Origin of the sequence: Vibrio sp. V38_P2S17PM301, assembly GCF_009904845.1 — a bacterium.
In the GTDB taxonomy this organism is placed as follows: Bacteria; Pseudomonadota; Gammaproteobacteria; order Enterobacterales; family Vibrionaceae; genus Vibrio; species Vibrio proteolyticus.
In genome coordinates this window covers 1-113,131 of the sequence record NZ_WXWO01000098.1, presented here as the reverse complement: position 1 = coordinate 113,131, position 113,131 = coordinate 1, and the positions used below count along the sequence as shown (strand labels likewise).

Annotated in this window: 116 protein-coding genes and 1 pseudogene (1 of these 117 cut by a window edge); 80 read left to right on the top strand and 37 right to left on the bottom strand. The window is 48.9% G+C overall.

Going from position 1 to position 113,131, the window contains the following annotated elements; translation table 11 throughout:
• On the top strand, window positions 1-457 hold the 3' portion of the coding sequence (locus tag CAG64_RS20645) for a hybrid-cluster NAD(P)-dependent oxidoreductase (protein ID WP_161457410.1). 1,364 nt of this gene lie to the left of the window's left edge; only the last 457 of its 1,821 coding nucleotides appear in the window; the start codon falls outside the window, past its left edge; its stop codon occupies window positions 455-457.
• A gap of 218 nt (window positions 458-675) precedes the next feature.
• Here the strand turns inward: CAG64_RS20645 and CAG64_RS20640 are convergent, their stop codons facing one another.
• Window positions 676-1,398 carry a LuxR family transcriptional regulator gene (locus CAG64_RS20640; protein ID WP_161457409.1) on the bottom strand — a complete coding sequence of 241 codons (723 nt, stop codon included), beginning with the start codon at window positions 1,396-1,398 and terminating at the stop codon, window positions 676-678.
• Between the two features lie 141 nt (window positions 1,399-1,539).
• On the opposite strand from CAG64_RS20640, the gene CAG64_RS20635 reads away from it, so the two are divergent.
• Window positions 1,540-2,016 carry a GNAT family N-acetyltransferase gene (locus CAG64_RS20635; RefSeq protein WP_161457408.1) on the top strand — a complete coding sequence of 159 codons (477 nt, stop codon included), beginning with the start codon at window positions 1,540-1,542 and terminating at the stop codon, window positions 2,014-2,016.
• 5 nt (window positions 2,017-2,021) lie between these two features.
• On the opposite strand, the gene CAG64_RS20630 is transcribed toward CAG64_RS20635, so the two are convergent.
• Complete coding sequence (locus tag CAG64_RS20630; RefSeq protein ID WP_161454212.1) at window positions 2,022-2,921, bottom strand: DMT family transporter; 900 nt, start codon at window positions 2,919-2,921, stop codon at window positions 2,022-2,024.
• Window positions 2,922-3,020: 99 nt separating this feature from the next.
• Here CAG64_RS20630 and CAG64_RS20625 point away from each other — a divergent pair, with 99 nt between their 5' ends.
• Window positions 3,021-3,809 carry an AraC family transcriptional regulator gene (locus CAG64_RS20625; RefSeq protein ID WP_161457407.1) on the top strand — a complete coding sequence of 263 codons (789 nt, stop codon included), beginning with the start codon at window positions 3,021-3,023 and terminating at the stop codon, window positions 3,807-3,809.
• Between the two features lie 2 nt (window positions 3,810-3,811).
• On the opposite strand, the gene CAG64_RS20620 is transcribed toward CAG64_RS20625, so the two are convergent.
• A complete protein-coding gene (locus CAG64_RS20620) occupies window positions 3,812-4,732 on the bottom strand; it encodes a M14 family metallopeptidase (RefSeq protein ID WP_161457406.1) in 921 nt (306 codons plus the stop codon).
• 198 nt (window positions 4,733-4,930) lie between these two features.
• Between CAG64_RS20620 and CAG64_RS20615 the strand changes: the two genes are divergently transcribed.
• A complete protein-coding gene (locus CAG64_RS20615) occupies window positions 4,931-5,836 on the top strand; it encodes a DUF808 domain-containing protein (RefSeq protein WP_021704838.1) in 906 nt (301 codons plus the stop codon).
• 46 nt (window positions 5,837-5,882) lie between these two features.
• Here the strand turns inward: CAG64_RS20615 and CAG64_RS20610 are convergent, their stop codons facing one another.
• The gene (locus CAG64_RS20610) at window positions 5,883-6,530 is read right to left on the bottom strand and encodes a DsbA family oxidoreductase (protein ID WP_161457405.1); all 648 of its coding nucleotides are present in this window, start codon (window positions 6,528-6,530) and stop codon (window positions 5,883-5,885) included.
• A gap of 207 nt (window positions 6,531-6,737) precedes the next feature.
• Here CAG64_RS20610 and CAG64_RS20605 point away from each other — a divergent pair, with 207 nt between their 5' ends.
• Window positions 6,738-8,096, top strand: a complete 1,359-nt coding sequence (locus CAG64_RS20605; protein WP_161457404.1) for an alpha-amylase family protein — start codon at window positions 6,738-6,740, stop codon at window positions 8,094-8,096.
• Between the two features lie 26 nt (window positions 8,097-8,122).
• On the opposite strand, the gene CAG64_RS20600 is transcribed toward CAG64_RS20605, so the two are convergent.
• On the bottom strand, window positions 8,123-8,734 hold the full coding sequence (locus CAG64_RS20600) for an AraC family transcriptional regulator (RefSeq protein ID WP_161454207.1): 612 nt from the start codon (window positions 8,732-8,734) through the stop codon (window positions 8,123-8,125).
• A gap of 177 nt (window positions 8,735-8,911) precedes the next feature.
• Here CAG64_RS20600 and CAG64_RS20595 point away from each other — a divergent pair, with 177 nt between their 5' ends.
• Window positions 8,912-10,015: a 1-acyl-sn-glycerol-3-phosphate acyltransferase gene (locus CAG64_RS20595; protein ID WP_161454206.1), complete on the top strand. Its 1,104-nt coding sequence runs from the start codon at window positions 8,912-8,914 to the stop codon at window positions 10,013-10,015.
• A 38-nt stretch (window positions 10,016-10,053) separates the two neighbouring features.
• Here CAG64_RS20595 and CAG64_RS20590 read toward each other — a convergent pair whose 3' ends face one another.
• Together CAG64_RS20590 and CAG64_RS20585 are read right to left on the bottom strand one after the other, a co-directional pair.
• On the bottom strand, window positions 10,054-10,650 hold the full coding sequence (locus tag CAG64_RS20590) for a hypothetical protein (RefSeq protein ID WP_161457403.1): 597 nt from the start codon (window positions 10,648-10,650) through the stop codon (window positions 10,054-10,056).
• Between the two features lie 151 nt (window positions 10,651-10,801).
• Window positions 10,802-11,104 (bottom strand): YfcZ/YiiS family protein, encoded by a 303-nt coding sequence (locus CAG64_RS20585; RefSeq protein WP_161457402.1) that lies wholly within the window; start codon window positions 11,102-11,104, stop codon window positions 10,802-10,804.
• A 521-nt stretch (window positions 11,105-11,625) separates the two neighbouring features.
• Here CAG64_RS20585 and CAG64_RS20580 point away from each other — a divergent pair.
• The 4 genes from CAG64_RS20580 to CAG64_RS20565 all read left to right on the top strand — a co-directional run bounded on the left by CAG64_RS20580 (window position 11,626) and on the right by CAG64_RS20565 (window position 15,350).
• The gene (locus CAG64_RS20580; protein ID WP_021704831.1) at window positions 11,626-12,087 is read left to right on the top strand and encodes a TetR/AcrR family transcriptional regulator; all 462 of its coding nucleotides are present in this window, start codon (window positions 11,626-11,628) and stop codon (window positions 12,085-12,087) included.
• A 193-nt stretch (window positions 12,088-12,280) separates the two neighbouring features.
• A complete protein-coding gene (locus CAG64_RS20575; RefSeq protein WP_021704830.1) occupies window positions 12,281-13,285 on the top strand; it encodes a response regulator in 1,005 nt (334 codons plus the stop codon).
• On the top strand, window positions 13,285-13,728 hold the full coding sequence (locus tag CAG64_RS20570) for a PAS domain-containing protein (protein ID WP_021704829.1): 444 nt from the start codon (window positions 13,285-13,287) through the stop codon (window positions 13,726-13,728). The genes CAG64_RS20575 and CAG64_RS20570 overlap by 1 nt, the downstream gene beginning before the upstream one ends.
• Before the next feature lie 143 nt (window positions 13,729-13,871).
• Window positions 13,872-15,350, top strand: a complete 1,479-nt coding sequence (locus CAG64_RS20565) for an NAD(P)H-hydrate dehydratase (RefSeq protein WP_161457568.1) — start codon at window positions 13,872-13,874, stop codon at window positions 15,348-15,350.
• Here the strand turns inward: CAG64_RS20565 and CAG64_RS20560 are convergent.
• Entirely contained in the window at window positions 15,334-16,335 is a 1,002-nt protein-coding gene (locus tag CAG64_RS20560) for a 2-hydroxyacid dehydrogenase (protein WP_161457567.1), read from the bottom strand. The two genes, CAG64_RS20565 and CAG64_RS20560, sit on opposite strands and share 17 nt — an antisense overlap.
• A 594-nt stretch (window positions 16,336-16,929) precedes the next feature.
• Between CAG64_RS20560 and CAG64_RS20555 the strand changes: the two genes are divergently transcribed.
• The 3 genes from CAG64_RS20555 (at window position 16,930) to CAG64_RS20545 (ending at window position 19,999) form a co-directional block, all read left to right on the top strand.
• Window positions 16,930-17,976, top strand: a complete 1,047-nt coding sequence (locus tag CAG64_RS20555; RefSeq protein WP_021704826.1) for a GMP reductase — start codon at window positions 16,930-16,932, stop codon at window positions 17,974-17,976.
• Window positions 17,977-18,336: 360 nt separating this feature from the next.
• Window positions 18,337-19,539 (top strand): polymorphic toxin type 44 domain-containing protein, encoded by a 1,203-nt coding sequence (locus CAG64_RS20550; RefSeq protein WP_161457566.1) that lies wholly within the window; start codon window positions 18,337-18,339, stop codon window positions 19,537-19,539.
• Window positions 19,526-19,999: a hypothetical protein gene (locus CAG64_RS20545; protein WP_161489232.1), complete on the top strand. Its 474-nt coding sequence runs from the start codon at window positions 19,526-19,528 to the stop codon at window positions 19,997-19,999. The genes CAG64_RS20550 and CAG64_RS20545 overlap by 14 nt, the downstream gene beginning before the upstream one ends.
• Before the next feature lie 19 nt (window positions 20,000-20,018).
• Here the strand turns inward: CAG64_RS20545 and CAG64_RS20540 are convergent.
• Window positions 20,019-20,489, bottom strand: a pseudogene (locus tag CAG64_RS20540) (integrase core domain-containing protein); the annotation flags it as partial.
• A gap of 49 nt (window positions 20,490-20,538) precedes the next feature.
• Window positions 20,539-21,450: an AraC family transcriptional regulator gene (locus CAG64_RS20535; RefSeq protein WP_161457564.1), complete on the bottom strand. Its 912-nt coding sequence runs from the start codon at window positions 21,448-21,450 to the stop codon at window positions 20,539-20,541.
• Between the two features lie 539 nt (window positions 21,451-21,989).
• On the opposite strand from CAG64_RS20535, the gene CAG64_RS20530 reads away from it, so the two are divergent.
• The 3 genes from CAG64_RS20530 (at window position 21,990) to CAG64_RS20520 (ending at window position 23,923) form a co-directional block, all read left to right on the top strand.
• Window positions 21,990-22,436 carry a cupin domain-containing protein gene (locus tag CAG64_RS20530; protein ID WP_161457570.1) on the top strand — a complete coding sequence of 149 codons (447 nt, stop codon included), beginning with the start codon at window positions 21,990-21,992 and terminating at the stop codon, window positions 22,434-22,436.
• Between the two features lie 300 nt (window positions 22,437-22,736).
• Window positions 22,737-23,429, top strand: a complete 693-nt coding sequence (locus CAG64_RS20525; protein ID WP_161457569.1) for a carboxymuconolactone decarboxylase family protein — start codon at window positions 22,737-22,739, stop codon at window positions 23,427-23,429.
• Window positions 23,430-23,470: 41 nt separating this feature from the next.
• Window positions 23,471-23,923, top strand: coding sequence for a (R)-mandelonitrile lyase (locus tag CAG64_RS20520; protein WP_237668155.1), 453 nt, complete (start codon window positions 23,471-23,473; stop codon window positions 23,921-23,923).
• Between the two features lie 42 nt (window positions 23,924-23,965).
• On the opposite strand, the gene CAG64_RS20515 is transcribed toward CAG64_RS20520, so the two are convergent.
• The 3 genes from CAG64_RS20515 to CAG64_RS20505 are packed head-to-tail and all read right to left on the bottom strand — an operon-like array spanning window position 23,966 to window position 26,248.
• On the bottom strand, window positions 23,966-25,138 hold the full coding sequence (locus CAG64_RS20515; RefSeq protein WP_161457562.1) for an MFS transporter: 1,173 nt from the start codon (window positions 25,136-25,138) through the stop codon (window positions 23,966-23,968).
• A complete protein-coding gene (locus CAG64_RS24110; protein WP_161457561.1) occupies window positions 25,128-25,532 on the bottom strand; it encodes a VOC family protein in 405 nt (134 codons plus the stop codon). Before CAG64_RS24110 ends, CAG64_RS20515 begins: the two co-directional genes overlap by 11 nt.
• Complete coding sequence (locus tag CAG64_RS20505) at window positions 25,487-26,248, bottom strand: hypothetical protein (RefSeq protein ID WP_052035735.1); 762 nt, start codon at window positions 26,246-26,248, stop codon at window positions 25,487-25,489. Before CAG64_RS20505 ends, CAG64_RS24110 begins: the two co-directional genes overlap by 46 nt.
• A gap of 686 nt (window positions 26,249-26,934) precedes the next feature.
• On the opposite strand from CAG64_RS20505, the gene CAG64_RS20500 reads away from it, so the two are divergent.
• Together CAG64_RS20500 and CAG64_RS20495 are read left to right on the top strand one after the other, a co-directional pair.
• Window positions 26,935-27,411, top strand: a complete 477-nt coding sequence (locus CAG64_RS20500; protein ID WP_161448623.1) for a GNAT family N-acetyltransferase — start codon at window positions 26,935-26,937, stop codon at window positions 27,409-27,411.
• Window positions 27,412-27,488: 77 nt separating this feature from the next.
• Complete coding sequence (locus CAG64_RS20495) at window positions 27,489-28,007, top strand: NUDIX hydrolase (RefSeq protein ID WP_161448621.1); 519 nt, start codon at window positions 27,489-27,491, stop codon at window positions 28,005-28,007.
• Between the two features lie 41 nt (window positions 28,008-28,048).
• Here CAG64_RS20495 and CAG64_RS20490 read toward each other — a convergent pair whose 3' ends face one another.
• On the bottom strand, window positions 28,049-28,369 hold the full coding sequence (locus tag CAG64_RS20490; protein ID WP_161448619.1) for a heavy metal-binding domain-containing protein: 321 nt from the start codon (window positions 28,367-28,369) through the stop codon (window positions 28,049-28,051).
• Window positions 28,370-28,545: 176 nt separating this feature from the next.
• On the opposite strand from CAG64_RS20490, the gene CAG64_RS20485 reads away from it, so the two are divergent.
• From CAG64_RS20485 to yejF, 4 genes are read left to right on the top strand one after another with little or no spacing between them, the layout of a single operon-like run.
• On the top strand, window positions 28,546-30,363 hold the full coding sequence (locus tag CAG64_RS20485) for an extracellular solute-binding protein (protein WP_161448617.1): 1,818 nt from the start codon (window positions 28,546-28,548) through the stop codon (window positions 30,361-30,363).
• 12 nt (window positions 30,364-30,375) lie between these two features.
• On the top strand, window positions 30,376-31,467 hold the full coding sequence (locus CAG64_RS20480) for a microcin C ABC transporter permease YejB (RefSeq protein WP_161448616.1): 1,092 nt from the start codon (window positions 30,376-30,378) through the stop codon (window positions 31,465-31,467).
• Window positions 31,467-32,513, top strand: a complete 1,047-nt coding sequence (locus CAG64_RS20475) for an ABC transporter permease (RefSeq protein ID WP_161448614.1) — start codon at window positions 31,467-31,469, stop codon at window positions 32,511-32,513. Before CAG64_RS20480 ends, CAG64_RS20475 begins: the two co-directional genes overlap by 1 nt.
• Window positions 32,513-34,108 carry a microcin C ABC transporter ATP-binding protein YejF gene (yejF, locus tag CAG64_RS20470; RefSeq protein WP_161448612.1) on the top strand — a complete coding sequence of 532 codons (1,596 nt, stop codon included), beginning with the start codon at window positions 32,513-32,515 and terminating at the stop codon, window positions 34,106-34,108. Before CAG64_RS20475 ends, yejF begins: the two co-directional genes overlap by 1 nt.
• A gap of 145 nt (window positions 34,109-34,253) precedes the next feature.
• Here yejF and CAG64_RS20465 read toward each other — a convergent pair whose 3' ends face one another.
• The 3 genes from CAG64_RS20465 to CAG64_RS20455 form a co-directional block, all read right to left on the bottom strand.
• Window positions 34,254-35,939 carry a GGDEF domain-containing phosphodiesterase gene (locus CAG64_RS20465; RefSeq protein WP_161448610.1) on the bottom strand — a complete coding sequence of 562 codons (1,686 nt, stop codon included), beginning with the start codon at window positions 35,937-35,939 and terminating at the stop codon, window positions 34,254-34,256.
• A 223-nt stretch (window positions 35,940-36,162) separates the two neighbouring features.
• Window positions 36,163-36,579, bottom strand: coding sequence for a PPC domain-containing DNA-binding protein (locus CAG64_RS20460; RefSeq protein WP_161448608.1), 417 nt, complete (start codon window positions 36,577-36,579; stop codon window positions 36,163-36,165).
• Window positions 36,566-37,159: a TetR/AcrR family transcriptional regulator gene (locus CAG64_RS20455; protein ID WP_021704806.1), complete on the bottom strand. Its 594-nt coding sequence runs from the start codon at window positions 37,157-37,159 to the stop codon at window positions 36,566-36,568. Before CAG64_RS20455 ends, CAG64_RS20460 begins: the two co-directional genes overlap by 14 nt.
• Before the next feature lie 104 nt (window positions 37,160-37,263).
• Here CAG64_RS20455 and CAG64_RS20450 point away from each other — a divergent pair, with 104 nt between their 5' ends.
• Window positions 37,264-37,878 (top strand): glutathione S-transferase, encoded by a 615-nt coding sequence (locus tag CAG64_RS20450; protein ID WP_161447632.1) that lies wholly within the window; start codon window positions 37,264-37,266, stop codon window positions 37,876-37,878.
• A 212-nt stretch (window positions 37,879-38,090) separates the two neighbouring features.
• A complete protein-coding gene (locus tag CAG64_RS20445) occupies window positions 38,091-38,543 on the top strand; it encodes an RNA-binding S4 domain-containing protein (protein ID WP_161447630.1) in 453 nt (150 codons plus the stop codon).
• Window positions 38,544-38,575: 32 nt separating this feature from the next.
• On the opposite strand, the gene CAG64_RS20440 is transcribed toward CAG64_RS20445, so the two are convergent.
• Entirely contained in the window at window positions 38,576-38,779 is a 204-nt protein-coding gene (locus tag CAG64_RS20440; RefSeq protein WP_040902429.1) for a hypothetical protein, read from the bottom strand.
• Between the two features lie 158 nt (window positions 38,780-38,937).
• On the opposite strand from CAG64_RS20440, the gene CAG64_RS20435 reads away from it, so the two are divergent.
• The 4 genes from CAG64_RS20435 to vctC are packed head-to-tail and all read left to right on the top strand — an operon-like array spanning window position 38,938 to window position 42,510.
• On the top strand, window positions 38,938-39,849 hold the full coding sequence (locus tag CAG64_RS20435; RefSeq protein ID WP_161447628.1) for a siderophore ABC transporter substrate-binding protein: 912 nt from the start codon (window positions 38,938-38,940) through the stop codon (window positions 39,847-39,849).
• A gap of 24 nt (window positions 39,850-39,873) precedes the next feature.
• Window positions 39,874-40,812 (top strand): iron chelate uptake ABC transporter permease subunit VctD, encoded by a 939-nt coding sequence (gene vctD, locus CAG64_RS20430; RefSeq protein ID WP_021704801.1) that lies wholly within the window; start codon window positions 39,874-39,876, stop codon window positions 40,810-40,812.
• The gene (gene vctG / locus CAG64_RS20425; protein WP_161447626.1) at window positions 40,802-41,752 is read left to right on the top strand and encodes an iron chelate uptake ABC transporter permease subunit VctG; all 951 of its coding nucleotides are present in this window, start codon (window positions 40,802-40,804) and stop codon (window positions 41,750-41,752) included. The genes vctD and vctG overlap by 11 nt, the downstream gene beginning before the upstream one ends.
• Before the next feature lie 2 nt (window positions 41,753-41,754).
• A complete protein-coding gene (vctC, locus tag CAG64_RS20420; protein ID WP_021704799.1) occupies window positions 41,755-42,510 on the top strand; it encodes an iron chelate ABC transporter ATP-binding protein VctC in 756 nt (251 codons plus the stop codon).
• Window positions 42,511-42,545: 35 nt separating this feature from the next.
• Here the strand turns inward: vctC and cueR are convergent, their stop codons facing one another.
• Together cueR and CAG64_RS20410 are read right to left on the bottom strand one after the other, a co-directional pair.
• On the bottom strand, window positions 42,546-42,932 hold the full coding sequence (cueR, locus tag CAG64_RS20415) for a Cu(I)-responsive transcriptional regulator (protein WP_021704798.1): 387 nt from the start codon (window positions 42,930-42,932) through the stop codon (window positions 42,546-42,548).
• Window positions 42,933-42,987: 55 nt separating this feature from the next.
• The gene (locus CAG64_RS20410) at window positions 42,988-43,959 is read right to left on the bottom strand and encodes a helix-turn-helix transcriptional regulator (protein ID WP_161447624.1); all 972 of its coding nucleotides are present in this window, start codon (window positions 43,957-43,959) and stop codon (window positions 42,988-42,990) included.
• Between the two features lie 119 nt (window positions 43,960-44,078).
• Here CAG64_RS20410 and CAG64_RS20405 point away from each other — a divergent pair, with 119 nt between their 5' ends.
• The 7 genes from CAG64_RS20405 (at window position 44,079) to CAG64_RS20380 (ending at window position 50,692) form a co-directional block, all read left to right on the top strand.
• Complete coding sequence (locus tag CAG64_RS20405; RefSeq protein WP_161447622.1) at window positions 44,079-46,070, top strand: TonB-dependent siderophore receptor; 1,992 nt, start codon at window positions 44,079-44,081, stop codon at window positions 46,068-46,070.
• Window positions 46,071-46,146: 76 nt separating this feature from the next.
• Window positions 46,147-46,431, top strand: a complete 285-nt coding sequence (locus tag CAG64_RS20400; protein WP_161447620.1) for a DUF2218 domain-containing protein — start codon at window positions 46,147-46,149, stop codon at window positions 46,429-46,431.
• A gap of 235 nt (window positions 46,432-46,666) precedes the next feature.
• A complete protein-coding gene (locus CAG64_RS20395; protein WP_161447619.1) occupies window positions 46,667-47,860 on the top strand; it encodes an acetate/propionate family kinase in 1,194 nt (397 codons plus the stop codon).
• Window positions 47,861-48,304: 444 nt separating this feature from the next.
• Entirely contained in the window at window positions 48,305-49,489 is a 1,185-nt protein-coding gene (locus CAG64_RS20390; RefSeq protein WP_161447618.1) for a leucine-rich repeat domain-containing protein, read from the top strand.
• A 453-nt stretch (window positions 49,490-49,942) separates the two neighbouring features.
• A complete protein-coding gene (locus CAG64_RS23945) occupies window positions 49,943-50,224 on the top strand; it encodes a hypothetical protein (RefSeq protein WP_237668200.1) in 282 nt (93 codons plus the stop codon).
• Window positions 50,187-50,432: a hypothetical protein gene (locus CAG64_RS23940; RefSeq protein WP_237668201.1), complete on the top strand. Its 246-nt coding sequence runs from the start codon at window positions 50,187-50,189 to the stop codon at window positions 50,430-50,432. The genes CAG64_RS23945 and CAG64_RS23940 overlap by 38 nt, the downstream gene beginning before the upstream one ends.
• A gap of 23 nt (window positions 50,433-50,455) precedes the next feature.
• The gene (locus CAG64_RS20380) at window positions 50,456-50,692 is read left to right on the top strand and encodes a hypothetical protein (protein ID WP_021704790.1); all 237 of its coding nucleotides are present in this window, start codon (window positions 50,456-50,458) and stop codon (window positions 50,690-50,692) included.
• A gap of 52 nt (window positions 50,693-50,744) precedes the next feature.
• Here CAG64_RS20380 and CAG64_RS20375 read toward each other — a convergent pair whose 3' ends face one another.
• Window positions 50,745-51,578, bottom strand: a complete 834-nt coding sequence (locus tag CAG64_RS20375; RefSeq protein ID WP_161447617.1) for a hypothetical protein — start codon at window positions 51,576-51,578, stop codon at window positions 50,745-50,747.
• Window positions 51,579-51,929: 351 nt separating this feature from the next.
• Between CAG64_RS20375 and CAG64_RS20370 the strand changes: the two genes are divergently transcribed.
• The gene (locus tag CAG64_RS20370; RefSeq protein WP_021704788.1) at window positions 51,930-52,301 is read left to right on the top strand and encodes a zf-TFIIB domain-containing protein; all 372 of its coding nucleotides are present in this window, start codon (window positions 51,930-51,932) and stop codon (window positions 52,299-52,301) included.
• Window positions 52,302-52,428: 127 nt separating this feature from the next.
• Here CAG64_RS20370 and alr read toward each other — a convergent pair whose 3' ends face one another.
• On the bottom strand, window positions 52,429-53,655 hold the full coding sequence (gene alr, locus CAG64_RS20365; protein ID WP_161489002.1) for an alanine racemase: 1,227 nt from the start codon (window positions 53,653-53,655) through the stop codon (window positions 52,429-52,431).
• Window positions 53,656-53,757: 102 nt separating this feature from the next.
• Window positions 53,758-55,389 (bottom strand): methyl-accepting chemotaxis protein, encoded by a 1,632-nt coding sequence (locus CAG64_RS20360; RefSeq protein ID WP_161489003.1) that lies wholly within the window; start codon window positions 55,387-55,389, stop codon window positions 53,758-53,760.
• A 551-nt stretch (window positions 55,390-55,940) separates the two neighbouring features.
• Here CAG64_RS20360 and CAG64_RS20355 point away from each other — a divergent pair.
• The 5 genes from CAG64_RS20355 to CAG64_RS20335 all read left to right on the top strand — a co-directional run bounded on the left by CAG64_RS20355 (window position 55,941) and on the right by CAG64_RS20335 (window position 61,080).
• A complete protein-coding gene (locus CAG64_RS20355) occupies window positions 55,941-56,405 on the top strand; it encodes a (2Fe-2S)-binding protein (protein WP_161448876.1) in 465 nt (154 codons plus the stop codon).
• 17 nt (window positions 56,406-56,422) lie between these two features.
• On the top strand, window positions 56,423-58,612 hold the full coding sequence (locus tag CAG64_RS20350; protein WP_161448874.1) for a xanthine dehydrogenase family protein molybdopterin-binding subunit: 2,190 nt from the start codon (window positions 56,423-56,425) through the stop codon (window positions 58,610-58,612).
• A gap of 59 nt (window positions 58,613-58,671) precedes the next feature.
• Window positions 58,672-59,700: an XdhC family protein gene (locus CAG64_RS20345; protein WP_161448872.1), complete on the top strand. Its 1,029-nt coding sequence runs from the start codon at window positions 58,672-58,674 to the stop codon at window positions 59,698-59,700.
• Complete coding sequence (locus CAG64_RS20340) at window positions 59,701-60,324, top strand: nucleotidyltransferase family protein (protein WP_161448870.1); 624 nt, start codon at window positions 59,701-59,703, stop codon at window positions 60,322-60,324.
• Window positions 60,325-60,663: 339 nt separating this feature from the next.
• Window positions 60,664-61,080, top strand: coding sequence for a PaaI family thioesterase (locus CAG64_RS20335; protein WP_161448868.1), 417 nt, complete (start codon window positions 60,664-60,666; stop codon window positions 61,078-61,080).
• 29 nt (window positions 61,081-61,109) lie between these two features.
• On the opposite strand, the gene CAG64_RS20330 is transcribed toward CAG64_RS20335, so the two are convergent.
• Window positions 61,110-61,595 carry a peptide-methionine (S)-S-oxide reductase gene (locus tag CAG64_RS20330; protein ID WP_161448866.1) on the bottom strand — a complete coding sequence of 162 codons (486 nt, stop codon included), beginning with the start codon at window positions 61,593-61,595 and terminating at the stop codon, window positions 61,110-61,112.
• 193 nt (window positions 61,596-61,788) lie between these two features.
• Between CAG64_RS20330 and CAG64_RS20325 the strand changes: the two genes are divergently transcribed.
• Window positions 61,789-62,400, top strand: coding sequence for a DJ-1/PfpI family protein (locus CAG64_RS20325; RefSeq protein WP_161448864.1), 612 nt, complete (start codon window positions 61,789-61,791; stop codon window positions 62,398-62,400).
• 76 nt (window positions 62,401-62,476) lie between these two features.
• Here CAG64_RS20325 and CAG64_RS20320 read toward each other — a convergent pair whose 3' ends face one another.
• Complete coding sequence (locus CAG64_RS20320; RefSeq protein ID WP_161448862.1) at window positions 62,477-63,127, bottom strand: Qnr family pentapeptide repeat protein; 651 nt, start codon at window positions 63,125-63,127, stop codon at window positions 62,477-62,479.
• 384 nt (window positions 63,128-63,511) lie between these two features.
• On the opposite strand from CAG64_RS20320, the gene thpR reads away from it, so the two are divergent.
• Window positions 63,512-64,036 (top strand): RNA 2',3'-cyclic phosphodiesterase, encoded by a 525-nt coding sequence (gene thpR / locus CAG64_RS20315; protein ID WP_161448860.1) that lies wholly within the window; start codon window positions 63,512-63,514, stop codon window positions 64,034-64,036.
• A 14-nt stretch (window positions 64,037-64,050) separates the two neighbouring features.
• Here thpR and CAG64_RS20310 read toward each other — a convergent pair whose 3' ends face one another.
• From CAG64_RS20310 to CAG64_RS20285, 6 genes are all read right to left on the bottom strand, one after another.
• Window positions 64,051-65,208, bottom strand: a complete 1,158-nt coding sequence (locus CAG64_RS20310; RefSeq protein ID WP_161448858.1) for an amidohydrolase — start codon at window positions 65,206-65,208, stop codon at window positions 64,051-64,053.
• A 72-nt stretch (window positions 65,209-65,280) separates the two neighbouring features.
• Entirely contained in the window at window positions 65,281-66,204 is a 924-nt protein-coding gene (locus tag CAG64_RS20305) for a hydroxymethylglutaryl-CoA lyase (RefSeq protein WP_161448856.1), read from the bottom strand.
• Between the two features lies 1 nt (window position 66,205).
• Window positions 66,206-67,027 carry an enoyl-CoA hydratase-related protein gene (locus CAG64_RS20300; RefSeq protein ID WP_161448854.1) on the bottom strand — a complete coding sequence of 274 codons (822 nt, stop codon included), beginning with the start codon at window positions 67,025-67,027 and terminating at the stop codon, window positions 66,206-66,208.
• Window positions 67,028-67,037: 10 nt separating this feature from the next.
• Window positions 67,038-68,642 (bottom strand): carboxyl transferase domain-containing protein, encoded by a 1,605-nt coding sequence (locus CAG64_RS20295; protein ID WP_161448852.1) that lies wholly within the window; start codon window positions 68,640-68,642, stop codon window positions 67,038-67,040.
• A gap of 40 nt (window positions 68,643-68,682) precedes the next feature.
• Window positions 68,683-69,852: an isovaleryl-CoA dehydrogenase gene (locus CAG64_RS20290; protein WP_161448850.1), complete on the bottom strand. Its 1,170-nt coding sequence runs from the start codon at window positions 69,850-69,852 to the stop codon at window positions 68,683-68,685.
• Window positions 69,853-69,965: 113 nt separating this feature from the next.
• The gene (locus CAG64_RS20285) at window positions 69,966-70,343 is read right to left on the bottom strand and encodes a MerR family transcriptional regulator (RefSeq protein ID WP_021704770.1); all 378 of its coding nucleotides are present in this window, start codon (window positions 70,341-70,343) and stop codon (window positions 69,966-69,968) included.
• 288 nt (window positions 70,344-70,631) lie between these two features.
• Between CAG64_RS20285 and CAG64_RS20280 the strand changes: the two genes are divergently transcribed.
• The 14 genes from CAG64_RS20280 (at window position 70,632) to yghU (ending at window position 84,643) form a co-directional block, all read left to right on the top strand.
• A complete protein-coding gene (locus tag CAG64_RS20280) occupies window positions 70,632-71,855 on the top strand; it encodes an acetyl-CoA C-acyltransferase (RefSeq protein WP_161448848.1) in 1,224 nt (407 codons plus the stop codon).
• Window positions 71,856-71,916: 61 nt separating this feature from the next.
• Complete coding sequence (locus tag CAG64_RS20275; RefSeq protein ID WP_161448846.1) at window positions 71,917-73,410, top strand: CoA-acylating methylmalonate-semialdehyde dehydrogenase; 1,494 nt, start codon at window positions 71,917-71,919, stop codon at window positions 73,408-73,410.
• 37 nt (window positions 73,411-73,447) lie between these two features.
• A complete protein-coding gene (locus CAG64_RS20270) occupies window positions 73,448-74,602 on the top strand; it encodes an acyl-CoA dehydrogenase family protein (protein WP_161448844.1) in 1,155 nt (384 codons plus the stop codon).
• A gap of 19 nt (window positions 74,603-74,621) precedes the next feature.
• A complete protein-coding gene (locus CAG64_RS20265) occupies window positions 74,622-75,410 on the top strand; it encodes an enoyl-CoA hydratase (RefSeq protein ID WP_161448842.1) in 789 nt (262 codons plus the stop codon).
• A 54-nt stretch (window positions 75,411-75,464) separates the two neighbouring features.
• Complete coding sequence (locus CAG64_RS20260; RefSeq protein WP_161448840.1) at window positions 75,465-76,598, top strand: enoyl-CoA hydratase/isomerase family protein; 1,134 nt, start codon at window positions 75,465-75,467, stop codon at window positions 76,596-76,598.
• 22 nt (window positions 76,599-76,620) lie between these two features.
• Window positions 76,621-77,535, top strand: coding sequence for a 3-hydroxyisobutyrate dehydrogenase (gene mmsB / locus CAG64_RS20255; protein ID WP_161448838.1), 915 nt, complete (start codon window positions 76,621-76,623; stop codon window positions 77,533-77,535).
• The gene (locus tag CAG64_RS20250) at window positions 77,532-78,290 is read left to right on the top strand and encodes an SDR family oxidoreductase (protein ID WP_161448836.1); all 759 of its coding nucleotides are present in this window, start codon (window positions 77,532-77,534) and stop codon (window positions 78,288-78,290) included. The genes mmsB and CAG64_RS20250 overlap by 4 nt, the downstream gene beginning before the upstream one ends.
• A 178-nt stretch (window positions 78,291-78,468) precedes the next feature.
• Window positions 78,469-79,092 carry a type 1 glutamine amidotransferase family protein gene (locus tag CAG64_RS20245; RefSeq protein ID WP_161448834.1) on the top strand — a complete coding sequence of 208 codons (624 nt, stop codon included), beginning with the start codon at window positions 78,469-78,471 and terminating at the stop codon, window positions 79,090-79,092.
• A 47-nt stretch (window positions 79,093-79,139) separates the two neighbouring features.
• On the top strand, window positions 79,140-79,922 hold the full coding sequence (locus CAG64_RS20240; RefSeq protein ID WP_021704761.1) for a GNAT family N-acetyltransferase: 783 nt from the start codon (window positions 79,140-79,142) through the stop codon (window positions 79,920-79,922).
• Complete coding sequence (locus CAG64_RS20235) at window positions 79,922-80,323, top strand: DUF1801 domain-containing protein (RefSeq protein ID WP_021704760.1); 402 nt, start codon at window positions 79,922-79,924, stop codon at window positions 80,321-80,323. Before CAG64_RS20240 ends, CAG64_RS20235 begins: the two co-directional genes overlap by 1 nt.
• A 160-nt stretch (window positions 80,324-80,483) precedes the next feature.
• Window positions 80,484-80,843 (top strand): DUF6404 family protein, encoded by a 360-nt coding sequence (locus CAG64_RS20230; RefSeq protein WP_021704759.1) that lies wholly within the window; start codon window positions 80,484-80,486, stop codon window positions 80,841-80,843.
• Between the two features lie 34 nt (window positions 80,844-80,877).
• Window positions 80,878-81,627, top strand: a complete 750-nt coding sequence (locus tag CAG64_RS20225) for an alpha/beta hydrolase (protein ID WP_021704758.1) — start codon at window positions 80,878-80,880, stop codon at window positions 81,625-81,627.
• Window positions 81,628-81,853: 226 nt separating this feature from the next.
• The gene (locus CAG64_RS20220; protein ID WP_161457217.1) at window positions 81,854-83,608 is read left to right on the top strand and encodes an EAL domain-containing protein; all 1,755 of its coding nucleotides are present in this window, start codon (window positions 81,854-81,856) and stop codon (window positions 83,606-83,608) included.
• 174 nt (window positions 83,609-83,782) lie between these two features.
• Window positions 83,783-84,643, top strand: a complete 861-nt coding sequence (gene yghU / locus CAG64_RS20215; protein ID WP_021704756.1) for a glutathione-dependent disulfide-bond oxidoreductase — start codon at window positions 83,783-83,785, stop codon at window positions 84,641-84,643.
• Between the two features lie 57 nt (window positions 84,644-84,700).
• Here the strand turns inward: yghU and CAG64_RS20210 are convergent, their stop codons facing one another.
• Complete coding sequence (locus tag CAG64_RS20210) at window positions 84,701-86,356, bottom strand: electron transfer flavoprotein-ubiquinone oxidoreductase (protein WP_161457216.1); 1,656 nt, start codon at window positions 86,354-86,356, stop codon at window positions 84,701-84,703.
• A 226-nt stretch (window positions 86,357-86,582) separates the two neighbouring features.
• Here CAG64_RS20210 and CAG64_RS20205 point away from each other — a divergent pair, with 226 nt between their 5' ends.
• Both CAG64_RS20205 and CAG64_RS20200 read left to right on the top strand, forming a co-directional pair.
• Window positions 86,583-87,332 (top strand): electron transfer flavoprotein subunit beta/FixA family protein, encoded by a 750-nt coding sequence (locus CAG64_RS20205; protein ID WP_161457215.1) that lies wholly within the window; start codon window positions 86,583-86,585, stop codon window positions 87,330-87,332.
• A 21-nt stretch (window positions 87,333-87,353) separates the two neighbouring features.
• Window positions 87,354-88,307 carry an electron transfer flavoprotein subunit alpha/FixB family protein gene (locus CAG64_RS20200; protein WP_161454816.1) on the top strand — a complete coding sequence of 318 codons (954 nt, stop codon included), beginning with the start codon at window positions 87,354-87,356 and terminating at the stop codon, window positions 88,305-88,307.
• A 112-nt stretch (window positions 88,308-88,419) separates the two neighbouring features.
• Here CAG64_RS20200 and CAG64_RS20195 read toward each other — a convergent pair whose 3' ends face one another.
• From CAG64_RS20195 to CAG64_RS20175, 5 genes are all read right to left on the bottom strand, one after another.
• Entirely contained in the window at window positions 88,420-89,565 is a 1,146-nt protein-coding gene (locus CAG64_RS20195) for a dihydrolipoamide acetyltransferase family protein (protein WP_161457214.1), read from the bottom strand.
• Window positions 89,562-90,545, bottom strand: coding sequence for an alpha-ketoacid dehydrogenase subunit beta (locus CAG64_RS20190; RefSeq protein ID WP_161457213.1), 984 nt, complete (start codon window positions 90,543-90,545; stop codon window positions 89,562-89,564). The genes CAG64_RS20195 and CAG64_RS20190 overlap by 4 nt, the downstream gene beginning before the upstream one ends.
• Window positions 90,538-91,659, bottom strand: coding sequence for a pyruvate dehydrogenase (acetyl-transferring) E1 component subunit alpha (gene pdhA, locus CAG64_RS20185; protein WP_161457212.1), 1,122 nt, complete (start codon window positions 91,657-91,659; stop codon window positions 90,538-90,540). Before pdhA ends, CAG64_RS20190 begins: the two co-directional genes overlap by 8 nt.
• Before the next feature lie 667 nt (window positions 91,660-92,326).
• A complete protein-coding gene (locus CAG64_RS20180; RefSeq protein ID WP_161457211.1) occupies window positions 92,327-93,604 on the bottom strand; it encodes an NAD(P)/FAD-dependent oxidoreductase in 1,278 nt (425 codons plus the stop codon).
• A gap of 35 nt (window positions 93,605-93,639) precedes the next feature.
• Window positions 93,640-94,998, bottom strand: coding sequence for a glutamine synthetase family protein (locus CAG64_RS20175; protein ID WP_443084078.1), 1,359 nt, complete (start codon window positions 94,996-94,998; stop codon window positions 93,640-93,642).
• Window positions 94,999-95,427: 429 nt separating this feature from the next.
• Between CAG64_RS20175 and CAG64_RS20170 the strand changes: the two genes are divergently transcribed.
• The 21 genes from CAG64_RS20170 (at window position 95,428) to CAG64_RS20070 (ending at window position 112,934) form a co-directional block, all read left to right on the top strand.
• Window positions 95,428-96,759 (top strand): glutamine synthetase family protein, encoded by a 1,332-nt coding sequence (locus CAG64_RS20170; RefSeq protein WP_161488847.1) that lies wholly within the window; start codon window positions 95,428-95,430, stop codon window positions 96,757-96,759.
• Window positions 96,760-96,796: 37 nt separating this feature from the next.
• Window positions 96,797-98,146 carry an aspartate aminotransferase family protein gene (locus CAG64_RS20165; RefSeq protein ID WP_161488848.1) on the top strand — a complete coding sequence of 450 codons (1,350 nt, stop codon included), beginning with the start codon at window positions 96,797-96,799 and terminating at the stop codon, window positions 98,144-98,146.
• A 46-nt stretch (window positions 98,147-98,192) separates the two neighbouring features.
• Entirely contained in the window at window positions 98,193-99,302 is a 1,110-nt protein-coding gene (locus tag CAG64_RS20160) for an extracellular solute-binding protein (RefSeq protein ID WP_161488849.1), read from the top strand.
• A 54-nt stretch (window positions 99,303-99,356) separates the two neighbouring features.
• The gene (gene potG, locus CAG64_RS20155) at window positions 99,357-100,499 is read left to right on the top strand and encodes a putrescine ABC transporter ATP-binding subunit PotG (protein WP_021704744.1); all 1,143 of its coding nucleotides are present in this window, start codon (window positions 99,357-99,359) and stop codon (window positions 100,497-100,499) included.
• Complete coding sequence (potH, locus tag CAG64_RS20150) at window positions 100,496-101,413, top strand: putrescine ABC transporter permease PotH (RefSeq protein ID WP_161454540.1); 918 nt, start codon at window positions 100,496-100,498, stop codon at window positions 101,411-101,413. Before potG ends, potH begins: the two co-directional genes overlap by 4 nt.
• On the top strand, window positions 101,410-102,252 hold the full coding sequence (locus tag CAG64_RS20145) for an ABC transporter permease subunit (protein WP_021704742.1): 843 nt from the start codon (window positions 101,410-101,412) through the stop codon (window positions 102,250-102,252). The genes potH and CAG64_RS20145 overlap by 4 nt, the downstream gene beginning before the upstream one ends.
• A 93-nt stretch (window positions 102,253-102,345) precedes the next feature.
• Window positions 102,346-102,903, top strand: coding sequence for a cupin domain-containing protein (locus CAG64_RS20140; protein ID WP_237668265.1), 558 nt, complete (start codon window positions 102,346-102,348; stop codon window positions 102,901-102,903).
• 408 nt (window positions 102,904-103,311) lie between these two features.
• The gene (locus CAG64_RS20135) at window positions 103,312-104,514 is read left to right on the top strand and encodes an AAA family ATPase (protein ID WP_161488677.1); all 1,203 of its coding nucleotides are present in this window, start codon (window positions 103,312-103,314) and stop codon (window positions 104,512-104,514) included.
• A gap of 164 nt (window positions 104,515-104,678) precedes the next feature.
• Complete coding sequence (locus CAG64_RS20130; RefSeq protein ID WP_202602290.1) at window positions 104,679-106,010, top strand: AraC family transcriptional regulator; 1,332 nt, start codon at window positions 104,679-104,681, stop codon at window positions 106,008-106,010.
• Between the two features lie 182 nt (window positions 106,011-106,192).
• The gene (locus CAG64_RS20125) at window positions 106,193-106,489 is read left to right on the top strand and encodes a RebB family R body protein (protein WP_161454420.1); all 297 of its coding nucleotides are present in this window, start codon (window positions 106,193-106,195) and stop codon (window positions 106,487-106,489) included.
• A 51-nt stretch (window positions 106,490-106,540) separates the two neighbouring features.
• Complete coding sequence (locus CAG64_RS20120) at window positions 106,541-106,816, top strand: RebB family R body protein (protein ID WP_161454419.1); 276 nt, start codon at window positions 106,541-106,543, stop codon at window positions 106,814-106,816.
• Window positions 106,817-106,838: 22 nt separating this feature from the next.
• A complete protein-coding gene (locus CAG64_RS20115) occupies window positions 106,839-107,105 on the top strand; it encodes a RebB family R body protein (RefSeq protein ID WP_161454418.1) in 267 nt (88 codons plus the stop codon).
• A gap of 97 nt (window positions 107,106-107,202) precedes the next feature.
• Window positions 107,203-107,469: a RebB family R body protein gene (locus CAG64_RS20110; RefSeq protein WP_161454417.1), complete on the top strand. Its 267-nt coding sequence runs from the start codon at window positions 107,203-107,205 to the stop codon at window positions 107,467-107,469.
• Between the two features lie 125 nt (window positions 107,470-107,594).
• Window positions 107,595-107,798: a RebB family R body protein gene (locus CAG64_RS20105; RefSeq protein WP_161454416.1), complete on the top strand. Its 204-nt coding sequence runs from the start codon at window positions 107,595-107,597 to the stop codon at window positions 107,796-107,798.
• 13 nt (window positions 107,799-107,811) lie between these two features.
• On the top strand, window positions 107,812-108,294 hold the full coding sequence (locus CAG64_RS20100; RefSeq protein WP_161488675.1) for a RebB family R body protein: 483 nt from the start codon (window positions 107,812-107,814) through the stop codon (window positions 108,292-108,294).
• A gap of 69 nt (window positions 108,295-108,363) precedes the next feature.
• Window positions 108,364-108,717, top strand: coding sequence for a hypothetical protein (locus CAG64_RS20095; RefSeq protein ID WP_161454414.1), 354 nt, complete (start codon window positions 108,364-108,366; stop codon window positions 108,715-108,717).
• A 26-nt stretch (window positions 108,718-108,743) separates the two neighbouring features.
• The gene (locus tag CAG64_RS20090) at window positions 108,744-109,793 is read left to right on the top strand and encodes a hypothetical protein (RefSeq protein ID WP_161488674.1); all 1,050 of its coding nucleotides are present in this window, start codon (window positions 108,744-108,746) and stop codon (window positions 109,791-109,793) included.
• 8 nt (window positions 109,794-109,801) lie between these two features.
• Window positions 109,802-110,464, top strand: a complete 663-nt coding sequence (locus tag CAG64_RS20085; protein WP_161488673.1) for a hypothetical protein — start codon at window positions 109,802-109,804, stop codon at window positions 110,462-110,464.
• Window positions 110,465-110,491: 27 nt separating this feature from the next.
• Window positions 110,492-111,955, top strand: a complete 1,464-nt coding sequence (locus tag CAG64_RS20080) for an HNH endonuclease (protein ID WP_161488672.1) — start codon at window positions 110,492-110,494, stop codon at window positions 111,953-111,955.
• Window positions 111,956-112,044: 89 nt separating this feature from the next.
• Window positions 112,045-112,233 (top strand): hypothetical protein, encoded by a 189-nt coding sequence (locus tag CAG64_RS20075; protein WP_161454911.1) that lies wholly within the window; start codon window positions 112,045-112,047, stop codon window positions 112,231-112,233.
• A 323-nt stretch (window positions 112,234-112,556) separates the two neighbouring features.
• The gene (locus CAG64_RS20070; protein WP_337247473.1) at window positions 112,557-112,934 is read left to right on the top strand and encodes an eCIS core domain-containing protein; all 378 of its coding nucleotides are present in this window, start codon (window positions 112,557-112,559) and stop codon (window positions 112,932-112,934) included.
• The last annotated feature ends 197 nt before the right edge of the window (window positions 112,935-113,131 follow it).

Sequence of the window (113,131 nt, the reverse complement as noted above, 5' to 3'; positions counted from 1 at the left end):
GGATTGGTTCGGCCTGAAAGGGCGTTTGACCCTGTCACATCTGAAGCAGATTAAAGACGTCGAGCAGCGCCAGGTGTTTGTGTGTGGCCCAGACGGATTTATGCAAAAGGCGAAGAATCTGTTGTTGAAACAAGGCCTGCCAGAGTCTATGTATCATCAGGAAGCTTTTGGCGTTGCTATCAGCGCACCTAAAGCGCTCAAAACGCTGCAAATCAGTGTCAATGGAACGCTTTTCGAAGGCAACAATCAAGCCACACTGCTGGAACAGGCTGAAGCGGCCGGTGTACCGATTTCCAACAGTTGCCGAGCAGGGCTTTGCGGCGCGTGCCGGGTGACGGTGGAGTCTGGCAAAGTGGACCAGCCAGATGTGCCCGCCTTGCAGGACAATGACCGTCACATGGGCATCGCACTGGCGTGTTGCTGCGTGCCGGAAACGGATATCGAAGTCGTGAACTGAAAATGTTCACCAGACAAAAAAGAAAATCCCTGGTCACAAGACGTGACCAGGGTTTGTTGATTCACAACAACTCATGGATAGTTTTGGGTTTGTCGTTCAACGTTCGGGACATAGCCCGGCGGTGTCCGAAAACAATAAAACCTTAAAACAAATCCCGTTGTGCCGATACTGTCCAATTGGACAGGTTTTGGAGTCTGGTGATGGTTTTCAGAGCAAGGTCAAACCTGAGGTTGAATGTAGCCGCGCAGTATGGCTTTGGTGATTGCCTGATAGCGATTGACGGCCCCGAGTTTTTTGGCCGCGTTGTTGAGGTGAAATTTAGCGGTACGCTCTGAACAGCCGATGATCACGGCGATTTCCCAGGTACTTTTCCCTTCGGCTGCCCAGGTCAGGCACTGCAGCTCTCTTGCTGTTAAAAGTCTGGCCGGCGCCGTGCTGTGTAATTGGGGGTGAAAGTGGGCGATGTTTTCTGTGATTAATGGCGTCACTAATTGAGCCAGTAGGATCTGCTCATCCATTTTGTCATAATGACGGCCGTCAGACGTTGCGAAACTTATGCAGCCAAACTCACCGTTTAGTCCATGGAAAGGGACGGTGAAACCTTTACGCAGATCATTCAGTCGGGCTTCCTCAAAGATCTCCCGCCCGATACGCTCACTTTTATCGACGTGATCCCAGTTTATTGGCAGCACATGATTCATGCAGTATCTCGCCACCGGATCATGATGTGCGTAGCCACTTTCGGCGTATTGCTCACTCCAGGCCCGGGGATTGATAAGATTGAGCACATCCGCTTCTTCTTCCATACTTTCTTCGAGGTAGAGACCGAATAAAAACGATTCGTGGTTCAGCTCGTTCCCGATAGAAGTCAACAGAGTTTGCAGTTCGTCAACGCTGTTAACGCGTTGGTTTTCTTGGATTAAGCGTAGTAACTTATTCATTGCAGTGAAGTGATTGTCAGCTCTGGCGACAGTATATATCAACCTGTCGGGATAAAACCCCGAGTCACAGGTGCTCTCTCGAATTACATAACAAAGTGAGAGAGTGCCCATAATTTTCAAATAAATCAGGAGTTTGTTGATATGCAACTTCGCAATTATAAGACAAGTGATGCCAAAGCATGCTGGGCGTTGTTTTTTCACACAGTACATACGGTCACCGCTGCTGATTACACAGACGCGCAGCGCAATGCCTGGGCACCGGCCGATTTTTCGATGCAGACATGGCAACAGCGCCTAGACACCATCCGTCCCATCATTGCAGAAGAGGACGGACATCTGGCAGGGTACGCAGATTTACAAGCGGATGGACTGATTGACCACTTCTTTGTTAGCGTGCACTACCAGAAATGCGGTGTTGGTCGGTTTCTTATGGAAGAGATTGTTCGTCGGGCAAAAGAGAAAAATATGGCACGCCTCTACGCTCATGTGAGTAAAACCGCAAAGCCGTTTTTTGAAAAAAACGGCTTTGCGGTGGAGCGTGAGCAGGAAGTCGCGATTGGCGGTATTGCCCTGACGAATTATGTGATGAGCCGCCAGATATCGCCGGATCAACCATGAATACGTTATAGCTGACCGGTATTTTCGATAGGTGCCAGTGCTTTACGACGCAGTTTTACTTGAGCCAGAATCACACCTGAGATCACCATTAATCCGCCCATCAGATGATAAGTGTGGATCTGTTCACCGAGTAACGTGGCAGCCAGAGACACCGCCACCACTGGCAACAGGTTCATGAACATGGCGCTTGAATCCGCACCGATGGCATCAATGGCTTTGACCCAGAGCCAGGGGGCGAGCAGGGAGGCCATCACAGAAGCATACGCGATCAGCGGCAGCGACTCGTGGGTGGGTAGCAGTTGTTCACTGCTCAGCCATAACGGCGCTAACATCGCAACCGCAAAGAGTCCTTGCATGTATATCAGCGTCCAGTTGCTCAAGGGCATTTTCCAGCGTTTCAGCAGTACGCAATATGCTGCGTAGACCACTGCGGCCAGAACCATCAGAGCGTCCCCTTCAGTGACGTCTTGGTGGAGGAAGAAAGTGATGTCGCCTTGGCCAAGCATGAAGGCCAATCCGGCCAGAGACAGGACGCCACCTACCACACTCAAAGCAGACACGGGTTTGCCCAGCAAAGGCAGGCTCAAAAATACGCTCAGCAAAGGCACCAAAGAGGTGATCAATGACATATTGGAGGCGCTGGTGGTCAGGCCTGCGTAGTACCCCAATGATTGGTTCAGTACCATGCCCAGCATCGCCAGAAAAGCCAGTTTGGTCAGATATGGCTTAATTGTTGGCCATTGGCGTATAACCGTTGGCAGGCAAAAAGGTGTCAGCAACAGCATGGCAACAAACCAGCGGTAAAAGCTCATGGCACTGGGCTCAATGGCACTTGCGGCCATTTTGTTGACAATCGAGTTGCCGCCCCAGATGAGCACAGTGATTAACGGAAAGAGATAGATCATGTGACCCCCATCTCGAAATAATGGATGGAGCCTAGTCTGTCACGTCGCTATAATTGTATGTATCTGTAAAAAGACATTGAACGTGATAGGAAGACAAGTTTGAAAAAGAACGCCAGACACCTGCATCCTTCGTTATCTATTGACCAGGCACCATCAGACGTGTTTATGAATTTCGAAGCGTTTCTGTCGAATACCGAAACCCGTGTTCACAGTCATGCCTGGGGACAAGTGCAACTGATCAGCGGTGGTATTTTGGAAATGGAAGCGGAAGACACTCGCTTTTTGGCGCCTCCCCATCTGGCGATCTGGGTTCCCGCAGGCATCAAACATTGCAGTTATAACCGTAAGCCCATCGAGTATTGTTCGTTGAATATCGCTCGAGGGTTAACTCAACATTTTCCGGAACAAACCAGTTTAATTAAGGTCACGCCGATTGTTTCTGCAATCATTGATGATTTTCGTCGTCGGCACATCAATGTCGCTCAAAGTGAAGAAGACGTGCGTTTGGTTCAGGTGCTGCTCGACCAACTGGCCACACAAGATGTACAACATCAGTTCCTGCCGTCCACCGATAACAAATACCTGTCAACGATTCTCACCGCGGTCGAGGAAAACCCGACTGACAATACCAGCCTCAGTGAGTGGGCGGTGCGGGTGCATACCACCGAAAGAACCCTCGCCAGGCACTGTCAGGCTGAGTTGGGGATGAGTTTTACTGAATGGCGTTTAAGGGTGCGTTACCTGTTTTCCATGGAATTGCTGCGCAAAGGGCATTCGGTCAAAGAGGTGGCGTTGACCTTGGGCTACAACCAGGCCAGTCCGTTTATATCGATGTTTAAAAAATACTCCGGGCAGACCCCGGAGCAGTATAAGAATCGCTTGCTGTAATTCTATTTGAGCTGCGTTAACACATAGTCCAACCCACCAATCACAGCGGCGACTTGTGCGTCGTTGCACTCTTCATCGGTGACCTTTGGGCTGTCTGGGTAGACTTCGGTTGTCGTACCAAAGCGGCAATTCGTCACGCCACCACACAGACCCAGCTTTTTCATGGGGTACTCAATGACGCCCTCTTGAACCACCGTAGAACCGATGATTTCTCCGTTGTCGTCTGCTGGCGCAATGTGAGTCACTAAGCGAACCGCATCAATAACGGCTTTCTGAAACTCGGGGACGGGGTTGTCGGTATCTCCGACGGTGTAAAAGCCGTCTGGAATCATACCTGCCACGTATGCTTGGCCATCGCGAGCCGCCAGGGCGGGTCGAAACTCTGTTTCGTCAGTATCCGTGGTTTCGTGCAGGTCGATGTGGACCAGCACCTCACCCAGTTCGGACACCAGTTGAATCAGATTGGCTGACTCTTCTGCCGGGCTGTCGGCATAGAATGAACGGTTTGGGTCCAGCGCATTCGGATTCCAACGGTTGATGGTTTCGTAACCCCAAGGGCTGACACAAGGCGTGATCACCAGATTAAAGTGGGGGAGGTATTTGTCTGCCTGTGTCGCAGCAAACTTGAGCGCACCATGAACGCCACTGGTTTCGTAACCATGCACACCGCCAGTAATCAACACTGTGGGTTTGCTTTCGTCCCAATCGCGACTTTTGATGCAATACAGAGGATAACGTTCTGGGTCATAAGAGAGGGCTCCGTACTGTTCAACCAGAAAGGCGTCTTTTAGTGCCAGAATTTTAGGCACTACTTGCTGTTGGTACTCACGTTTGATAGTGGTGTGTTCACGCCAGGCTAGGCGTTCAGCGTCGCCCCACTTTTCTCCAAGTGTGCCGATAGGGTAGGTATATCCGTTACGCATCTTCGCGACCTTCTCTATGATGTTCTATTTCAAGCCACATAGCTTAAGAGTGTTTAGAAGATTGAGCAAATGGTATCCATCTGAGCAATACTGAACAGCGTAACTATCGGAAATTTAGTTCAATTCTTGGCATTGAGGCCTTGAGAATCTGTCGGCTGATGTTACATTTGCTAACACCTGATACTTTGAGAATCGATTATGGCGGGATTAAGCCTTTTAACTCTTCTGGATGACATCACCACAGTGTTGGATGATGTTGCATTAATGTCTAAAGTGGCGGCGAAGAAAACAGCTGGTGTACTGGGTGACGACTTAGCTCTCAATGCGCAGCAGGTGTCTGGCGTTGCCGCGGAACGTGAGATCCCGGTGGTGTGGTCGGTGGCGAAAGGTTCGTTTCGCAACAAGTGCATTCTCGTTCCCGCAGCCTTATTGATGAGCTCCGTTGCGCCGTGGTTGATCATGCCGTTACTGCTGCTCGGAGGTTTGTTTCTGTGTTTTGAAGGCGCTGAAAAGGTGTTGGAAAAACTGTTTCATCACGGAGAAGCGCACTCTGAAAGCGAAGCAGAAGCCAATTTAGCCAATGCTTCGATTGATGAATATGAGAAGAAAAAGATCGCCGGCGCGATCCGTACTGATTTCATTTTATCGGCGGAAATCATCGTGATTGCACTGGGGACGGTGCAAGGTCAGGCGATGGCGACTCAGATCCTGGTGGTGAGCTTGATTGCAGTGATCATGACTATCGGGGTGTATGGGTTGGTTGCCGGTATCGTCAAACTGGACGACTTGGGCTTCTATATGGAGAGAAAAGCCCAAGGCAAAGGCGTAGGTTCTGCCATTGGCCGAAGCCTTATCACATTTGCGCCCAAACTGATGAAGATCCTCACCGTAGTGGGGACGGCGGCGATGTTCTTGGTCGGCGGAGGGATCGTGGTGCACAACGTACCAATGATTCACCACTTGATTGAACCGATATTGCTTGAGTTGCCGAATGTATCACTGGCTCACGCGTTCATTCCCGTTATTCTCAACGGTCTGATTGGTCTATTAGCCGGACTGATTGTGGTCGCTGGCTGGAGTGTGATTGGTCGTCTGCGTCATTAAGTCCACTGCATCAGCAAAAGCCGACCTCTGAGTCGGCTTTTTTGTGTCAGTGCATCTGCAGTGCAATGTCTTCAATGGCGCGCTTGAGAGCCTCGACAGACTGGGCACCGGCAATCAGGTGTTTGCGGTTGATGATAATTGCAGGAACGGCGCTGATGCCAGCTTCAAGCCACTGTTGCTCGGTGGAGGCAACGCTCTCTGCCCAGCCGGGATCGCTCAGAACCTGCTTGGCGACTTGAGTATCAATCCCAACCTCTTCTGCGATGGCCAATAGAGTGTCGGGCAGGCTGATGTCACGATTGTCGGTGAAATAGGCTTCAAATAGAGCCATTTCCAGATCAAACTGTTTGTCCTGCGAACGGGCCCACATCAACAGTTGATGGGCTTGGCGGGTATTGTATATACGCATGTCGTCGACAAAATGGAACGAAAACCCCACTTCTTGTCCCAGTTGGGTAATGGTTTTCCGGTTCTCATCGCTCATCGCTTTGGAGGCGCCATACTTTTCAGCTAAGTGTTGCTGTAAATTCTGTCCGCTCGGCCCCATGGCGGGGTTGAGTTCAAAAGGATGCCACTGAATTGAGGCGTCAAAGGTCTCGCCAAGTTGTCTGAGTGCCAGTTCAAGCCTTTTGTATCCTATGATGCACCAAGGGCATACAACGTCTGACACAATATCAATTTGCACTTTGGGCATACCCGCTCCTTGGTTGTCGATGCGCGTAATGCGCGGGAGTCCTTTGGTTATTTTTTGTACGAACTATAAACTTAACGCGTATTGACGTGAATTTCTACGCCCCTGATCTAATACACAGATAAAACGCAAAAGGGGGAACGACTTTAATCAGGCGTTTCTATAATAAGCCTGTCCAGATGAATGGACTTGGATAAATGGAAGAAATGCATGGAAAACGTTATGGCTACTGACGTCATTCTACATGCCTTTGACTGGCCTTATCAGCGCGTCGCTGAGCAAGCCAGTGCGATCAGCGCTGGCGGCTACAAATCGGTGCTGGTATCACCGCCTATGAAGTCGCTTACATCTGCGCAGGGCACGCAATGGTGGCAACGTTATCAACCCCAAGATTATCGTGTTATCGACAACCAGCTTGGTAACACTCAAGATTTCAAACACATGATCGCGGCGCTGGAAAAGCACGGCATCAGTGTGTACGCCGATGTCGTGTTCAACCATATGGCGAATGAGTCGTCTCTGCGCCTTGACTTGCAATACCCAAGCGCGGCGGATATGGCCGACTATCAGGCGCGAGCGGATTATTATCAGTCTCAGCGGTTGTATGGCGATCTCAGCCAGCCACTATTTACTGAACAGGACTTCGTCGAAGCGTTCGGCATCAAAGACTGGCAGGATAAGTGGCAAGTTCAGAACGGACGCATAACCGGTGGAGCAACGGACCCAGGACTGCCGACGTTACGTGCTCATCACCATGTCATCGTCCAGCAGCAGGAATACCTTAAGGCACTCAAAGCGCTGGGCGTGCGTGGTTTCAGAATTGATGCTGCCAAGCACATGAGTATTGAACATCTGAAAAACGTCTGGACCGAAACCATCACTCGGGACATGCACATTTTTGGTGAAATCATCACTGATGGTGGAGCCACGCGAGCGGAGTACGACATTTTCCTTGAGCCATACCTGGCTGAGACTCGTCTTGGTGCGTACGATTTTCCGTTGTTTCAGACCATGTTTGATGCTCTGGATGAGGGAGGCAGCCTGACATCGTTGGTGGATCCGTACTGTTTTGGGCAGGCATTGGCGAAGTACCGGGCGGTGACGTTTGCCATCACTCATGACATTCCAAACAACGATGTGTTTGAAAACTTGGTGATGGATGAAGCACTGGAACAGTTGGCCTACACGTACATTTTGGGGCGTGATGGTGGCGTGCCGCTGATATACACCGATCTCAATACCAGTGGTATCAATAACCACGTTGGTCAACCTCGTTGGGTCGATGCCTGGAAAGATCCCGCGATGCTTGCACGTATCCGATTCCACAATCAGATGCACGGTAAAATCATGACCGTACTGGAGGCCAATGATGACTTGTTGGTGCTTGCCAGAGAAGAAGCAGGGTTAGTGATCATCAATAAGTCCACACGTGGACAGAGGGTGGACATTGCTCAAAGCGGTACTCTTAAAGACCTGCTGTCTGATACGTTGTACACCGCCGTACAGGGTAAGTTGAGCCTGGATGTGGCGCCGGTGAGCAGCATGATGTTGGTGGTGCAGGAGTCATAAAAAAGCGCAGCAATTGCTGCGCTTTTTTACTGATAATTTTCGCCAGTCACTAATTGGTAGAGCTGTTCAAATTCTTCCTGGTTATTGTTGAACAAATCTTCAACGATCTGTTCCGGTTTGGCGCCTGACTGCATGCGTTTTTTTGCTTCGCGCATCGTCAGTACTAACTGGTGGCTGCGAGACAAAAATGAGTCGGAGTCCGGCTCCCAGCTTGAAATGGCTTCACTCAGTTCACTGGTGTAGAGCAGCGGAGAAAACGCGGCGACTTCACGTTTCAAGAGCTGAAGAATTTCGGCTTCGACGTCGGGTTTTACTTTGGCATGCACCAACTTGTTCATTAACGCGTTGCTGAGTTCGGTCTGCTTTACATACCCAGCCTGACTCGGCAATGGATCGGTGTTTCGCACGGAAAAGTCGACCCGCTCAATTTTAGTGGCCGGAAAAAAGGACAAAGCGCACAGACAATCAAACGGAATCCAGACAGAATCACCAGTTTCGACAGCGTATTCATTTTTCCCCAATCGCAGCAACATCAGCCCTTCCGTTACGCGAATAAGACTATGTTTGAGGGCTTTTTTACGAGGCGTGGTGACAAGGTACGCATATCGTGTCACCTGATGTTCAATAGCGTAGTTCATTAGAGCTCTCTCTCATATTGGGCCGCTAAGGGTAACGATTATCATATAAATTGCAAACTTAGCACGGAAATCGTTGCAGATCTCTGGTCTGACCTTCAGAATTCTGTTAGTACTTTAGCTGTTATGTCCGCTAAGTATGCGTAAAATAGGCCAGCTTTTTTTTTGATGTAGTAAACAATGACTTCTAATAACGATCCATATATTGATATTCGTCCCTACAATGACGATGAAATTCCTGCTGCTATTGAGCGCTTGATTAACGATGAAGAGTTTATCAACGCCATCCTCCAGCATCGCTTTTCAAACCATGCTACATGGTTTAAAGCGCTGATGTCTCCGATAGTCAAGATTTACCTGAAGTTTAAATGGGCGAAGCTGACGTCTGTTGAGGCGATACAGCTAGAAGTGAAAAAATATCTGGATCAAACCATCGAGTCGACCACCAAAGGGGTGACGTACTCAGGCCTTGAGAAGCTGGACAAAGAGACGGCTTACTTGTTTGTGTCTAACCACCGTGATATCGCGATGGATCCAGCGTTAGTGAATTACGGGCTGTACCAGAGTAGTCACAAGACGGTGCGTATTGCGATCGGAGATAATTTGCTGAAGAAGCCGTGTGCCACTGAACTGATGCGGCTCAACAAGAGCTTTATCGTAAAACGTTCAGCGAAAGCGCCACGTGAGATGATGAAAGCACTCGGCACGTTATCGTCTTATATTAAGCATTCTCTAGATACGGGCAATTCAATTTGGATCGCCCAGAAAGAGGGACGAGCAAAAGATGGCAACGATTTTACCGATCCGGCGATCCTGAAGATGTTCCATGTTGAAGGCCGTAAGCAAAAAATGCCTTTCCCTGACTACATTAAATCGTTGCGTATTGTTCCGGTGTCTATTTCGTATGAGAACGATCCGTGTGATACGGCTAAGGCCATTGAACTGTTCGAAAAAGCCACCAAAGGAAAATACGAAAAGGGTGAGTTTGAAGACATCGAAAGCATCATTCAGGGTATCGTTGGCTACAAAGGGCGTATTCATGTGGCATTTGGTGATGTGATCGATCAAGATTTTGAAACCCCGGACGAACTGGCCAAAGAGATTGATCGCCAAATTCACGATCATTACAAACTGTTCCCGATTAACCACCTAGCGGCGGGCAGCAATGAAGGCGTGACCGATGAGGTTCGTGCGCTGCTGCAAACCAAACTTGATAAGCTGCCGCAAGGGGCACATCAGTACCTGTTGGACAGCTACGCCAATCCGGTCAGAAATATTGTCTGATAAAAAAGAGATGCGATGGCATCTCTTTTTTGTTTCTGTTAACGGGCAACCGCGCCATTGAGAGTTAAGTTTGTCGGCCACTTGCTGATTTGGTTGCCGCCGAGATAGATGTTGCCTTTTACCGTCATGGTGTCTGGAAACTGAGAGATTTTTGAGCCACCGATAAACAGGCTTCCGTCTACCGTTAACCCTTCCGGCAATGACTCCAATGGCGTTCTGATCACGCTCAGATCGCCTTTCACTCGAAGCCTTGGTGGCAGTCGGATTAGTGGCGTGTCGGTAAAATTCAAATATCCGCCCACTCGCACGCCGCGTGGCCATTGTTTTACTTGAGAACCAAGCAAGTTTGCATAGCCTTTGATCTTGGTCCCGCTTTGTATCCGGCTTAGTTGGCTGTTGGAAGCGTCCAGACTGCCCTGAATGTCCATATCGGCTGGTAGTGTCTTGATCGCGGTTTTGGCAATGTTCAAATTGCCTTTCACCACCAGGCCATCCGGTAAAATGGTATACGGTTTATTACGCAGATCCAGGTTGCCGTAATTGTCCAGATGATTCAGTAACCGGTAACTGTCGAGTGGTTCCGCTATCAGGGATGCAGGTAAACAGAGCAGAAATAATACAAACAAGTGACGCATGAGGTATCAAGGAGTGGCGGTAACATTACACCTAGTATCGGCAGGAGGACCGAGAGCTTCAATCAATATTGGAGAAATCGCCATGGTGGCGGTGTCGGGATCACAAAAGCGGGTATTGGAATCCCGCTGTTGTGAGCTGACTGTACTGGTTTTAGCGTGACAGAGAACGAGTTTTGAGTTCGAAGATCAGTTTCTCGGCGCTAACTTCAAATTTAAAGCGTGCATGGAGCTCGTTGCTGGCATCGTTCATCGGCGAAACTTCAAACTCTACGTTTTGGCAGACTTCTTTCGCCAGTGCGGCGTATTTTTCAAACTCTGCTTCCAGTTGAGAACGACTGGCGCCAAACAGGGTGACTTCTGCCACTTCGTCGCCTTCTTTGATGATAAAACCCATTTCACCTGCGCAACCACAGGCTTCGCACATATCCTGAGTCTCAAATTGATCAGTGCTCATCTCAATTACCTCTTACCTGAAAAGGTTTCCAGTGTAGCGAGAAGATAACCGGGTATCCACAAATTTAGTAAGGGAAGTGCAGAGTCAGGAAGAAAACTCACTATGATATCCTAAATTAGACACTTCTTAACCTATTAATAACAATTATTGGTGCTTTTTACGTGTGACAGACCTCAAAAAAATGGTGTTTTTTACGTCATATCTTTGTCAGGACAGCTTAGAGCCAATTGCCTAAATGAATAATTTATAAGATTATCTGGCAATTAATTCATATATCGAAAATATGTTAGTTCGTAGTTGCATAGCAAATTCAACCTAAAAATATGATCAAATATGCAACATCAGTTTGACTCCATCGCACAATGTAGCGTTTTCGCTACATTGTCGGATTCACAGACACATTCGAAGTTACCGAAAAGGTAATCAGGCGTACTTGGATCGTTATCACGGGGCTAAACGCGAAACAGATTTCTGACTCAAGGTTTGAGTCGGGTGGATTCACAGAGAGAAGAGTCTTAACCATGCCAAAGCGTAGTAAAGAAGATACTGAAATCACCATTCAGAAAATCATGGATGCGGTTGTTGATCAACTGCTCAGATTGGGTTATGACAAAATGTCATACACAACGCTGAGCCAACAAACCGGCGTCTCTCGTACGGGTATTAGCCACCACTTTCCAAAGAAAACGGACTTTACCGCCGCTCTTGATGGTCGCATCTTCAAAATGTTTGTCGAGCACCTCAATATGGATGCCGGTCTGGACGCCTTTGCACAAAGCTGGCTTAACGCGTTGGATAACAAAGAGTTTATCGCTATTTTGCGTTTGCTGTTTCACCATATCGTGACCACAGAGAAAGCCGAGGAATTTGCGGCAAACGGCATCGACAGACTGTACAAACTGGCGGAAGCTCAGTTTGGTTCTCAAAGTAGCAAAGAGTTGGAATGGCTGATGGGTAAATCCTTGATTAAAATGGCCAACTGATTTGAATAAATGCCTTCTTCGGAAGGCGTTTTTGTTGTTGGTGATTGTTATTCAATCCTTTGCTTATTACCGCTTATCTCTTCATTGAGGTGTGAGGTTAAGCGCTGATTTATTCTCTCGCTTCATTTCTGCGTACTGCATGATCTGTTACACTTCGGACTATAGCTAACGATAAGTAGAAGTAGGTGATTGCATGTCTTTCCCGGTTCTGATTTGTGACGACTCTGCTCTGGCAAGAAAGCAGATGGCTCGTTCACTGCCCGCCTCTCTGAATGCCGACATCACCTTTGCTGTTCATGGTATTGATGCGCTAGAGCAACTCGGCCAGCGTGATTTCCGTTTGATGTTTCTCGATCTCACTATGCCTGAGCTGGACGGTTTCGGTACCCTGGAAGAAATGCGCCAGCGCGGAATGGATGTTCCGGTGGTGGTGGTGTCGGGGGATATCCAGCCTAAAGCACGAGAGCGAGTGCTGTCGCTCGGTGCCAAAGCCTTTATTCAAAAACCGATCGATAAAGATGCTCTGAACGCTGTTTTACGTGAATTGGTGCAGCCTCAGAGTCGCCCGCAGGTGATAACACCGATAGCGCTTGAGTTGCCGGTACTTCGGCGCCGTGATATCTACATGGAAGTCGCCAACGTATCGATTGGCCGCGCCGCTGATGCGCTGGCGCGTCATTTTGATGTGTTCGTCAATCTGCCGCTGCCAAATGTGAATATCTTTGAAGTCAGTGAACTGCATATGGCGCTGCGCGATCTGGCCGACAACGATCAGGTCTCCGGTGTATGTCAGGGCTTTAGTGGCGAAGGCGTTGCTGGTGAAGCCCTGGTGCTACTCAGCGATTCCAGCGTGTCGGATCTCAAACGTTTGATGAAAATCCCGGCGGAAAGCGAAGAGCTTCAAGAGCTGGAGTTGCTAATGGACGTATCAAATATTTTGGTCGGATCGTTCCTGAATGGTTTGGGAGAGCAGGCTGAGGTGCGTTTCTTCCAAAGCCCGCCAGTTTTACTCGGACAACATATCTCAATCGATTCGGTGATCGAATCGACCTCAGGCAGTTTCAAGAAAACCATGACCTTTGAAGTCAGTTACACCATCGCGGACACGTCGATTCGTTGTGACATGCTGTTTATGTTTGTCGATGAATCCTTGCCGCTTCTGGACAAAAAGCTGGCGTATCTGATGGAGGACTTCTGATGTTAAATCTTCCTGCTGAGTTTGAGCAGTTCCACTGGATGGTGGACATGGTTCAGAATGTGGACCTCGGTTTAGTGGTGATCGACAGGGATTATACCGTTCAGGTGTGGAATGGTTTTATGACTCATCATAGCGGGATACACTCCGCAGATGCGATCGGTAAATCGTTGTTCGAACTCTTCCCTGAAATCCCCAGAGAGTGGTTCATTCTGAAAACGAAACCCGTTTACGATCTTGGTTGCCGCAGCTTCATCAGTTGGCAACAACGGCCGTACCTGTTTTGTTGCCGTAACGTTCGCCCGGTGACGCAGCAAGCCGATTTCATGTACCAGAACATCACCCTGAACCCAATGAGAACACCAACGGGACAGATTAAGTCACTGTTTTTGTCTATTCAGGATGCAACCGCAGAGGCTTTGATGTCTGTGAATCGTCAATTGTGATCGTCGTTTTATGATTGTGGCTGAGTGTGAATACGTTGCATGTCAGAGTGTGTGAGTTAACGAAAATGCACTAAAGGCCGAGGAAAACCTCGGCTTTTTAGTTTACGCTGAGGATACCGGTTAAGCAGTTCACGGGAGCACGTATGTCCCTTCCAGCTCACTACTATTCGGCGCAACAGGTTAAAGCCGGAGAAGTTCTCGCTGCCCGCAGTGCGGGCGTTCCAATGTACACCCTGATGAAGCGGGCTGGTCTCGCCGCATTCCAACTGCTCAGGCAATCCCATCCCAGAGCGCAACATCTGTTGATATACACGGGCGGAGGCAACAACGGTGGGGACGGCTATATTGTCGCAACGCTTGCATTGCAGGCAGGGTTGTCCGTCACACTTTGTCATCATGGCGACCCAGAGCGCGTGAGCGGTGATGCAGCGTTAGCCCGAGATGAATTTTGCCAGGCGGGAGGGAAAATCCGCCCGGACGATACACAGTTTTACAGCCCGGACGTTGTAGTCGATGCAGTGTTGGGCACTGGTTTGAGTGGTCAGGTCAGAAGTTCGACTCGCCAGCTTATCCAAATGATCAATCGCTATGAATGCCCAGTGATTGCGATCGATGTTCCCTCAGGATTGTGTGCCAATACAGGGACAGTGTTGGGCGCGGCGGTGCGTGCCACTCAGACGATAAGCTTTATTGGTCTGAAACAAGGTTTGGTGACGGGGCAGGCGCGTGACTATGTAGGTCAGATGCACTTTGCTGGTCTGGAAATGGCAGAAGTGTTTGATTGCCAGAACTCACCGTCGGTGTACGCCATTACGCCGGCGTATTGTGATGATCTGTTACAACCCCGCCGTCAGAGCGCGCATAAAGGCCGTTTTGGTCGTTCGGTTCTTATCGGTGGCGATCTGGGGATGGGCGGCGCAATTTTGCTTGCGTCGGAGGCGTGTCTTCGTGCTGGGAGTGGCTTAACAGCGACACTGACACAACAACAGCATCTGACCCCATTGTTGGTCAGAATGCCTGAAGTCATGGCATCTGACTGGTTGGAGGGGTGCACTATGCGTGACCGGATTCACTGGGCCAGCGCCATAGGTTTTGGACCGGGTCTTGGGCAAACGAACTTCAGTAAAACGTTGTTTGATCATATTAGCCATCAGAATAAACCAAAAGTATTCGACGCGGATGCGTTAAACCTGCTGGCGATGTACCCGAATCAGGATGACAATCGAATCATTACTCCGCATCCCGGGGAAGCGGCAAGATTACTCGATTGCACGGTCGCTGATATTGAGGCCGATCGTTATCAGGCTACAAAGTCTTTGCAGGAAAAATACGGTGGTGTATGTGTATTGAAAGGTGCAGGAACGATTGTGTCCAGCGATTACACCACACGGGTGTGTTTGGCGGGCAATCCCGGCATGGCTACGGGTGGTATGGGTGATGTCTTGACCGGCGTGATCACTGGTTTTCTGGCACAAGGGTATGAGCTGATGGACGCTGCGTCACTAGGTGTCTATGTTCACAGTCGTGCCGCCGATCTGGCGGCGGGAAGTGCAGGGGAACGCGGGCTGGTGGCCAGTGATCTGTTCCCCTGCATCAGGGAGGTGGTTAATCGAGTTCGATAAGCTCGTTACCGGATTTCTCACCTTTCAGTACATGCGCGATGTTGCTGAGTGTGGTATCGGCAATATTGTGCAGTGCGTCTTCGGTCAAAAATGCCTGGTGTCCGGTGAACAGCACATTATGACAAGCCGACAGACGTCGGAATACGTCATCGACGATCACGTCATTCGATTTGTCCTGGAAGAACAGGTCTTTTTCATTGTCATACACATCCAAACCCAGAGCGCCAATGCGGCCACGTTTTAATGCTTCGATAGCCGCAACCGAATCCAGCAATTCACCACGGCTGGTGTTGACGATCATGACACCGTCTTTCATCTGATTGAACGCCTCTTCATTGAGCAGGTGATAATTCTCTTCAGACATCGGGCAGTGCAACGTAATCACATCACTTTGCTTAAACAGCGCTTCTTTTGAGCAATAGGTCGCGCCCAGTTCGATGGCCAGCGGATTTTCATAAGGGTCGTAACATAGAATGTGCATGCCCAGGCCTTTCAGAATACGCATGGTGGCCAGGCCAATTTTACCGCTGCCAATCACACCGACGGTTTTTCCATGGAAGTTAAAACCGACCAACCCGTCTAATGCGAAGTTGGCGTCTCGGGTACGTTGATACGCTTTGTGAAAACGACGGTTCAGACACAACATCAACCCTATGGTGTGCTCTGCCACGGCTTCTGGTGAGTAGGCGGGTACGCGCACCACCTGAATGCCCAGACGTTTAGCGGCACTTTGGTCGACTTTATCAAAGCCAGCGCAGCGCATCGCGACCACTCTGACACCATGCGCATGAAGACTTTCCAAAACCGGAGCGGAGAGATCGTCGTTAACAAATGCGCAGACAACCTGGCAACCTTGTGCCATTTTGGCCGTTTTGGTCGTCAGCCGAAAATCGTGAAAATGGAGGTTAAACTTGTAGTGAGCATTAACCTTTGAAAATGAAGCTTCGTCGTAAGATTTCGAGCTGAAGAATGCTACATCAATCATAATGTTCCTCTCTATGAAGATGAGCAGAAAGGAGAAATTTCTGCGCCTTCGCTATTTCTATACTTAACTCATTAAAAAATAAACCATGAATTCGTTGTGATTACATCGTTGGCTGAATAAATAGCCAGTTATTTACCTTTGCGTTTCGTTACTTTTTCAAGTTTAGAGTAATTTTTGTACGCTTAAGTGAAAGTGAGACATCATGATATCAGCGTGAACGGAGTGATGTGAGTCACAATGTTAGGTTTATCCGACAAAGTGAAACGGTTTCGGAAAACGTTTTTATCGACTCATTTGAGTTGCATTAGGAAAGGTGATTGGGTTCAAGTTGATGATCTTTAAAAGAAATATTATCCCTATAAGAAACCAGAAAAGACGAGGGAGATTTGCGGTATGGATTCTTTCCTAAGGTAGCACAAAAAAAATGCATTTGTGAGTCTTGCGCGAAAGAAATCACAGCCTATAATGCTGAAAACCGGAGCGTCTGCCAACGCTCCGGTTTTTTTGTGTCCGAAGAACAGTAAACACGTCTGCCAACGTTTTTACTACGCAATCTGCGATGACACATCAGTTAATGAATCAAGGAAATGCACAATGCGTATCGAACAAGAACTTAAGTTAGGTTTTAAAGACGTCCTGTTTCGCCCGAAACGTTCAACCCTGAAAAGCCGTTCTCAAGTAAATTTAACCCGCGATTTTACATTCAAGCATAGTGGCCGTCAATGGTCTGGTGTGCCAGTTATTGCGGCGAACATGGATTCGGTTGGTAGCTTTGACATGGCCAAAGCACTGGCCGAGCATGGTGTGATGACTGCAGTGCATAAACACTACACCGTTGCTGACTGGGCTGAGTTTGTGCAAAGCACAGACGCGCCCGTACTCAATAATGTGATGGTATCAACCGGTACGTCAGATGCTGACTTTCAGAAAACCCAAGACATCATGGCGATGTCCGATGACTTGATCTTTATTTGTATCGACATCGCGAACGGGTACTCTGAACATTTGGTTGAGTACGTGGAACGTGTACGTGCCGCCTTCCCAGACAAAGTGATCTCAGCTGGTAACGTCGTGACCGGCGATATGTGTGAAGAACTGATTCTGGCAGGTGCAGATATTGTGAAAGTTGGCATTGGCCCGGGTTCAGTGTGTACCACGCGAGTGAAAACCGGTGTCGGTTATCCGCAGTTGTCCGCCATCATTGAGTGTGGTGATGCAGCGCACGGCCTGGGTGGCATGATCATCGGTGACGGCGGCTGTTCTTGTGCGGGGGATGTGTCAAAAGCCTTCGGTGGCGGGGCCGATTTTGTGATGCTGGGCGGCATGCTGGCTGGCCATGAAGAGTCTGGCGGTGAACTTGTCGAGCAAGATGGTGAAACCTTCATGAAATTCTACGGCATGTCTTCTCAATCGGCGATGGATAAGCACTCCGGTGGTGTAGCCAAGTATCGCGCAGCTGAAGGAAAAACCGTACTATTGCCATTCCGCGGTAGCGTTCACGGTACAATCTCAGACATCCTTGGTGGTGTGCGTTCAACCTGTACCTACGTAGGCGCAGCAAAGCTTAAAGAGCTAACCAAGCGTACAACCTTCATCCGCGTACAAGAGCAAGAGAACAACGTATTCGGTAAAGAGAAGTAATCTAATACTTCGGGAAATACGAAATATTAAGGGCCGCTTTTTGCGGCTCTTTTTTTGCCCAAAATTTGGTAAGTGGCGACAAAGTTTATTTGATCGTTGACACTGAACTGGTGAAAGTACTGAACCGAATAGACCACTTCGTCTTCAACCTGCGCTGAGAATGCTTAGCAGTTACTGTTATTTCAGATATGGATAAAGTCACAAATATCTGAACGTGAAATTGTGAATGAACATCTCGAATCTCGATAATTAGATAAAACGACAAGGCGAGAAGTTATTTAGATTGCATGTTTAGGCATTATCAACCATCTGCGTTTGATATAATATTGCGAATAAAAAACAGCCGATGAAACGTTTTCTATGGATGATATTAAGCCAGATCTAAAATCTGAACGAGAGCATCACTACGACTTCAACTACCCTTTCCCTCCTAGACATCATGATTGGTATTGGTGCGATGCTTCTATGAGTTATGAAGAAGCAATAGAAGCATTTCATGCTCAAAGTGAAGAAGAGCAGCACATTAGACGTAATCCCGTGAACCGAGATTCTCCAAAGAGAGTTGTTGAACCTAGTTCTCACGATGGTAAGGGATACCCATTTCCACCAAGGAATTCGATGGTTTGGGAGAATGGTGAATATGGAATAAACTATGATGAAGCAGTATCCTTGTTTGAGCATGAGAGGTCTAAAGCGGTTAATCCGAAAATGGTTCGCAATCCACTTGTGAATGTTTCACCAAAAACACCACAAGGCTCACGCATAGCAATTCAAGCAATGAACGAGGAGATTGCTAGTGCTGAAGCTGCGATGGCGGCTACTTCTAGTCAATCGTCAACTTTAGATTCAGAAACGACTGATGATGTTGAATGTAGTCACAAAGATCAGGCGCTGGATGTTGCTTTGTATATGGTAGAAGAGATAAAGAGGAATGCAGCTCTTGATGTGACTAAAAGTATGCAACTAGAAAATGCATATAATGCCGTTGACGAAATTGATAAATGGAATCGAGATTCATTGGAGGGCGGCTTTTTTAAGCGTGCTTTACATTCCGCCACTATGCCTGATTTTGTCTCAATGGCCTTGTCTAAGAAGGCTTCAGCAATTGCTCAGTGGACGGCTCTGGTTGGACAAGACCAAGACTGGGATCATAAGCCTATAATAGCCCAGAGATTCCCAACCAGTGGAAACTCAACTCGCTTTCATCATAAATATAAAGAATATGAATATTATTATGATATATGGTCAAACATACATTATGGTTATATGGGAATATTGTGTGGCTTTTCTGAGTCTATTTTGTTAGATGGAGCAGGATTAGAGCAAATTGGTACAGATATATTAAGTAGCTCAAAAGAAGTGACAGACAGGTCAGAAACTAATGGGGAAGGTTTAAGAGCTTTTGATGATACAACTGATAACTTATCTATTAGGATTGGAATTGAATTGTATCGCAAGTACCCAAATGCTGAAAAAATAAGTGCAGATATTTTGATGCAATATATTGAAAGTGCGGATTATCCTATTATGAATGGATCAAAGATATTACATGAATGTAAATGACTCTCCTTTAAATAGCCTAAAAAAAGTATTGTTAGTGATGGTTGTTATACTTTTACTCTATATTTTTTTTAAAGGTAAGGATATTAACAACCAAGAGATTTCACAGGATTTCATTGATGCGAACAATGAGTTAATAGAATCAAGCAAAATGAATGATGATGTATTTTTGGACATAAGAAGCTCTTCTAATGCCAATGTAAATACAATAATGAAAAGATATAACATTAAGCGTGTCATTTTTCATAAAAGTGCTAAAAGGGTATCAGTACGATATTCATTTGGAGATTGGTTATATTGGCTAAATCCTTCTCGCTATTATTTGTTTAGCTCTGATGGATATACTGAGGAGTATCAAGTTAAGTCTATTAAACAATCAGTAGAAAATGGAACTGAAAGCTTTTATCATTTTTGTCAAAAATTAGATCGTGAAAACTGGTTCTATTGTGAGTCCCAATCATAGTGTATATAAACTGTGTGATTCATAGAGATGGTTTCAATTTTCTTAGCTGAAGATCGAGCTTGTAACTCTGCTCTTGAAACCGCTCTTTCCTGATCTGGTAGTTCTGAGATACCTCTTCAGACAAAGGGGTTTGATCAGACATCTCAGTAATCCTGTCTATCGGGGTAGCCCATTTAACGAGCTGTGGGGCCGTTCCCAATTGTAGTAGTGTTGCCATTCAGCTAGTAGCAGATCCAGTTCTTCCAGCCCCACAGAGGCATCTATGGTCGGATAGAACTCACTTTTATCTATTTTCTGCGAGCGTTCCACTTTGCCATTCAAGTGAGGTGAGCCAGGCTTATTTGGGCGAAACTTGATCCCATAAATCATTAGTTGTTTCTGGACTTTCTCAGCAAAGAATTCACGCCCTCTGTCCGTCTGAATACGCTTGGATAGGAAATAGCATCTCTTCCACGACACAATCGATAAAGTCGACTGTATTTGCTGAACTGAACAGCGAGCGCCCAACGTCCGACCGCTTGGTTATTAATGGCGCCGTGTCAAAATGATGCCGACTCTCTCAAGGCTTTGATATCTTTTGACGGCGGCGCACCAAACATACGGCTGTATTCCCGGCTAAACTGTGAAGGGCTTTCATAACCGACTTTAAACGTTGTCGCCATGGCATCCAGGTTTTCGGTCAACATTAAACGACGAGCCTCATTGAGGCGCAGCTTTTTCTGAAACTGAAGTGGAGTCATTGAGGTCATCGAACGAAAGTGCGTATAAAAGGCAGATTTACTCATGCCGCTGTATGACGCTAATTCACTGACACTTAATGGTTTAACGAAATTATTCTTTAACCAGTCGATGGCTTTGGACACTTGATGGCTATGGCTACCTGACGTGACAATCTGATTCAGTCGAGTGCCTTGTTCGGTTGTCAGTAAACGATAGAAGATCTCGCGCTTAATCACGGGAGCCAGAATTTTGATGTTTTCCTCTTCATCGAGCAACCCCATCAAACGTACGAATGCATCCACTAAAGGTTCAGAGAGCGTACCCACCGCGATGCCTTTTTGAGCTTCCTTATCGTGATTGAAAGCAAGCTCGCTGTCGACGATCAGCTGGGATATCTCTTGTAAATCGAGCTCCAAAATCAGGCCTAAATATGGGCGCTCTTCACTCGCCTCCATAATGTTGGCGATGATGGGCAGCTCTACTGCTGAAATTAAAAAATGATTGGCGTCGTAGACAAAGCTTTCGTCCCCAAGGAGGACGCGTTTTTTCCCTTGAGCAATCAGACAGATACTAGGGTGGTGCGAATAACTGGTGGGTAAGGTGGGTGATGTCCAGCGACTGAGTCTTAGTCCCGGGATCGCAGTATCGTACTGATTGCCTTGACCGGTCCATTCCTTTATTTGGCGAATCAGCTTTTCACCGCTGACGGTTGTGTTTTTTTGGCCAGACATGGTCACTCCTTGGGGGGCATCATTCGCTCAAAAGGCATAAAAACTGGCAGTTATTTTCAGCAATAATTTTCCATATGTAAAGACAATCAGGCAAGTGGGGCCCTTCAGCCTGGCGACGAGAAAGGTTGAGCGTGCTGGTATCTTAGGTGCGCATTAATATTATTGTCTATCTATACAATGTCTTATGAGTATTTTTGAGAGCTACACATTAAAGATGCAGTGATGGGGGGCTTATTTCTTTGGAGAATCAGGCAAGTTTTAGCAATGAATAGGCTAACGAGTAAGACACAGACAAGCGTAAAGTAAAAGCAAGGTACGAAATAATGGCCTCCACGCCGACAAATCAAACCATTCTTCAGCTCATTATTTATTAAATGTCGGAGGTAAACGGTGCAAACAACAGTCAGTGCCAGAGTGCAGATCGTGAATGCCACTGCCGCAGTGAACAGCGCGAAGCCAAGTTGAGGCACAGTATCACGCCAACGACACGGTCAGTCATGAAACATAAGAGTGTTGATTTTGAAAACTCGGGAGCAATGATGAAAAACGACGAAAACACACTGATTCCAAGCGAGCTTCAGGCGGGAGTCTTTAATGGTAAAGGTATTTTTGATTTCGGTGAACGAAATGACGCGTATGCCGATTACTTTACCGGGACGAGCTTCCTGTCTCTGCTGAACCTCCAAGGCGTTACTGTCGCCAATGTGACCTTTGAGCCTGGTTGTCGCAATTTCTGGCATATTCACCATAAAGGTGGACAGATTTTACTCGTAACCGGAGGGAAAGGTTGGTATCAGGAATTCGGCCATCCTGCACAGGAGTTGTTACCCGGCAAGGTGGTTTATATCGCCCCTGGAACTAAGCACTGGCATGGTGCCGCAAAGGACAGTTGGTTTGCGCATGTTGCGGTAGAGATTCCGGCGGAAGGGGCCAGGAATGAATGGTTAGAGCAGGTCTCTGATGAAGAATATAACGCGTTAACCTAGTTCATCTTTCGGGGGGTATTCGTTTTTCCACTGCCTTTGAATGTTCCTTTTTTATTTCAGATGTGACTTATCACAGGTAATGACGGGGAGCATGAAGCCTGCGAGTAATCGGTGGCGTTTAGTCGCAGGCGAAAGCACCACTGCTCGCCAGGGTAATCCGGAAAATGCGCCCGTTCTAGAGAATAGAGTGACGAGCGGTCGAGGTAATGGGATCGCTGATAGTACAGGTTTTAGCAGGGATCGCACTGATTAGGGGGGGGAGCGAACGTGACCAGATCTTATGTCATTAAAAAATACCTGATGCGGTTGGTATGGAGTTTAGGGGCGATCGGCTTTTCTGGCAACGTGGTGGCTTCAGAGCCGCTGTCGGCGAAAGACAAAGCTTTGATTCCCATTGCGGCGTTTGCCGCTAGTGGAGAGATTTCACAGTTGAAAAGCAGCCTTCATCAGGGACTGGATGCCGGCTTAACGATAAATGAAAGCAAAGCCATTTTGGTTCAGTTGTACGCATATGCCGGTTTTCCGCGGAGCCTAAATGCGCTTGCCGCATTGATGACGGTGCTGGACGAGCGGAAAAGTCAGGGGATAGAAGACGAACTCGGCCGTACATTGTCTCCATTCCCTCAAAATCAAAGTAGCCTTGAGGTTGGCGCCCGTAATCAAACCAAATTAGTTGGATCAGAGGTGACTGGAGCGTTGTTCGACTTTTCGCCCGAAATCGACACTTATTTAAAGGCGCACCTGTTTGGCGATATTTTTCAACAAGATGTTTTGACCTGGAAGCAGAGAGAAATCGCAACCATTTCTGCGTTGGCGAATATGCAAGGTGTTAACGGTCAATTAGGAGCGCACTACCGAATTAGCATCAACAATGACGTCTCATTGGCTGAATTGGACCAATTTATTCGTGTATTGAAAGTGCAGTGTGGCGATGACGTTGCAAACAACGCGCAGCAAGTGCTTGATGCAACGATGACAGATAAAGGAGAGTAGCGATGAACAAGAAAGCATGTGCAGTTACCTTGGCGGCATTGATGTTCAATGGGGGATGGGTATCGTCATCTTATGCGGGCGAGAGCCCCGCCCAACAGGTGTACCGAGGAGAGGAGCTTAAGTCCTTTATTGGACCAGATTCCCTTTTTACAGGCCATGTGCAAGTGGACATGCTGTTTCCGGAAAATGACGTGGCCAACTATAGTGCGGCGTATGTGACGTTTCAGCCCGGCGCGCGCAGTGCCTGGCATTCTCATCCCGCCGGACAGCACATCATCGTGACATCCGGCGTCGCCCTGAAAGGCACACGTGATGGTAACGTGATTCGCTTTTCTGAAGGTGAGAGCGTGTGGTGTCCTCCCGGTGTTGAGCATTGGCATGGTGCAACGCCTGAAGCCGCCATGACACATCTGGTGGTGACCGCCTCAAAAGATGGCCAGAACGCGATCTGGAAAGAGAAAGTCACGGACGAACAGTATCTGGGATCGCAATAAAAAGAGCCGCACTTTGCGGCTCTTTCTGATTTTGGAGTGGAATTACGCCTGAAGCAATTTAGCTCGATGGAATACCAACGCTGGTAGTGCTGCCAGAGCGGCATAAAAGCCGACGTACGTGACGCTTTGTGAAGAGAGCGCTTGTACGATCAACGGACTCAACCCACCGAAGATCGACAGGGCAACGTTATAACCCAGGCCGAGCGGTAGCGTTTGAGAATTGGCTTCTTTGAACAGCATCGTGGCCAGATTGCCGAGAATCAACGCCGAAATCAGCGAAATCACAAACAGCGCTCCAAGTTGTACGACCAATTGCCCATTGTTGAGCAAATAGTAAGACGGTACAAACAGTAACACCGCGCCGAGCAGCCCTACCTGAAACATTTGTCGGGAGTGGCTGAATTTGTCGGTCAGCCAACCCGTCCCAATCAGGAGAACGAACAGACACAAAGCGTTGTACAAACTGAAGTGTTCAATGTGCAGCTGATCATTGATGATATTGCTCGACAGGTTTTGGATGTAGAACACGACGCCACCGACCATGGCAATCACGAATATATTGGTAAACAATGACCAACTGAACTCGCGTTTCACAGTCGCGACTTTAAGTTGTGGTAAGCGCATCCGGAACCAGAAGCTCATTGCGATGTTCACCGCGCCAATAAACAGTGGAATACGCCAGCCGTACTGTTGCATTTCCTCGCCGGTCAGTGTCAGGTTAAGGATTTCGACCACAACCACAGAAATGATCACCCCCACGATGGAGCTGGCCACAATCATGCTGCTGATGCGCGACTGCTCTTTATCTGCGGTGTTTTCCAACAGATAGTTGATGATGGTTGGATACTCACCACCAAAACTGAAAGCTTGTGCCATCTGCAGAATCAAAAAGGCAAAAATGATGTACTGACCAAAAAACTCCACCGGCAGACACGCCATCAACAGGGTTGCAATACCAGTTAGGGTACTGGTAAAAATCAGCGCCTGTTTACGGCCGTGTTCATCCGCGATTTTACCGACTACGATGCCACCGAGTGGGCGCAGCAGGAAGCGTAGGGCGAAAATGATCCACACCAGGATGCCACCTTCGCTGATGCCTTGTTGCTCAAAAATTTTAGTGATGTATGGAGAAATAGCAGCGTAAACTGCGATGTCATAAAATTCGAATACGTTACCAGAGACAACTCCAAATCTCTGTTTCCAGTTAAGTTTCATTGTTTTCCTCGATTATCTCCAACTGATTTCCATCCGGATCCAGTGTGAAGAAGTACCTAAAGCCACCTAGCCTGGCGAGGGATATCTCAGAGCATTTCCCTGTGCCAGATAATTGTTGTTTTGTTGTTTCGATATCACTGACGCAAATCGCAAAATGTGTGATTCCACGGCGCTGTATATGGGGTAAGCAAGTCTCCTCTTTGTATTCGGTGAGTGGTGAATGATGAAACTGAAACAGTTCTATTCGAGCTGAAGTCTGATTACTGAGTAACACAATGTGGACCTTGTCATCCTGGTACTGCTTTTCTATCTCGAATCCGAATTGTTGATAAAAGGCCAGACTTGTTGTCAACGACTGGCAGGTGATGGATACGTGGTGCAGTGATGCAGACATGCTTCAGTCACTCCATAAAGTTTGAGCTGTTGGAACAGGTGGGAGAGTGGTCGGTTTTCGCAGCGGAATTTCGCTTTAATTTTTTCAATGCGATTCCGCTCAGCCTGTTGGCTGCAATGATGAAAAAACGCAATCTCTTTGATACTTTTCAGTTCAAGTAACTGGCGTATGGTTTCCATTTCCTTACTGCTCAGACACACATCACCAAATAAAAACGCATCTTTGTCGGAGCTGAGTTGAATTAGGGAGTGAGGTGTGTTGGGGGCAGATTGAATCGACTGTGTTAAGGAGATGGGCTTTGTCTGGCAATGTTTCCAAATGGTGTCGGCTTTAAATGCTAATGCCGGTCGCAAACTGGCCAGATGATGCTGCTCTGCCGGCAGCAGAGGGGCGCTGGTCGCGACAGAGAGGATATCGACACACTGATTGTCTGGAGACAATTGCGTATAATCGGTTTTGTATTTGATCCCACGCTGAGCCATCAAACTGTTGTGATTGTCATCGCGATAAGCCGTCCACTCTGTGATACCACTGCGCATACGCGAACCAATATTGCGATACAAACCGGAATCCCAATACATTAAATGCCATTCGTAATCCGTCGAAATGGTATTAACGAGATTGTTATCAATATTGATTCTTGAAAAAGCGAGATGGATAACGCGGTTGTCACTGATTGAAATAACCTCATTAAACTGTTTAGAGGCCATTTCCATATTTAAATCACGTACATCCATGTTAACGGTTTAATCGTAGGAAATTGATGAAAGAAGGTCATTTTGAAACTCGTCCGGCTTTATTGTCAAGGCAGCTACATCAGTTACAAAGGTCAATCGATAAAAATCCAATCGACCGACGATTTACGCCTCGTTTAACTGATAATTTCGCGAATATAAAGTGATCCTGGTAACGGTTTTATCAGTGACAAAACCCGCATCGCTTATGTTTTTACTATTTGTCAAGTTGTATTTTACAACCTGTTATCGCCCGGTAGCTCAGCCATAATACAAACGCTCCTGAAGCTATTTATGTCTGACGTTGCGACTTCAGGAGTGGGAAAAGTGTCAGTGATTTTTTCAATGGGCTTTTCCTGGATGTTTAATTTGATTTGGAGACGTGAGTTTTTCGCTCTGGTTCTGATATCAACATTAGACCCTCGCCAATTTATACGCATATAATTATGTAACGCCACAAACGGAATGTTTGTGGCATTTTTTTGTCCAATTGCAAGTAACAAGACGATGCGGTTGCGTGACGACACCTCATTTTTAAACAATTCCTTTGAAATTCAATGACCTCGTTTCTATGGTGGAGTACGGTTTATCGGCAATACCAGTTAAGTGGTATTGGGCGGTTCTCTGCTTGCAAAGGAATGCAGTTCTGACTTCTTAAGGACAATATAATGATTAAAATTGAACAAATGACGCCCTCCCATTATGAAGAGGTCTGCGACCTGAGCGTTTCTCAGGAGCAGATGCAGTATGTTGGCGACATTAACGAGATTTTGTGTTTGATTTCCACGGCAGTTCACCCCAATGTGATTCTTGCCGATGGCGCTGTGATCGGTTTTTTCTTGACGGATATGACCTATCAGCATGCGCATGATTTTTGCGAAGCGGGAACACTTGGGTTTCGTGCATTCTTTATCGACCAGCGTTTCCAGGGGCAAGGTTTAGGTACCCGAGCGATGTCGGTTATTAAGTCATTTATCCAGAGCACTTATCCGGCGTTTAACTGGCTGTATCTGACGGTGAATTGTAAAAATCCGGTTGCCCGTCATTGCTACGAGAAAGTCGGGTTCGAAGACACCCAGACGTTTTACTATGGTGGTAATGCGGGTCCGCAACATATTATGCGTTTAGGTTTACACGCCTGTTAAACGCCATCGCAGCCTCCGGTTGAGATCTGGTTAACCGGAGGTATAATCGACGCTCTGACAATCTCTGGCTCCGATTTATGCGACATATCAAAACCACACTCCATCCTGACATTGACCACCTCGACAATAAGATTGTGTTCAAGCGCAATGCAGCTCGTGCGATTGTGGTGGATGGAGAAGACATTCTTTTACTCTATACCGAGCGTTATCATGATTACTCCATTCCTGGTGGAGGGATTGATGAAGGTGAAGACGTCATTGAGGGCATGATCCGCGAGCTGGAAGAGGAAACCGGGGCGAACAACATTCACAGCATCAAGCCGTATGGTATCTATGAGGAGTTCCGTCCCTGGTACAAAGACAATGCAGACATTGTTCATATGATCTCATACTGCTATACGTGCAAAATTGATCGTGAGCTGGGCGAAACTCGCTATGAAGATTATGAGATAAAAAATGGCATGAAAGCGGTCTGGATGAACATCCACGAGGCTATTGCCCATAACGAAAAGACTATAGCAGACAGCCCGAAAAAAGGCATGAGCATCGAGAGAGAAACGTATTTGCTCCAGTTGATTGCCAAAGAGATGATTTAACGATAAAGCCGCTGATTGTTCAGCGGCTTTATGTTCCATGTTCAGTCTACGACAACAGCCGTTCCGCTGGCAGAAACCATCAGCATTCCATTGCCCTGACCAAGCACTTCATAATCTATATCGACACCGACCACGGCATTAGCGCCGAGGTCTTGCGCTTTTTGCTCCAGTTCCTGAAACGCAATTTCGCGGGCACGTTGCAGCTCCCGCTCGTAGGTGCCAGAACGGCCGCCGACCAGATCGCGGATACCCGCGAACATATCTTTAAACAAGTTCGCACCAAGAATGGCTTCGCCAGCGATCACGCCTTTGTAAGCCACAATCCGTTTACCTTCTACATTTGGGGTTGTTGTTACGATCATAGTCACTCCTTCTCATTTTTAGTTGAGATAACCGCAGCAAAAGAAAGTTCGATTTGTTTTTCAAAAACGGTCTCAAGGTTGGTATTCTTCTCTATACTTATTCAAGTGATTGATTTATTAATATTAAACGCGTCTAAGCCGTTTAAGAGATAAGAGAAGTTCAGGGAGATTACCAGATGGGGAAAATGAATCGCATCGTACTTGGCGTATCCATATCGTTACTCAGCGCCGCCAGTGGTGCCGCCGTGGTCGAAACAACCAGGCTGGTCGGCTTTGGAGAAGCGAAGTATCCGGAAAACTTTTCCCATTTTGACTACGTGAATCCTGATGCCCCGAAATACGGTAGCATCACCTTTGGTGCGATTGGTACGTACGACAACTTCAACCGCTATGCATCAAGAGGCGTCGCCGCGGCACGCACCGCGGAATTGTACGATTCACTGATGTTTTCACCCAGCGATGAGATTGACGCTTATTACCCCTTGATTGCCAAGAAGGTGCGTTATTCTGATGATTTCACGTGGGGGGAGATAGACATCAATCCTGATGCGCGTTTTCAGGACGGTGAGCCCATTACGGCAGAAGATGTGGCATTTACGTTCAATAAATTTATGACGGAAGGAGTTCCGCAGTATCGGGTCTATTTTCAAGACATCAAGTCCGTGACGGTGAAAGACAAGCTCACGGTGCGCATTGATATGGCGACGCCAAACCGGGAAAAACTGTTCAGCTTTATGCAGTCGACACGGGTATTGCCAGAACACTTCTGGAAAGATAAGAACTTTGCCGAACCGCTGAATACGCCTCCGGTGGGCAGCGGTCCATATAAAATTGTGGATTATAAGTCAGGTCAGAGTGTTACGTATGGCCTGGATGAGACTTATTGGGCGAAAAGCCTGCCAGTCAATGTGGGGCGTAATAACTTTACCCGCATTCAATACGATTACTACCGCGATGACACAGTGATGCTGGAAGCGTTTAAAGCCGGAGAATTTGACTTTCGTCAGGAAGCCTCAGCGAAGTTCTGGGCAACGTCTTACACCGGCGTGAACTTCGATAAAGGTTTCATCAAAAAGCAAGAGATCCCGCATCAACAGCCAGCCGCTGCAATGGGGTTTGTGTTCAATACCGAACGTCCTGTTTTCAAAGACCCAAGAGTTCGTGAAGCGCTCAGTTATGGTATGGACTTCGAGTGGATGAACAAGAATATGTTCTACGACCAGTACACTCGCACGCGCAGCTACTTTCAAAACACGGACTACGAAGCGAAAGGGACACCCGGAGCGGGTGAACGTGCCGTATTAGAGCTATTTAAAGACCAACTGCCGCCGCGACTGTTTACGGAAGAATATCAGCCGCCGGTGACCGATGGCAGTGGCCGGATTCGGAGCCAGATGCGCAAAGCGTTTGCCTTGCTCAAGCAAGCGGGCTGGGAACTGAAAGACAAAGTGATGACCAACGTGAAAACAGGTGAACCACTGGAATTTGAAATGCTGATCTACAGCCCAACTACCGAGCGGATTGCGATACCGGTGCAGAAAAACCTTCAGCGAATGGGGATCAGCATGAAGATCCGTTCTATCGATACGACGCAGTACACCAAGCGTCTGCGAGAACGTGATTTCGATATGGTCTCGTCGTCCTACTCACCCAACCCGTATCCTAGCCCGAATTTATTGATTATCTGGAACTCTCATTATATTGATTCCACGTACAATACTGCCGGTGTGCGTAGCCCTGTGGTTGACAAGTTGACCGAAGAAATTGCGAAAAATCAGCAGGACCCGGAGAAGCTACTGACCTTGGGCCGTGCGCTGGATCGGGTATTGCAATGGGGTTTTTATATCATTCCTCAATGGCACACCAGCATGTACCGGGTTGCAATGTGGGACAAATTTGGTCGCCCTAATGAGATACCGAAGTACGACCTCGGTGTGGACACATGGTGGGTAGACAAGCAGAAAGCGCAAAAGCTACCAGAGAAGCGTCGCTGAAAAGAGGGATAAATGGCAGCTTACATATTCAGGCGTCTATTATTGGTGATCCCCACGTTGTGGGCGATCATCACGATTAACTTTTTTATTATCCAGATTGCGCCGGGTGGGCCGGTAGAGCAGGCCATTGCCCAATTAGAAGGGCATAACTCGGGTATCATGGAGCGCTTTGCCGGTGGCGGTAGTGAAGTCGACTTACCGTCGGCCAGCGACAATGGCTCTCCGACAGGGTACAAGGGTTCTCGCGGGTTAGATCCTGAAGTGGTCGCTGAAATACGCAAACAGTTCGGCTTTGATAAGCCCATTCTTGAACGTTACTGGGACATGCTCAGTAATTACATCACCTTTAACTTTGGCGAAAGTCTGTTTAAAGGTGGGAACGTCATCGACCTGATTGTGGAGCGTTTACCGGTCTCGATCTCTCTTGGCTTGTGGAGTACGCTGATTATCTATTTGATCTCTATCCCCTTGGGGATCCTCAAGGCTATCCACCACGGCTCGCGATTTGATATCTGGTCTAGTGCGGTGGTCATCGTCGGTTATGCTATTCCGGGCTTTTTGTTTGCCATCATCCTGATCATTGTGTTCGCCAGTGGGAACTATTTCAGTTGGTTCCCTCTACGCGGGCTCGTGTCTGGCAACTTTGAACAACTGACCTGGTATCAGCAGATTGCCGACTACTTTTGGCATTTAACGCTGCCTATCCTGGCGATGGTGATTGGCGGATTTGCAACCCTGAGTATGTTGACGAAAAACTCTTTCCTCGATGAAATCAATAAACAGTACGTTGTCACAGCCAGAGCGAAAGGGTTGGATGAGCGCAGCATTTTATACAAACATGTCTTCCGCAATGCCATGTTGATCATTATTGCGGGTTTTCCCAGCGCCTTTATCAGTATTTTCTTCACCGGTTCTATGTTGATCGAAGTAATGTTTTCGCTCGAAGGCATTGGCCTACTGGGTTTTGAATCGACGATTCAGCGCGACTATCCGGTTGTGTTCAGCTCACTGTATATCATGACTTTGCTGGGATTAATCCTGAGTATTATTTCCGATCTGACTTACACATGGGTCGATCCTCGCATCGACTTTGAGGCGCGTTAATGAAGTTAGTGTCATCCAGAAGAAGAAACCCGTTAAATGAAGCGCGCTGGCAACGTTTCCGTGCCAATAAACGTGGCTGGTGGTCGTTATGGTTTTTTTCTGTATTGTTTATCATCAGTTTATTTGCCGAACTGGTTGCAAACGATCGGCCGCTGTTTGTCGACTATGACAATCAATGGTTTTTCCCGGTGTTTCATGAGTACGCAGAAACCGATTTTGGCGGCGAATTCGACATTGCCGCGGATTACACGGATCCGTATATTCTGGAACTGATTGAAGAGAAGGGATTTGTTGTTTGGCCGTTGATCCGTTTCGGCTATGACACGATCAATTACAATATCCAGGGGTCAGTACCGTCGGCACCGGATGCCGTTAACTGGCTGGGAACCGATGACAAAGGTCGGGATGTCTTGGCCAGAATTATCTATGGCTTTCGTATTTCGGTGCTCTTTGGTTTCGTGCTCACCATTGTATCGAGTGTGGTTGGTGTTGCGGTGGGTGCGACACAAGGTTACTACGGAGGCTGGCTGGATCTGTTTGGGCAACGTTTTATTGAGATCTGGTCGGGAATGCCCACCTTGTTTCTGCTGATCATCTTGTCGAGTTTTGTTGAGCCGAACTTCTGGTGGTTGCTGGGCATTATGGTGCTGTTCAGTTGGATGAGTCTGGTCGGTATCGTTCGCGCGGAATTTCTGCGTTGCCGCAATTTTGACTACGTGAGAGCCGCGCAGGCAATGGGCGTGGATGACAAACGCATCATGCTCAGACATATGTTGCCAAATGCCATGGTCGCTTCACTGACCATGATGCCGTTCATTCTTTCCGGCTCTGTCACGACACTGACTTCACTGGATTTCCTGGGTTTTGGATTGCCGGCCGGTTCGCCATCGCTGGGTGAACTGCTGGCGCAAGGTAAAGCGAACCTTCAGGCTCCCTGGCTGGGCATTTCAGCGTTTATGGTTCTTTCTTTGATGCTAACGTTACTGGTGTTTATTGGCGAAGCGGTCCGGGATGCGTTTGACCCGCACCAACAAGGGAGATCCTGATGACGAAAACAGTATTAACAATCCGGGAGCTGTCGGTTGGTTTTGGCCGCAGCAGCAACATCGAACAAGTAACAGACAAGGTCTCTTTTTCCATCAATAAGGGTGAAACGCTGGCATTAGTTGGGGAGAGCGGCTCGGGTAAGTCGGTGACGGCCAACTCGGTACTTAAATTGTTGCCCCGAGGATCAGCGCATTATCTGAATGGGCAGATCCAGTTTGATGGCGTTGACATGCTCACGTGCTCAGAACGTCAGCTTCGCGGTATTCGTGGCGGGCGGATTGGTATGATCTTTCAAGAGCCAATGGTATCGTTGAATCCACTGCACAAAATTGGCAAGCAGTTGGTGGAAACTCTGGCGGTTCACCGCGGCATGCGCACCAACAAAGCGGAGTCGTTAGCGATTACCTGGCTCGACAAAGTGGGCATCCGCCATCCTAAAGTCAAAATCAATGCATACCCGCACGAGCTCTCAGGTGGAGAGCGGCAACGGGTGATGATTGCCATGGCACTCATCAATGAACCTGAGCTGCTGATTGCCGATGAACCCACCACGGCGTTGGATGTGTCGGTTCAGGCTCAGATTCTCGATTTGTTGAAATCGTTGCAACAAGAGTTGGGGATGGCGATGTTGTTCATTACCCATGATTTGTCGATTGTGCGCCGCATCGCGGATCGTGTGGCGGTGATGCAGGACGGAAAATTGGTTGAACAAGGAGAATGTAAGGCTCTGTTTTCTGAACCACAGCATCCCTATACGCGTCAGTTGATCAACTCCGATCCACGAGGATTGCCGGTGGATGTCCCATTCGGTAATGAAACGCTGCTGAGCGTGGAACAACTGAAAGTCTGGTTCCCGATCACTGGTGGATTATTTAAGCGGGTTATGTCACACGTAAAAGCGGTGACAAACATGGCGTTTGAGTTAAAGCGGGGCCACTCCATTGGCCTGGTTGGAGAAAGTGGCTCAGGAAAATCCACGACCGGTATGGCAATTCTGAAGTTGGTCGCTTCTGAAGGCAGTATCGTTTATTCCGGAACGGATTTGCAGGCATTGGATCGAAAAGGCATGCTGCCGTATCGGAGTATAATGCAGGTGGTATTTCAAGACCCGTTTTCGGCGCTCAATCCGAGAATGTCAGTTGCTCAGGTGATTGGTGAAGGTTTGCGGGTTCATCACCAGCAATTAGATGAAGATGTGCTCGATCGTATGATATGCGAGGTGATGGAAGAGGTGGATTTGGATCCGCAGACCCGGCACCGTTATCCGAATGAATTCTCCGGTGGTCAGCGACAGCGTATTGCGATTGCGCGGGCATTGATTCTCAAGCCCGAGTTCATCTTACTGGACGAACCGACCTCGTCACTTGACCGCACCGTGCAGGCTCAGGTATTGGATCTCCTTAAGTCACTGCAAGAAAAATACGGGTTGACCTATCTGTTTATCAGTCACGATTTGAATGTGGTTAAATCGCTCTGTCACTACACGATTGTAATGCGTAATGGCGAAGTGATTGAGCAGGGTGAAACTCAAGCCATGTTCAGTCATCCGCAACAGGAATACACCCAACAGCTCGTGAGCTTATCCAGTTTTTAGCAGCACTGCCGGTTTGGTGATTAGGTGAAAAGCATTCAGAAAAAACCGCAGACTTCGCAGTGACAAGTTCTAAGGTGATGGCGGTGAAAACCTAAAAACTTGGCAGCAGCCCTATCGGTAGCCGTCGGCGCCATGATGCTCCCTCTCATAGGGTGAATTGACTGGCGCTGGCGATACTCAGTGGCTTGGAGAACCAGTATCCTTGCAGGTAGGTCGCGCCCATCTCGGCAAACGTTTTTTGCATTTGAGCATCTTCAATACCCTCGATTACTACATCTACGCCATTTGTACGGCACAGTTGAGTGATGAATTCGAGATAGTCGAACGATACCCGATGTTTAAGCGAGTGCCAGGCCAGCGCTTTATCGATTTTGATTTGGCTCAGGGGCAGCTCGAAAAAGCTGTTGAGTGAGCTGTAGCCGGCGCCAAAGTCATCCAGCGACAGGTTAAATCCGTATTGTTTCAGCTCTTTTAGCTGACGTCGCGCGTACTCGTTATTATCAAGAATAACGGTTTCCGTCAGCTCCAGCACGATGTTACACGTAGGAACATTGGCCCGCGTGGCGATATTGTTGACCTGCTCCGGGAACTGCGGCGTCAGTAACTGCACCACGGAGACATTGACGTTCACTTTGACATCACAGTTGTGCATCAGGTGATAACGGTGAATGAACTTGCAGGCTTTTTCAAACACCACATAGCCGAGGTCGACAATCAAACCTTTTTTCTCCGCCACCGGAATGAACTCATCCGGGTAAATTTCTCCGAAGGTTTTAGAACGCCAACGTACTAATGCTTCAAAACTGGCCACTTGCTGCGACTGTGCATCCACGATCGGCTGGAATTTCACGTTCAACTCACCATTGACAATGGCACTTTTCAGGCCTTGCTCGATGAAGAAAAAGCGCTCCACTTTACGTCTGGTATCACTGCTGTATATCTCCAGGCGATGGCTGTTGCGCTCGCGGCCAAACTGACAGGTGCGTGCGGCGATTTTTATGACCTCTTCCGGGGAAAGTTTGCGGTCAACGCGAGGGTAGATCCCGACACTGATGTCTTTGCCGTACGCCAGGTTATTGGCCGACAGGCTTTCCTGATAATTTGACATGATGTGTCGACCCAGAGACAACAGCTCGTCGTCACACAGATCCCCTTTGACCAAAAGAGCAAAATCTTCGGTGCGCAAACGGTACAGTTCGGATACTTCGTAAGGGAGATCGTTAAGCGTGCGCAACAGGAAGTTGAGCATGCGTTTGAGCAGTTTGGTGTCGTAGTGGTTGAGGTAAAAGCGCATCTCATCATTTTGAATGTAGATAAGGGCGTAATCGCTTTCTTCTTGTCTGGCAAGGCGTTCCAGTTCTATGGTCAGTTTTGATTGATTCGCAAGTCCGGATGGGACATCGGTTAGCGCCGCCTGACGCAGATACTCTTCCATCATCTTCTGAGCGGAAATGTTCCGGTGACTCCCCAGAATAAAGCGCTTGCCGTTTTGCTGCTTGAGTATGGCGGTGCCTTCTATCCAGATATAATGTCCGCTTAAATGGCGTACCCGATATTGATTGGTGATTCGGCTGACCTGATTTTCCAGCAACTTATGTATTTCCCCGGCAAGGACATCACGTTCATCTGGGTGCACCAATGCCAGCCAGTCCTGTATGTGGGCAAATTCAGTGCCCAGCCCGAACTGGCGATAGAAATTGGGGTTCATGAAGGACATTTCATTCTGCACGCTGACACAGAAAATGCCTTCATTGAATACATCCAGAATGTTGATGAAGCTGTCCTTCATCATTTGATCGTAATAGTCTCTCACGACGGGAGAAGTTTCCATTAAGTCGAGTTTCGCCAACATAACCAGGTGGAAGAGTGAATGCCATCCAACCAGGCTTGTGACTGTTTGCGCTTCGTATCAGTTTGCGGAATCAGCGTTACTGTTTGGATAGACTAAATAAGTTTGAGGTCTGAGTAACATAACGGCTGTCGATGAAACATTTATGAAGCATGGTACTTTAGTTAGGCGACAATTTATAAAAAATAACTTAATTTTTAGAGATTTACTGGGGTGAGCTGACGTTTTTGATAGATAGCTCACTGTATCCTGTTGTCTTATCGTCTTCTCTGTCAAAAACGTAATCTGGATAATAATGAATGATCAGCTCTGCGGTCGTATCAATGAGGCATCCGTCGAGGACATGCCCTCCCCATACCTGACCGTTAACGTCAGAAACACTGATGTGAAGATGCTGATGTTGAGGGGTCAGTGTGCCCATCAGTGATACGATTTCATAAGATTCACACCGTCGCATGTTCTGTTCGGCGCCCGCCAGTCTCACATGCAATTGCGATAAACTGCCCACGCAAGATGCGATACTGCCCGCCTGGATGTGACGCTGAACTACAAGATGTTGGATTGCCTGTTTCAGATCATCCCCTCGGGTGAGTCGGATGGCGTAGGCTTTAATGTCGCTCATAGTTCGGGTTCTCGACTAACAACAGCAGGCATTCTAACGCATTATCGAGATCCTGGTAACGCTTTGCCTTACCGAGCACCCGCATTCCCTGCATCTGGTTAAGTATCAGGCAGGCCAACTGATGTGAGGAGAGATCGTCCCGCACTTTCGCGTTCTTTTGCCCGTTGTGCAGCGCACATTCGATGCGTTGCAACAGAAAGTCGAACAGATGATGCCCTTTACTGAGAACCTGGTCGTCCTGGCCAGCATGCTCCACCAGTGCATTTTGCATGAAACAACCACAAGGTCGGCGGCGCTGTAGTTTGGCAAAACTGATCAGGAACGTTCTCAGCTCAGTCCAGTCAGCGTCGGAAGTGTCCAAAGTTTGTGCGGACGGGAACGAGACACTGTTAAGGTACGCATCGAGCGCTTCGTAGTACAACGACTGCTTGTCACCAAATGTGTTGTACAGACTGAAGCGGTTGATTTTTAGGGTATCGACCAAATCGGAGATGGCTGTATTGGCGTAGCCTCGTTGCCAAAACAATTCCATTGCTTCCAGCAGTTTTTCTTGCCGGTCAAAGTTACTTTTTCGTGCCATGCAGAGATGAATTCCTGACTAAAATAATTCTTGACTGAACGTTTAGAAATTATCTAGATTGTAATCTAAACGATCGTTCTGAAAAAGTCATATAAGGAAGTGACATGAAAATTTATGAAACTGAAATGACCCCGAGTTGCCGACGCGTCTCCCTGTTTCTTAAAGAGCTGGGAGTTGATGTGCCACGAGTTCAGGTTAATGTGCGTGAAGGAGAAAATCTTACGGACGAATTTCTACGCAAGTGTGTGAATGGTAAGGTGCCTTTGCTGGAACTGGATGACGGTACGACCGTATGTGAAAGTGTCGCTATCTGCCGTTATTTCGATGAAGTGACTCCGAATGACCACGCGTTGTTTGGTCGCAACGCACTGGAAAAAGCGCAGGTGGAGATGTGGCATCGAGTGGTTGAGTTTCAAGGGTTGGTGGCTGGTTTTCAGGCGTTTCGCAACCTGACAGGTATGTATAAAGACCGGGAACATTGTGTGGAAGCGTGGGGCGTAGAATCGAAGGCCAGGGTTGAGGCGTTCTTGCCACAACTGGATCAACGCTTGGCGGAAAGCTCATATGTGGCTGGTGAACACTTCACCATCGTGGATATCACAAGCTATATCTTTATCGGGTTTGCGATGAAGGGGTTGAATATTGAAGTGTTGAACCGCTTTACGCACATAGCACAGTGGTTTGAATGTGTGTCAGCCCGACCGGCGTTTCAATCCTGATTTCGATGGTGTCCGCCGTTGTCTGATGGGTTGAGCGCTTCGCAGAGAAGCGCTCTTAAGCGTATCAAACGGACACCTTGCTAGAAAGGTGGTGGTTGTTTGGCGGCAGAAATCGCACAACGCGTTTTTTCACGCCGGCGTATGTTGAGAAAACTGTATCCCGCCTGATAATAGCGGTACACTGCGGCAACGAAAACAAAGTCAGGTTTGTTATGACAACAGAATTGAACGAGCAACATGAGCAGGAAATTGAAATCGAGGCCGAGGGCATTGAGGTTTCTGCTCAGCCGATAGAGCTGTACAAAGTAATGAAGATCGCCAACCTGGTGAGTGGCGGTGGTGAAGCCAAACATGCCATCGCAGAAGGTTATGTTGCGGTCAACGGCGAGCTGGAAACACGCAAGCGCCGCAAGCTTTACGATGGTGATTTCTTTGAATTCAATCAGGAATACTACGTTGTATTGTGCGATGCGCCGGTAAGTGAGCCAGAACCTAAGGCCAAACAGCCAGCGTCAAAGCCAGCTAAGCCTGTTGCAGAGAAAAAGCACAAACGGGCAGGTGACAAGTCTGGCAAAAAAGCCAACAGTAAAACCGCGCCAAAAGAGCAGAAGTCCAAGCCGAGTCGAGACGAGAACAGCGGCCGAAATTCCATCGATTTCTTCTGAACGTAAAAAAGCCAGTCTTGCGACTGGCTTTTTTATTTCATCTGTTCACTCTGTCTCTTTTTTGATGGGCTGTCTGATTGCTCCATCAACATATCAAGCTCTTCCTGGGTAATCAGATCACTGAAGTAATCGATTTGGTGTCCCTGGTATCTTAGTTTCTCTACCAGTTCCATTTTTTGAGAGATGGTCAGGTCATCCACTTCGGTGAGCAGTTTCTCAAACTCTACTTTATCCATGGTACCACCCCGGTACAACTACAACCCTTATGAAGTATGGCTTAAGAATGATTATATGCCAATGCGAGAAAAATAAATTGCTTGTTGATCAGCAGTATAATAGCCGCTATATTGCGCTAATCAAAATAATAATGATTCTCATTAATAAGGCGTATATCATGAAAACTTCGTTCGGAATCTTCACGTTAGGGGTGCTGGCTTCATTCACAGTGTCGGCGGCACCGGTGACCGTTACCCATGAAATGGGCAGTACTACGCTGGAGCAGAACCCTCAGCGCGTTGTCGTGATTGGCATCGGTGCTCTTGATGCTGTAGACAGTCTGGGCGTCGAGCCAGTTGCGGTAGCAAAAGCCACGACACTGCCCGCGTATTTGGCGAAGTACGATGACAGCAAATATGCGTCGGCTGGCAGTTTGTTTGAACCGGATTTTGAAACCATCTACATGCAAAAGCCGGATTTGATCGTCATCGGGTCACGTGCGGTTACCAGCTTTGATGAGCTGAAAAAAATCGCCCCGACCATCGTCTTCGCAGCCGATGATAAAAAAGGCTACTGGGAATCGACTCAGGAGCAGTGGCGAAACCTGGGTAAGGTGTTTGGCAAGAGCGAGCAAGTGGAGCAAAAAATCGATGCGCTGGACAAAGAGTTTCAGTCGATTCGTAGCTACAACCAGAACAACAACATTGATGCCCTGACGGTCATGAGCTCGGGTGGTAACATCACGACGTTTGGCGAGCAGTCTCGCTTCTCTGCTATTTACAAAGATTTTGGTTTTAAACCAACCGTGGAAGGCATTAAAGCCAGCCGTCACGGCGATCTTGTTTCTTACGAATACATTCGCAAAGCTGATCCAACAACTTTGCTGATCATTGACCGCGATAAGCTGGTCAACAAAGGTAAGAGCCACACCCGAGAAGAGTTTGAAAATGACCTGATCAAAGCGACCAAAGCTTACCAGAACAAGCACATGACGTTTTTGGATCTGAATGCCTGGTATCTGGCGATTTCTGGTGTGACGGCCACTGAACAGATGATCTCCGATGTGAAACAGTCTGTTGGCATGATGTAAGCCAAATTCAAGCAGAGGTTAGCTTTGAAAAAGTTATTGCTTGTTTTGCTGTTGCTCAGCGCTGCGTCCCTGTTTGTCGGTGTCGGAGAGTTGAGCGTAACACAACTGATTCAGGGAGAAGCTGCCGCGTGGCAGCTTCTTGTTTACAGCCGCGTTCCACGTTTGTTGGCCATATTGCTCGCGGGGGCAGGGTTGAGCATTGCTGGTCTTATTATGCAGCAGATCAGTCAGAACCGCTTTGCGGCCCCTTCAACCTCCGGCACCATTGAGTGCGCCATGCTAGGTTATGTGCTCAGTCTGGTGATCTTCGGGGACGGAAACCAATTATGGCTGATCTTTTTGGTCGCAATGGCCGGAACGCTGGTGTTCGTTCAGTTTATCCAGCGCGTTCAGTTCAAAAACGCCGTATTTGTGCCGCTGATCGGGATCATTTTCGGCAATGTGGTGGACTCGTTAGCCAGCTTTATCGCTTATAAATACGATGCGATCCAAAACCTGTCCGGGTGGGCGGTGGCCAATTTTGCCAACCTGCTTCAGGGCGATTATGAGTTGCTCTACATCGCTTTGCCAGTTGCGGTGTTCAGTTACCTTTATGCGGCTCGTATTTCTGCGGTGGGGATGGGAAAAGACTTTGCCATCAATCTGGGGCTGAACTATCAGCAGGTGCTCGTAATCGGTGTGATGCTGGTGTCGGTGATGGCCGCGACAGTAGTGATGATTGTCGGACAATTGCCTTTCCTTGGGTTGATAGTACCCAATTTAGTGAGCCTTTATTTTGGCGACAATCTACGTCGTAACATTCCGTTGACCGCGATTCTGGGCGCTCTGATTGTGCTGGTGTGTGATTTGGTTGGCCGAACGCTGATTTTTCCATACGAAGTGCCAATTTCCATGATCATCAGTATCCTCGGCGGCGGAGTGTTTATCGTGTTTATCCTGCGAGGTCAGCAACATGCAAGATAAATACAAACTTATCGGCCTGCTGGCGATCGCACTGGTGTTCGCGACGCTGTTTATTGCCATTGGCTTAAATGCGGATAACTATCAATATTTTCTGTCCCGTCGGGTGCCTAAAGTCTTGGCAATGGTGTTAGCCGGAACCGCGATTGCGCTATCGTCAATGGCGTTTCAGACCATCACGAACAACCGCATTCTCACTCCAAGCATTATGGGTTTTGACGCGCTGTACCTGTTTACACAGGTGTTGGTGGTGGCCACTTTTGGCGGCATGAGTGCTTATGCGCTCAATGCATACCTTAACTTCGGTTTGTCTGTGGCAATGATGCTGGGATTCTCGTTAGTGCTGTTCTGGTTTTATTTCCAGAAACAGCAGCGTAACCTGATTGCATTGTTGCTTCTGGGCGTGATCCTGGGTCAGTTGTTCTCCAACATTTCGTCATTTTTCATCATGCTGATGGATCCGAATGATTTTGCGTCGGTGCAAGCCAACATGTTTGCCAGCTTTAACAACGTCAAAGTGGATCTGGTGTATCTGTGTATGCCGATTCTGGTGGTGGTTAGCGGGTTGCTTTACCGAATGCACCGGACGCTGGATGTTTTCTGGCTCGATAAAGACAATGCGGTGAGTCTGGGTGTTGACGTGGAAGGCACAACTAAACGGGTGCTGATGTTATCGGCCATTCTGATTGCCGTTTCGACCGCTTTGGTGGGGCCGATTATGTTCTTTGGTTTGTTGGTGACCAACCTGACTCGTGAGTTTTTTAACGCTTTTCAGCATCGCGTTCTGCTGGTCGGGTGTTCAATGTTATCGGTCGCTGCGTTGCTGAGTGGGCAATGGATTGTCGAAAACCTGTTTGCATTTTCAACCACGCTCAGCGTCGTGATTAACTTTATCGGTGGCGTCTATTTCTTATCGATGCTGATCCGCAATAAAATTCTATAGTTATGATTAAACTGGAAAAACTGACCAAAATGTTTGGTCAACAAGCGGTGGTGAGTGAGGCCAGCGCTAACTTTGAAAAAGGCAAAGTTACCTCTATTATCGGCCCGAATGGAGCCGGAAAAAGTACCTTATTGTCCATGGCGAGCCGACTGCTTCCCCGAGATGCGGGGTCGGTGGTGATCGACGGCAAAGAGCTGGCGGAGTGGAACACCCAGGCGTTGGCAAAACGGCTGTCGGTGCTACGCCAGGCCAATACCATTACCATGCGTTTTACTGTGCGGGAAATGGTCTCGTTTGGGCGTTTTCCATATTCGAAAGGCAAACTGACCGCAGAGGATGAATCTATCATCGAGCAGGCAATCGCGTATCTAGATCTGCAAGCCATTCAACACAAGTACCTGGATGAGCTGAGTGGCGGCCAGCGACAAATGGCGTTCATTGCGATGGTGATTGCTCAGGACACTGACTACGTTTTCCTCGATGAGCCGCTGAACAATCTCGATATCAAACACTCGCTCCAGATCATGCGCACCATTCAGCGTTTGGCGCACGAAATGAACAAAGCCGTAGTGGTTGTGATTCACGATATCAACTTTGCTTCTTGTTACTCAGACATCATTCTGGCACTGAAACACGGCAAAGTGGTGGCGGGTGGACGTGTAGACGAGGTGATTGACGAGAAGGTGCTCAGTGACATCTACGAAACGCCGTTCAATGTTTTAGAGCTGGACGGTAAACGTATGTGTACTTACCATTAACGAAAAACAGCCGCTCATTGAGCGGCTGTTTTGCTTCATTTGGTCAGGTCTTCAATAATCGGGCACTGGCTGCCTGAATCGCCCGGGCAAGCGGATACCCAGTTTTTGAGTTGTTTTTTAATTTCCGTTAATTCGCGGATTTTCACTTCGATTTCTTTGAGCTTTTCTTCGGTCCGGCTTTTCACATCACGACTTTGTCGATGTGGGTCTTCGGCCAGGTGCACGAAGTCTTTACACTCTGCCAATGAAAAGCCCGCGTTTTTCGCGCGTGAAATCAGGTTGAGCTGCTGAATTTGCAGTTTGGAGTATTCACGATAACCAGACTCACTGCGAAGTGGTGGCGCGATTAACCCTTTTTCTTCGTAAAGACGAATCGATTTACTGGATAAACCGGTCAGTTTGGCGACTTCCCCAATGTTCATACTGCTCTCCGCAATGCGATATCTGCCCCGATTCTACTCCTGCCGTGCTAAGAGTTCAAAGTTTTACAAAAGCCGTGGGTGGCTGGCCAAATGCTTTTTTGAAGGCGATGGTAAAGTTGGACGGGTGCTGGTAGCCCGCATCGTAGGCCGCTTCGGTGATCGTGACCAAACCACTTTCCAGATGCTGCTTGGCGATCTCCAGCCGCCGCTGACGAATATACAGATTCACTGTCATACCGAGTTGTTGCTTAAAGCGACGTTGCAGATTCGATACGCTCATCGAAAACTGCTGCGCCAGTTGTTCCAGATTGAGGGGATCACTCAGGTGTGTTTCGATGTAACTGATCATGTCTTCAAGCTCGCCATACTGATTTGCCGTTTTTGCGCAGTGACACTGATGGATTGTTCCGGCTTCGGATTGCTGGCAAATATGCGCCATGAGCTGATAAGTGAGGCTCTCCATCTTCATACGCTCAATAAAACTTTTCGGTGAGGGCAGAGCAATCAGCTCTCCTGCAAGCCGGATGATTTCTGGTGTCATGCGAATATTCAGATGATTTTTGTGATGCTCAAGGAAACAGTCCATGCCGCATGGAAGGCCAAGTTTGGTCTGAATCCAGTGAGGATGAAACATCATATTCACTTTGACGACATGGACGTTGGCCTGCAGTGCCCGGCGAAAATTCGCGGCTTTGGCCAGGTTGACCATAACGCCTTGCGGTCGCTGATCCGCTTCTAGTTTGAATGCCAGATCGTCGTAACCGAAATCGAGCTTACCCTCCAACAACAGGGTGACAATCACAGCAGGTGGTGCCGTGGAAACCACCTGAGAGTTCATCAGTTCATAGCTGTTGCCACCATGTAACGCGAAGGCCTGGTCGCATTGATAAGAGAAGAAATGCCCTTCAGCAATGGGATTGCTGCCATTGGCCGACTGACTGACGATCAGCTGTTTTTCGTCATGGTGGACTTTTTTGGTCAAGGCGATCTTATGCAGTCTAGTACCGCGAACTTCACTACTGGTCATATTGCGCTTTCTTCATAACAGCTATGCGATCTTGCATAACCTATTCATCTTCCCGTTAATAGTAATGAAACTTATCATAATTGCGAATTGTTATCATTTGTATTTGTGGGATAAATTTCATGAAAAGGGTTAAAACTACACCTCATAAAAGAACCTTACTGGGTTTAGTGATCAGCATGATGTTGGCGGCTCCGGCTGTTGCAGAGGAAAACACTCAGTTTGATGAAGTCGTTGTATGGGGAACCAAAGTCTCGAGTAACTCAGAGTCACTGGGGGCGGAAGATATGTCGGTAAAACAAGCGGATCACATGTCTGACTTGCTACGCGATATTCCCGGGGTTGATGTCGGTGGTACTCACTCGGTCAACCAACGAATTAACATTCGTGGTTTAGGGGAAACCGACTTGGATATTCGTCTTGATGGGGCATCTCAACATGCCAATATGTTTCATCATATTGGCAACCTGACGCTCAATCCGGACATTCTCAAATCGGTCGATGTTGAAGTTGGCAACAACTCCGTGACTCAGAATGGCCTGGGCGGGGCGGTCTATTTCGAAACCAAAAATGCCAAGGATTTGTTGCGATACAACGAACGTTTTGGTGCCCGGGTGTTTGGTGGTTACGCAACCAATGACAACCGACAGGGATCGCTAACGGCCTTTGGCCAGTTAAGCGACCGCGTCGACGCCATGATTTACGGTCATTACGTTGAACATAAAAACTTTAAAGATGGCAATGGTGAAGAGACCTTCGGTGCAGCTGGTGATGTATACAACATTCTCGGCAAAATCGGGTTTGAACCTTCAATGGACCACCGTTTTGAACTCTCCTATGACCTTTATCGCGACAGCGGTGATTACAGTCCGCGTCCGGACATGAACGGTGGTGCAAACGAAGGACTCAGCGGTGAATTGTTGATTCCCACCGATTATGACCGTGACACGGTCACTTTAAGTTATGCGCTTGATAAGCAGCATCACAATGGCAAAGTGGTGGTGTACAGCAGTCAAACCGAAATCGATCGTGATGAGAGCAAAACGGGTTGGGAACGCATGGGGCGTGCGTCACGCAACACCGCCACCAACCGCAATACCGGGGTTAACGCGACGTTCCATTCGGATGTTAGCCTTATTGGCCTGAGTAACCACGTGACATATGGCCTGGATTACATGAACAAAAACAGCACCAGTAAATACGGTGGCAAGAAATACATGGATGAGAGCGCAATTTCGACGGCGGTGTTTGTCGAAGACAAAGTGTATCTGCTGGACAACTGGAGCGTGACAGCGGGCTTGCGTTTTGACGACTACAAACGTGAAGCCGAAACGGGCACAGACAGTTTCGACGATGTGACCTGGGCGCTGGCGACAGAATGGAATATCAACTCAGACTGGACCTTATTTGCCAGCACGCGCAGCTTGTTTAAAGGTCCGGAATTACTGGAAACCTTTGTCCGTTATCAGACCACGACCTATCTGGATGACAACATCAAAGCGGAAACCGGTTTGAATACGCAAGGCGGTGTGCGCTTTAACAAACGTATTGATGATCACTTCATCAGTTCGAGTCTGACGCTGTTCAGAACGGACATTGACGATTATCACGCTGAGGAATGGAACGGGGCTGGTTACACTATAGTCAACCAAGGGGATGCAGAGTACAAAGGCTTTGAGTTCAGTGCTTCTTATGGATACAAACAGTTCAATTCGAAGCTGTCTTATGCCAAGTCGGATAACAAAGACAAAACCAATGGCGGTCCGGTTCTGGAGAATGAACGCAGTTCAGACATGGGCGACTCCATTGCGCTGACACTGGATTATCAGGCGGATTCGATTGATACCATTTTCGGCTGGACCTCAATTGTGGTGCTGGATGAAGACAACGTTTTGGAAGGAACCGCAGACAAAGACGGCTACAATGTCCACAACCTGTATGTACAATGGTTGCCTTCACAAGCGCAGAACTTGTCTGTCACTTTTGGAATCGACAATATTTTTGACGAGGCTTATGTGTCACATGCTTCGCGGACGGGCCTAGCGCGTGGTCTTAATACCGACGACTACGAACCGGGACGTAACGTCAAGCTCTCAGCGGCTTATCAGTTCTAATCATCCTTTTTCGGCTCAGGCTTTGCCATTTTTTGGCAAGCCTTTTTGCGTTGAGCCATCGCATTTGGAGAAAGTCATGTTACATGCAAAAACTCACGTTCACTCTGAACATGTCAGTAAGTATTTGGTGGTGTTGTGTCGCCATTTTGCACGTAAAGTGCATGCACAATGGGACGAATGGCAGGGCATAGTTCATTTCCCGATTGGTACGGCCAGAATGGAAGTCGATGAGAAGCGCAGCACGCTGAGTATTTTTTGTGAATCGGAAGACGACAAGCAACTGGCAATGCTCAAACAGGTGCTTGAGCAGCACATGGAAATGTTTGCCCGGCGTGAAACCATAGTGCTGATCTGGGACTAATCAAACGGGGTGGTAACGATACGTTTTTTGTTGCCACTCCGGGCATTCGTTGTGATCACCGATATATTTCATCAGATAAAAAAAATCGCTGCTTGCTGTAGATCAAGAAAATTTCGTTTGAGAGAAAATAAAAATTAAAACAAAGTTGAAAGATTCAAAAATTATTGAATAATGGGTCAATACAAACAAGAAGTGAAACACTTCGACCCTCAGTCTGAAACAGGATACATAATTCATGTCTAATAAGTTCGTGCTGGTCATCAACTCTGGTAGCTCTTCGCTGAAATTCGCAGTGATCGATTCTCAAACCGGTGACGCCATCATCAGTGGGCTTGGCGAATGCTTTGGTCTGCCAGAAGCCGTGATTAGTTGGAAATACGACGGTGACAAAACCGAAGAGGCGATCACCGCCCCTGACAATCACCACCAGCACGCCATTAACCGAATCGTTGACCTGATGGACACATTAGGGCTCAGCAAAGATATAGTTGCCGTTGGTCACCGTATCGTTCATGGCGGGGAAAAATTCACTTCGACTGTTCGTATTGATGATAAGGTGCTGGCTGAAATTGAGAGCCTGTCTGATCTTGCTCCGCTCCACAACCCGGCAGGTGCGAAGGGTATCCAGGCGTCGATGCTGGCGTTCCCTGAGCTGCCTCAATTCGCAGTGTTCGATACCGCATTCCACCAAACTATGCCTCGCAAGGCGTTCACTGGTGCAATTGCGCATGAACTGTATGAACAGTATGGGATCCGCCGATACGGTTTCCACGGCACTAGCCATTATTACGTCAGCCGTGAAGCGGCTAAAATGTTGGACAAGAAGGCTGAGGAATCGAACTTTATTTCTGTCCACTTGGGTAATGGCGCCTCGGTATGTGCTATCCGCGATGGCCAGTCTGTTGACACGTCGATGGGCTTTACGCCGCTGGCTGGCTTGATGATGGGGACTCGCTCTGGTGACCTGGATCCTGGGATCATCGAATTTCTGATGAAGAAAGGCTGGAGTCAGGAGCAGGTGTTTGAAGCGCTGAATAAAAAGTCAGGTTTCCTCGGAGTGTCGGGCCTGACGTCTGATGCACGTGGGATTCTAGAAGCGATGGAGCAGGGGCATGAGGGCGCGAAACTGGCGTTCGAAGTCTTCACGTATCGTGTTGCTAAATACATTGGTTCATACCTAATTCCGCTCGACAGCCTGGACGCTATCATCTTTACGGGCGGTATCGGTGAGAACTCGTTGCCAATTCGCCGCGAAATTCTCAACAACCTCAAACTATTGGGCTTTGTGGAAGATGAGAAGGGCAACGAAGAGGCACGCTTTGGCAGCGCTGGCATTATTGCTCAATCCGAGCTGCTGGGCGCGGTGGCGATGGTTATCCCAACCAACGAAGAATACGTCATCGCCCGACAATCAGTTGAACTGCTGTAGTAGTTATTGAAATCATATGTTTGAAAGCGAGCCTAGTGCTCGCTTTTTTCGTCTTAAATGCTCTGCATTGAACACTGCAGACAGGTGTGCATGTTAGTTTCATCTGAATGGTGACGATGAATTGGCTTATTTGTGCCCCATTATTGTTTAGTACTTTTACTCATTAATACTCAGTTAACAGGTTTTTACCCTACAACAAGTTATCCGATAGAGCGTGATTTAGCACTCATTGTGGTGTGTTTGGCTGGCCAGAGTAACCTTTTGAATGGTGAAATTAACTTAACAATTTGTTGGGAATGACTAACCGCTGAAAGTACTGCTATCATCCTCTTATCTCAAAATAAAGCTTACTACCTGTGAACGTTTTAATGCGTTCGTAAAGGGAATTAGATGACGGTAGTAATAAAATACGAAACAGTCATGACATTATCAAGGGCAAGACTCATGAAAGCAACTACCCAAATTCTAGGCACTTTACTTAGTTTAGCCTTTCTTACTGGCTGTGAACGAGCAACGGAAGGGTTGCAATATGCCAAAAACCCTGATGGTTCAACTGATAAGTCATTACTTATTGGCTATGACGGTAACGAGACAGATGTCGTCATCCCGGATTCAGTGACCACCATTGGTTTACTTGCGTTTTTTGATCACAATCTCACCAGCGTGACCATCCCAGATTCGGTGACCACTATTCGTTGGGCGGCGTTTAATAATAATGCAATATCATCAATTAACAATGAGCCATCAGATGGCTTTATTTTTGCTCGAAATGATGATGGTACTGAAAATAAGAAGGTCATCATTTCTTATGGTGGAGCAAGAAAGAACATTGTTATTCCAGATTCGGTGACCACTATTGGTTGGGCAGCTTTTAGAGAAAGCCAGCTCACCAGCGTGACCATTCCAGATTCGGTGACCACCATTGGGGAGGGGGCGTTTGCTTACAACAAACTCACCAGCGTGACCATTCCAGATTCGGTGACCACCATCGGGGGTGCAGCGTTTTATGGTAATAAGCTCACCAGCGTGGGTATCCCAAACTCGGTGACCACCATTGGGGATGCAGTGTTTTATGGTAATAAGCTCACCAGCGTGGGCATCCCAAACTCGGTGACCACCATTGGGGATGCAGCGTTTTATGGTAACAATCTCATTAGCGTGGTCATCCCAAACTCGGTGACCACCATCGGAGATGAGGCGTTTTCTGCCAACCAGCTTATGGCCGTGGCCATCCCAAACTCGGTGACCACAATTGGAGATAAAGCGTTTTCTGGCAACCTGCTCAGGACTGTAGCTATCCCCAACTCGGTGACCACTATTGAGCAGGGGGTATTTAGTAGCAACTATCTCGCCAGTGTGGAAATCCCAAACTCGGTGACAACCATTGAGTTTGAGGCGTTTTATAACAATAAGCTCACCAACGTGATCCTTCCAGACTCGCTGACCACTATTGGTTGGGGGGCTTTTAGAGAAAACCAGCTTATCAGTGTGGCCATCCCAGATTCGGTGGCCTTCATTGGTCATAGGGCGTTTGTTGATAACAAGCTCACTGATGTGGTTATACCAGCTTCGGTAACTACTAATGAGAAAGAAGCGTTTGGTGATGGTGTAAAAATTAAGAGAAATTAACAGTTGAACTCTAGCATGAGGCAATACCCAAAGTTTCTGGATGTTAGGTGTTTTTATCAAATGTTAGCTTATGGCGGCTGAGCTTATTGTATAGCATTGCTGCCTTGGTATAGAACGTATTGGCGCGTAATAATCGGCACCTGAGCATCGCACTAGCTCTTCTCACCAACTTTGGCATTCCTGTAGTTATTCATGAATTGCTAATGTTCGATTTTTTCGTAACGCATTTTTGTCCAGAAACGCGTTCAAAGGCAAACATAGAGGCTCGCTGTTTTGATATTGTTACCATCGTTTTGAAATCATAAGAGCATGATAAACATCTAACTATTAATATACTTGCGTTGTTGCATATAGAGTAAGGTGGCACAATGGTGGCCGGTTGTGAGCATCTTGGATCAAAAGTGATAACCTGCGTTTTGAAAGCAAATCGTTGCGCTTGCCAGTTGTATATTAGTGAACACAGTAGAGGCATTTGAGGTGATTCAACGCTTTTTGTTACTTTCCTTCCTTTTACTAAGTGGTTGTACTGCAACCTCGATTCCATATTCAGCCCAGTTAGTTCAAAGTGATGAATTAGCAGCAAAGATCATCGAACAGGTGGTTATGGAACAGCCGTTAAAATATCGGCCAGAAGGCGTTGTGATTACTAAAGACTATTTAGGGTTAGCAGACGGAATTGAGGCTAAGCAGTGGTGTTGTGAATTCACAATTAGTGTTCTCGTCGATAAACCTTAAAACACTGGATGTCTCGACACGTTACTACTTCAACTCATTATCCCGTTTAGAGCTTTACAGCAAACGTGACTGGTACATAGTACAGTTGAAAAATGATGAACATCATATCGTAAAACGTTTCTATACTCGGCGCTTGGACAAAGCCGAGCGTTTAATTGATTCTATCAACCACATGATGGCGTCTGCGAAAGCATTTGGCACACAGTGATAACGCTAGTTTTGGGAGAATATATGGCCTTTTCAGATTCAGAACGACAAGCGCTGTTAGCGGTAAAAGGAGTGGGGCCGACGGTAGTCAAACGATTCGAGGAGATCGGTATTGATTCACTGTCAGAGCTTGCCACTTATCGCGCAGACGAGATTGCTGACAGAGTGGCTTCGATGTTGAGAACGACGTGTTGGAAAAATAGCCCGCAAGCTAAATCTGCGATTGAAGCGGCCATCGCGCGGGCAAAAGAGTCGGTATGAAGCGACAGCCTGAAACAAAAAAGCGAACCTGACGGTTCGCTTTTTTGTTCACTTAACTATCAGAGCTAACACAGTCTTTCGGTTGGTATGTTTTCGATGTGATAAAGGTTTTGTTCAGATCAAACCAGACGTATCTGATTGATGCGCCAGTATCCAGGATGCTTGACAGGCTTGAGCAAACATTAGATTTCAGTAATTCAGAATCAATATCCAACCAATCATCTTTAGCGAATGTATCTAAATAGGTAAATTGAATCTCTAACGTATTATTCAGGACGATCGCTTTGTCCAGACGTTGCGCATCATCGACCTGAACAGGTGCTTGTTCGTTCATTTTCTTCGCCACAGCCAAGATAAAACCAGGCTTGATCAGTTGCTTAAAAGCTGGTTGATGCTTCTTAAGTATTTGTTGGAATATCTCGGATTTTGCCTCAGTCATTTTGATGAGCTTTTCTTTACCACCTGACAGGCTATGAAACTTTTCAAGACAAACTAAAAGGTCATCGGTGACACCCGGGGTAAGGACGTTCGTTGATAAGAATTCAAAGATATTTGGGTCAGTCAGCATCTTTTGACAAGAGTCAGAGCGCTTAATATCAACCATTTTTGTCATTTCATCCCGAGTCACAACCTCTTGGTAACGCGCTATGAGTGCAGTCTCTAATTCTTCAGTAAACACGTTTTCTTTCACAAACGTTTCCATAGAAGACTGAGAAACGGAATACTGCTCAGATAATACACGAGCGACAAGGTCTTGAACCTTTGGAGAAAAGTCCATTTTGACGAATTCTACGTAGGGATCCTGAGGCTGTTTTGCCAATGCACTGGCGCTGATAAATAACAAGCTCACCCCAAATAGGATTTTGTTAATCCAGTTGAGACTCATTCATATACCTTTTAATTTTTTTTGGAGGGATGATTTTTCGTAAATACTAATAGATAGGTGGTTTATTTTCAAAATAATCAATAGTTTCTTATGAGTAGATGTGACGTTTATCAAGTCTCCACACACTAATCAAATTGTAATAAGTGTCTGATTAGTCGGTTGTTAATGTTGTTAAGTAGTTATTTGGATGGCATCATAATAATGATATTCTTCATTAAATGATTAATTTGTTATTTATACGCCGTACAAAGAAAAACAATGAGTATAATGCCTTATGTTCAGTGGTGATACACAGTTCTGACGCTGCTTGCTTTACTCAATTAAATATAACTGGATCAACAAGGAATAAATATGAAGTGTCCAAAATGTCATTCTGATTTCGAACAGCTGCAAACCCCGTTGGGTGATGTGGAACGTTGTACTGAGTGCAAGGGTTTGTGGATTGACGCTTATGAAGTCGAAGCAATGAAACCTCTGGCAGAGGTAATTGATTCGGGTGATGAAGAAGTGGGTAAAGCCTTTAACGCCATAGACCGTATCAATTGCCCAGTGTGTCCGAACAATCAGTTATTGCGCCTGGTGGATCCAAAGCAGCCGCATATTTGGTTTGAAAGTTGCCCGACGTGTAAAGGACGTTTTTACGATGCGGGTGAGTTTAAAGACTTAGCCACGTTAGATTTATCGGACTTTTTTAAAAAATTTGGGTTAGTCGAACGCGTTTAGCCTGATTAAGCTTGCAGGTCGAAGTTGGGTATTCACCAAATTCAGCACAAGATTCAATCTGAACCTGCAACAGCGCAATAAACATAAAGCGAGCCAAAAGGCTCGCTTTGTTTTATCTGCCCAACACTTATTTTACGTAGATTCTTGGGTTGGCATTGCCCCAAATGGTGTAAAGCTCCGGGAAGATAACTTCGGCGCTATTTTCCATTTCTGCGGCAGAGATGGTTTGGCCTTTCGAGCTACCAAACAGTACGACTTCACTACCAGGCTTGACTCCTTTGATATTGGAAACATCGACCATGGTGGTGTTCATTGAGGCCACACCGGCGACTTGCGCGCGCTGACCATTGATGATGACTTCCGCTTTGTTGCCCATTTTGCGAGGGTAGCCATCAGAGTAGCCGACCGGGATATTAGCCATCAGGCTCTCTTGAGTGGTGGTAAAGCTGCTGTCATAGCCAACGGTGCTGTTTTCTGGCAGGTGATGCAGAGACGCCACACGAGTTTTGAACGACACAATCGAAGGGTATTCCAGATTGGTCGGCAGGTCGCCGTACAGAACTCCGCCCGGGCGCACCATATCCAGCTGTGCTTCTGGTACATTTAACGCTGTGTACGAGTTTGCTACGTGCAGCAAAATGTCATCGCGTTGAAGGGGAGAGTGCTCAATCAGCCACGCAGAACTCTCTTTAAACGACGTCAGTTTCCGTCTTACATCATCGGCGTCATAGTTCGGGAAGTGGGTCATGATACCAACAATGCGTATGCCTGTAGAGCTGGCGATTTGCTGAGCTTCTTGCTTGCCGTCTTCGGTGGTCATGTCAACGCCATTCCGGCCCATACCGCCATCGTTGAGTGACAGGTGAACTTTGATTGTTTGACCTGAGGTCTTAGCCAGTTTGGTCAGCGCTTTGGCTTGCGCCGCGCTGCCGATCAGCTCTTCGACATTGAGATGAAGAGCGTCTTTGATTTCTCCAAGGCTGGCTGAGCGCACACGCATCAATTGGCCTTCGAAGCCACTGTCGCGCACTGCTTGTGCTTCTGCATTGCTGGCGATAGCCACACACGGGATCTGCTGTTCAATAATCGTTGGCATCAGGCCCTGAATGCCATTGCCGTAAGCGTCTGCTTTCATCACAGCACAAATTTTTGTATGGCTGTTCATGTGAGACTTAAATTGCTCAATATTCTCGCGAAACTGCCCGAGGTTAATCTCCAGCCAGGCGTTCGCTGCCTGAATGTCTTCTTGTTGAATATCCGCACTGACCAGGTGTTGTGGGGCGCTGTTCGCAGGCATGGCGGTAAGTGTTGCGGTGGCAATTGAGAATGAGAGCAAAGTTTTTTTAAAGCGCATAAAGTCTCCATACGCAGGTGTATTGGTTTTCTTGAATGGGTATCTATATTGAGCGGAATCGCTCTGGGTTGATGCTCCGGCCAGGCCGGAGCATCGAAAGTGTTATTTGAGCTTGAAGCGGCCCATCACTTCCTGAAGTGAGACAGAGAGCTGACTTAGTTCGCGGCAAGCCTGGGCGGTTTGCTGTGAGCCTTGCGACACTTCTTGCGAAGCGAAGTGAATGTTTTCGATACTGCGGCTTAACTCGTCGGCAACGGAATCTTGTTGATTACATGCGGTTGCGATCTGGCTGCCCATATCTGAAATGTCGGAAATGGAACGTTCGATTTCACCCATCAACTGCTTAGACTGAACGCCTTGCTGCGCGCATTCGGTGATGCTGCTGCGTGAGAGTTCAGTGGCCGATTTGGCTTCTTTTGCCAGTGATTGCAACTGCTCAATGATGGTCGTAATTTCACTGGTGGAATGCTGCGTGCGGCCCGCTAACGTTCTGACTTCGTCGGCAACCACAGCAAAGCCGCGGCCAGAGTCACCTGCTCGTGCTGCTTCAATCGCTGCGTTGAGCGCCAATAGGTTGGTTTGATCGGCGATATCACGGATAACGTCAACGATGACGTTGATCTTACTCGATTGCAGTTCAAGTTCCGTCACGGTGTCACCGGCATTACCAATTACGTTGGCGACGTCTTCGATGGTATCCACCATATGCTGAGTCACCTGAACACCGTGTTGGGTGCGCTGGTTCGCTTCGCTCGCCTGGCTGGCGGATTCTTCCGTATTACGGGCAACGTCTTCTACCGCGGCTTTCATTTCTGTCATGGCTGTGGCGATGTGCGTGATTTGCAGTTGCTGATCTTTCATCCCCGACGCGGAAATATCGGAAATTTGTGTCATTTCCTCAACGGCACTGCTCAGTTGCGTAACCGCGGCGATCACATTGTCGATTACCTGACGTAAATCGTCCTGCATTTTACTGGTGGCGTCAGCCAGTTCGCCCAGTTCGTCGTTGCCGATGGCCTGACGGTCAATGTCATTGGACAGATCGCCGGTAGCAATGGAGTTTGCCTGCTCGACCACCAGTTTTAATGGCCCACAGATCAGACGGGTCAACAGGTATGTCATTGCGACCATGATTAGCAGAATCACCACATTGCTGATGATGGATGAAGAACTCAGATCATTGATAGACTTGAGGATATTATTCCGGTTGTTGTCCATCGCCTGTTTCAGGATCTTGATCAACTTACCGAGTTCAGCATCAACCGCTTCAAAAGCAGGCAAAGAAGAGGCAAGGATAGGTTGTGCTTTGCTTTTGTCGTTGGCCAACATTGTGTCGTTGTATCGGTCCATGGTGCTCAGGTACGTCTCTAGGTAGCGCATGACCTGTTGATAGGTCTGTTGCTCTTCACCAGGCCAGACAGTTTGACCGTATGACTCTAATTCACGTGCAATTTCCTGACGTTTACGAAGGTTACGAGAGATTTGATTGCGTATTTTCTCTGGATCATCAAATGTGTACGCCACAAATTGCGAACGTCGCCAGCGGGAAAGATCGTCTCTGATGGCGTCGACACGTTCAACGGCTGGTAACGTGTCGTCGGTGTAGTTAAGCAGCTCAACTTTGATGCTTTTGAGTTCCGAAGATAAAAATACGCCGAAAACGATATTAATAAGTGCAATGATCAGGAATGAAAAAGAAATCTTTTTCGCTATCGAAAGATTCTTGATAAACATATGTTTGATATACCTTGATTTATTATTTTGTAGCCAAAGTAAACCATGTCCGTATATGTGATATTGATCCATATTTTTACTGCAAGTTGTGCAAGGTATCACTTATTGATTCATTTTTCGATAACCATATACGCTTTAAATGAAAATAAATTTTGTCAATAATTTCAGTAAGGTATGTGTTCGGTATTTTTGACGTAGCCATTATTCTGACGTTGATGGCAAATTTGAATGTATTTCGTTCTTTATACGTATAAAAATCTCGCTCCACGCGCATCTAAGGATGCTGTTTTTATAAATCCTCAATTTAGTTAATGACAACGCCATCGCCGCCAGAATGCTTGCTAATTGGTCGTTCTGCCACGTTTTTTGGTTTTCTGGAACATTAGGCAAACAATTTGGATTTTCTGTCTAACACATCATCCGCGTACTTCTATAATTTTCTCTATAGCTAGTGATGAGCAATGAAACTATCTATACAACGTGCGGCAATCTCCATCATCTGAGCGGGATATCGCACGCCAATTCAATATAAAGAGAGCAGGAGAAGCTCCATGTCAGTTACTTTGAATGTGAACGGTGTCGATAGAGAAATCGACGCATCGCCAGACACGCCCATTCTATGGGCTGTTCGTGATCATCTTGATATGACCGGGACCAAATTCGGCTGCGGTATGGCGCAGTGCGGCGCTTGCACTGTGCACTTGAATGGTCAGCCGATTCGTTCCTGTGTGACGCCAGTTCAGGCTGCTGTTGGTCAGAAGATCACCACCATAGAAGGCGTGGAAAGTCGTGCCGCAAAAGTGGTGCAACAAGCCTGGGATGAACTGCAGGTACCGCAGTGTGGCTACTGTCAGTCGGGGCAAGTTATGTCTGCGGTTGCTCTGCTGGAGAGCAACCCGAATCCGACAGACTCCGACATTGATGCTGCCATGTCGGGCAATATCTGTCGTTGTGCAACTTACGTGCGTATTCGCCAGGCGATCAAAGACGCAGCAACGCAACTCAAAGCCGTTTGATAAGGGAGTGAACAATCATGCGTAGAATGTCCTTTTCATCAGCGGTGGATGAGGTTGTACCCGGCCGCCGTAAATTTCTAAAATTGATGGGTGGTGTCGGTGCGGGGTTAACATTGGGGTTCTCTTTACCTTTGTCACTCAATGCTCGCGCGGATGAGGCCGCGAAGGCGCCGTTTGAACCCAATGCGTTTGTGCGTATCGGGACAGACAACAAAGTTACCGTGATGATCAAACACGTTGAAATGGGTCAGGGTACTTATACCGGCCTGACGACTTTGGTCGCAGAAGAGCTGGATGCGAGTTGGGATCAAATGGTGGCCGAAGGTGCGCCAGCCGATGCCAAACGCTACAACAATACGCTTTGGGGCCCGATGCAAGGCACCGGCGGCAGTACTGCCATCGCCAACTCATACATGCAAATGCGTACCGCTGGCGCGGTTGCGAAAGCTATGTTAGTCGCCGCCGCGGCGAAGCGCTGGGGTGTGCCTGCATCTGAAATACAGGTGAAAGCGGGTGTTGTTACTCATGGCAGCAACAAGGCTCAGTTTGGTGAACTGGCTGAGGATGCGGCAGCTCAGCCCATGCCGGATGAAGCCAGTGTGACGCTAAAAACGCCCGAGCAATTCGTATTTATTGGTAAACAGAAAGTCAGCCGCAAAGATATCGGCAAAAATGATGGAACGGCGATTTTCACACAGGACATTAAGTTCCCCGGGATGTTAACTGCCATGATTCTGCATGCACCAAAATTCGGTGCCAAGCTGAAAACGCTGGATTCAACGGCGGCAAAAGCGTCTCCGGGTGTGGTGGATGTTCTGACCATTCCCACAGGCGTAGCGGTGCTGGCCAAAGACTACTGGAGTGCAAAAAAAGGCCGCGACTTGCTGCAAGTTAGCTGGGATGAGAGCGGCGCGTTCACTAAGAGTTCAGCGCAAATCATGACCGAGTATAAAACGCTGTCGAAGAAGAACGGCATTGTGGCTCGAAATGATGGCGATGCGGCGGGTGCATTGGCGCAGGCTGAGACCGTTATTGATACGACCTATGAGTTTCCTTTCCTGTCGCATTCTCCTATGGAGCCGATGAACTGCGTTGCTCAAGTCACGGATCAGGGATGCGAAATCTGGAATGGCGAACAGTTCCAGACGGTTGATCAGATGAACATTGCGAAAGTGCTGGGTATCAAACCAGAGCAAGTCACATTGCATATGTTGTTAGCGGGCGGCAGCTTTGGCCGTCGAGCGAATCCGCATTCCGATTATCTGATTGAAACGGTTGAGATTGCCAAGCAGAAGAAGGGCATTCCGGTGAAGATGGTGTGGAGCCGGGAAGACGATACCCAGGTTGGCTACTATCGTCCGGCGTACGTGCATCGCGTCCAGGCGGGTCTGGATGCTGAAGGCAACATCACGGCTTGGCATCAGCATATTGTCGGCCAATCGATTCTGGCCAATACCGCCTTTGAATCGTTTATGGTCAAAGACGGAATTGATGCGACGTCAGTGGAAGGGGCATCCAACAATCCATACGCGATTCCTAATCTGAAGCTTGAACTTACCACGGTTAAAGAAGGCCCAACCGTGCAATGGTGGCGCTCAGTGGGGAGTACCCATACAGCATTTGCTGTCGAAACTATGATTGATGAGCTGGCAGTTAAAGCGGGTAAAGACCCGGTTGAAATGCGCATGAAATTACTGGACAAACATCCTCGCTGGCAGGGTGTGCTCAAACTGGCCGCCGAGAAAGCAGGATGGGGTAAGAGCCTGCCAGAAGGGACGGGCATGGGCGTCGCCGTACATGAATCGTTCAGTACGTTTGTAGCGCAGGTGGCGCAGGTGTCTGTGAAAAATGGGCAGATTTCCGTCGATAAGGTGGTGTGTGCGGTTGATTGCGGTGTGGCCGTCAACCCGGATGTGATCGCCGCGCAAATGGAAGGCGGGATCGGTTTTGGTCTGTCTCCAACCTTGATCAGTGAGATTACTCTGGGTGAAGGTGGAGTGGTGGAACAGTCGAACTTCCACAATTATCAGGTACTACGAATGAACCAGATGCCGGAAGTTGAGGTGCATATTGTGCCTTCTGCTGAAGCTCCGACGGGTGTCGGTGAGCCGGGTGTGCCGCCAATCGCACCAGCGGTGGCAAATGCCGTGGCAGCGATCACCGGGCAACGCGTGAATGTACTGCCGCTGAAACTGGCGTCGGCGTAAGCTGTGTCTGATTTGAGTTTAGTTTGACTCTTTCAGCACAATGACTACAGGTGAAAACGATGTCCAATCATTTGTTGTATTTGCTGACCCAATGGCTTCGTCTTAAAGACGAAGCCAACTGGGTTCTGGGCACGGTGTACAAAACCGAAGGTCCGGCTTATCGTAAATCTGGCGCCATGATGCTGTTCAGTGACGCCGGACACCAATTGGGAATGCTCAGTGGAGGGTGCCTTGAATCTGATATTCACCTGCACGCACGTAAGGTGATGCTTAGCCAGGCGCCCGTCACACTGACCTACGACGGCAGCGACGAAGACGATCTTGCCTTTCAGTTAGGCATTGGTTGTGGCGGCACGGTTCATATTCTGTTGCAGCCCCTGACGGCCGAAAATGGTTATCTTGATTTGCCTTTGGTGCTGGTGGCACTGCAGCAGCACCACAAAGGCCATTACTTTCAAAAGGTGTCGAAAAAAGACGTGGCTGCGCGTTTTATGACTGAAGCGATGCCGGAGGAATATCAACGTACGGGAGCCACATTAATCGAGCAAGAAGACGGCGTCTGGCTGTGTACGCCGATAGATGCCCCGCTGCATGTCTTGCTCGTTGGTGGTGGCATAGATGCCAGGCCCGTCGCGCAGATGGCCCATCTGCTTGGGTGGCAGGTTACATTGTGGGATCCCAGACCAGCCAACGGACGGATGGAGTACTTTCCCCATCTTGCCCATCGGCTCAACGGCCAGGCCAGTGAATTGCCAGCTCATTGCCGTGATCACAATGTGCAGGCGGCGATACTAATGAGTCACAACGTGAGCTTGGACGCTGAGGCGCTGGCCGCGATGGCGGGTGTCCCCCTCAAATATCTGGCGTTACTCGGCCCAACCAACCGACGTGAAAAAGTGATGAGCCTAGCAGGTATTTTGCCCGATGAGTTATCGGCTACGCTATCTGGCCCTGCCGGATTAGATATCGGCGCTGAGCTGCCAGAAACCATCGCACTGTCTATTCTGGCGGAATGTCAGGCTGCGACGACTCGTGCGACAGGGCGCTCTCTCAGTGATGTCCTGCCTTTGTTTCGGGCGGCATCCTGAATGGGAATAGTCGACAGGAAAGTGGCTGTGGTGGTGATGGCTGCGGGGGAAAGTAAACGCTTTGGTGGCTGCAAACAACTGCATCCGTTAGATGGTAGCCACACACTCTTATCGCAGGTTGTGACACAGGCATTGGGCAGCCAAATCGGGCCGGTGTTTGTCGTCACCGGCCGTTGGCATGATGTCATTGAACAGGCTCAGAAAGCGGGTCAACTGGACTCGGTGCCACTGCTTTACTGCCCAGATTGGTCTAAGGGATTAGGGCGATCCATTGCCTACGCCACACAGGTAATGTCGTCGGACTTTGACGCCATGTTGATTTTACTTGCTGACCAGATTGCTCTGCGAGCAGAGGACTTACAGCGTCTGGTGGAAAGTGAATCAACAGACCAGATCGTATGCGCTTTCTATCACGAAAAACGAGGTGTCCCCGCTTTGTTTCCGGCCAGCAGTTTCGCTCAGTTGCAGCGACTCGATGGTGAGCACGGTGCCCGGCAGTTACTGCGTAGTGGTGATACCCGTGTGCGGGAAGTACCGATAGAGCGGGCAGCGTTTGATATCGATACGCGTGAGGCGTTGAACGATTGGCAGCGACGGATGCAAGCCTGCCAAACTGACGGTTAAACACTGGCGAATAAATCAGTTGTGTAATCACGTGTGTCAATCAATTCAAAGAACGATGCCCAGTTCAGCCATCACAAGGCCATAGCCTCCAGCCATCAGACCAGTAATGTGGCCGTCGTCTGTATGGAGTTCAACGGTTATAAGACTGGTTGAGGCTGGCTGGTATGCAAGCTCGATTTTGCTCAAACCAAACGTTACCGAGCGTTGTTAACCTAGTTAAAGCAGCAACTGGTTAAGGCTTCCTGAAAGATATCGTGGCTGCAAACAAAGATTCCGTCATCCTCTTTTGATGTAATTGGCATATGCTAATAATTAAATTGTGTCATGGTGGGATTTTGTATGAGTAACATTTTAGCATCGCATGGTGGTTGCGCAGTGTGTGCAGACCCGGTGAGCAACCCGCATTCATTGGGTGTTCGCTACGAGTATGGCGCTGAGCGGGGTGTTCAGGCGAGATTTACCGTGGTACCACGTCATCAGGGGTACCACGGCATTTTACATGGTGGCATTGTCAGCGCGTTGTTGGATGGTGCGATGACGCATTGCATACTGCACCGTGATACACCAGCATTAACAGCACAACTGGATGTGCGCTTTCACCGACCAATCACACTGGGAGAGCAGGTCATCGTCACCGCACAATGTGAGTCCGAGCGGCGCGGCATGTATACGATGAGCGCCGAGTTGAGAGTCGGCGGGGAGTTACGTGCCAGTGCGAAAGGCAAGTTTCTACGGTGTGACTTGGCGCGGCTATAACCATTGTGGCGGTGTGTTGACCAGAGTGGCTATGATGAGGTTTTATACTTGTGCAGTAAATTCCACGGAATGTGGCAAAGTGCATGATCTTCCGGATGACGTGTCAGTCGGTGTTGGTGCTCTGTATCGCTTTTGACGTAGTTCTTCAGTGGCAAGACCTCCACGGCAATGCGTTCGGCATCGCAACGCGAGCTTAAGTAGGCGGTCGCCAATCGTAAATGCTCCGCATGGTTGCTGTAGATGCCTGTTCGGTATTTTGTACCGACATCTTGCCCCTGTTTATTGACGCTGTATGGGTCAATAATTTCAAACAAGTGCTCAATCAACTGCTCGATTGAGATCAGGGTGGGATCGAACTCTAACCGCACGCATTCGGCGTAACCGTCGTAGTTACCCTGGGTCGTATTTGAGGCGCCGTTGGCTCTGCCTGCTTCGGTTGATATCACGCCAGGAATGTATTTGATAAATTCCTGAACGCCCCAAAGGCACCCGCCAGCCAGGTATATTTCTTCCATATCAGTGAGTTATGTTAGTTCTGTATTTGTGTATTTCCACTGTAGCAGAAATCGCTTCTGAGATGAATGTGGGTTCGATTTCGCACAACATGCGTTGCCACGACGAATAAGCGCCTGTTCTGCGAGCGTTCGCACCGTTTGTTATACATTGATTATGATAATGTGCGCATATTGATAACCAAAGGAAGTGAGTATGTATCAACTATCCATTGTCGTATTCGACGACTTTACTGATGTCGATTTTTTCCTGATGCGGGATATTCTGGGTCGCAATAAGAAGGACTGGTGTGTAAAAGTATTGGGGCTAAGCAGTGAACATACGTCTACTTTGGGAATGACGGTAAAATCCGATGGGCATGTATCCGAAGCGTGTGATTCAGATGTGGTGTTGTTTGTCAGTGGTTACAAAGGCGTTCCGGCTGTGCTGGAAAATCCTGAGTTTATGGCGTCACTGACGTTAAATCCTGACAAACAACTTATTGGGTCGATTTGTGCAGGCTCGTTCATTCTTCATCAACTGGGTTTGCTGGATGGAGCCCCTCTTACGACGCACCCGGATGCTAAACATCGCTTGCTGGAAGTGGGGGGAGATGTGCAAGACGAACCTTTGGTGATTGTCGGCAACATCGCGACGGCGGGTGGTTGTTTGTCGGCGCTTTACCTGACCGGGTGGGTGGCGGAGCGACTGTTTGACGCAGATAAACGCCGAGAGATTCAACGTCAGTTGATTCCGGCAGGTCAGGCTGAGATCTATGAAAATCTGATTCACGACACGATTGACGCGGCGCTAAAGCAGGCGAAGTGAGGAGAGCATAAATCGGAATGGGAAGATACAGGCTGAGTTACCCCGTATCTCCCTATTCGCCGAATATATTGTGAGATTAGAGTACGATCAGCCCAAGCGGAGCGAGCAGTTGCGCCTGTTGCCAGTCACAAATTTTTACACCATGAAGCGACACGCGACGGATATCCAACCCTTCGAGTTCGATATGAGTCAGGTCGCACTCCTCCAAATTAAAGCTTCCCCATTGCTCGGTACTGAATTCACCCCGGGACAAATCGGAACCTTTCAGATTTGCACCAGACAGGTTGGCGCCATTCCAGCGATTTTCAAACAGATCGCACTTTTCTAGTAACACCCGTTCGAAGTTGGTGTACGCCAGATTACATCCGGTGATGAATGCAGAACAAAAGAACATCGTATGGTTGATGCGGTTGGCAAAATTAGCTTGCTGAAAGTTAGCGCCTTTTAGATCGCATTTACGCAGTTCTATCCCCATACAGTCAGCACCATTGAAAAGACTCATTGCCAGCATACAGTTGGTGAAGCTCGCATCTTTTAACTTGGCGTAACGGAAGTCACAGCCCTCAATGGCTTGTGCTTCGATAAAACGACAATCGGTAAACGTGGTATCTCTAAGATCGGCGCGCCGAAAATTGCATTGATAAAATCGGCAGTTCGTAAAAGTGTGGCCCTGAAGATTTTGGCCAGAGAAGTCCTGTTTAAGAAACGTGAGATCGGTGTTAAGCATGTTGTCTCCTTTGTTGCGTGCAGACTAACATTGCAAGTGTTTGATTTTCTACAAAAATAACTTCTTTAAAAACAGAGATTTAAAAGTGGCTCAAATCGCCGTTTTAAGGTATCAAATCACGCGTCTAAGGTGGGTGTTTTTCAAAAAGAGAACAAGGCGGTGTGAAAAAAAGTTTTGTTTAATATGGGGCCGGACGGGCGTTTTTTCAGTTTGACGTTAGGCGGAGGAATACGTTGCTTAAATATGCTGAAAGTGAGAACAAGCAGGCGCCTAAAAGTAATAAGGATATAGGGTCGTAAGCCCATAACATCGCTTCCTGACTCAGTTTGAGTATAATTTCCTTATAACTCGGGTATTTGCTGGCAGTGATTGAGGAGGAACGCCATGCGTTTGTTTTACGCTCTGACATTTGATACCGACACCAAAACACGCATCACGCATTATCAGAAACAGCTGGCCAGCCATGCTATCAAGGGGCGCCTGACACGCGAGTCAAACTACCACGTCACACTGGAGTTCATTGGTGAGGCCACGCCGACGGAAAAGAAAACACTGACAGAGGTACTTTATCAGTTGGACCAGTGCCCACAGAGCATTCGGGTGGATCATTTTGGCGCTTTTTCGGTGAAAGGGCGGCAGTTGGTGTGGTTAGGTGTCCAGCAACAAGCGGAGCTGATGGCGCTGCAAAACCGGATGCGGGACAGGCTAAACGACATGGGGTTTTATGCAGAGCGGCGCCAGTACACGCCGCATATTACTTTAGGAAGAAACATGACGTTGCGTGATAAAGTACATTCACTCAAGGCCGAGATGGCTGAACTACCGGTTTACTCGTTGGCGCTGATGGAGAGCAAACGTGTAGGGGACGTTTTGGTTTATGAAGCCATTGAAGAAGTGTTTCCTGCCTAAACTGCACCGGTTTACTAGTCTTGGGTTAAACCGTGCTGACGTCGGATCAGGGCGACGAATAGGGATGCTGCTGTGTCCATAATGTCGTCTGGAAAGTCGTAATCCGGGTTATGCAGTTCCGGATGGTGTGTTCCGCTGCCGATGCAAAACATCGCGCCGCGCCATTTGAGCAGAAACTCAGCGAAGTCTTCTGACCAGCGCATCGGTTCATCGAGTTGATGAACGGAAAGTCCGAGCTGGTTTGCTTGTTCGACCAGCATTGAGACATGCTGTGCTGAGTTAACGGTTGCGTTAAACGGCTCATCCCACTCTACATGAATGTCCAACCCACTTTGTGCTCTGAACTCTTGTAGTGCCTCGGTCAGCAGCGTCTGCATCGCCTGAAACGTTTCATTGCATTCGCTGCGCATTGTCGCCATGACTTTCGCTTCTCCCGGAGAGACACCATACGCCGCTTCGCCCAGCTGTGCATGCACAATAGTCACCAGGCTGAAAGCCTCGGGAAAGCGTTGTGGCATTCCTTGCAGCAGTTGCATGATGTCCATCATCGTGTTGGTTGGGCTGATCCCATTTTCAGGCCTTGCCGCGTGTGAAGTTTTACCGGTGAGTGTGATAGATACACCAGTGGATGCGCAGGCAAAGGTGTCTGTCTTGACGACGATCTGGTGCAGCGGATAGCCAGGCAGGTTGTGGTAAGCATAGGCGTTGTCGACGGTCAGGTCGCGCAGTGCCGGATGCGTCAGCATCGAAGCGGCGCCCGTGCCGATCTCTTCTGCTGGCTGAAACAATAACACCACCTGACCGGACTTAGGAGGATGTTCGGCTAACTGCTGCGCGACTTTAAGCAAGGAGGTGGTGTGACCGTCATGACCACAAGCATGCATTACTCCATGGTTAGCCGAGACGTGATCATGTTGTGCCTGTTCTTCAATTGGCAGGGCATCAAAGTCTGCGCGGATCAAAGTGGTTTCGCCTTCGTCTTCACCTTCAATAATACAGAACAAACCGTGCCCGCCGATTTCGGTTACCGGCTTCAGGCCGAATGAACTGAGCACGCGCGCGATGGTTTGAGACGTGTTCACCTCTTCCAGCGACAACTCAGGGAAACGGTGCAGATTTTTGCGAAAAGCGACCGCATTAAAAACTGGTGCGTCGTTGGATGGCGTATCCATAGTTGATCCTTAGGCCTTGATACTGCTGACAGATTTTCATCATAACGGGCACGGGCAGCGAAATATGTGACCTCAGACCGGGTTTTGTTGCTGATGGCGCAGCGCCAGAGAGACTTTGGATGTAGGCTGTCGGTTCAATGCCCGGCTGATCATCCAACCGACTTGCGCGACTGCCTGAAGATCGACACCGGTATCAATCTCAAGCCCCTGGCACAGGTACAATACGTCTTCTGTGGCGACATTGCCGGAAGCACCGGGCGCATAAGGGCAGCCTCCTAATCCAGCCACACTGCTGTCTATGGTCGCGATGCCCATGTTCAACGCCTGATAGATATTCGCCAATGCCTGACCCCAAGTGTCATGAAAGTGCACCGCCAGCTCGGTCGCTGGTACACAACGTCTTACTGCTTCCAGCATTTTGGCGATCCGATAAGGCGTGCCGGTGCCTATCGTGTCGCCAAGTGACACCTCATAGCAGCCGAGTTCGATCAGTGCTTTGGCAACCGACGCAACCTGATCGGGGTCGGTCGGGCCGTCATACGGACAGTCGGCGACACAGGATAAATAACCCCGCACCGCAATACCTTGGCGCTTTGCAGCTTCAATTACAGGTTCAAAACGTTGCAGACTCTCGCTTATCGAACAATGGATGTTGTGCTGGCAGAAACCTTCTGACGACGAGGTGAAAACAGCCACCTGAGAGGCGCCGCTTTGTACGGCTTGTTCGAACCCTCGCAGGTTGGGTGTCAGAGCTGAGTAGGTGATCCCCGGCTGGCGTTTGATCTGGCTAAACACCTGCGTGGAATCGGCCATTTGCGGCACTCGTTTCGGCGAGACAAATGCGCCAGCTTCTATGTGCGTCAGTCCGGTTAACGAGAGTTGATCAATCAGTTTAACTTTCATTTCCGTTGGGAGCTGCGCTTCATTTTGCAAACCATCCCGGGCGCCGACTTCAATTATCCGTACTGCGTTTGGTAGCAGGCTCTCTTCCGACATCTCATCTCTCCTTATTCCAGTATGGCCGCCGTTTGTCGAAGAAGGCGTTCAGGCCTTCTTGTCCTTCTGGTGAAACTCGAATTGCTGCGATCGCGTCGCTGGTGTGGTTAATCAAAGCCTGGTCGATAGGGTGATTTTCACAACTTTGACACAGCTGTTTAGCTGCCGAAACCGCTTGAGGACTATTTGCCAGTATAGATTGGATGAGAAAATTCATTTGCAGATGCAGGGCATCGTGATCGGCTTCCACGCTGTGTAATAATCCTAGCTCCAGAGCGGTAGTTGCACTGATGCGTTCGGCGGTTAACATAAATCGCCGCGCCTGACGAACCCCCATAGCTCGGCACACATACGGGCCGATTGTGGCCGGGATCAGTCCGAGCTTAACCTCACTTAAGCAAAACTGTGCATCTTGCTCGGCGATGGCGATGTCACAACAACAGATCAACCCCAAGGCACCACCATAAGCGCTACCATGAACCACGGCGATAGTCGGGTGGGGGAAGGTATCGAGTTGGTGCATCAGGGTGGCCAACCGACCCGCATCTCTCAAGTTTTCGTGTTGGCTTTTGCCCGCCATGGATTTCATCCAGTGCAGATCGGCACCGGCTGAAAAGTGCGCGCCGTTCGCATTGAGTATCAGGCAACGCACGTCTGGAGCGGCTTTTAATGACGATAGACAGGTCAGTAGCGCTTCAATCATGTCTCCGTCAAACGCATTGTGTTTGCGGGTTCGATTCAGCGTGAGCTTAGCGATACCGCTGCTGTCAATGGTGCAGATAAGCTGATCCGGGGTTGGGATTACCGTTTCCGAACGAGACATATTTCACTCCTTACATGCGGAAAATACCAAACTGACTGTCTGGAGTCGGGGCTCGTGATGCCGCTTTGAGCGCAAAACTGAGTGTGCGCCGGGTTTCTTTCGGGTCAATGATGCCATCGTCCCATAAGCGTGCACTGGCGTAATGGGGTAACCCCTGATTTTCGTACAGATCCAGCATGGATTGACGGTAGGTTTGTTCAGCGTCGCTGTCCCAGTTTTCACCGCTGCGTTTCATTCGCTCGCGTTTCACCTGGGTCATAACCCCCGCTGCCTGTTCGCCACCCATCACCGAGATTCGGGCATTCGGCCACATCCAGATCAAGGTTGGATCGTAAGCCCGTCCACACATGCCATAGTTCCCTGCACCATAAGAACCACCGATAATCACGGTAAATTTAGGCACATCGGCGCAGGCCACTGCCATCACCAGCTTGGCGCCATGTTTGGCAATGCCTTCCGATTCCATTTTTTTGCCGACCATAAACCCGGTGATGTTTTGTAAAAACAGCAACGGAATTTTTCGCTTGGCACACAGTTCGATAAAATGTGCCCCTTTTTGTGCAGACTCGGAAAACAGAATTCCGTTATTGGCGACGATCCCAATCGGGTAACCATGTAGCCGGGCAAACCCACACACCAGTGTTGTGCCATATAAGGCTTTAAATTCATCAAAGTTAGAATCATCCACCAGGCGAGCAATGATTTCACGCACATCAAAAGAGAGACGTAAATTGGCGTTAACGATGCCGTACATGTCTTCCGCCGGGTAGCGTGGTGGTAACACTTCGTGAGGGGGAGAGGCTGCGGGGAGTTCGTTGCTGCTGATTACTGCTTGGCGCGCCAGCGTCAGTGCATGCTCTTCATTGAGCGCATAATAGTCGGCGACTCCCGATTTCTTGCAATGCACGTCAGCGCCACCCAACTCCTCATCGGTTACGATTTCACCGGTAGCGGCTTTGACCAAAGGAGGTCCTGCAAGGAAGATGGTGCCTTGCTCTTTGACGATGATCGACACGTCAGCCATCGCAGGAATGTAGGCTCCGCCTGCAGTGCACAGGCCGAGGACTACGGAGATCTGAGGGATGCCCTGTGCGGACATGCGAGCCTGGTTAAAAAAGATCCGGCCAAAATGTTCTTTGTCCGGGAACACTTCGGCCTGATGAGGCAAGTTGGCACCACCTGAGTCGACCAGATACACACAAGGCAGGCGACAACGCTGCGCGATCTCCTGAGCACGAAGGTGCTTTTTGACGGTAAGTGGATAATACGTGCCACCTTTGACTGACGGATCGTTGGCAATCACCATGCACTCGATTCCCTCAATGGTGCCGATGCCGGCCACAACTCCGGCACAGGGCACAGATTCCTCGTAGACACGCCAGGCGGCAAACTGACCGATTTCCAGAAACTCACTGTCTTTGTCGAGCAAAGCCGCAATGCGCTCGCGTACCGGAAGTTTGCCTTTTTTGCGTTGATGTTCCAGCGCGGCAGGTCCGCCACCCTGACGGATGATTTCGATGTCTGAATACAGTTGTTCAACCAGTTCAGCCATGACTTTTTGGTTGGTGACAAACAGGTCGTCATGCAGCTTGGCTTTGGTTTGAATGATGGCCATGAATCGTCCTTTCCACTATGCCATTAAATGGGGTTATTCGTTACCGGGACTGCTCAAACAGTTCCCGGCCAATCAAAATTCGCCTGATCTCGGAAGTGCCGGCACCAATTTCATACAACTTGGCGTCTCGCAGCAGGCGTCCGGCGGCAAACTCGTTGATGTAACCGTTACCTCCCAGCAACTGAATCGCGTCGAGCGCCATTTGTGTGGCCAGTTCGGCGCTGTAGAGAATTGCACCAGCGGCGTCTTTACGAGTGACTTCGCCGCGATCACACGCGGCCGCCACGGTGTACACGTAAGCGCGCGCGGCGTTCATTCTGGTGTACATGTCGGCAACTTTTGCCTGCACCAACTGAAACTCGCCGATCGACTGACCGAACTGTTTCCGGTCATGGATGTAAGGAAGAACAAGATCGATGCAAGCTTGCATGATGCCAAGCGGGCCTGCCGCGAGCACCACCCGCTCGTAATCGAGACCGCTCATCAATACTTCTACACCCTGATTAACCTTACCGAGTACGTTCGCGTCTGGCACAAAGCAGCGATCAAACACCAGTTCGCAAGTGTTCGAGCCTCGCATGCCCAGTTTGTCGAGTTTCTGAGCATGACTGAATCCGGTAAAGCCCCGCTCGATAATAAATGCCGTAATACCTCGTGATTTTGCCTGGGGCTCGGTCTTGGCGTACACCACCAAAACATCAGCATCCGGGCCATTAGTGATCCACATTTTATTGCCAGTTAGCCGATAGCCGCCTTCGGTGCGTTCCGCTTTAAGTTGCATGCTGACCACATCGGAGCCAGAGTTGGCTTCGCTCATCGCTAGTGCACCGACGTGCGTGCCGTCAACCAGTTTAGGCAGGTATTTGGCTTTTTGTTCGTCGTTACCGTTACGGAAAATCTGGTTGACGCACAGGTTGGAATGCGCGCCGTAACTGAGCGCGACAGAGGCCGAGGCTCGGCTGATTTCCTCCATTGCGACGACGTGAGCCAGATAACCCATTCCAGCACCGCCGTAGGTTTCACTGACGGTGACGCCGAGCAGCCCCATTTCACCCAATAATGGCCACAATGGGTTGGGGAACTGATTATCCTTGTCGATCTGAGCGGCGATGGGTGCAATGTGTTGCGCCGCGAATGCATTGACGTGTTCTCTGAGCAGGTCGATGGTTTCCCCAAGACCAAAGTTCAGCGGTTGGTAATCCACTTTCATAACGCCTCCTGAGAGCATCGGCGTATGGCCGGATGCTCTTGGGTTGTGCTTGTTGATGATTACTGGGCTGTATGAATCTTTAAAAGAACGGCTTCATGTTTTCCGGCGGAAGTTCAGCCCGATTCGGAACGGTTGAGCGCCTGATGACAGCGCTCCCTGGCAGCATTGAGTTCACTCATTACCACATTGATGTCATCCATCTGCCGTTGTAACGTCGCCTGTTTCTCATCGATGATGGACAGCATTTTCAGTAGCTGGGTGTCACATTGATTGGTGTCGTAAAGCTCAAACAATTCGCGGATTTCAGCCAGAGAAAACCCCAGCCGCTTGCCGCGAAGGATCAGTTTCAGGCGAATTTTGTCGCGCCGTTGATAGATCCTGATTTTGCCTTGACGGGTTGGGTGGATCAGGTCCATATCCTCATAGAAACGGATGCTTCTGGTCGTGATATCGAACTCTTTGGCCAGTTCACTGATTTTGTACGTTTCCACCTGATCATGCCCTCCAGCTGTGTGGCGACGAAAATTTAAAACGTGTTCAAATCTGCTGACACTCATTCAGACAAGAGATTTAAATGTTGTCAGTCTGTTTCTTTACGTTTACGTAAATGTTAGTGCTATGCTTACGTAAACGTCAAGAAATCACAGTGTGGATTCATGGTCGCATGCGATTGCAGTCCAGGCTTGTATCGGCGAAATGCCGGTCTGTTGTATTGAGTGGTAAAGCCTGAGTAATGATCCCGGTGCTGTGAACCCAACGTTCGCCAATGAGGACGGGTCATGGAAAACACCATATGGATTGTGTCGGCAAAAAGGACGCCGATAGGGCGCTTTCAGGGAAAACTGAGCGCATTCTCATCACCGCAACTGGGGCAACATGCCATCAAAGCGGCGATGGATTCAATAACGTTACCTCCGGAAATGGTCAGTGAAGTGCTGATGGGCTGCGTATTGCCTGCCGGGTGTGGTCAGGCCCCTGCGCGCCAAGCCGCATTAGGGGCGGGTTTACCTCAATCGGTCGGTTGTACCACGCTGAATAAGGTCTGCGGCTCGGGCATGAAAGCGGTCATGCTGGCCCACGATTTGATTAGAGCGGGCTCAACCCACTGCGTGATAGCCGGCGGAATGGAAAGCATGACCAATGCGCCGTATTTGCTGAAAGAAGCGCGCGGCGGGATGCGCATGGGGCATAAAACCACCTACGATCATTTGTTTCTCGATGGGCTGCAAGATGCTTATGAGGGAGAGCTGATGGGGGTTTACGCACAGCAAATCGCTTATCGTCTCCACTTCACCAGAGAGCAGATGGATGAGTGGGCACTAAAATCGGCATCGCGTGCAATGGATGCGCAGCGTCAGCACCTGTTTGCCGACGAAATGGCGCCGGTTGATGTCAGTGATGCCAAGTCGGGCTCGCAAATCCTGCTCGATTATGACGAACACCCCCAATCGATTAAGCCTGAAAAAATACCCACGTTACGTCCGGCGTTCGCTGCCAACGGTACCATCACACCAGCCAATTCCAGCGCCATTGCGGACGGCGCGGCCGCGCTGGTGGTCATGGACGCGGAAACTGCCATGCATCACGGGCTGGAACCTTTAGCCATCATCAAAGGGCACGCGACCCATGCCCGCAAACCGGCTGAATTTACTCTGGCACCAGTGTACGCCATTGAACACTTGCTGTCCGAACTGGACTGGTCGGTGGATGAAGTGGATCTCTGGGAGATCAACGAAGCTTTTGCGGTCGTGGCGCAGATCGCGGTGCAACACCTTGCTCTGGACGAAGACAAAGTCAACGTCAAAGGTGGCGCATGTGCACTCGGCCATCCGATAGGCGCCAGTGGCGCCCGTATTCTGGTCTCTCTGATCCACAGTTTGCGTCAATTGCAGTCGCTGGGAACAGACGGCGACCCAACCAAGAAAAAAGTCATGCGTGGTGTGGCTTCGCTCTGCATTGGCGGCGGTGAAGCGACGGCAGTCGGCATAGAAATTCCCCTGTAAATGAAACGAGTACCGGCCACGTGGTACAGGTCGGCCAACATGGACGAATAAGGATCCAGTTATGATTGAGTCAGTTCCCCTGTTTATTGGTGGTGAGTTTCGTCAGTCTCAGGCGACGGAATGGGTTGAGGTGACCAACCCGGCGACCAACGAAGCCATTGCGAAATTGCCGTGTGCCACCCAGAGCGAGATGGAAGAAGCCATCCGCAATGCGGCGACCGTGTTTGAAAAGTGGAAAAACGTGGCCGTACCGGAGCGCGCCCGTTTGATGCTGCGCTATCAACATCTGCTCAAAGAGCATCACGAAGAACTGGCGACCTTGCTGTCACAGGAAACCGGCAAAACCATCGCCGATGCTAAAGGGGATGTCTGGCGGGGCATTGAAGTTGTCGAGCAGGCGGGCAACATCGCATCCAACATGATGGGCGAAATGGTCGAGAATGTCGCGACAGACATCGACACCTATTCGATAACCCAGCCGCTGGGGGTGTGTTGTGGTATCACGCCGTTCAATTTTCCGGCCATGATTCCGCTGTGGATGTTTCCACTGGCGATTGCCTGCGGCAACACATTTGTGCTGAAACCCTCTGAACAGGTACCACTCACCTCGATTCGTCTTGCGCAATTGTTTGAGCGGGCGGGCGCACCTGAAGGGGTACTCCAGGTGGTTCACGGCCGTAAGGAGCAGGTCGATTATTTGCTTGAGCATCCGGACATTCGGGCAATTTCTTTTGTCGGTTCGGTGCCTGTTGCCCGCTATATCTACCAGACGGGCACTCAAAACTTTAAGCGTGTTCAGGCGTTTGCCGGGGCAAAAAATCACATGGTGATCATGCCGGATGCCAACAAAGAGCAGGTGATCAATAACCTGGTGGGGGCGTCGGTCGGCGCTGCCGGACAGCGCTGTATGGCGATTTCAGTCGCGGTGTTTGTGGATGGTGCCAAAGATTGGATTCCGGATCTGAAAACGGCCATGGCCAAAATGAAACCGGGCCGCTGGGACGATGAGCACGCAGCGTATGGACCACTCATTAGTCAACAGGCGCGCGAACGCGTCCTCAAACTGATACAGGAAGGGAAAGATCAGGGCGCAGTCTGCGAACTCGACGGCAGTGAGTGTGTTGTGGAAGGTTTGCCAAACGGTAACTGGGTAGGGCCGACGCTGTTTCGTGGTGTGACGACAGAAATGTCGATTTATCAGCAGGAAATTTTCGGTCCGGTGCTGGTGTGTATTGAAGTCGACAGCCTGGAAGACGCCATTGAGTTGGTCAACCGCAATCCATACGGCAACGGTACGTCCATTTTTACCGCCAGTGGCGCTGCGGCGCGCAAATATCAACACAACATTCAGGTAGGTCAGGTCGGTATCAACGTACCGATCCCGGTGCCATTGCCCTTTTTCTCTTTCACCGGATGGCGCGGCAGTTTTTATGGTGATTTGCATGCGTATGGCAAGCAGGCGGTACGTTTTTACACCGAGACCAAAACCGTCACGTCGCGCTGGTTCGAGGATGACATTCCATCCGGACCCAATCTGACGATTCACTTGCGATAAGTACTGAAACAGGATTGCGCTTACAGCGGAGCAACATATGGATTTTGAACTGAATGAAGATCAGCGCGCGTTTGCCGACACGGCGCGCCAGTTTGCCACAGAACGGCTCAGCCCAATGGCGGCTGAATGGGATGAACAGCATATTTTCCCTAAAGACGTACTCAGAGAAGCGGGGGAACTCGGTTTTCTGAGCTTGTATACCCCGGAGGAACAAGGGGGGCTGGCTTTGAGTCGGCTGGATGCCTCTATTGTGTTTGAGCAGTTGGCCATGGGATGCACATCGACCACGGCATTTATGACCATACACAACATGGTGACCTGGATGATCGCCAGCTTTGCGATGCCAGAAGTGAAAGACGATATCTGTCCTAAATTGGTGACGGGTGAATGGTTGGGATCATATTGTCTGACTGAACCGAACGCCGGATCTGACGCCGCCTCGTTGACTACATCAGCCCGCAAAGAAGGTGATGGTTATGTCCTCAATGGCGCGAAGACGTTCATCTCTGGCGCTGGTGATACCGACGTGTTGGTCGTGATGGCGCGGACCGGAGATGCGTCACCGAAAGGCATTTCTGCCTTTGTGGTCCCGGCGAATGCGGAAGGCATCACGTACGGCCGCAGAGAGCCTAAAATGGGATGGAACAGTCAGCCGACCCGAGCGATTACGTTCGATAATGTGAAAATTCCCGCCAGCCATCTGATGGGCGAAGAAGGGCAAGGCTTTACGTTCGCGATGAAAGGGCTGGATGGCGGACGCATCAATATCGCCACCTGCTCGGTTGGCACGGCGCAACAGGCATTGAATCATGCCACGCAATATATGCAGGAGCGCAAACAGTTTGGTAAAAACCTGGCTCAGTTTCAAGGCTTGCAGTTCAAGTTAGCGGACATGGCGACCGAGTTGGTAGCCGCACGCCAGATGGTGCGTTACGCCGCCAGTAAGCTGGATCGGGGCGATCCTCAGGCGACGGCGTATTGCGCCATGGCCAAACGCTTTGCGACAGACGTCGGGTTCAAAGTGTGTGATGAGGCGCTACAGCTCTATGGCGGCTATGGTTATATCCGTGAATACCCGATGGAGCGCTACTTCCGCGATGTGCGTGTGCACCAGATTCTGGAAGGTACCAATGAAATCATGCGTCTCATTATTGCCCGTCGCTTACTCATGGATGAAGCTGAAATCTTATAACGTCAGAAGGGATAACACGATGTCACAATATAATGAGCAGACGATTCAGTCCCAGATTCAGAATCACGTTGCTATTGTCACCATCAATAATCCACCGGCCAACACCTGGACGGCGCAAAGCCTCAATGAGCTGAAACAATTGGTGGAATGTCTCAATGAAAATAGAGAGGTGTACGCACTGGTGATCACCGGCCAGGGCGAGAAGTTTTTTTCAGCTGGAGCCGATCTGAAGCTGTTTGCTGACGGCGATAAAACGGTCGCGTCTGAAATGGCGCACACTTTTGGTCAGGCTTTTGAAACTTTGTCAGGGTTTCGTGGCGTTTCTATTGCGGCGATCAACGGCTACGCGATGGGAGGTGGGCTGGAGGTGGCGCTGGCGTGCGATATCCGTATAGCGGAAGAACAAGCAATGATGGCGCTTCCTGAAGCGAAAGTTGGTTTGCTGCCCTGTGCGGGCGGAACACAGAATCTCACGGCGTTAGTCGGAGAAGGCTGGGCGAAACGCATCATTTTGTGTGGCGAACAGGTTAACGCACACAAAGCGCTCGCCATTCGGCTGGTCGAAGAAGTGGTGCCTAAAGGCCAAGCGTTAGACGTAGCCGTAGCACTGGCGGAATCCGTTGCCAGTCAATCACCGTCGTCGGTCAGCGCTTGCAAGACATTAATCCAGAACAACCGTTACGAATCGCAAGGCCAGGGTCTGGTAAAAGAGCGCGAGTTGTTTGTCCGATTGTTTGATACCGAAGATCAAACGGAAGGGGTTCAGGCATTCTTGCAAAAACGTAAGCCGGCGTGGAAAAACAGATAGCCAGAGGCTGTTTACATCAGGACAAGAACAAGCAGACAGCTTTCAGGAGGTCGTATGACTGATCAAGTCAGTTTCGCAGAGCTGCAATGCAGCCAGGGAGAATTCAGAGTTGGGGTGGCAACGCTGGATAATCCACAGTCGCTCAATGCACTTACGCTCAACATGCTGGTGCAGCTCAAGGCTCAGTTGGAAAAGTGGCAGGACGACAAACAGATTGTGTGCGTGGTTCTGCTCGGTAGCGGAGAAAAAGCGTTTTGCGCGGGTGGGGACGTTCGCACGATGCATCAGGTGATGTGTGAAGAGCCCAAAGCCATCATTGAAGAGTTTTGTACCCGCTATTTCAGCGTTGAGTATCAAACCGATTATCTGATTCACACATATAAGAAGCCAGTGATCGCCTGGGGAGACGGCATTGTCATGGGGGGGGGCATGGGGCTGTTTATGGCCTCCAGCCACAAAGTCGTGACGCCCAAATCGCGGCTCGCAATGCCAGAAATCAGTATCGGATTGTACCCTGATGTCGGCGGTACCTGGTTTCTCAACCGGTTGGAGCCAGGGATTGGATTGTTCCTCGGCCTGACTGGCGCGGTAGTGAACGCCTCGGATGCGTTGGATATTCATCTTGCCGATCACTTTTTACTGGCGGAGCACAAAGACCCGTTACTCGAAAGCCTGCAAAACTATGTCTGGCAATGTGGTGCGAACCAACACGCGGTGGTGACCGATATTCTTGAGAGTTTGTCGCGTCAGTTCATTGACAACATGCCGGTTAGCCAGCTCAAACCATTTCGTGAACGGATCATCAGTGCATGCAGTGCCTCGGATCTCGGTATCATCCAGGACAATATCATGATGATTGAAGGCGACAGCCACTGGCTCGCCGCGGCGAAAAAAACCTTTGCAGAGGGCAGCCCGATCACAGCTCACATCTGCCACCGCCAAGTGACACAATGTCACTCGTTATCTCTGCCGGATTGTTTTCGTCAGGAACTGACGCTGTCGGTGCGCAGTGCGGTATTGGGCGAGTTTAAGGAAGGCGTACGCGCCAGACTCATTGATAAAGATGGCCAACCCGACTGGATGTACAAGTCCATTGATGATGTAGAACTCAGTGTGATAGACACCTTGTTTACTTCCTTGTGGACGCCGGAAACTCATCCCTTGAGTCAATTGGGTCAAAACATCTAATTTTTCAGCCAGGAGGCACGAAATGAAGAAAATTGCATTTATCGGTCTGGGTAATATGGGTGCACCGATGGCTCAGAACCTGCTTTCGGCAGGCCATCCGGTCCGGGTGTTTGACCTCAATAGCGCGGCGGTTGCGGCGCTGGAATCTTGGGGGGCGGAATCTGCCACCACACTGGAAGAGGTCGTGCAGGGGGTCGATGTGGTCGTCACCATGCTACCTGCCGGTCAGCATGTTCGATCCGTCTATCTGGGTGATCATTCCGGTGGCATCGGGTTACTGAATCTGGTGAGTGAGCATACGTTCCTGATTGATTCATCCACCATCGATCCGGAATCGGCCCGCATTGTTGCGGCAGAGGCTGAAAAGAAAGGGCTGGATTTTGTGGATGCCCCTGTTTCTGGGGGGGTGGCTGGCGCGCAGGCCGGCACGCTGACGTTTATTGTCGGTGGTACCGATTCGGCGTTTTCTGAAGCAGAAGCGATCTTACGCCATATGGGTAAGAATATCTTCCATGCCGGGAAAGCGGGTGATGGTCAGATGTCGAAGATCTGCAACAATCTGATGCTGGGTATTCTGATGTCGGGAACCTGTGAAGCGTTGAACCTCGGAATAGAAAATGGTCTCGATCCGACCGTATTGTCCAACATCATGCTGCAAAGCTCCGGGCGCAACTGGGCGTTGGAATTGTATAACCCGTGCCCCGGCGTTATGGAGAACGCACCAGCAAGCCATCAGTATCAACCCGGCTTCATGAGTAAATTGATGTTAAAAGATCTGGGGCTTGGTATGGAGGCGGCGCTGAAAAGTCAGTCGTCGATTCCAATGGGAGCGCTGGCGCGCAATCTGTACGCAATGCACAATGCCAACGGCAACGACGAACTGGATTTCTCGAGCCTGTTTGAGTTTTACCGGGCAAAACAGGGAGAGCACAAATGAATCTGAATGAAAGTGTTATTGCGATTACCGGCGCCGGCCAGGGATTGGGTCAGATGATGGCGATTACTCTGGCGCACGAGGGGGCGCAGTTGGCGCTGTTGGATGTGAATGAAGAGGGTCTGCGACGTACTCAGGAGCAATGTCATATGCTCAGTGTCAAAGCCAATATTTATCCGGTCGATGTAACGGATGAAAGCCAGGTTGAGCAAGTGTTCGATGAGATTGTCGCGGACTTTGGTCAGTTGGACGGCTTAATTAACAACGCAGGTATCTTGCGCGATGGCATGTTGATCAAAGTGAAAGATGGTGAAATGACTAAGATGCCGCTGGAGCAGTTTAATACCGTCATGCAAGTCAACGTGAACGGCACCTTTCTTTGTGGTCGGGAAGCCGCCGCGCGTATGATTGCAACCCAGCGCAAAGGCGTCATCATTAACATCTCCAGTGTTGCCCGGGCAGGGAACATCGGCCAGACAAACTACGCTGCGTCGAAAGCTGCCGTGGCGACCATGGCCACGACCTGGGCGAAGGAACTGTCTCGCTATGGCATTCGGGCGGCGGCCATCGCCCCCGGGGTGGTGCATACCGCAATGGCAAACCAACTCAAACCTGAGGCGATCGAGCGTTTACAGAAAATGATTCCGATCGGCCGGATGGGCGAGGCGGCTGAAATTGCCCACGCGGCAAAGTACATTTTCGAAAACGACTACTTTACCGGGCGTGTTCTGGAAGTGGATGGTGGCATGAGGATGTAGCTTTGCTCTCACGATGAGTGACGCAAAACGCTGATCTGTCTGGTCAGCGTTTTTGTGTTTGTGATGGGCAGTAAAATATCGCTGGGCGAATCGATATTCAATCGATATCATAAAAGCCAGTCATACGAAGAGGGCTGTTTTGGCCCTCACTTTGGCCCAATTCAACAAGGAAAACGCAATGGAAAGCGGAACAGTTTATTTGGCAGTGTACGACACCATGGCCGACTGGGAGTACGGTTATGTCATGGCTCATCTCAACTCCAAAGAGTTTCAGCAGCATCCTGGCAGTATTACAGTCAAAACGGTGGGGCGCACTTTAGAGCCGGCCACCACCAAAGGTGGAATTCGGATTCTGCCCGATCTCTGCTTAGGCGACTTGCAAATCAAACAGGCGAAAATGCTGATCCTTCCGGGCGGAGATAGCGCTGAATCTGACGGGATCTCTGATTTTGCCGACAAAGCCGTTCAGTGTGTGGCAGAGGGCGTTCCGGTCGCCGCCATTTGTGGCGCGACGGTAGCGCTGGCGAAGAAAGGTTTACTCGACAATGTGCCACACACCAGTAACGCCGCTGCGTATCTGGAGATGACCGGCTATCAGGGCAGCGCTCATTATCGGCAGCAACCGGCTGTCAGTTCTGATTTGATCATAACGGCGGGCGGTGTCGCTCCTATCGAGTTTGCCGTCGAAATTTTCCGCAAACTGAATGTCTACACTCAGCCAGTGTTAGAAGCCTGGACGATGTTATTTAAAGATCAGAACTTACATGCGTTTCACAAGTTGATGGCAGAGTCAGAGCAGTGATGTATTAAACTGAGGCCGAGAATTGGTGTGAAAGGGAGTTCCCATTAATGGATACAGCGCAGATCATGCAGGCATATAACCAGTTTGAGCGTCGGCAATTAACGCCAGCGGGTGGTGAGATCATTGTTGCACCACACTTGGTTAAGTTTGTCTCGGATACGGAATACGGCAGTTTCATTTCTTTTTTTGATTTTTCTTCACACCAAGCCGGGCCGTTCATTCAGCAGGAAATTGAGTTTTTTACCCGTTGTAAACGTAATTTTGAGTGGAAGACCTATTCGACGGATTCTCCCTCAGACATAGGTATGCGGTTAATCGAGCACGGTTTTGTGCCGGCCGAAGCAGAAACATTCATGGCTCTGGACTTATTACTCGTGCCATCCGTGCCTCCCCAGAGCATCACCGTGACGGACGTCACCGAAGAAGGTGGCATACGCGATGCCATTACCGTTCAGGAGCAGGTTTGGGGACAGAACTTCGATGGCCAGTTTGCGTATTTGCTGAATATGAAGCGACTGTCACCAGAGATGATCTCGATCTACGTGGTGTATGTGGAAGGAACACCGGTTGCATCGGCGTGGATCATCTTTACGCCAAACAGTCCATTTGGTGGGATTTGGGGCGGCAGCACACTGGAAGCGTTTCGTGGGCAGGGCTATTACACCGCGATGTTGAATGCACGTATTGCTGAGGCAAAAGCGCGCGGAAAACGATATTTGATCATCGATGCGTCCGATATGAGCCGTCCGATTGTCACGAAGTATGGCTTTCAGGTTATTGCGCAGACGATAGGTTACCACTACCAGGTTGAGACAGAGGGGAAAGCGTAATGCAAAATGATTCTGGTTCTAATCGGTATGCCAGCAGTGTGGATACCAAGATTGCTTCACTCGGTGATTGGCGCGGCGAATGTCTTAGCCAATTGAGGACGCTGATTCACGAAGCGCTTCCTGAGGTTAAAGAAGAGTGTAAATGGATAAAACCCAGTAATCCACTGGGCGTGATTGTCTGGTCACAAGACGGCATGATCTGTACCGGAGAATCCTATAAGGAGAAAGTCAAACTGACATTTCTCAATGGTGCTGCTATTGACGATCCTCAGCAACTGTTTAATGCCAGTCTGGAGGGCAAAGCTCGCCGGGCGATTGATATTGCTGAAGGTGGTGAATTAGATGCTCTGGCATTTCAGTCACTGATTCGCAGGGCGGCGGAGTACAACCGTCAGCGCTGATTGTGAGGTGATGTCTCCTAGTTGAACAGCACCTAACCTGACACAGTGTTTCGATTGTTGATACACAGAACGATCACTGGATAGAACTTCACAAATTTCAGTATATGCGCTTTGTTGTTCAAGGCTGCCCGTTAGAATCCTGTTCTATCGAGGTGACTATATGCAAAAAAGTGAATTTATTCAGGAATATCTCAAGATCAAAGGTGTCAGTGAGCGCCTTGTCAGGCCCTATCCGTGTTGGTTGGCGAGTATTCCGGGCAAACAGTATCGGCCAAGATTATTTGAATCGCCGTGGAAGCTGTTTTTGTGGCAGAGCGTGCTCGGGACGGTGTCATGGGGAGTGATCATGTTCTTGTCCGTCTGGCAGTTGCAGGGGATCACACTCGGACAGTGTTATTCATCACTGTTTTTTGGTGTCGCGACCGGATTGTTGCTTGCGCTGGACGTCTTTTCGGCCAAGAAAAAGTTCGGTATAACCAACTGGGAACAGTGGCTTGAGGACAACCAACTCAAATACTGATCTGTTGATAGATCATTAACTATATAGGTAAGGCATGCGTACATTCGCAGGTTTGCTGCTGACTCTGGCAGCGTTCGCAACACAGGCGGACACACTCAATATAATAGATGGTCAACGAGAGCGTGTAATTCCTGTGACCATCGGCTATCCGACTGACCCATCATCTTGCCTGGTGACCTCACCGTGTCCGGTGGCCGTTATCAGCGCAGGGTATCGGGTGCCTTATCAGCAGTATCAATTTCTTTCTGAGCCACTGAATACTCAGGGGTATCTGACCGTTGCTGTCGATCATGAGCTAGAGAATGATCCGCCGCTATCGCGGACGGGCGACCTGTATCAAACCCGGATCGAAAACTGGCGTAGAGGAGCACAAACACTGGACTACCTGCAACGTGAGTTAGCCAAAAAATTTCCAGAGTACCAATTTGATCACCTCACGTTGATCGGTCACTCTAACGGCGGTGATATTTCTGCGTGGCTGGCCAACGAAAACCAGCCTTATGTTTCTGCGGTGATCACACTCGACCACCGACGGGTCAGCTTGCCGAAACGTTCAGATGTACGGGTATTGTCACTGCGTGCGACGGAGTATCCGACCGCGGCAGAGGTATTGCTCAGTGACAACGAGCAACAGCAATATGACGGATGCATTGTCACCATCCCGGATTCGAAACATATGGACATGTCCGACTACGGCAAGCCAGAGATCAAACAACAGGTCGCGGCCGTAGTGACAGGATTTCTTGCGCATCAGCCTTGTCATGAAATCAAGGCGTTACGTTAAGCATCGCGATATCACAAGCAGAGGGAAGGCGCACGCGCAGTGCTCTGCATAAATGGCGAAAAACCTATTGGTCAAAAAGAGCGCTGCGTCACGATAGTTATAGCCCGTTTTGTCGTTTAATTATGCCACTGATTTCGCAAAGGTTGGGTTCTGCCATTAAACTTAAAGTGTCATATTAAACTTATAGTGTAATGGCTTCAGTTGAGCGGTTGAGCAGGAGTAGCACATGGAAAAGCTCGTATCTAACACCGGATCCGTTGATAAGTATCAGCTCCACTCGAAAGATTCGTTTATTGCGTCGGCTGAAGCGCAAATCAAAGACATGAAATACCGCTGCCTGAATCTGGTGGTGGCATTTAAGTTCAGCGCCGATGCCTCTGATGTGGAAAAGTTTGAGAGTCGGGCGCTGTCACTGAAATGCGTGCGCTTATTCGCTAAAGTGCAAAGTAATCTTTACCTTGCCTCGCTGTGCGAACCTTCCTTTTCTGGCCAGAATCAGTTTCGCCAGATGTGTCAGGTGATCAAAAATTTCTTCGATGAACTCATGGCCTACAGTCCGAAAGCGCATCAGGCTGCGAAAAAATGCTGCATTGGCATTTCCGCGCTTGGTCATGACAGTGATACGGTTGCCAGCGCTGTGGTTCACGCGATACAGGCGACGATGTCTAACACTGGTGATGATGGTACGCAGCACCTGTGCTTTTTTAGCACGACGTTACAAGCCCAACTTAAACGCGAGCGTGTGTTGGAGAACTATCTCCAACAGGTGATCCGAAACAGTGCACTGCGCGTGACTTATCAGCCCATTATCAATGCCAGAACCTGGCAGATCGCAGGTTATGAGGCGCTGTGTCGCTTTCCATCAACAGAACAACTCAAAGCCGATACCCGAGAGATGATTGGCATCGCCGAAGAGCTGGATCTGGTGTCTGAAATCGACCTGATGGTGTACCAGAAGAGTTTTACCGATTTTGTCAGTCAGCTGCGTGAAGAAGGTAACTTTATCAACGTCAATCTGTCGCCCAACACCAGTGAAAATATCGGCTTATTATTTGATTTTGTTGAATTCCTTGCCACGTCGGTGGATCTGGATATGTCACAGATCGTGATTGATGTGAATGAACTCAAACCCAACTCAAAGCCGTTTGAATTTCGGGAAGTCCTACCCAGACTCAAAGATAAGGGGACACGAGTAGCGCTGGATGACATGGGCATGGGGTTTGACATTGCCTATTATCTGGAGTCGGGGTGTTTTGATCTGCTCAGAATCAGCCGCAGTTTCTTCCGAAATTTCAGCGAGTCCGGAACCCATCATCAGGTGGTTAAACTCCTGATTCAGTTGTGCCACAAATACCACATCGAAGTGATTGCAGAAGGGGTTGAAACGCTTGAAGAAGCTCAGTTATTGGCTTACCTTGGCGTGGATTATATGCAAGGTTATGTTTTTTCCCATCCGCTGGAAATGGATGAGCTGAAACGCTCATTGGCGGAGGTACACGAGCGGATTAAGTTAGTTACGCATTGCAATTATGACGAACCTGCGTGTGGAGATGCATCAGGAGGAGCGGATGTGATGACGCTGGCCGAAAAAAATCTGCCTCATATGGATCCGGGAGAACCAATTTCACTTGCATACGAGTATCAGCGCTCGTTGGAAGCTGAGGTGCTGCCGGTGATCAATCGGGGAGAGTGTGTTGGTTTGATCGACCGCCCGACACTTAACCTGCATCTGACGCCAGCCATGGGCACCAAACTCGAAACCTCGAAAGAAGCGGCGATCTGGAACAAACCTGTAGCGGGAGTCATGAATGTGCATTTCCCCAGAGTTGAAAAGAGCATGCCGATGTCAGAATTGATCGAACTTGTGCGCAGCAACCGGCTCAGTTTACCTGTGGTGGTAGTGGAAGAAGGACGCTATAAAGGCGTCATCACCCAGCGCCAGATGATTCAGCAATTAACTAACATGTGCGGCCCAAACTAAATACATCTTGTCGTCGGCTTTTTCGCGAAAGAAAAGCCGGTCTGCGCCTGTCTTATATCTTCATATCCCTACCCATAACCGTTTGTTCTAACCAAATGATGAGGTGGGGGTTTTATCTAGCAATTTTGCCCAGATATAGATTAAGTCGATCCCTAAAACAGATAAGGAAAAACGATGGCAAACGAATACACACCACCAAAAGTCTGGAAGATGGATACTGAGAACGGCGGTCAGTGGGCGAGCATCAACCGCCCGGATTCAGGTGCCAGACATGAACAGGAACTGCCCGTCGGCCAACATCCTATTCAGCTCTACTCAATGGGCACGCCGAACGGTCAGAAAGTCACGATCATGCTGGAAGAGCTGTTGGCTCTTGGGGTGAAAGAAGCCGAGTACGATGCCTATCTGATCCGTATCGGTGAAGGGGACCAGTTTGGTTCAGGTTTTGTTGATGTCAATCCAAACTCGAAAATCCCTGCTATGGTCGACCGCTCAGGTGACGAGCCTGTAAATGTGTTCGAATCTGGCAATATCCTGTTCTATCTGGGGGAAAAGTTTGGTCACTTGCTGCCGACAGAACTGACCGCTCGCACCCGGGTGATGAACTGGTTGTTCTGGCTGCAAGGCTCTGCGCCATACCTCGGTGGTGGTTTTGGCCATTTCTATGCCTACGCACCTGAGAAGTTTGAATACCCGATCAACCGTTTTGCGATGGAAGCCAAGCGTCAATTGGATGTGTTGGATAAACAACTGGCGAAAACCCATTACGTGGCGGGTGATGAGTACAGTATTGCTGATATTGCGATTTGGTCCTGGTATGGAAACGTGGCTTTGGGCAACGCCTACGATGCGGCAGAATTTCTGGATGTGGAAAGCTATCCTAACGTTCTGCGCTGGGCAAAAGAGATCGCAGAACGTGAGGCTGTAAAGCGTGGTCGCATCGTTAACCGCTCATGGGGAGAGGAGTGGGAGCAGGTGCCAGAACGTCATAGCGCGGCGGACATTGACCGCGTGTTAAGCAAACAGCCGAACTGATGTTGTCTGGCTTACCCAGAAAAAAGCCTCTCAATTGAGAGGCTTTTTTGATCGCGTTTACATGCTCTGATAATTCGGCCCGCCACCGCCTTCCGGTGGCACCCAGTTGATGTTTTGCGCCGGATCTTTAATGTCGCAGGTTTTACAGTGTACGCAGTTAGCGGCATTAATCTGCAGCGCCGGCGCATTGTCGTGCATGACGATTTCGTACACGCCCGCCGGGCAGTAACGCTGAGCCGGTTCATCAAACCGCGGAAGATTGGAATCGACCGGGATATTTGGATCACTGAGCACCAAGTGACAAGGTTGATTCTCCTCATGCTGAGTGCCGGACAGGTACACCGACGAGGGTTTGTCAAAACTGAGGATGCCATCTGGTTTAGGGTACTCAATCGGTTGAAACTGGTTTTTTTCCATAAGCTTGGAATGATCAGGGCGTTTATCGGTTAGCGTGCGTGGAAACGAGTGTTTGAATACGGGTTTCCAGAAGTTATGCTCGAATGCCGCCAACGCGCCGCCACACAGGCTGCCAAACTTATGAATAGCAGGGACGAAATTACGGGTGCTGTGTAACTCCTGGTATAACCATGACGCTTCAAATTTGCCCTGATAATCCGGTTCAGAGTGGACGTGACCGGCTTCCAGAGCGTCATACACTGCCTCTGCGGCCAGCATACCGGATTTCATTGCGGTGTGATTCCCTTTGATCTTTGCACCATTCAGCGTGCCAGCATCACAACCGACCAGCACCCCTCCGGGGAACTGCTGTTTTGGCAACGAAGACAATCCGCCTTTGGTGATGGCCCGAGCTCCGTACGCAATGCGTTGGCCGTCTTTGAGATGCTGACGAAAAACGGGGTGATGCTTGAGGCGCTGGAACTCATCAAACGGGCTGAGGTAAGGATTGCGGTAGTTAAGATCGACAATCAGGCCGACCGCGATATGTTTGTCGTCCAGATGATAAAGAAAGCTGCCACCGGTGGCTTGTTCTTCGCGCAGAGGCCAGCCTGCAGCGTGAATGACCTGTCCGGGTGAGGCGTTCGGCACTTCCCAGATCTCTTTCAAACCGATGGCGTAGTGCTGTGGCTGTTTGCCTGCATCAAGGTGATAATGTTCAATCAGCTGTTTACCTAAGTGCCCACGCGAGCCTTCAGCAAAAATGGTGTACTTGGCATTGAGGTTAATTCCAGGTTCGAAGTTGCTTTTAGGCTGTCCGTTTTTATCCAGCCCCATGTCAGTGGTGGTGATGCCGCTGACCGCGCCGTTGGCATCAATGTTGACGTTAGCCGCAGGAAAGCCAGGGAAGATCTCGACACCCAGCTCGCTTGCTTGTTCCGAAAGCCAGCGGCACAGCTCAGCCAGGCTAATTACATAATTGTCTTCACTGTTTTTCATCGGTTCAGGCGTCGCGAAACCGGGCACCACTACGTGGTTGTTTTCTGTGGTGAGGTACAAAAACTCATCTTGCTTGACCCGGGTTTGCAGTGGGGCATTCATGCTTTGCCAGTCGGGAAACAGTTCATCGAGAGCCGTCGTTTCAAATAGGGCTCCTGAGATAATGTGTGAGCCGACTTCCGCCCCTTTTTCTACAACGCATATCGATAACTCTCCGCCTGAGTCACGGTTAAGCTGTGCCAGTTTGCAAGCCGCCGACAATCCCGCCGGGCCAGCCCCGACGATGACGACATCAAATTCCATTGATTCTCTTTCCATGGTGTAAACCTGTCTCTACGCAACGATTTTAATCATAAATATAGTCCAGTTGACGTAAACGTAAACTCAACTAAGCTCAAAGATAAGATCGATCTGGCAAACTATTTCTATATTTAACGCTTACTTAACCCGTAGCGCTCAGGTCAGGATATTAAGCTGTTATCCAGTCAGATCAATATATTATAAATGACCTGAGCAGCGTCTCTAAGATAAGTGAGGAGGCTGTGTGAAAGTTTTAGTCGCAATAAAGCGCGTGATTGACCCTTACGTAAAGATCAGGGTCAAGAGTGACGGCTCTGGTGTGGAAACCAACAACGTCAAAATGGCGATGAATCCGTTTTGTGAAATAGCAGTAGAAGAAGCGGTGCGCCTGAAAGAAGCGGGGATCGCAGACGAAGTGACCGTGGTGTCCATTGGCGATTCCAGTTGTCAGGAGCAACTGCGCGCGGCACTGGCGCTGGGTGCGGATCGTGCTCTGCACATTGACGTGGCGCAGGCCCCTCAACCTTTAACCGTCGCTAAGCTACTGCAGGCTGTGATGAGTCAAGAGTCACATGGCTTGGTCTTGCTGGGTAAACAGTCGATAGATACTGACAACAACCAGGTTGCGCAGATGTTGTCGGCACTGACGGGACTGGCACTGGGCACCTTTGCTTCGCAGGTAAAAGTGGAAGGAGACACCGCGCTGGTGACGCGTGAAGTGGATGGCGGGCTGGAAACCGTCAAGTTGTCACTTCCGGCGATCATAAGCACGGATTTACGTTTGAACGAACCGCGTTATGCGTCATTGCCCAATATTATGAAAGCGAAGCGGAAACCGCTTGAGGTGATGACGGCAGACGATCTGGGCATCACGGTGTCGAGCTCACAGCAGGTACTGGAGGTGATGACCCCACCGGCACGTCAGGCTGGGATCATGGTGGACAGCGTGGCCGAGCTGGTGGACAAACTTAAGAACGAAGCCAAAGTGCTGTAAGCGATGAAGCAGGAGACAACAATGGATGTGAATCAAGTATCCGTGCTGGTGGTCGCCGAGCACGACAATAGCAGCGTATCCGTCGACACGTTGCGCGCACTGAAAGCCGCTTTAGATCTCAAGGCTACAGATGGTATTTCAGTTCTGGTGGCTGGTCACCAATGCCACTCTGTGGTCGAACAGATTCAGCGCCTGGAGGGCATTAAACAGGTTTTGGTCGCCGATGATGAATTATATCAACACCCACTGGCGGAATCGCTGTCGCTGTTGATTGCCAGAGAAGGCAAGGCGTTTACGCACCTGATCGCCGCCGCGACTACTTTTGGTAAGAATGTGATGCCAAGAGTGGCCGCGTTACTGGATGTCGGACAACTATCGGATATCGTCGCCATTGAATCACCCGATGTGGTGGTGCGTCCGGTGTATGCCGGGAATGCGTTGGCGCGGGTACGCTCGGACGATTCGGTGAAAGTCATGACGGTGCGCAGCTCGGCTTTTGATGCCTTGCAAGTGGCCTCAGGTGAACTGGCTGAAGAGCACACCATCACCATCGAACCGGATCCAGGCCTCGCTGAGTTTGTGAATGTGCAGAAAACAGAGAGTGCTCGTCCTGAACTGCCAGCCGCTCGCGTGGTGGTTTCAGGTGGACGAGGGCTGGGCAGCAAAGAGAGTTTTGCACTGGTGGAACAACTGGCCGACAAACTGGGTGGTGCGATTGGCGCATCCCGCGCGGCGGTGGACGCCGGATTTGTCTCCAATGATCTACAGGTGGGGCAAACCGGGAAAATCGTCGCGCCCGAACTGTATATTGCCGTTGGTATTTCTGGGGCAATACAGCATCTGGCAGGGATGAAAGATTCGAAAGTGATCGTGGCAATCAACAGCGACCCGGATGCGCCTATTTTTCAGGTGGCAGACTACGGTTTAGTGGGCGATCTGTTTGAGATCATGCCTGCGCTGATTGAGTCTGTTTGAAGGTAACGTGTGTATCGAAACGGCGTTTCGATACCACATACATCAAATAAGAAGACAAATGAAAAGCGGCGAAATCGCCGCTTTTTTTACTTTTTGTTGCTCGTTTCTTGCGCTATGAGGTCATTTCTTTTTGCAGGTGCTCGACCATGGCTTTCGCGAACCGTGCCGCTTCACCACCCGTACAGGCTCTGTGGTCGAATGTAATGGACAACGGCATCACCTTGGCAGGAACTGGCTGGCCGTCACGCATGATCACGCGCTCAAGAATGCGCCCTGCACCGACGATGGCCACTTGCGGAGGAGAGACCACTGGTGTCGCAAAAATGCCCGCAATCGCACCGAAGTTCGACAGAGTGATGGTGGCGTGTTGCAGTTGTTCGCGGCCAATGCGGCGCTCGCGAATGCCCTCTACCGTTTCGTTCAGCCAGTCACGCACCCCTTGCGGGCTGTATTTGTCTGCGTGACGCAGTACTGGTACATACAAACCGTGCGAGCTATCAACGGCAATCCCGATGTTCACTGTGCTGTGAACGCAGCGCGTCATGGTTTCTGCGTCAAACCAGGCGTTCATTGCCGGTTCTTGTTCACAGGCGTAGACAATGGCCTGAATCAAACGGGCAGAGATGTCTTCGCGCGGTTGCCAGTTCACCAGCAACGCTTCTTCGGTGATCGTTACGGCGGCGACATTGTGGTGAGACTCCGCCATGGTGCTGACCATAGTGCGTCGTGCACCTTTTAGTACTTCAGTACCCGGAAGCTGTTTATCGGCTTCACTGTATACATCGGCATCGGTGATCAAACCGTTCGGGCCGCTGCCGTGGGTTTTATGCAGATCGACCCCCAGCTTTTGCGCCAGTAATCGGGCAGAAGGCATAGCGGAAAGCAGAGCTTCCGAGGAGGTATTGTGATCGCCGCCAACCCAGAAGTCATCGACGTCTACCTGATGTGACTGGTGAGAGACACTGCCCACTACCGTGGCAGCATCTTCTTTTTTGCGTGTGGATTGTGCTGAAGCACTGCTGCCGGACTCTTCGATTTCGAGCAACAAGGCACCGATGTTGATCACATCGCCTTCCTCACCGTGGCGGCTGACAATCTTACCGCTGTAGGGGGCGGGGACATCGACGGTGGCTTTGGCTGTTTCGACCGTCAGGACAATTTGGTCCACTTTTACAGTGTCGCCAACATTGACGTGCCAGCTAACAATTTCCGACTCGGCGAGCCCTTCACCGAGGTCAGGGAGCATAAAAGATTTCATTTCCAACCCTCCACTAGTTCTCGTGCCGCGTTGACAATGTCGTCTTGCTGAATCATGAAGTAATCCTCATTTTTATAATAGGGCATAACGGTATCCATACCAGTCACACGTCGTGGTGGCGCTTTAAGTAAACACATTGCGTGCTCGGCGGTACGAGCGAGAATCTCTGAGCCAACACCACAGGTTTTACTCGCTTCATGAACCACCAGAAGGCGGCCGGTCTTTTCCAGTGAGCGGAAAATAGTGGCGGTGTCGATGGGTTTAATACTGGCGAGGTCGATCACTTCAACTTCAATCCCTTGAGAAGAGAGCGTTTTCGCTGCTTGTAAAGACTCAACCACACAGGCTCCCCAGGTAACCAGCGTCAGATCGCGTCCTTTGCGCAAGGTAAAGCAGGTATCCAGTGGTAATGCGATACCGCTGTCACTCACTTCCGATTTTACGGTGCGGTAGATACGTTTAGGTTCGAAGAACATCACCGGATCGTTGCTGCGAATTGCAGCCAGCAGCAGGCCATAAGCCCGCTGTGGCGAAGAGGGCACCACGACCTTAAAACCAGGAACGTGAGCAAACAGCGCTTCAATACTTTCTGAGTGGTGTTCTGGCGCGTGGATTCCACCGCCATAAGGGGCACGAAAGACGGCAGGACAGGTCAGACGTCCGCGAGTGCGGTTACGCAGACGCGCCGCATGACACATCAGATGTTCCATGGCCGGGAAAACAAACCCCTGGAACTGGAATTCTGCTACAGGGCGTAGCCCTTGGCTTGCCATCCCGACTGCCACACCGCCAATCAGGGCTTCGGCCAGTGGTGTATCAATCACACGCTTGAGGCCGAATTTTTCTTTCAGGCCAACGGTGGCACGGAAGACACCGCCGTTATCGCCGACATCTTCCCCCAGCACGATCACATGATTGTCGTGTTCCATTTCATGATGCAAAGCGAGGTTGACCGCTTCGACTAGAGTCATCTCAGCCATGTTTGCCTCCTTGCATGCGCATTGCTTTATTAATCAATTCGTCCCGCTGCGGGTGCAGCTCAGCCGGTAAGGTTTCGTAAAGATAATCAAAAGCCGACTCAGGCGCCTGAGGCGCTAAGTTCAGGTAGCGCTCTACGGCCTGTTCCACCAGTTGTTTACAGTGCGCTTCCCATTCGGATTCTTCTTGTTCTGACCAGGCACCCTGAGCCATCAGGTACGCTTTGAGGCGCTTCACGGGTTCGTACTGCCACGCTTGTTGCAGCTCATCTTCACTGCGATAGCGGCTGGCATCGTCGGCGGTCGTGTGATCGCTAAGGCGATAGCTGACCGCCTCGATTAATGTTGAACCTTTCCCTTTGCGGGCGCGTTCCATCGCTGTGTGAATAGCATCGTACATGGCGACGACATCATTACCGTCAACGGTCATGCCTGGAATACCAGCTCCTTTGGCTTTTTCAGACAAGAAATCGGCGGCGCACTGTAAGCGGCGGGGAACGGAGATCGCCCACTGGTTATTGTTCACCACAAAGACCAGCGGAATATTCCATGCTCCGGCACAGTTGATCGACTCAAGAAAATCTCCTTTCGAAGTCGCACCGTCGCCACAAGTGACCAGCGCTGCGTGGTGTTGTCCCTCTATTTTCAATGCAGCGGCCACACCGACGGCATGAGTACATTGGGTCGCGATCGGTACGCAGAAAGGCAAGTCCCGGCAGTGCTCTTGTGACGATGTCACGTTTCCAGGGTCGGATAAGTCAACCGGATAAAAGTCGCTACCGCGTTCGTCGCCGCCCCAGTACTGCATGTTTTTTTCCATCGGGATACCGCGTACCCACATGGCGGGCATATCGCGATAATAAGGAATGAACACGTCATCCTTGTGCAATGCGTGACCAACAGCAATGCCGACGGCTTCCGCACCCAAATGGGAAGGATAGGTACCAAGTTTACCGGTACGTTGTAGTGCGACGGCCTTATAGTCGTAGGTACGGGTGAGTACCATGTCACGATAAAAGTTGGTCAGGGTAGGTAAATCTGCCCAGGCTGGCAGCGTTCCAACAGGTTCTCCCTGATGGTCGATAAACCGATGCATGGGTAATGCCTGAACGTTCATCTCAAGCTCCTTTTGATGCTGTCTGACGATTGAGACAGTTGATCACTTGTCAATGCACAGGTAATACCGGAGAACATAGTAGGAAGTAGGAACGGTATTCGCGATAACGACGACTTCAACATTCTGTCCTGCGAATCATCAATGCGGCATCTTATACTGCTGCCTATGCCACACTATCCAGTGATGAATCTCGGTATACCCAGTTAATGTAAGTGTAACTAAAGTGTTAAAATGTGCGCGAAATTGTTAAATTTTGGAGAGTAAAGGAAAAATTACACCCTTAAAATTCAGATGAAAGTACTGGATATTTCATGGAGTCTGCAAAAAACCTGAAAGCATTCACTAGTGAGAAAAAGAAAGCTGGCACATTATCAGGGCAAAAAAATGACAAAAATTTGCTAAAAAGCACTGCTGAGTGACAGCATTTAATGAGAAAGAGATAACTGTTTGAAACAAAAAGAGTTCCTATAACTATCTGGTTTGTATATAAATGCGCACACAATATTAATAGTATGGATAATCAGTGGTTCACTATTTGGTGAGCCGGATGATATTGCCTTTTGACATATCGAGCCGTCAGCGTTTACTGCGACTGCAGAATTGGCAGCAACAAAAAACCACCTGTGATAGCAGGTGGTCTCTAATCGACGTGCATGGGTATAACCGCTTACAGCATGTCTCTCACACGGTAGTAAGACATCGCGAGCACCAGTGCTGGCGTGCGGAGTAATCGGCCACCGGGAAATGGCAGGTGTGGGATCTTATCAAAAATGGCAAAGCGCTCTGCGGTAGTGGCGACACACTCTGCCATCAATGTTCCGGCCATTCCGGTTGCTGCAATACCGTGTCCGGAGAATCCCTGGGCAAAGTAGACGTTGGGTTTCAGACGGCCGAAATGCGGCGCCCGATTCATAGTAATGGCGACATTACCCCCCCAGGCGAAATCAATTTTGGCGTGATCCAACTGCGGGAAAATATCCAGCATGCGGGCGCGCATGGCTTTTTCCAGATTGAGTGGCTCCATACCAGAGTAACTGACCCGGCCGCCAAACAGCATGCGATAGTCGCCTGAACAACGGTAGTAATCGAGCACAAAGTTAATATCACAGGCTGCGATATGGTTTTTCATTAATGCTGCGGTTGCCTCCTCGCCAAGTGGCTCAGTCGCGCAGATGTATGTACCCACTGGCATGACCTTGTTTTCAAGCGAGCTTTCCAGACCTTCCATGTAAGCGTTACAGGCAAGGATCACATGTTTGGCTTTAACTGTGCCGGCCTGAGTGTACAGTGTAGCGGTCTCACCGTGCTCAATTTTATGTACTTTGCTGGCTTCATAAAACAAAGCGCCAGCCTCACTGGCGGCCCTGACCAAGCCGAGTGTGTAGTTGAGCGGGTGCAGATGGCCGCTGTTGCTGTCAAACAGACCTGAGGTGTATTTGTCACTGGCAATGTTGTCACGAACCTGTTGCTTATCCCACATTTTCAGCGATTCATAGCCGTAGCGTTGATGCAGATCGTCGTGCCATTCCTGCAACTCCTGATCCTGACGCGGCTTCATCGCCAGATGAGCCATACCATCACGCCAGTCACAGTCAATGTTGTACTTGCGAATGTTCTCTTTGGTCAGGGCCAGTGCCTCGACAGAAATATCCCACAGCTTTTTGGCATCTGAAAAGCCAACCATTTTTTCCAGTTTATGCTGATCGGCTGCCCAGCCAAATATCGCTTGACCGCCACTGCGTCCTGAGGCGCCCCAGCCAACCCGGTTTGCCTCGAGCACAATCACTTTAAAGCCACGATTGGCCAGTTCCAGAGCCGCCGTTGTTCCCGTGATGCCTGAACCAATCACACACACATCGGCGGTATGCTCCCCCTGAAGTTCGGGAAACTCAAAACTCTGATTTTTCGATGCCGCGTAGTAAGAATTGGTGTGCTTCACTCTCATGTTGGCGTCCTTTCTTTATGGTGTTGGGTGGGTGTTTAGAGATACCACTGGTATTCCAGTGGTGATACCTGAGCTGAAAAACGCTCCTGTTCGTGTTTTTTGGCGGCAAGATACACTTTGCAAAACTCTTCGCCCAGGCTCTTGCGTAAGAACTCACTGGCGGCAAATGCCTGCAACGCGCCATCCCAGGAGATAGGTAAGCTCGGCAGATCGAGTAGGGTTGCGTCGCCATCGATCGGCTCGGGAGCCTGAGACTGTTGTTCAATTCCGTCTAATATAGATGCCAGCAGAACTGCCACAGTGAGGTAAGGGTTCACGTCGGCACCTGATAGGCGGTGCTCGATCCGTTTGTCGCTTTCTCCGCTGGCGGGGATCCGAACGGCGACGGTGCGGTTATCCCAGCCCCATGTGGCATGCAGTGGCACAAACATGTTTGGTTGCAAGCGGCGATAAGAGTTGGCATTCGGCGCAAATACCGCCATGCACTCTTCCAGGTGATTCAGTGTCCCGGCAACGGCGTGCAGTAACTGCTTTTCATCACTGCCAAACACATTCATTCCGCTTTCATCCAGTAAACTGATGTGGATGTGGCATCCGTTGCCAGCATAGTCGGTGTAGGGTTTGGCCATAAAGTTAGCGTAGAAGCCATGCTTTTTGGCAACCGAACGCACCACACGTTTTAGCAACATGGCCTGGTCACACGCCAGCAACACATCGGTGGTGTGCTTAAGGTTGACTTCAAATTGTCCCGGAGCGTATTCCGCACTGATGTTCTCAGCGGGAATGCCTTGCTCGTGACATGCGGAAATCACCTCATCCAGAAAAGCTTTGAACTCATCCAGCTCTTCCAGAGAATAAACCTGGGTTTGAGTCATGCGATCGCCACTGAGTGGCATGATTGGAGGCTGAGGATTGCCCGCCTCATCGGATTGCTGATCCTGAAGATAAAACTCAAGCTCAACCGCCACACAAGGCTGATAGCCGCTTTGTTGCAGCTTCTCCAGTTGCTGAGTGAGAACATGGCGAGGGTCGGCGAAAAACGGCTGCTGTCCGTCGGGTTCATACATAGTGACAATGGCTTGAGCACTGTTTTCCTGCCAGGGGATCAGTTGCAGCGAGTCTGGCACCAGTTTGCAGATGCAGTCACCATCTCCTTTTTCAAAACCCAATCCGGTTTCTTCGACGGTTTCACCACAAATATCGAGCGCAAATACGGAAGCCGGCAGGCAAATACCTTGCTCGACGACTTTGCCCAGTTGAGGTGTATTGATGCGTTTGCCGCGGACAACACCGTTCATGTCAAACAGGATCAAATCCACGGTTGTTACATCTGGGTGTTGTTCGATAAATCGTTCAATCACACGTTGATCATGTTTACTGATCAAGTGATTTATATTGTCGGTTTGCTCGGCAATATTCGTTAAACCCACAGTGCTTCCTCCACGCTAACGTAAAACATTTCCTTGTTTTATAAGGCTCCGAAGAGCTTGCAGACGACATTGCTTGCTTTTTAACCATATACCTGATGTTTAGTAAATTACAACACCGATGTAACTAAAATGTTAATTTAAGTCCCATTAATTACAAAATATTTAACATGCTCGGTTGACTTTTAAACAGGTTGAGGCCAATGCTAATTATCAGATAGTGATATTTTCGTCATTGTCGACCTGGGCCGAAAAGACGCGATTTTCAGATTTATTCACCTAAAGTCAGAACGTTAGTGTTCTTTTAACCACAGGGTGGATACCCAAATAGGGTAGTCCAACAAAGTGAAGCCAGTTTTACACACAAAACGCCAATAGCTGAACAAAGAAGGATTTATGGAAACGATTAAGAAATGGATTGAAGAGAATCGAATTACGGAGGTTGAGTGTCTGTTTCCAGACATGACTGGTAATGCGAGAGGGAAAATCATGCCAGCGAAAAAATTTCTTCGGGAGGGGGGCATGCGTCTTCCCGAAGTGGTTTTTTTCCAGACCGTGACCGGAGATTGGCCAGACGATGAAAGCATGATCGATCTGACTGAGAAGGACATGACGCTGGAACCGGATCCGAACACAATCCGATTTGTCCCCTGGACCAAAGACCCAACAGCTCAGGTGATTCACGATTGTCTGACAGTGGAAGGCGACCCAGTGGAAATTTCTCCGCGTGCGGTATTAAGACGCGTGCTGAGCCTGTACGAGAAAGAAGGCTGGCAGCCGATAGTGGCACCTGAGCTGGAATTTTTTCTGGTCAAAAAGAACCTCGACTGGGATTACCCGCTGGAGCCGCCTGTCGGCCGCAATGGCCGCCCGGAAACCGCGCGTCAGTCGTTCAGTATTGACGCGGTTAACGAGTTCGACCCCATCTTTGAGGACATGTACGACTACTGCGAAATGCAGGGGCTCGACGTAGATACGCTGGTGCACGAATCCGGCGCGGCGCAGATGGAACTGAATTTCGACCACGGCAAACCTCTCGACCTGGCGGATCAGGTGTTTCTGTTCAAACGCACGGTGCGTGAAGCGGCGCTGCGTCACGACGTGTACGCCACCTTTATGGCAAAACCGATGGAAGATGAGCCGGGCAGTGCAATGCACATTCACCAGAGCCTGGTCGATAAAGACGGCAAAAACCTGTTTGCCAATGAAGATGGTTCCAACAGCGAACTGTTTCTGAATTACATCGCAGGCATGCAGAAGTATACGCCCGCGGCGATTGCCTTTTTTGCACCAAACGTGAACTCGTATCGCCGTCTGGTGTTTGGTGAATCGGCGCCTACCAACGTGGCGTGGGGTGAAGACAATCGCACGGTTGGATTGCGCGTGCCGGTTTCCGACCAAGAATCACGCCGGATAGAAAACCGTTATGCCGGCGCTGACGCCAACCCTTATCTGGCGATGGCGCTGACACTGGCTTGTGGTTATCTCGGTATGAAAGAGAAGCTAAAGCCGACTGAAAAGTGCACGGAGGACGTGAGTACCGGGCCATATTCACTGCCTCACACCTTAGAAGAGGCGCTGATGTTGCTGGAGAGCTGCGACGAACTGCGTGAAATTCTTGGGGACCGCTTTGTATCCGCTTACGTTGCCATCAAACGTAAAGAATACAAAACCTTCTTCCAGGTGATCAGCTCCTGGGAACGTGAGTTCTTACTGCTCAATGTTTAAATAGAAAATTGATTTAAATGTCAGATGGGAAAAAACTATGTCTAAATGGATTGAACAAGACAGTGCACACTGCCTGCACCCGTTTACTAACTTTAAAGCATTGAATCAAAAAGGTTCTCGTGTCATCAAGCGCGCGAAAGGCGTGTACATTTATGACGAAAACGACAACCGGATTCTGGATGGTATGGCGGGCTTGTGGTGTGTGAACATGGGCTACGACTGTCAGCCGCTGATCGATGCGGCGACCGAGCAGTTACACCAACTGCCTTATTACAACCTGTTTTTCCAGACCACCCATCCACCGGCGGTTGAGCTGTCGACGCTGCTGGCGGAAATCACGCCAGAAGGCATGAATCATGTTTTCTTTACGGGCTCCGGCTCTGAGTGTAATGACACAGTGGTGCGTATGGTTCGCCATTATTGGGCCAGCAAAGGCAAACCCGCCAAACAGACCATCATCAGTCGCAAAAATGCCTATCACGGCAGTACCATGGCTGGTGCCAGTTTAGGTGGCATGGCGTTTATGCATGCGCAGGGTGGCTTACCTCTACCGAACATTGTCCATATCGATCAACCGTATCACTTCGGTGAAGGTCAGGGTATGGATGCCAACGAGTTTGGTCTTGAGCGCGCACGCCAACTGGAAGCGAAAATTCTTGAGTTGGGTGAAGACAATGTGGCGGCCTTTATTGCTGAGCCTATCCAAGGCGCCGGTGGCGTGATCATTCCACCAGACAGCTACTGGCCTGAGATTCAGCGCATTTGTGACAAATACGACATTCTGTTGGTGGTTGATGAAGTCATTTGTGGTTTCGGCCGAACCGGTGAATGGTTTGCCAGCCAAACATACAACATCAGACCGGATTTGATGTGCATGGCGAAAGGCATTACGTCCGGTTACCTGCCGTTGGGCGGTGTTATGGTGCGTGACCATGTTGCCGAGGTGCTCACGGATGCAGATACCGAGTTCGCCCATGGCTTTACCTATTCAGGCCACCCTGCGGCCTGTGCAGTTGCTATTGCCAATATCAAAGAGATGCAACGTCTCAATATTGTCAGCCGCGTTAGAGAAGAGATTGCCCCTTATTTTGCCAGCCGCTGGACTGAGTTGGCTGAGCATCCTTTAGTCGGGGAAGCGCGCAGCAAAGGCTTAGTCGGGGCGATTGAGCTGGTGAAAGACAAAGCCACACACGCCCGTTTTGCCAAAGAGATCGATGTTGGCACCCGCTGCCGCGAACACTGTTTTGCCAGTGGTGTGGTGCTGCGCGCGGTTGGCGACTCGATGATTTGTTCACCACCGCTGGTGATCAGCAAGGAAGAGATCGACCAACTGGTTGATCTGGCGAAACTCGCACTGGATAAAACGCTCGCCGACGTTCAGCAGTAGTTGACGAGGAAAAAACCAAAGCAAAGAAGAGGAAACGGAGATCCACATGGGAAAACTAAAAGCTTACTTTGGGGTAGCGTTAGGGATGACGATAGGGCTGAGCCCGATAACATCGCTTGCTGCGGAGGATAAGGTACTCAATATTTACAACTGGTCTGACTATATTGCAGAAGACACCATCGCCCAGTTTGAAAAGGAAACCGGCATTAAAGTGGTGTACGACGTGTTCGACTCCAACGAAGTGCTGGAAGCGAAAATATTGTCAGGTAACACCGGGTTTGACCTGGTGGTCCCGAGTGATTCATTCCTTGGCAGACAGGCGCAAGCGGGTGCCTTTCAGAAACTGGATAAGAGCAAGCTCACTAATTACGCCAATCTGGATCCTCGCCTGATGAAGATCCTCGCAGATTCGGTCGATCCGGATAACAACTATGCGGTGCCATACCTGTGGGGTACTACCGGTATTGGCTATAACGTAGCGAAAGTGAAAGCTGCTCTTGGCGAAGACGCACCCGTCAACAGCTGGGATCTGGTGTTCAAACCGGAGAACATGGAAAAGCTGTCGAAATGCGGGGTGGGCTTTTTGAATGCGCCGACTGAAATCATGTCGGCAGCGCTGAATTATCTCGGCAAAGATCCCAACAGTACCGACCCGAATGACTACAAGAAAGACGCACTGGCGCTACTTAAGCAGATTCGTCCTTACGTGACGTACTTCCACTCGTCTCAATACATCAATGATCTCGCCAACGGTGATATCTGTGTTGCGATCGGCTGGTCGGGTGATGTACTGCAAGCCTCAGACCGCGCTGCTGAAGCGGACAATGGCGTTGAGGTTGCGTACTCAATTCCCAAAGAAGGTGCGCTGGCCTGGTTCGACCTGATGGCGATTCCTCGCGACGCCAGACACCCGGACAATGCGCACAAGTTCATCGACTTCCTGCTGCGTCCGGAAGTGATTGCTGAAATCAGCAACTACGTGTGGTACGCCAACCCGAATCCGCCGTCACGTGAGTTTGTTGAAGCAGATATTCTGGACGATCCGGGCATCTACCCAGACGAGGCAACGCAAGAGAAACTATACAGCTCTAAGCCTTTGCCTCACAAAACGTCTCGTGTACTGACTCGTGCATGGACAGACTTCGTTAAAGATTAATCAGCACAATTTGGCGACCTTTTATTGGTCGCCGTTTTTGTTTTGGAGATCAGCATGACAGTGATGTCAATCGATACCGACCTTTCTCATAATTATTCTGAGCCAAAGACGCCGAAACCGCTGCTGGAAATACGCGGGCTGACCAAAGATTTTGATGGCCACCTTGCTGTTGACGCCGTGGACCTGACCATTAATCAGGGCGAAATTTTCGCGCTGCTGGGCGCATCAGGGTGTGGTAAATCCACTTTATTGCGCATGTTAGCCGGTTTTGAACAACCCACCGCCGGACAGATCATTCTCGATGGTGAAGACTTGGCCGATATTCCCCCTTATCGCCGTCCGGTGAACATGATGTTCCAGTCTTACGCGCTATTCCCGCATATGACGGTTGCCGGCAACATCGCGTTCGGCCTCAAGCAAGACGGCTTACCCGCCAAAGAGATCGAAGCGACGGTCAAGCAGATGCTCGATCTGGTCCATATGGCGGATTACGCCAAACGTAAGCCTCATCAGTTGTCGGGTGGTCAGCGTCAACGGGTCGCACTGGCGCGCAGCCTGGCGAAAAAGCCCAAATTGCTGCTCTTGGATGAACCTATGGGGGCGCTGGATAAAAACCTGCGTGAGAAGATGCAGCTTGAAGTGGTCGATATTCTTGAACGGGTCGGGGTGACCTGCGTGATGGTAACGCACGATCAGGAAGAAGCGATGACCATGGCCAGTCGTATTGCGATCATGAACAAAGGGCAGTTTGTCCAGATTGGTTCGCCAACCGACGTGTACGAGCACCCGAACTCGAAGTTTGCCGCCAGCTTCATCGGTAAAGTGAATATCTTTGAAGGAACGCTGGAGACCAACCAGAACGACCAATCTTCTGTACGCAGCCCGGATCTGCCTCAGCCTATCTTTGTGAATCACGGCATTTCCGGTGCGCCGGGTATTCCGGTGATGATTGCGGTTCGCCCGGAAAAAATGACGCTGTGCGACAACATTCATCACGGCGCCAACAGTTGCAGTGGGGTGGTGGAAGACATCGCTTATATGGGCAATCAGTCCATTTATCATGTGCGCCTGGCGTCGGGCAAACTGGTGACCGCCACGTTACAGAATACGTCGCGGCTGCGTAAAGGTATGCCGACCTGGGAGCAGAAAGTCAATCTGTGTTGGGACATGGAAAGTTGCGTGGTACTGAAGATATGAAGAAACCAGCCAAACTCAAAATTTGGCGTATTATTCCCACGCCAAAATGCCTGCTTCTGGCCGTGCCGTATGGCTGGTTGATGTTGTTCTTTATGCTGCCGTTTCTGATTGTACTTAAGATCAGTTTTGCGGAGGCGCAGATCTCCATTCCACCCTATTCAGAGCTGGTCACTTACGCAGAACAACAGATTCGCCTGCTACTCAATATTGGTAACTATCAGTATCTGTTTGAAGATGATCTGTACATTTCCTCATACCTGCACTCCATACGGATTGCTCTGGTGTCAACGTTACTGTGTCTGCTGATCGGTTTTCCGCTCGCCTGGGCCATCGTGCATTCCAAACCATCGACACGTAATGTTCTGCTGATGCTGATCATATTGCCGTCCTGGACCAGTTTTTTGATCCGCGTCTACGCCTGGATAGGGATACTGAAAAACAATGGTCTGCTCAATAACATGTTGATAACGTTCGGTATTCTCGATGAACCACTGCGCATCTTGCACACCGACTGGGCAGTGTACATCGGAATTGTGTACACCTATCTGCCGTTTATGGTATTGCCTCTGTATACCGCTTTGATGCGAGTGGATTACTCATTGATTGAAGCGGCCAGCGACTTAGGCGCTAAGCCGTTTACCACGCTGTTCAGCATTCTGGTGCCGCTGACCCGTGCGGGTATCATCGCCGGCTCCATGCTGGTGTTCATACCAGCGGTGGGTGAGTTTGTGATTCCTGAATTGCTCGGCGGTCCGGATTCGATTTTGATCGGTAAAGTCTTGTGGCAGGAGTTTTTCAACAACCGAGACTGGCCAGTCGCTTCGGCCGTGGCAACGGTGATGTTGCTTATCCTGATGGTGCCGATCCTGTGGTTCCATCGCTATCAGAAACGTGAACTGGAGGCACAAGGATGAACAGTATTCCCGTTTACAACACCCGATGGAAATGGGTGATTCTCGGAGCCGGTCTGACCTTTCTGTATCTACCGATCCTGATCCTGATTATCTACTCGTTCAATGAAAACCGCCTGGTGACGGTCTGGTCTGGGTTTTCGGTGAAATGGTACTTCGAACTGCTGCAAGATGACTTGTTGATGGGCGGGGTAAAACTGAGCCTGCTGATTGGTTTTTTGTCGGCGAGCGCTGCAGTGGTGCTCGGTACCATCGCTGCGTTTGTGTTAAACCGCTTTGGCAAGTTCCGCGGTGAAACTGGCTTTGCGTTTATGATCACCGCACCACTGGTCATGCCGGAAGTCATTACCGGGTTATCGCTGTTGCTGCTGTTTATCGCACTCGGGCAAGTGTTTGACCTGTTCAGCCACCGAGGGATGATGACCATCTGGATTGCGCATGTGACCTTCTGTACCGCGTACGTCACGGTGGTGGTCAGTTCGCGTTTGCAAGAGGTTGATCGCTCAATTGAAGAAGCGGCCATGGATCTGGGCGCACCGCCCTGGAAAGTGTTTTTCCAAATCACACTACCCAGCATTGCTCCGGCGATCGTGGCGGGTTGGTTGCTGGCGTTTACACTGTCACTGGATGATCTGGTGATCGCAAGTTTTGTGTCCGGTCCGAGCGCGACGACCTTGCCGATGGTGGTATTCTCTAGTGTGCGTTTGGGGGTGAGCCCGAAAATCAATGCTCTGGCGACGCTGATCATTCTGGCGGTATCCTGTGCTACGTTTATAGCCTGGTGGGTGATGGCAAAAGCCGAGAAACGCCGCTTGCAGGAGATAAAGATGGGTCTTCAATAGCTTACGGGTAAGGCCAGTCATCGACATACAATAACAATACGCGCCCCTTTTGCCCGGCATCTGGGGCGCGAATAACAACGAGAAGGTAGCAGCATGGATAGAGACATGGATGTGGGAAAACAGCTGAGAACAATACGTACCATGCGTGGTTTATCACAGCGGGAGCTGGCTAAACGCAGCGGAGTGACCAACTCCATGATCTCTCAGATCGAACAAAATCAGGTTAACCCATCGGTGGGTTCATTGAAAAAAATACTCGATGCGATTCCGATCTCCATGGGCGAGTTCTTCACGCTGGATGTCGAAACGCAGCACGATGAAATCTTCTTCTCCCCGGAACAATTGACTGACCTCGGTGATGGCAGCCTCCAACTGTGGCTGGTGGGCGCCAAAAGGGAAGGGCGGCAACTCGCCATCATGCGTGAGATTTATCCGCCAGGCGCCGATACCGGAACCGATTTTATGCAGCACGACGGCGAAGAGGGCGGTGTTATCTTGCGCGGCGAAATTGAAATCACGGTTGGTAACCAAACCCGGGTGCTGAAAGCTGGTGATTCGTACTACTTCGAAACCCGCAAGCCGCACCGTTTCCGTAACAAAAGCCGCCTAGAATGTGAGCTGATCAGCGCTTCCACTCCTCCCACATTTTAACCCTTGCTTTCATACATGGCGGCGTAGCGTCGCTGTGTGCATGTTATTATTAGTCAACATAAAAGGAACAGTGCTACGTCTCATGATTATTCTGTGAGTGTATTGATGAATGTGGCCTACTAAAAGTTGTATTTGTAATTTTCCCCAGATTAAGTTTGATTTAGTTCTTATATGCGTTAAGTGGCACTTGATTGAATGTTAGGCATTTCGTTGTATATAGACCTTGTTTATGTAATTGGTATCAATTATGAGAAAAAATAATGGTCGTATTTCTATAAATAGTAAGTCTTTAAAATTATTGAGAAAAAAAATTGTCTAAGTCAGGAAAAGCTTGCCAGAGAATGTTTTGAAAGACGTCTATCTGTCTCTGTCGGATCGATAAAACGAGCGGAAGCTGGTAGGAATGTCTTGTACAGAACAGCCGTAGACTTATCCAAGTATTTTAACGTACCACTGTCGGTAATAGTTGAAGATACAATTCCTACATCTTTGTGGCATTACTGTAAGCGCAGTAACGTTTCGGCTAGCCAATGTGTAGGTAGAGATTGGGAGCTCAACCAGCTCGAGCTACTTTTTCTCAGGTCGAAAACAGAAAGGGTGAGTGTTTTTGTTCATGGAAAAAAAGGTGTTGGTAAGAGTCATCTAATTAAATTTTTTGTAACGAATCGCGCAAGAAATGGAGATAATGCGCTTTATATATCGGACAGCGATTCTACTTCATATCTATCATCCTTTATTTGTCATCTACTTAAGATCTCCAGTAATTCAGATGAAAATCAGATCCGAAATAAATTAACTTCCATTATAAAATCCCCACTTGTTTATCTCTATTTACTGAACCTAATGGGAGTGAGTTTGAATGACTCTGAGCGTTCTGCTTTACATGTTCTCTCTGAAGAGCGTAAGGCAGAAATCACCACTCTTTCAGTAATGGTCATCATTGGGCAGCTTGTTGAGCAAAATATCTCAATAATAGCATTTGATGAATTACAAGAACTTAACTGTCAACAGTTGTCTTTTATCCAATTACTTGTTTTTCATAGTAAAGAGCAGTCAGTATTTTTTATTTTAAGTGCTACGAACACTCATCGTTTCTATGTGACGCCTTCTTGGTTGCAAGAATATAAGAAGATAAACCTCCTACCTCTTATACACTCTGAAGCAGTAAACTTAGCCACATCACTGACCATAGAAAATTCTCAGGAACTCTCGCCAACAGTCATTCGACAATTAGCCATCCGGGCTAGTGGTAACCCACTATATATACATTGGGAAGCAAAATGTCGATCAATAGGTAAGGTTTCTCTAGCGTTTATAGACATGCTTAAAAATATGATGATGCCACTCACTCAAACAGAGATTGATTTGCTCTTTTTTTTGGCTAGACAAGGTTTTGAAGTGAAAGAAAGTATAATTGAATCTTATTTGTCTAAAAATAGGAATATCGGGGTTACTGCTATAACTGCGCTAATAATGTCAGGTTTTATCGAGCCTACGTTCCAATCATATTCCTTTCAACACCCTTTACTTCGTGACGTTATTAATACTCAACAAGAACTTTTCACTGATAAACGACTGAGTATTCACTACCCAAGACTCAAGCCTTCATAACTTTGCAACCAGACTGCGTTACAGCCAAGTGATCCGAAAGTGATCCGTTATGAACAGTATAAGTTCGTTACTTTTTTCTTAAGTTGTGGCGCGGTTGGTTTAAAGAAGAATCTTTGTTTTACATCACGCATCACTTCTCTCGAATTGAATAGAAAAGGATCAAAATGATGAATGATATGAAGATAGAGGAAGTTGTTGGTAGATTAACGGATGATTCATGGGTCGGCGAAAGCACATTCGTACAGATCACTAAGCAGCGCTTAAAACTAATGTCTGTCAGTGATATACCGGTGTTGATTGTTGGCAAAGAGGGGACGGGGAAAAGGGTTGCGGCAAAAATGCTTTATGAAATGAGTGAGCGCAAAGACTCTCATTTCATTGAGTTAAGCTTCAGGAATGTAGAGGTTGCGGATTTGAATGAAAGCCTGATAAAGGCAATAAGAGACGCGAAAGAGGGGTGCCTTTACCTCAGCCATTTAGAAGTGTTGGACGAGCACTCTGCTCTCTTGCTGAAAAGGGCTTGGCCACTCATTGAAAGTGCGAATCCAAAAGCTCGTATAATTGTTAGCACATCTGAATCACTACCTAACGAGAGCATGGAAGATAGTCAGCCTGACGCTGGTAAAGAGTCAGTTCTGAAGTGGCTGCACTATAATTGCCTGAACATCGAATTACCAACGCTTAGTGAAAGGTGTGCCGATATAAGAGCTATTGTCCAATCTTATCAGCGTTTAAACCCGAATATCGCGAAGTTATGTATTCAAGATAGTGCGTGGAAAGTACTTACAGGCTATTCATGGCCTGACAATGTTAAGCAACTAAAGCGTTGCCTGGATAAGCTCTCAATTCAATGCGAAGCCACTGTTATTAATCGTGAAGTACTACTCAATTGCTTTCCTATGATGCTTGAACATTCACCCAGCATAGAAGCAATAGATTGTGACGAAGTGGCTGAGGCGAAATCTACGGTATTAGAACTTAAAGACACTAATGCAAATCAGAAAAGTACCGTGTTGCCTTTTCGTCCAACAGAATCACGGTCAATTCAGGCGATTCCGAATAAAATCCAGTTATCCGCACAAGCGAAAAGCCATCCGGGACTCAATAAAGCAATTAGTTATTTATACAATAACTTTAAAAAACCTCTGACAATGGAAGAGCTGGCAAGTCATGCTTGCATCAGTCCTACTCATTTGTCGTATTTGTTTAAGGCGTATCTCGGTATGTCATTTAAACAAGTGTTGCTTCGTTTGCGCATCGTAAAGGCAATGGAAATCCTTTCTGACAATCCAAATCGGCACGTAACTCAGGTATGTGATGATGTCGGATTCTGCGACCTCAGCTTTTTTGTTCGAAAATTCAAAGCCACAGTCGGGTTAAGCCCCGGAGCATATCGCGACCAGTTTCACAATTCAGAGACCAGCCCTGAACTGCTGGCACTGGTTGATGATCTGTCACATCCGTTATTGGATTCTTCAACACAATTTCGCCAATAGAAAGTGAAATATACCAATGTTTGACGGTGTGTTACCAACCTGAGGCGACACCCTACCAATACGATTTATTAGCAATCTAATAACATATCTCTATCGTTTGAAATTAAGCAGCGATTCAATTTCAAACCCGATGAGCAGTAAAGACAAACCTTAAATTGAACAAACCAAGCGAGGCAAAAACTATGGCTTTTCCAACTGCAGTAAATGATCAGATAACAGATTCAGTCACTCAAGCAAACGTCAAGGTATTAGGTGATGCTCCGGCCATGTCGATGGGCAACCTTTTCCAGGCTACGTCACAGGCGTTAGGTAATGCAGCACACAATGCCACATTGGCACAGCAGCAATCTGGTATTACTGCACAAGCCGCAACGACGATGGGCGTAACAACTCTCTACTCAATCGATACCGCAACGACAGCCGTCGGCACCAAAACAATTCTAACTCCCACATCCAAACCTGTAGCTGGGCTTGGTTGATAGAGTCATTAGCTGATTAAACCGTAACACTACATTTTAAAGGAGAGCATTATGGCATTTCCAACAGCAGTAAACGATCAAGTTACCGATTCGGTAACTCAAGCCAACGTTAAAGTGCTTGGCGACGCGCCGGCCATGTCTATGGGTAACCTTTTTCAAGCGACATCCCAAGCATTAGGGAATGCTGCGCATAACGCAACGATGGCGCAGCAGCAGTCTGCCATTACAGCACAAGCAGCAACCACAATGGGTGTAACGACCTTATATTCCATTGATACGGCCACAACAGGTATCGCGACCAAAGATATTTTGGACAGTTTAGCATAGCGTTAATTACAGGAGTGATTAAATGGCATTTCCAACAGCAGTAAATAGTCAAATTACTGATTCAGTGACACAGGCAAATGTAGAAGTGCTTGGCACCGCCCCTGCTACAGCAATGGGTAATTTGTTTCAGGCAACGTCACAAGCACTTGCTAATGCTGCGCACAACGCAACATCCGCGCAGCAGCAAGCGAACATTACAGCTCAAGCAGTAACAACCGCAGGGGTGAATTTACTTTACTCCTTAGATACCGCGTCCACCGCTGTAGCAACTAAGAAAATCTTGGCTTAGAACCTAATCGAGTTCCTAAGTAAAGTTCCGTTGTTACAGTCAGACAAACTTGTGGCTAATGTGCCACATACTTCAAACCGTAAAAAAGGAAAATACTATGGCATTTCCAACAGCAGTTAATAGTCAAATTACAGACTCTATCTCACAGGTAAATACGAAAGTTTTGGGAGACGCTCCTGCAGTAGCAACAGGCAACTTTATGCTGGCAACAAGCCAAGCACTGTCTAATGCTGCACACAATGCAACAACAAGCCAGCAGAACAATGGAGTAACGGCACAGGCAGCACTGGTTCAAGGTGTGAATACTATGCTCTCTGTTGATACTGCAGCAGCAGCAGTGGGTACAGCAGCAATCTACCGCTAGTAACTCACAATGGCGATATTGGTGAAGTACCATGCCAATATCGCCAATCAATGAGAACGACTAACGCTGTTTTTAAGCGGAGAAGCCTAGGTAGATAGATTGCGAGGAAGCGATGGGGAATCTAGATGAATCAGCATGAAAACGTAGATATTGCCCCTGCTTTTGCAATGGCGGTGACGGATGTTGTTATGGCAAACACCATTGGTTTGCTAATGGAAAATGCCGTGAACAATGAAGCGCAGTCACAACTCATTCAGAACGCCTGTGTGAATCAGTGCTGTGCAATGATTCTGGCATCAGCCGAAGCCATTCCAAAGAAAGCGCTATGAATAGGAGAACAAAATGAGCTCAGTCAACGATCAAATTACTGGTTCAGTCAGTGACATTCACACCCTGCTGACTGGTGGATCCCCTTCCCAGGCGATGGGGATGCTTGATGTTACAGGAACTGAAACACTTGGCATGACAATGTACAACGCCGTAACAGCTCAGCAGAATTCTCAAACCTCTGCGGGAGCTGCACTTAATGCAAGTTGTGCAAGGATATTAAAAACTGAAACTGTACTACCAACACCAAAATCGAAGGAAGCTCTCGAGCTGGAGCTAAAAAAAATTCAATGGATGGAAGAAAAACTCAAAAGTGAGGTGGAATTTGAGCTCATCAAGGAGTTAAGGAAATCGAACAGCTCGATCTCTAAAACATTGATCGATGGCGCTCTGGATAAAGCGATAAAGGAAGTTGAGAAGACCGTTGAAGATAGTGCGAAACCGTTGCTCGCTAATATAGCAAAAGAGCTTAAGGCTAAGTTTGACTCATTGGTTTAGCTGAATGTTAAGCGACTGGTGTTTGGATGAAACAACTCTCGTAAATACGATCCATTAAGGAGAATCACAATGAAAGAGGAACATGTGAATACTCAAATTGTAGAAACAGTGAAGCAGACCCAAGAGGCAACATTAACGGGCAATGTGATTAAAGCATCGGGCGCGGGGAAAGCGCTTCAATCTATATCGCAATCATCTGCCATTGCAGTTCAAGATGCCACTGATAACTTGAGGAATATCAACACAATGGCAACAACGGCGATGGGGGTTGCGCTGTCGAAAATGCTCGCGACAGGGGAAACCACACCATATGCGCAGATCCTCGCCGAAGTGAATACTATGGTTGAACACAGCACGAACAACTTCGCCAGTGTAGGTGAGAAGGCGAGCCAGGTAATCCAAGATTTTTCAGACAGACTCTAGCGCCAGGACATATGACGGAGTAAGACATGACAATCAAAATTGAAGGAACGGAAATGCAGTCAGTGGACCAATTAACAGGGAGAAACCAGCTGATAGTTTCAATGATTCCTAATGCCTTGCCCTGGATACAATCCAATATATCAAGAAAATCCAATACGTTGGTATTTGCCAATGAGGATGAGTTGATAGGGCAAATTGGTCTTGGGTTATCGGGCACATCGGTCATCGAACTCGCTGGTGCTGGGTTAACCTTAGATGCTAAGAAACTTCTCGATTTTTCAACAGAGGATGTCATTGCCTTAACAATAGATGAAAAGGATGCTGACAATCAATCCGCTCAGCTATCGGCGCTGATTCATCGTTATCATCTGTTAACCAATATTGAACTAAGCACAGTCACGAGCGTGATTGAACAAAGCCAACTGCCTCTTCCAATACACTGGACTGTTGGACTCAAAGACAGGGTGAACTGCTATCGCTGCTTAAACTATGCAGGCAGAGTCATGCCAGTAAAAAGTAGTGTGATGAAAGAGGCGAGTAAATGGGCATTATCCCGAGCGCAAACATTAACCGAATTTGGTCATTACTACTGCGTCTACCTACGTTTTGTCACAAGTAATAATAATGGAGCGCAAGTTTCCAGTGAGTCGATTAATCAAGCGGTCGATGCATTAACTTCAGTGGTTCTGGAATGTTTGGATTGCCCGTTAGTAACTTTTGAATTAGATGACAAAAATCTGCAGAGCGCCTTCGGACAGTGGGTGGATTCAGGGAATGCTTTAGGTTTTAGCAACTTGGCATCAGGGTTACTAAGTATCGTTATGAACATCGACTTACGTGCTAAAGGTGCTTTAGAACCAGAAGCTGCGCGATACTTACAGCAGCTGAAAACCCTGTTATGCGAAAAGTTGGCTAATGATACTTACATTAGCCAGGCTGGCCAGTGCCGCCATTACGTCTACTCACTTCCCGAGCGCGAAATAGTGGTGAATGTTGACGAAATAGGTTGTTTGAGCATTTATAGCGATTTACCGACGGGGACCTCTGCTTCCTACCAGACATTATCGATTAACTGAGGTGCGAGATGAAATTCAATGCTCAAAACCAGGCTTTGAGTGATAAGACGATGACGAATGGCAGCCAGTACAACAATGGCAACACGGGAACGGCCAGTAATGCCCCCACTTACGATAGGCAAAGTGCGATGAAAAGACTTGCTGAAATGTCACTGCCTGCTGATACACAGACGATGATGTCAAACGTTGATGCGGTGATTGCCGATGCTATGCAAACCATCAACGACTCATTGAAGCGGTCATCAGAGCTTATTGACAGTGGGCGTCAACAGCTTATGCAACAACACCCTTCGTTATCACAAGCCTACGAACGAAACGGCTTTCGTGAAGACACTGAGGCGGCGCAATCCCATGAGCCAGAAAACAATGCTGAGGCAGACGCTAACTCTCTCCATGCTCTCAATGAACAGGCCAGTCAAAGGTTCCGCGATCTTGCTCAAAATTATGAGAGCACAGCGGCGATAACCCAACAAGACAGTCAGAAGCATGTCATGGATAAACACGCTTACCTGACTCAATCAGCTTTTGACATGCAGCAGCAGATGCTCGCCAAGCAGCAAAGTTACCAGAATCAGTTGCTAGGAATGGATGATCCAGCGATGAACGTGTTGAAAGATGAGGCGAAACACGCCGAGCCACAGAGTGATGTGACCAACAACCTTGATCAATAACTGAATTCGAACCCAATAGGTAAGACGATGATTCCATTAGACCGTTATAACGTCGAGTTAAGTGCCGATATAGAAGTGAAACAGGCAGCAGCAACCCAGCAGATGAAAGAGCTGGTTGAGCGTTTAAGTAATGCGCCTAAATACCATACGTTGACGAAACAAGATCGCTACTTGCTATCTAAAGAAGCCTATGCTCCTGATCTCGTTAACAACCTAGTTGTCATGACTCAACGTGATCACAGCTCGTCGTCTTCACAACATGATCATCTCGCTGTGGGGTTCAACTATGCAGCCTTCGACCCTGCGTTGTACAGTGACAAAGCAATCATAGATGCGTTCAAACGCGCATCTCATGGATGTTGTTGTTATTGCGAAAGCTTTTTATTGCCCACAGGCGATGGGGAAGTAAGCCATTATCGGCCTGTGGCTCTTCTGGACCAAAAAGACACTGGCAGAGGCGACAGTACCCAAACTTACTCGCCATACTCCGAGCTGGCTTACGAACAAACGAATTTAGTCTTTATCTGCCATGAATGTAACCGTAACAAAGCAGGGCATTTTCCTGTGAAGGATAAGCGATTTCCTAATGTGACCATCGCTCAGGAGAAAGCGTTATTGGTTGACCCGTATCAAGAGAGCCCCAGAAGCTATATTCGTTTTAATCCATACAATGGCCACGCGTATCCATTTGATGAAGTGTGTGCCTTCTATAAAGAGATGCACAATAAGGACGCTTCAGAAGTAGAAAAGCTTGTTTGGCAAACCCCTGGGGCCATCCCAAGCCAGTTTACGTCCAGCGGCAAGCTGATCACCGACGATAAAACGCAGCAGCAATACGAAGATTGGCGCGCCCATAACCAGTCTGACAACCCACAGTTTAAAGGTGTGCATACCATTGAGGTCATTGGCCTTAATAGGTCTGCTCTGGTGTTAGCTAGGCTGGCAACGGTTTCTTCCATCATGGATGGTGATATTAACAACGACGACAAAAGCATAAAGCCAGTCACAACAGAAGAAGTCACGACACTGGCTTATCGAAGCATCGCTATTGACGCTCTAGAAACCAATCAGCGAAACAACACATACAGTGATAAAGCAAAGCCAAAAAACAAAGCAGGGGAATACGTAGAGACTAAATCTATGTCCGAGACAACCAGTCTGATGGCAAAAGAAATACCGACAATGCCAGTTTGGCTTCGATCGTGCCTGAGCTATTTAGTATTGGAGTCTGAGTTAACACAATCTGACAGAAGGCGGCTGGTTTACTTGTGCAGTGAAGACAAGGTGTATGGTGGAACCGACACAGAAAAGTGTGTGTTCTTACCGATCGACTGGCAGCAAGATTTCGAACAGGTGATCAAAGTAAAGTCGCATCGAAATATTTGGGAAGCGAGCTTTACCGAATTAGCGCAAACGCGTCCGCACGAATTAATCACCTTGTTCGCCAACAACGATGTGTGGGTAGAAGGCCCCTTCACTCCACTTGCCTAGCAAACTCATAGCCGGCTGAAAACATGCAGCCTACTAGAGGACTCGCCACCTATGGCGTTTTAACTCAATGATCATCCAAGGAGCTAACAATGAGTCAAGAAAACCAACAAGTAAATGCGCAGCAACAAGTCGTTCAACAGGAGCAAGCTGCGACCAGAGCGGTGGAATACACCGATGACATGGTGGCACAACAAATTTTCTCCTCCAGTAACGTGGCACAAGCTGTTACAGAAGCCGAGCAACAGGCCATGCAAGCTGTTATGGCAACTGAGTCGTAGATCCCGCGCCATTATTGGCAATGAAAATATGACAGCAGTAGCCTGCAGTACATATTTATCGCCCTCTTCATCGCAATAACTCCTGGCCATGCGTGAAGAGGGTTTTTTTATGCAGCCCATTCGTCCACCAGCACTTCCAACCCGATCCCAATTAATACCAAACGCAGAGCAACATTTACCAAGAGCGCACAGAGAAACCGGCATAAAGTGAATACATAACAAGGTAAAAGGTTCCGCTATGAGAGGTTAAGTCAATGAAAACGCAGCAATACTTAACGCGAATAAAGCCGCTTCAATATGGATCTCATCACAGACGTGTGTTGGTGCAACGAGCGATAAATAGTGCGGCTTCGCCATGCGTTAAAGTAGCCACCAAACCACTGCCTGTATGCCTGCGCCAAGGGATGGAGCGCATCTCGGGCGTCAACTTGCAACGTGTGCGAGTGCATTACAACTCCCACAAGCCATCGCAAGTTCAGGCACAGGCCTATGCACAGGGGGAAGACATTTACCTCGCCCCAGGTCAAGAGCGCCACCTGCCACACGAACTCGGCCACGTCGTACAGCAAAAAATGGGCATGGTCGAGCCAACGGTGGAAGTCAATGGTGTCGCGGTAAACGATGACCCAAGGCTAGAACAACATGCGACTGAGCTTGGTGAGATGGCGGTTAGGGTAGGTGCTGGAGAGCTTCCTGCTTAATTAAGGCACCTATCTAAAATCCATGTAGGGTTAGTCTAAAATGAAGAATTTGATTTTTTGGGATGCTGGATAATCCCAAATTGAAGGAGAAATATAAATCACGCCTAGCAGACGTGGGTGGACCAATTTAAGAAGAACTAAATAGAAATTAAATAATGAAGACTATAGAAATAATTCGAATAGAACATTGTATTAGG

What these genes read in the sequence shown, in the direction of transcription:
- CAG64_RS20465 (WP_161448610.1), bottom strand. Translation starts at nt 35,939, where the DNA reads ATGGAAACTTCTCCCGTCGTGAGAGACTATTACGATCAAATGATGAAG.
- CAG64_RS20500 (WP_161448623.1), top strand. Translation starts at nt 26,935, where the DNA reads ATGATTAAAATTGAACAAATGACGCCCTCCCATTATGAAGAGGTCTGC.
- potH (WP_161454540.1), top strand. Translation starts at nt 100,496, where the DNA reads ATGAAGAAACCAGCCAAACTCAAAATTTGGCGTATTATTCCCACGCCA.
- CAG64_RS20180 (WP_161457211.1), bottom strand. Translation starts at nt 93,604, where the DNA reads ATGAGAGTGAAGCACACCAATTCTTACTACGCGGCATCGAAAAATCAG.
- CAG64_RS20300 (WP_161448854.1), bottom strand. Translation starts at nt 67,027, where the DNA reads ATGTCTCGTTCGGAAACGGTAATCCCAACCCCGGATCAGCTTATCTGC.
- CAG64_RS20340 (WP_161448870.1), top strand. Translation starts at nt 59,701, where the DNA reads ATGGGAATAGTCGACAGGAAAGTGGCTGTGGTGGTGATGGCTGCGGGG.
- CAG64_RS20270 (WP_161448844.1), top strand. Translation starts at nt 73,448, where the DNA reads ATGGATTTTGAACTGAATGAAGATCAGCGCGCGTTTGCCGACACGGCG.
- CAG64_RS20580 (WP_021704831.1), top strand. Translation starts at nt 11,626, where the DNA reads ATGCCAAAGCGTAGTAAAGAAGATACTGAAATCACCATTCAGAAAATC.
- CAG64_RS20615 (WP_021704838.1), top strand. Translation starts at nt 4,931, where the DNA reads ATGGCGGGATTAAGCCTTTTAACTCTTCTGGATGACATCACCACAGTG.
- CAG64_RS20195 (WP_161457214.1), bottom strand. Translation starts at nt 89,565, where the DNA reads ATGAAATCTTTTATGCTCCCTGACCTCGGTGAAGGGCTCGCCGAGTCG.
- CAG64_RS20445 (WP_161447630.1), top strand. Translation starts at nt 38,091, where the DNA reads ATGACAACAGAATTGAACGAGCAACATGAGCAGGAAATTGAAATCGAG.
- CAG64_RS20620 (WP_161457406.1), bottom strand. Translation starts at nt 4,732, where the DNA reads ATGCGTAACGGATATACCTACCCTATCGGCACACTTGGAGAAAAGTGG.
- thpR (WP_161448860.1), top strand. Translation starts at nt 63,512, where the DNA reads ATGCGTTTGTTTTACGCTCTGACATTTGATACCGACACCAAAACACGC.
- CAG64_RS24110 (WP_161457561.1), bottom strand. Translation starts at nt 25,532, where the DNA reads ATGTCTGCATCACTGCACCACGTATCCATCACCTGCCAGTCGTTGACA.
- CAG64_RS20235 (WP_021704760.1), top strand. Translation starts at nt 79,922, where the DNA reads ATGCAAAATGATTCTGGTTCTAATCGGTATGCCAGCAGTGTGGATACC.
- CAG64_RS20350 (WP_161448874.1), top strand. Translation starts at nt 56,423, where the DNA reads ATGCGTAGAATGTCCTTTTCATCAGCGGTGGATGAGGTTGTACCCGGC.
- CAG64_RS20220 (WP_161457217.1), top strand. Translation starts at nt 81,854, where the DNA reads ATGGAAAAGCTCGTATCTAACACCGGATCCGTTGATAAGTATCAGCTC.
- CAG64_RS20090 (WP_161488674.1), top strand. Translation starts at nt 108,744, where the DNA reads ATGACAATCAAAATTGAAGGAACGGAAATGCAGTCAGTGGACCAATTA.
- CAG64_RS20325 (WP_161448864.1), top strand. Translation starts at nt 61,789, where the DNA reads ATGTATCAACTATCCATTGTCGTATTCGACGACTTTACTGATGTCGAT.
- CAG64_RS20530 (WP_161457570.1), top strand. Translation starts at nt 21,990, where the DNA reads ATGAAAAACGACGAAAACACACTGATTCCAAGCGAGCTTCAGGCGGGA.
- CAG64_RS20130 (WP_202602290.1), top strand. Translation starts at nt 104,679, where the DNA reads ATGATGAATGATATGAAGATAGAGGAAGTTGTTGGTAGATTAACGGAT.
- CAG64_RS20600 (WP_161454207.1), bottom strand. Translation starts at nt 8,734, where the DNA reads ATGAACTACGCTATTGAACATCAGGTGACACGATATGCGTACCTTGTC.
- CAG64_RS20585 (WP_161457402.1), bottom strand. Translation starts at nt 11,104, where the DNA reads ATGAGCACTGATCAATTTGAGACTCAGGATATGTGCGAAGCCTGTGGT.
- CAG64_RS20395 (WP_161447619.1), top strand. Translation starts at nt 46,667, where the DNA reads ATGTCTAATAAGTTCGTGCTGGTCATCAACTCTGGTAGCTCTTCGCTG.
- CAG64_RS20110 (WP_161454417.1), top strand. Translation starts at nt 107,203, where the DNA reads ATGGCATTTCCAACAGCAGTTAATAGTCAAATTACAGACTCTATCTCA.
- yghU (WP_021704756.1), top strand. Translation starts at nt 83,783, where the DNA reads ATGGCAAACGAATACACACCACCAAAAGTCTGGAAGATGGATACTGAG.
- CAG64_RS20260 (WP_161448840.1), top strand. Translation starts at nt 75,465, where the DNA reads ATGACTGATCAAGTCAGTTTCGCAGAGCTGCAATGCAGCCAGGGAGAA.
- CAG64_RS20495 (WP_161448621.1), top strand. Translation starts at nt 27,489, where the DNA reads ATGCGACATATCAAAACCACACTCCATCCTGACATTGACCACCTCGAC.
- CAG64_RS20605 (WP_161457404.1), top strand. Translation starts at nt 6,738, where the DNA reads ATGGAAAACGTTATGGCTACTGACGTCATTCTACATGCCTTTGACTGG.
- vctC (WP_021704799.1), top strand. Translation starts at nt 41,755, where the DNA reads ATGATTAAACTGGAAAAACTGACCAAAATGTTTGGTCAACAAGCGGTG.
- cueR (WP_021704798.1), bottom strand. Translation starts at nt 42,932, where the DNA reads ATGAACATTGGGGAAGTCGCCAAACTGACCGGTTTATCCAGTAAATCG.
- alr (WP_161489002.1), bottom strand. Translation starts at nt 53,655, where the DNA reads ATGCGCTTTAAAAAAACTTTGCTCTCATTCTCAATTGCCACCGCAACA.
- CAG64_RS20485 (WP_161448617.1), top strand. Translation starts at nt 28,546, where the DNA reads ATGGGGAAAATGAATCGCATCGTACTTGGCGTATCCATATCGTTACTC.
- CAG64_RS20140 (WP_237668265.1), top strand. Translation starts at nt 102,346, where the DNA reads ATGGATAGAGACATGGATGTGGGAAAACAGCTGAGAACAATACGTACC.
- CAG64_RS20515 (WP_161457562.1), bottom strand. Translation starts at nt 25,138, where the DNA reads ATGAAACTTAACTGGAAACAGAGATTTGGAGTTGTCTCTGGTAACGTA.
- CAG64_RS20345 (WP_161448872.1), top strand. Translation starts at nt 58,672, where the DNA reads ATGTCCAATCATTTGTTGTATTTGCTGACCCAATGGCTTCGTCTTAAA.
- CAG64_RS20595 (WP_161454206.1), top strand. Translation starts at nt 8,912, where the DNA reads ATGACTTCTAATAACGATCCATATATTGATATTCGTCCCTACAATGAC.
- CAG64_RS20165 (WP_161488848.1), top strand. Translation starts at nt 96,797, where the DNA reads ATGTCTAAATGGATTGAACAAGACAGTGCACACTGCCTGCACCCGTTT.
- CAG64_RS20265 (WP_161448842.1), top strand. Translation starts at nt 74,622, where the DNA reads ATGTCACAATATAATGAGCAGACGATTCAGTCCCAGATTCAGAATCAC.
- CAG64_RS20320 (WP_161448862.1), bottom strand. Translation starts at nt 63,127, where the DNA reads ATGCTTAACACCGATCTCACGTTTCTTAAACAGGACTTCTCTGGCCAA.
- CAG64_RS20635 (WP_161457408.1), top strand. Translation starts at nt 1,540, where the DNA reads ATGCAACTTCGCAATTATAAGACAAGTGATGCCAAAGCATGCTGGGCG.
- CAG64_RS20305 (WP_161448856.1), bottom strand. Translation starts at nt 66,204, where the DNA reads ATGTCGGAAGAGAGCCTGCTACCAAACGCAGTACGGATAATTGAAGTC.
- CAG64_RS20200 (WP_161454816.1), top strand. Translation starts at nt 87,354, where the DNA reads ATGGATGTGAATCAAGTATCCGTGCTGGTGGTCGCCGAGCACGACAAT.
- CAG64_RS20080 (WP_161488672.1), top strand. Translation starts at nt 110,492, where the DNA reads ATGATTCCATTAGACCGTTATAACGTCGAGTTAAGTGCCGATATAGAA.
- CAG64_RS20310 (WP_161448858.1), bottom strand. Translation starts at nt 65,208, where the DNA reads ATGGATACGCCATCCAACGACGCACCAGTTTTTAATGCGGTCGCTTTT.
- CAG64_RS20330 (WP_161448866.1), bottom strand. Translation starts at nt 61,595, where the DNA reads ATGGAAGAAATATACCTGGCTGGCGGGTGCCTTTGGGGCGTTCAGGAA.
- CAG64_RS20590 (WP_161457403.1), bottom strand. Translation starts at nt 10,650, where the DNA reads ATGCGTCACTTGTTTGTATTATTTCTGCTCTGTTTACCTGCATCCCTG.
- CAG64_RS20375 (WP_161447617.1), bottom strand. Translation starts at nt 51,578, where the DNA reads ATGAGTCTCAACTGGATTAACAAAATCCTATTTGGGGTGAGCTTGTTA.
- CAG64_RS20455 (WP_021704806.1), bottom strand. Translation starts at nt 37,159, where the DNA reads ATGGCACGAAAAAGTAACTTTGACCGGCAAGAAAAACTGCTGGAAGCA.
- CAG64_RS20450 (WP_161447632.1), top strand. Translation starts at nt 37,264, where the DNA reads ATGAAAATTTATGAAACTGAAATGACCCCGAGTTGCCGACGCGTCTCC.
- mmsB (WP_161448838.1), top strand. Translation starts at nt 76,621, where the DNA reads ATGAAGAAAATTGCATTTATCGGTCTGGGTAATATGGGTGCACCGATG.
- CAG64_RS20145 (WP_021704742.1), top strand. Translation starts at nt 101,410, where the DNA reads ATGAACAGTATTCCCGTTTACAACACCCGATGGAAATGGGTGATTCTC.
- CAG64_RS20460 (WP_161448608.1), bottom strand. Translation starts at nt 36,579, where the DNA reads ATGAGCGACATTAAAGCCTACGCCATCCGACTCACCCGAGGGGATGAT.
- vctG (WP_161447626.1), top strand. Translation starts at nt 40,802, where the DNA reads ATGCAAGATAAATACAAACTTATCGGCCTGCTGGCGATCGCACTGGTG.
- CAG64_RS20250 (WP_161448836.1), top strand. Translation starts at nt 77,532, where the DNA reads ATGAATCTGAATGAAAGTGTTATTGCGATTACCGGCGCCGGCCAGGGA.
- CAG64_RS20440 (WP_040902429.1), bottom strand. Translation starts at nt 38,779, where the DNA reads ATGGATAAAGTAGAGTTTGAGAAACTGCTCACCGAAGTGGATGACCTG.
- CAG64_RS20505 (WP_052035735.1), bottom strand. Translation starts at nt 26,248, where the DNA reads ATGGAAATGGCCTCTAAACAGTTTAATGAGGTTATTTCAATCAGTGAC.
- CAG64_RS20225 (WP_021704758.1), top strand. Translation starts at nt 80,878, where the DNA reads ATGCGTACATTCGCAGGTTTGCTGCTGACTCTGGCAGCGTTCGCAACA.
- CAG64_RS20360 (WP_161489003.1), bottom strand. Translation starts at nt 55,389, where the DNA reads ATGTTTATCAAGAATCTTTCGATAGCGAAAAAGATTTCTTTTTCATTC.
- CAG64_RS20390 (WP_161447618.1), top strand. Translation starts at nt 48,305, where the DNA reads ATGAAAGCAACTACCCAAATTCTAGGCACTTTACTTAGTTTAGCCTTT.
- CAG64_RS20100 (WP_161488675.1), top strand. Translation starts at nt 107,812, where the DNA reads ATGAGCTCAGTCAACGATCAAATTACTGGTTCAGTCAGTGACATTCAC.
- CAG64_RS20210 (WP_161457216.1), bottom strand. Translation starts at nt 86,356, where the DNA reads ATGGAAAGAGAATCAATGGAATTTGATGTCGTCATCGTCGGGGCTGGC.
- CAG64_RS20295 (WP_161448852.1), bottom strand. Translation starts at nt 68,642, where the DNA reads ATGGCCATCATTCAAACCAAAGCCAAGCTGCATGACGACCTGTTTGTC.
- CAG64_RS20240 (WP_021704761.1), top strand. Translation starts at nt 79,140, where the DNA reads ATGGATACAGCGCAGATCATGCAGGCATATAACCAGTTTGAGCGTCGG.
- CAG64_RS20480 (WP_161448616.1), top strand. Translation starts at nt 30,376, where the DNA reads ATGGCAGCTTACATATTCAGGCGTCTATTATTGGTGATCCCCACGTTG.
- CAG64_RS20115 (WP_161454418.1), top strand. Translation starts at nt 106,839, where the DNA reads ATGGCATTTCCAACAGCAGTAAATAGTCAAATTACTGATTCAGTGACA.
- yejF (WP_161448612.1), top strand. Translation starts at nt 32,513, where the DNA reads ATGACGAAAACAGTATTAACAATCCGGGAGCTGTCGGTTGGTTTTGGC.
- CAG64_RS20565 (WP_161457568.1), top strand. Translation starts at nt 13,872, where the DNA reads ATGTCCCTTCCAGCTCACTACTATTCGGCGCAACAGGTTAAAGCCGGA.
- CAG64_RS20095 (WP_161454414.1), top strand. Translation starts at nt 108,364, where the DNA reads ATGAAAGAGGAACATGTGAATACTCAAATTGTAGAAACAGTGAAGCAG.
- CAG64_RS20245 (WP_161448834.1), top strand. Translation starts at nt 78,469, where the DNA reads ATGGAAAGCGGAACAGTTTATTTGGCAGTGTACGACACCATGGCCGAC.
- potG (WP_021704744.1), top strand. Translation starts at nt 99,357, where the DNA reads ATGACAGTGATGTCAATCGATACCGACCTTTCTCATAATTATTCTGAG.
- CAG64_RS20335 (WP_161448868.1), top strand. Translation starts at nt 60,664, where the DNA reads ATGAGTAACATTTTAGCATCGCATGGTGGTTGCGCAGTGTGTGCAGAC.
- CAG64_RS20560 (WP_161457567.1), bottom strand. Translation starts at nt 16,335, where the DNA reads ATGATTGATGTAGCATTCTTCAGCTCGAAATCTTACGACGAAGCTTCA.
- CAG64_RS20290 (WP_161448850.1), bottom strand. Translation starts at nt 69,852, where the DNA reads ATGAAAGTGGATTACCAACCGCTGAACTTTGGTCTTGGGGAAACCATC.
- CAG64_RS20525 (WP_161457569.1), top strand. Translation starts at nt 22,737, where the DNA reads ATGCGGTTGGTATGGAGTTTAGGGGCGATCGGCTTTTCTGGCAACGTG.
- CAG64_RS20550 (WP_161457566.1), top strand. Translation starts at nt 18,337, where the DNA reads ATGGATGATATTAAGCCAGATCTAAAATCTGAACGAGAGCATCACTAC.
- CAG64_RS20125 (WP_161454420.1), top strand. Translation starts at nt 106,193, where the DNA reads ATGGCTTTTCCAACTGCAGTAAATGATCAGATAACAGATTCAGTCACT.
- CAG64_RS20400 (WP_161447620.1), top strand. Translation starts at nt 46,147, where the DNA reads ATGTTACATGCAAAAACTCACGTTCACTCTGAACATGTCAGTAAGTAT.
- CAG64_RS20535 (WP_161457564.1), bottom strand. Translation starts at nt 21,450, where the DNA reads ATGTCTGGCCAAAAAAACACAACCGTCAGCGGTGAAAAGCTGATTCGC.
- CAG64_RS20410 (WP_161447624.1), bottom strand. Translation starts at nt 43,959, where the DNA reads ATGACCAGTAGTGAAGTTCGCGGTACTAGACTGCATAAGATCGCCTTG.
- CAG64_RS20520 (WP_237668155.1), top strand. Translation starts at nt 23,471, where the DNA reads ATGTTCAATGGGGGATGGGTATCGTCATCTTATGCGGGCGAGAGCCCC.
- CAG64_RS20475 (WP_161448614.1), top strand. Translation starts at nt 31,467, where the DNA reads ATGAAGTTAGTGTCATCCAGAAGAAGAAACCCGTTAAATGAAGCGCGC.
- CAG64_RS20085 (WP_161488673.1), top strand. Translation starts at nt 109,802, where the DNA reads ATGAAATTCAATGCTCAAAACCAGGCTTTGAGTGATAAGACGATGACG.
- CAG64_RS20570 (WP_021704829.1), top strand. Translation starts at nt 13,285, where the DNA reads ATGTTAAATCTTCCTGCTGAGTTTGAGCAGTTCCACTGGATGGTGGAC.
- CAG64_RS20160 (WP_161488849.1), top strand. Translation starts at nt 98,193, where the DNA reads ATGGGAAAACTAAAAGCTTACTTTGGGGTAGCGTTAGGGATGACGATA.
- CAG64_RS20640 (WP_161457409.1), bottom strand. Translation starts at nt 1,398, where the DNA reads ATGAATAAGTTACTACGCTTAATCCAAGAAAACCAACGCGTTAACAGC.
- CAG64_RS20105 (WP_161454416.1), top strand. Translation starts at nt 107,595, where the DNA reads ATGAATCAGCATGAAAACGTAGATATTGCCCCTGCTTTTGCAATGGCG.
- CAG64_RS20490 (WP_161448619.1), bottom strand. Translation starts at nt 28,369, where the DNA reads ATGATCGTAACAACAACCCCAAATGTAGAAGGTAAACGGATTGTGGCT.
- pdhA (WP_161457212.1), bottom strand. Translation starts at nt 91,659, where the DNA reads ATGAACGTTCAGGCATTACCCATGCATCGGTTTATCGACCATCAGGGA.
- CAG64_RS20435 (WP_161447628.1), top strand. Translation starts at nt 38,938, where the DNA reads ATGAAAACTTCGTTCGGAATCTTCACGTTAGGGGTGCTGGCTTCATTC.
- CAG64_RS20120 (WP_161454419.1), top strand. Translation starts at nt 106,541, where the DNA reads ATGGCATTTCCAACAGCAGTAAACGATCAAGTTACCGATTCGGTAACT.
- CAG64_RS20370 (WP_021704788.1), top strand. Translation starts at nt 51,930, where the DNA reads ATGAAGTGTCCAAAATGTCATTCTGATTTCGAACAGCTGCAAACCCCG.
- CAG64_RS20630 (WP_161454212.1), bottom strand. Translation starts at nt 2,921, where the DNA reads ATGATCTATCTCTTTCCGTTAATCACTGTGCTCATCTGGGGCGGCAAC.
- CAG64_RS20545 (WP_161489232.1), top strand. Translation starts at nt 19,526, where the DNA reads ATGAATGTAAATGACTCTCCTTTAAATAGCCTAAAAAAAGTATTGTTA.
- CAG64_RS20575 (WP_021704830.1), top strand. Translation starts at nt 12,281, where the DNA reads ATGTCTTTCCCGGTTCTGATTTGTGACGACTCTGCTCTGGCAAGAAAG.
- CAG64_RS20075 (WP_161454911.1), top strand. Translation starts at nt 112,045, where the DNA reads ATGAGTCAAGAAAACCAACAAGTAAATGCGCAGCAACAAGTCGTTCAA.
- CAG64_RS20230 (WP_021704759.1), top strand. Translation starts at nt 80,484, where the DNA reads ATGCAAAAAAGTGAATTTATTCAGGAATATCTCAAGATCAAAGGTGTC.
- CAG64_RS20555 (WP_021704826.1), top strand. Translation starts at nt 16,930, where the DNA reads ATGCGTATCGAACAAGAACTTAAGTTAGGTTTTAAAGACGTCCTGTTT.
- CAG64_RS20405 (WP_161447622.1), top strand. Translation starts at nt 44,079, where the DNA reads ATGAAAAGGGTTAAAACTACACCTCATAAAAGAACCTTACTGGGTTTA.
- CAG64_RS20355 (WP_161448876.1), top strand. Translation starts at nt 55,941, where the DNA reads ATGTCAGTTACTTTGAATGTGAACGGTGTCGATAGAGAAATCGACGCA.
- CAG64_RS20280 (WP_161448848.1), top strand. Translation starts at nt 70,632, where the DNA reads ATGGAAAACACCATATGGATTGTGTCGGCAAAAAGGACGCCGATAGGG.
- CAG64_RS20610 (WP_161457405.1), bottom strand. Translation starts at nt 6,530, where the DNA reads ATGCCCAAAGTGCAAATTGATATTGTGTCAGACGTTGTATGCCCTTGG.
- CAG64_RS20190 (WP_161457213.1), bottom strand. Translation starts at nt 90,545, where the DNA reads ATGGCTGAGATGACTCTAGTCGAAGCGGTCAACCTCGCTTTGCATCAT.
- CAG64_RS20170 (WP_161488847.1), top strand. Translation starts at nt 95,428, where the DNA reads ATGGAAACGATTAAGAAATGGATTGAAGAGAATCGAATTACGGAGGTT.
- CAG64_RS20275 (WP_161448846.1), top strand. Translation starts at nt 71,917, where the DNA reads ATGATTGAGTCAGTTCCCCTGTTTATTGGTGGTGAGTTTCGTCAGTCT.
- CAG64_RS20380 (WP_021704790.1), top strand. Translation starts at nt 50,456, where the DNA reads ATGGCCTTTTCAGATTCAGAACGACAAGCGCTGTTAGCGGTAAAAGGA.